Source organism: Solibacillus sp. GQ1, from assembly GCF_059758555.1.
The window spans coordinates 1-91,929 of the sequence record NZ_JCAXEX010000007.1 but is presented as its reverse complement, the minus strand read 5'-3'; the positions used below and the strand labels follow the sequence as shown (position 1 = coordinate 91,929).

Sequence of the window (91,929 nt, the reverse complement as noted above, 5' to 3'; positions counted from 1 at the left end):
TTTCTCGTTTGTTATCAGCTCGTTGCTGACGACTATTAGAATATTACACTCCTTTTGATAAACCGTCAACAGTTTTTAAAAACTTTTTTTCACTATTTTTTTTGTTATTAGTTTCTACTTATTTATATATCCTTTGAAAATTATTTTATATTTTATACTAAAAAAACAGATTCCAAGTACTATATAATAAATGTGAAAGGAGTGAGTAACCTATTATGCAACAAACTTTTATTAATTATGTGAAGAAAATGCAAAACTATTCAGAGGCGCTTTCCGTTATTTATTGGGATATGCGTACAGGGGCTCCCCGAAAAGGGTTGGAGCAACGTGCGGAAGTGATCGGAACATTGTCTGCAGAATTATTTGCTCTCCAAACGAGTGACGAACTGGGGAAAATACTGTCTGAGCTTCAAAATGAAAATTTGGACTTTGTGACACAGCGTCTTTATGAAGAAGTTAAGAAAGAATATGACGAGTCTAAAAAGATACCAGCTGAGGAATTTAAAGCTTACACGATTTTAAAAGCGAAATCGGAAGCAGCATGGGAAAAGGCAAAGGAAAAATCGGATTTCCAGATTTTCTTACCGTACTTAAAAGAAGTAATCGATTATCAGAAACGGTTTGTTCAGTACTGGGGTATTAAAAACGGTTCTGCCTATAATACACTATTGGATAAATATGAACCAAATATGACAACGGATAAGCTTGACGAGTTATTTGGTGAGCTGAAGGCTACAATCGTTCCTTTAGTAAAGGCAATCAGTGAATCTAAAAACAAACCGGACACTTCCCTATTATTTAAACGCTTCCCGAAAAGCGGACAACATGCAGCTTCACTGGAATTGCTGAAGCAGCTTGGCTACGACTTTGAAGCAGGTCGGTTAGATGAGACGGTTCATCCATTCATGATCGGTTTAAACAGCGGAGATATCCGGATTACAACAAAGTATGATGAAAATGATTTCCGTTCCGCTGTTTTTGGTACGATTCATGAATGTGGACATGCTTTATACGAGCAAAATATTGATGCCTCATTAAACGGCCTGCCATTATCTACAGGTGCTTCGATGGGAATTCATGAATCTCAATCTTTATTTTATGAAAACATTATCGGACGAAATGAAAGCTTCTGGAAACATCATTACGCTATTTTACAAAAGCATTCTCCTGAACAATTTGGGGACGTACCGGCAGAAGCATTTTTAAAGGCAATCAATTTCTCAGAGCCTTCGTTAATACGTATTGAGGCAGACGAGCTTACTTACCCGCTTCATATAATGATCCGCTATGAAATTGAGCGAGAGATTTTCAATGGAGACTTACAGGCCGAAGATTTGCCGCGCGTTTGGAATGAAAAATACGAAGAATATTTAGGGATACGTCCGCAAAATGATGCAGAAGGTGTACTGCAGGATATGCACTGGAGTGACGGCAGCTTTGGCTACTTCCCAAGCTATGCGCTAGGTTTCATGTATGCTGCGCAATGGAAATTTGCAATGGATCAGGACATTCCGAACTTCGATGAGCTTTGCGAACGGGGAGAATTAGCACCTATTAAAGATTGGCTAACGAATAAAGTCCATCAATTCGGTGCATTGAAGAAACCGAATGAGTTAATATTGGAAGGTACCGGAGAACCGCTTTCCGCAAAGTATTTGGCCGACTACTTACTGAATAAATATACGCAGCTTTATAATTTGTAGATTTTCAAGCAAGCCTTTCTTAAAAGGTTTGCTTTTTTTATTAAAACCCGCCGCTTTTAATATGCGACGGGTGACTACGGACTTATGAAATTATTTTTTGCAGCAGTTGATAACCTAATCCTTTAAACGCAATATCTAAAGCTGTAGCAATTACAATCGCCACTACAACTCCTATATATAACATCTTTTTCCCTTTCATAAATGCCTCCTGATTCTATGTTTGTTATGATTCCCTGTTCTTCGTACCGCTTTATTTAAGCTATATACGATTCTTCATTTTCTACGTGTCAATATTAGAACAATACACTGATTTTAACATAGGATTTATATATTTTCCCGCCTCATCAAAACTATTAATGATCTAAGGCAATCAAAGGAAAAGGCGTCTCCCCGGTAATAGGAAGACACCTAAATTTTTATTTTAATTTTTCAATAAAGTGCTTTAACAATCGTGCGGTTAAACCCCAAATTGTGTACTTTCCATATTCATAAAACCATTCTTCCATCCGGCTTGAACGCCATTCGTAATTTTCGCCGTTCGCAATTTTATCATACGGAAAATCAATCGGAGGCTTCGGTTCAACCGGAACATAATGCACATACGGCTCATGCGTCAGCAACCAGTTTAACGGGACTGTAAACAGTTCTTCGACTTCATCCTTATTAAATGTATTCAGTTCCGACTGCTCGATGATCCCGATGAACGGATAGACAACAAAAGCCGGTGATATAACAAATGGACTGAGATTGCCTATTAGTTCAATCGACTGTTGATCGATACCGAGCTCTTCATGTGTTTCACGAAGCGCTGCAGCGAGCGGCGATTCATCTGTCTCATCAATTTTTCCGCCCGGAAAGCTAATATCGCCAGGTTGTTTGCGCATTGTTAACGCACGCACCTCAAACAAAATATGCCACTCGCCCTGTTTTTTTACAAGCGGGATGAGCACGGCCGACCGAAAAGCAGTGTCTTCCCCTAAAAACAGAGGCTGCGGTTTTGCAAGCTGTCCTTTCAGATGATTTAAATCCATAACATTCTCCACCTTACTAAATAGTTATCTTTATCGTACCATGACCGCCTTGCATGGTGAAATGGAAATATGGAAGTAACACCTCTCACCCCTTTACTGCATACGATACAACAACACTATTAGAGAAAAGGATGACCAAATGAAATGGCTTAGAACCGCCCTTTTCGTTGGGCTTTTATTGTTGTTGGTCGGCTGTGGACAGAAGGATTTACAGGAAGTAAAAGTAGGCGAAGTAACCCGTTCTATTTTCTACGCTCCTCTTTATGCAGCGATTGAAGAAGGCTTTTTTGAAGATGAAGGTTTATCGATTCAACTGTCAACTATCCCTGGTGGAGACAAAACGATGACCGCGCTTTTATCGGATGGCATTGATATTGCCTTAATTGGAGCTGAAACGTCGGTTTATGTATCAGGGCAAAATCCGAACGATAAAGTAATTAACTTTGCACAGCTTACGCAAACAGACGGAACATTTTTAGTCGCGCGTGATCAGAATGTTGACTTTAGCTGGGATGGTTTAAAAGGCAGCACATTTTTAGGTCAGCGTGTTGGTGGAATGCCGCAAATGGCCGGCGAATTTGTGCTGAAAAAACAAGGGATTGATCCACAAAACGATTTAACTTTGATTCAAAATATCGACTTTGCTAATATTGCGAACGCCTTTGCTTCAGGTACAGGTGATTATGTACAACTTTTCGAACCGACTGCAAGTATTTTTGAACAGCAAGGTATCGGAAAAATCGTCGCTTCATTCGGCGAAGAGCTTGGCGCCATTCCATATACGGTATTTATGGCGAAAGAAAGTACATTCTCTGAAAAAGAAATGATGGATAGCTTTACGAAGGCCCTTTATAAAGCACAAAAGTGGGTTTACGAAGCATCGAGTGCTGACGTGGCAAAAGCGATTGCTCCTTACTTTGAAGATACAGACCAAAAAATTATTGAGCAGGTTGTGACGCGTTACCGTGATCAGGAGTCTTTTGCAAAAGATCCGATTATCGATGAAGAGGAATTCCAAAATCTACTTGATGTAATGACCGAAGCAGGCGTACTGGAGTTTGAGCCAGCATACAAAGATTTAGTAAACCGGTCATTTGCAGATGCGGTTGTGAAGTAAATGACTTATTTGGAAGTGAAAAATGTTACCCATCATTTCTTTAAAGAACAGCAAGTCTCAACAGCTCTTGAAGATGTAAATTTTACAGTTAATTCAGGAGAATTTGTCTCCTTTTTAGGTCCGAGCGGCTGTGGGAAATCCACACTGCTCTCTTTACTGGCAGGCTTATTGAAACCAACAACCGGTTCGATTGATTTTGCTGAATCGGATGTTGAAATCGGCTATATGCTTCAGCAGGATTTTTTGTTCCCATGGAAAACAATCGAAGACAATGTCGCACTTGGTTTGAAACTGTTAAAAAAAGAAGAAGATCACTCGATTGTTGATGAATTGCTCGAACAATTCGAATTGGCCCATACGAAAAAGCTTTATCCGCCGCAGCTTTCAGGGGGAATGCGCCAACGTATTGCGCTTGCCCGTACACTCGCCGTGAAGCCAACATTACTTTTGCTTGATGAACCGTTTTCTGCACTCGATTTCCGATCCAAACTATCACTTGAAAACTTTGTATCGGATACATTGAAACAATTTTCAACGACTACTATTTTAGTAACGCATGATATTAGCGAAGCCATCGCGATGAGTGATAAAGTATTTATCTTTAGCCCTCGTCCGGGGACTATCGTGAAAAGCTTCATCATTCCACAGGAAGTTCGTGAACTGACACCATTCGAAGCAAGAAATGCCCCTGCTTTCCAAGTACTATTCCAGGAAATATGGAAGGAGCTTGATTCGGATGAATATTGAACAGCTGCAGCAGCAATATAATGAGAAACGGCGACGTGAAAAACGCAAAATTTTCTCTTTCCAATTACTGCTCCTTGTCGGTCTTCTTCTATTTTGGGAAATTACGACACATTTCCGCATACTGGATCCGCTCATTTTCAGTAGTCCACGTGCGGTTGGGAGCCTTTTTATCACAAAAATAACGGACGGCACCTTATTCCCGCATATTGCGATTACATTGTTCGAAACCGTTGTTGGCTTTATATTAGGGACTCTTCTTGGGACATTGCTTGCGATTTCCTTATGGTCTTCCAAAACATTTGCCAATGTAATGGACCCCTATCTTGTCGTATTAAATGCAATGCCTAAAGTAGCGATCGGACCGATGATTCTCGTTGTTTTCGGACCGAATATGCTTGCAGTTCTAGTAATGGGTGTGCTCATTTCAGTTATTATTTCGACCATCGTTATTTTTTCAGCTTTTCAGCAAGTAAACGAAAACTATATTAAGGTAATGCAGCTTTTCCGGGCATCCAAATATGAAACATTCCGGCATGTTATTCTTCCTGCCTCTACCCCGACGATTATCTCTACTTTAAAGGTGAATGTCGGCTTGTCATGGGTTGGGGTTATTGTCGGAGAGTTTTTAGTATCATCAAGCGGCCTTGGTTATCTTATTATTTCCGGGTTCCAAGTGTTTAACTTTACGTTAGTATTCTTGGCGCTTCTCATCATTATTGTATTGGCAACGATTATGTATAAAGGCGTTGAACTGATTGAACGAAAGGTATTGGAAAAGCAGTGATTAGTGAGTTGAAGAAGTCTCCGGGGCAAATTGAAAAACATCCATTTTCCTCTGGGGGGAGAAAAGTGGATGTTTTTTTGCTTTTATATGGAGGGAGTGACGAAAACCTCTACTTGGAATTTATATTTTTTCCCTTGGCGGTTAACATACCCATACGAGGCACTAATTGATGTAGATTGAATTGGAAAATCCATTCGCACCACTGAATCAATTAGCTAAGAAGGTTGAGCTGATAGCCTTTCACAATGATTCCGTCATTCAATGGTTCCAAGTCGCGTTCTGGAACACGTTGGAAGCCCATACTTTCATAAAGAGCAGATGCTTTTGTCATGAATGAAGCTGTATGGAGTCCAATCTGTTCGGAACCTGTTGCTTTCGCTAATTCTAGGCAATGAACAACTAACGCCCGACCGATGCCTTTCCCCCTAATATCAGGATCTACAGAAAGCATGCGAATCTCTGGAAATTCCTGCACATCATCCGTCCAGTCATAGGCTTGAGTGGATGCAGGAAATAATACGATGCTGCCGACAATAGCTCCATCGGTTTCGGCCACGAAAATCTGGGCATTATTTTTAATGTCGTTATCCGAAAGCAGACTGGTTTTTAATACACCCCAGTGTTCTGGTGAAACGTGCTGTTCGTATTCCCCATATCCTTTTACACGCAATACACGCACTGCCTGAATTTCCTCTTGCTTCATTTCTCTAATTTTCATTTGTTCAAGCCCCTTTATATTGTTTCTCTCATTACTATACCAAAAGGAGAAATTCCTTTTGGAGCCTCCCGGTTGTAATTATATTTGGAAGCAGCGTATCAAAATACCATTTAACATATTCCAACTCTACGTTCCGTTTGTTGCGAATCGACTTCAATCCTTTTATGCTAAATACAGTAGGAGGGAAACGAATGGATAATGAAAAAATTGGCCAATTAATTTATACATTGCGTAAGGGAAAAGGGATGACACAAAAACAAGTAGCAGATGCACTGTTTTTATCAGACCGCACCATTTCAAAATGGGAAAGAGGGATCGGATGTCCTGACATTACACTTCTCCCTCAGCTCGCTGCCCTCTTCGATATTCCAATAGAAAATTTACTGACAGGTGAAATAAATCAAAACGATTTCGTAGGAGGTAATATGAAAAATTCAAGCTATTATGTATGTCCAAGCTGTTCGAATATCGGTTTAGCAACAGGAAATTTTACAGTTTCGTGCTGCGGACGGAAATTAGAGCCATTAACTGCTGTAAAAGCAACGGACGAACAAAAACTAAGTGTAGAAGAAATCGATATGCAATGGTCCATTTCTGCAGACCACCCAATGACGAAAGACCATTACGTATCATTTATCGCACTGGCAACAGGTGATCAGGTTCAATTGTATAAGCAGTTCCCTGAATGGGCTTTGCAGGCAACGATTCCTCGTAAAAAACACGGGAAACTAATTTGGTTTGACACTCGTGACGGATTATTTTATCAGTATATTTAATGCCTTAATAAACAGTCTCCAACTATTAGACAACAGCTAATAATTGAGACTGTTTTGTTTTTTATACTACCTCAATAATCGCCTTCAACCCTTCATCCAAAAACGGAATCCCCTCTTCCCTTCCTTCAAGCATAATCGAGAAAATGTAGTCTCTCCCGCTTTTTCCTGTTACATAGCCTGATAATGTATTCACTTCATGAATATAGCCTGTTTTAGCGAATATTCGCTGTTGCAGTTCCGGCTCTAAAAAGCGGTCTTTTAATGTTCCGCCTACTAGTCTGTTTATATTCCCTCCAACTGGAAGTGATTCGTAAAAGTTCTGGAAATACGGTTCTTTTTGCAGCACATACAACAGCTCGGATATACCATTTGAGTGCAGACGGTTATGATGTGATAAGCCCGAACCATCAGCAAATTGCCATGTCGCAAAATCAATTTGCTGCTTTTCCAAATAAGCGCGCACTACTTTTATGCCATGCACGTAATCGCCTATTCCATGCTTTTGTTTCCCCATCGTTTTCAGGAAAATATCGGCGATGCTGTTATTGCTTAGTTTCATAAAAATTGAAAACATCTCCGCGATTGAGCGAGACTTATGCGTGTGTATTAGTTTTGCATGGTTTGGCGTTATGCCGCTATCAATGCTTTCTTCCTGTTCAAAACGGATGCCTGCATCTTTGCATAGTTCTTTGAAAAACAGCAGCGTGTTTTTCGTAGGGTCCTGGTGGGACACCCAAACTTTCGCCGTTTCTCCTTCCGGTATTTCACCTGTAATCATAATTTGACTTGTATTATTAATGCGGTGGATTTCCAATGTGTTTTCAGCACTTTTGTCTACTGATTTTGCTTCATTAGAAAGTTGCATACCACTTAAATGCGGGATGACGTTAAAACTCGGCTTTTCTCCGACATTCCCTGCAGTTGCTTCCACAATAATTGTGCTCGCATCAAAATCGTCATTCGGTGACATCGTAATGGGCGAGATACGGGCCCCGTAATAATGGGTTTCCCCTTCATCATCAACACCCGGTGGCAATGTATCACCCGAGAAATATGTATCATCCCCGATTAGCTTACCCTTCACCTGATGGATGCCTTTTTCCCTTAAAACTTCCGCAAAATGCTTAAGTGTTGCTTCATTTATTGTCGGGTCACCGTAGCCTTTCACGTAAATATTCCCGTTTAACGTGTGGTCTTCAACATTTCCGTCGATATAAATTTCTGTCTTAAACCGGTAGTCCACTCCAAGCTCCGCGATTGCAGCAGCCCCCGTCAGGATTTTCATATTGGACGCAGGACGCATTAAACGATTCCCTCGGTATGTATAAAGAATCTCCCCAGATGTCCGGTCACGCAGCGTAAAAGTGGCCTTATCTCCCCCTAAAATTGTTTCCACTATTTCGTCCAATTTCGTAATTGCATCGCCATTTAAGTTCTTCTCTTGAATCTCCTCCATACTAGGCCCCCTAAATTGTTAGAATTTACTGTAAATTTATTCTAACAGAAATATTTAGTTACGGTTAGCAGGAATTGAAGCGGACGAGACTTTCTAATATAAATGAAATTGTTCTAATAAAAACAGCACACACATAAAAAACGCACTTCCAAAATGAAAGTGCGCTTTGAATCAGAAATTATTGAGCTGTATATCCACCATCAACAGTTAAGCTGTTGCCGGTCATGAATGAAGAATCGTCACTTGCCATAAATAATACTGCTTTTGCCATCTCTTCAGCTTGTCCAAGTCGTTTCATCGGTGTCATTGAAGCTAATGCCTGTTTGCTTTCTTCTGGAATAATTGGTGTGTCAATGAAGCCTGGGCATAATGAATTCACACGAATATTCTGCTCTGCATATTCAAGTGCAAGTGAGCGCGTTAAGTTAATTACGCCACCTTTTGCCGCATTGTAAGCTGCCGAACCAGGTGAACCAACCCATCCGTACATAGAAGCGGTGTTGATAATTGAACCTCCGCCAGATTTCAACATTTCACGAATTGCTTCACGGGCTACCAGGAAAACACCATCTAAGTCAACATTGACTGTGTTGCGCCACTCCGAATATTCCAGTTCATGTGAAGGGAAAACGCGGCCAATGCCTGCATTGTTAAATACTATGTCTACTTTGCCAAATGCTTCAATTGTCTGTTTGAATATATTTGCTACTTCTTCTTCACTTGTAATATTTGCTTTAACAAATAATGCGTCCGCGTTAAGCGCTTTCAATTCCGCTTCGAAAGCTTTACCCTTTTCTTCATTTAAATCAACTAGTACTACTTTAGCACCTTCAGAGACAAATAATTTTGCTGTAGCTGCACCAATACCTGATGCCCCACCTGTGATGACTGCTACTTTACCTTGTAATTTATCCATCTTTTATTCCTCCTAGTATATCGCTTCATTAAAAATGCACATATTTAAGTTAAATTAAACAAAATAACAGAAATAAGTGTCATTGTTCTACAATTTAATTTTAACAACTTCTATAAGTTCAACAATCATTAAAATATTGTAAAATGTATAATTAGTAGACACTTACTAATATTTTGTCTTTTTCAGATGGAGGAGTAACGATGGAAAATAACCAAATTGATACATCCAAGCGAAAAAATCGAACAAAAGAACATTTTAAATTAGCTTTAATTGAGCTTATTAAAAAGAAGGGTTACCATGCCATTACCGTAAAAGATATTGTCGATCAAGCATCATACAATCGCAGTACGTTTTATGTGCATTACCAGGATAAAATCCAACTGGCAGAAGAATTGCTTGAAACAATGCTTGCTGGATTAGAAGAATCGGCCGGAAAACCGTACACTCCTGGTCAAAAAATATATACGACAAAATTAAGTGCCCCATCTTTTAATATTATTTCTTACATATATGATAACCGGAATTTTTTTGAACTCATTAAATACGACGATACATTAGCAGGCTTCCATATAAGATTTCCTCAAACAATATTAAAAATTTACGGGGAACAGTTCATATTTCAAACACTCAATAATATCCCAGTAAACATGGATTACTTTAAAAGATATACGGCTTATGGATTTTACGGGCTTATACAAAATTGGATTAACAGCAATTTCAAAGAATCCAAAGAAGATTTTATCGAAGAAGTCATTGCTTTATCTCAAACACATATTTATTCACTGAAGTTTGTGGGGAAACAAAACAAATAAAACTATTATAACCATGTGTCTGGGGCAAAAAGAAAAACTAACCCCGTCACAAGGTTAGTTTAAAAATATATTATATGTAAGCCATAAAGCTTATCTGTTTCAGATCAACATCTTTTTCATCTTTTTATTTTTATACATTTTCTGATCGGCTTTATTAAGCAGTTGTCTCATTACGCCATATGAAGAAGGTGAATATTCATATCCAATTGAAATATGGATAGGCGAGAATGGTAAGGTGTTAGAAAATTCCCTCATTTTAGAGCATACATTTTCTATATATTGTTCAACTTCAAAGTTATCTTTATGCGGCATCAAAACTATGAATTCATCTCCGCCAACTCTTGCAACAATCATTTCTTCGTCTGCAAATTTTTTTAAGCAATCGGCTGCTGCAATAATTAACCGGTCTCCCATTTGATGGCCATATTCGTCATTAATTTCTTTCAAGTCATCTAAGTCTGCGACAATTACAGATATAGGGATTGCAATTTCATTAAATTCTTTCTTTTTCAATTGAAAATACTCTCTATTGTACAAACCTGTTAATCCATCATGAGTCGATTTGTATTCCAGCTGCTCCTGCAAAATATATTGACTATGTACGTTTCTGTACACGCCTTGCACTGCCATCACTTTCCCATCTTTGTAGACAGGTGTAGCATATTCTTCAAACCAAATGTATTCTCCTAAATGGTTTTTAAACCTTACTGTTATCGGTTTATCGAAATTAAGTGTTCCCAATTGTTTCTTCCTTAAAATATCGTGGTCATCAGGGTGAACAATATCAAAAATTATATCCGGATTATTTAAATGTTTTTCCAGCGAATTTGGCCCTAAATTACTGTCTATACTTGGGCTTAAATAAAGATATTTTAGTTTCGGGTAAACTTCACAGTAATATAACATATCCCGGATGCCTTCAGTCGTTTCAATCATTGGTTTAAATAAATTTATTTTTTGTTGCAACTTCGCCTTTTCATTGTGCAGACGTATACATAATACGATGAGGCAAATTAATATACCTCCTACAACAATACTCATAAAAATGACCCGCTTTCAATTTAACTCTCCAATAGCCCCAATAGTATTATTTTACTATAATTATAATTTGATTGTATATATTAAATTCCCTAATAACAAGTACTTTTTGGTATTTTTCTGAAGAGTAAAATCACTATATTTCACCGTTAAACACTACTCCCTAACACCTTAAATAATAAAAACCGTACTCCCATTAAAACGGTAAGTACGGCTCAAATTTTTTAACCAATCCAATCCTCTTTCGGAATATCATTCGCTTCTTTCTTGCTATAGTATCGCCCTTTTGTCGCCAACCCTAAAATGACAGTCAGAATTGCTGCCATAAGGGCTGCGAAAAAGGCGGCAGTATTTTGCAGGAAAGTGCCCATATATCCGAGCGCTGCAATTGTACCGATTATAGTTGGGACAATTAAAGCAATGACACCAACCGGATTCCATTTAAACAGGTTTTCCTGTCTGGATTCGTAATAGCGTGTGCCGATTTTCAGCCATTTTTTGAGCACGAGTGCTTCTGTTACGAGAACTGCTGCCCAGCTCATCAGTGCTACACCTTGGAATGTCATCGCAATTTGAAGATGATCGACAATACCACCAAGCATCAAGATCATCGCAATGACACCGCCTACTACTACCCAAAAACGGCGTCCTGGTGTAAAACCAAACATGTTTTCAAAAAAGTTCGAGAGGGAAAGTGAGCTGCTGTAAATATTCGTTATATTAATTCGAACCTGTGTCAGTACCGTGAATACGACACCACCGAGCCCTAATAATGTCACGATATAAACGCCGGGATTAGCTTCGGCGAATTTTACACCGAACCAAATGCCAAGGCCACCCATTACACCAAAACAGAAGATTTGCGGAATAAATCCGATTGCAATTGAACCGACTTTCAAATCTTTCGGTTTCAGGAATCGTGCATAATCCGAGGCAATTAAAGCCGTAAGTCCCATGATACCATGTTGCATTCCGATACATAACAGCAATGCCGTACCACCTATTTGAACACCCTCAGGCATATAGTTCCAGAAATTTCCGGAGTTAAGTGATGGGGTATTGAAAGCAATAACAATGGCCGTAATGAGGAAGAACCCAAAAATAGGCAATGACCACTTTTGAAGTTTGTCCAATTGTTTAATGCCAAACCAGTTTAACGGAATTACTAAGGAACCAAAGAATACAATTAAAAGCCAGATCGGAATCGCCGGGAAGAATGCATGAACTGCAGCGACTAGAATCATACCTTCAAATGCACAATACATAATAAAGTTTGATGCGTAAATTAATGAGGTTAATGAGGCTCCGATATAACCGAATCCTCCGCGGGATAATAAGTTGACGTTCATGCCGGACTTTGCCGATAAATAAACTATGATGCTTCCAAGAATACCAGCGACAATGATGGCATAACCAGCTGAGATGAGCGCATTGACCGCTCCGAATTGTAGTGCCATGACGCTCCCCATCTGGAAATAGAAGATGGCAGTTGCGATGCCAAACGTTATATTTGTGATACTTAACCAGCCCATTTTGCGCTCTTCACGCGGAACTCGGTCAAAAGTATAGTCACTAGTTGCTTCTTCTTGATATAAGTTTCGTTCTCTTAAATTTTGATCTGCAGTAATCTCAGATCTCATTCAATCAAATCCTTTCTGTACTTATACTTCTTTTGTTTCAAAGGAACTTTTATTAGAGGTGGATGGATCTTTTTAAGGGAAAGGGCGGTTACGGTAAATCATCTGCAATTGATCCCTTCAATTCAGAAACAAAAAAAGAAATGATTTTTTTACCGCGCAGACAGTCGTGAGCGTAAGTTAAATAGCTCCATTAAATATTTTAACATAATTTAACGCAATTATTTGCTTTCTCAGTCTAAGTCGTTCTTTAGTCCCGCAATAACTCCACCCTTTTCCAGATAATAAAAAAGCTCGAAAAACATAAAATTCCCTTGTTTTACGAGTACTTATTATAGCCAATATGACCATCTGTTTATTCTACCTATTCTTTTACACTTACCACAAAATGACTGTTTGGAGTTATTGGTTTCTAAGTTTATAGATGCATTTATAGCATCCCGGTAAGAGTATAATTTTCCTAACACAATATTATTCGTTATTGTTAGACTGCTAATGGTTCCGTCGTCTTTCCTATTCACCCAGCAATGCATAAAACTGATAGCCCATATACAGCGCCATTATCCAAATAATTATCGCCGATATTTTATTAAGATAATTTAAGAATTTTCCGTTACTGTCAATTTGTCCAATCTTTCTCCCGACAATGGCAAGTGACAGAAACCAAACCCATGATACTACTATGCAGGCTACTGTAAACATCCATTTGTCATAACCTGTATAAGCTAATGAACTTGTTCCGATTACCCCGGTTGTATCCAAAATAGCATGAGGATTAAGTAGCGACACGGATGCAGCAAATGTTATTTGGCGTCGAGCTGAAAATCCCTTTTGTTCCCGCTTTGCATTTATCGTAGGGTTGTCTTTCCATATCACCCATCCCATATACGCCAAGAAAAAGAATCCCGCTAAAAACAGTGTTATTTTCAACCATTCAAAACTAAAAACAATCACCGATACTCCCGCTACCGCCAAATAAATTAAAATCGTATCACAGATTCCTGCTGTTACTATTGCAGGCAATGCTTTCGTAAATTTCCGGTGTGTGGCACCTTGATTAAAAATAAATACGTTTTGAACACCTAATGGCAAAATTAAGCCAAATGCCAATAGGATTCCATGAATTAATGGTTGCACGCTTATTCCTCCTATTTCCATTATTTAAGAATAACGATGAAGGAACGATTTGTCTCCCCTTATTAAAGAGATTGAGGCATACTCCGTGATATCCATTTACGGAAGTGCCTAGCGTTTTTTACGAGTATCTTGACTTACCATTAATTGATAAATTAATGTAGTAAATAGAACATGATAGGCGATAAAGTTCGCCCTAAACCGCCTATAGACGAATGACTCCTGACAGTTTAGTGAACTGGCGGGAGTCTGTTTTATTTAAGGGAGGTTACTGAATTTGCAAATGATTTTAATAGGAATCGGCGGTGCAATTGGGGCGGTACTACGATATAGTGTCTCCCTGTTTTTTTTAACAAACGAGACAGCTGCCTTCCCTTTTGGGACTGTAGCAGTGAATTTGGCAGGCTGCTTTCTTTTAGGGATGCTCTCTTCCGGTCTTGAACTAAAAATTTCAGCAAACCCTGATTATTTATCAGCATTCAAAACCGGGTTAATCGGCTCATTTACGACTTTTTCCACGTTCAGTGTCGAAGTTATCCAGCTGCTGCTGCATCACTTTTATCTTTCCGCCATCCTTTATATTTTCATTAGTGCCATCTTCGGATTAATTTTTGTTGCGTTTGGCATGAAGATTGGAAAAAGCCTTTCGGAAAGGGAAGAACCAGTATGACGAATTTCTTGTTAGTGGCCGTTGGCGGATTTTTCGGAGCCATTTTACGCGCTTTTATTTCTAAGCGGCTCAATCATACAAACCGATTTGTTCACCTTGGCACTTTTACGGTAAATATGCTCGGCTCGTTTGCATTGGGATTTTTGGTTAATATGTATCTTAATACAAATGCAAACCTTATTTTGAGTATCGGATTTTTAGGAGCTTTGACTACATTCTCTACTTTCAAATTGGAAAGTCTGACACTTGTCCATGCAAAACAATGGAAGCAATTTGTACTCTATTCTTTACTCACATATATGGTCGGCCTATCCTTTGCTTTTGCCGGCTTTTGGGTGGCAAAATTATATTTATCCTAATGTTTTCGTCTCCTCTCTAATCAGCAACGGTCTTAACGTGCTATGTTTACAATCAAATGACACGGGTAAATTTACATTGTGCAACATTCAGATAAGGAGGATGATAGAAATGGTAAAACATATTGTGGGTTATTATGATACAGAAGCAGAGGCAATTGATGCAATTGAGGATTTAAAACGACAAGGTTACCGTACTGAAGATATTTCAGTTATCAGTAAAAGCCAATCGGATGTTGATACAATTTCCGATGAAACAGGTGCAAACGTTGCAGAAGGTGCAGCTACAGGCGCAGCTGCGGGCGGTGCATTAGGCGGAATTGGCGGCGTACTTGCAGGTCTTGGCGCATTGGTGATTCCAGGGATCGGTCCTATTGTCGGAGCAGGTCCAATTGTTGCCGGTATTACAGGCGCGGCAGCTGGTGCTGGTGTCGGTGGCTTGACGGGTGCTCTTATCGGAATGGGGATTCCAGAAGATGAAGCAAATCGTTACAACGAACAATTTGAATCTGGTAAAATTTTAATTATGGTAGACGAAAACTCACGTACAACACTTTTATAATAAAACTGTAGAAAGTCATTCTGAATTCATCAGGATGGCTTTCTTTTTTTGTTCCTACAGGAGGCAGGTTTCTCCCTTCCCTGTTTCCTCATGTTTACAAATATTCCTCCAGGGTAAATTTTAATATGTGAAAAGAGATTTGAGAGGATGAGAGAAATGGCAAAACATGTCGTAGGATATTATGATACAGAAGCAGAAGCAATTAAAGCCGTTGAAGAATTAAAGCAACAAGGATACAGTGCACAGGATATTTCAATCATCAGTAAAAACGTATCGGATGTAGATGCAATCTCCAATGAAACCGGCGCAAATGCCATGGAAGGCGCAATTACAGGTGTTGCTGCCGGCGGAACATTAGGCGGACTCGGCGGTGTTATCGTCGGACTTGGTGCACTTGCGATTCCAGGTATCGGACCTGTTGTTGCTGCCGGACCAATCGCTGCTGGGTTAACCGGATTAGCTACCGGTGTAATGGTCGGCGGAATCGTCGGTGCTTTAGTGGGGATGGGTATTCCGGAAGACGAGGCAGAGCGCTACAACGAACAATTTGAAGCCGGCAAGATTTTAATCATGGTGGCAGAAGATAAACGCGGCTCAGGCACCATTTTATAAATAAAAGAAATTTGGCCATCCTATGTATCGGGATGGCTTTCCTGCTTTTTTTAACAGCCCTTTATGATTCATTTTCCCTCTTGCCCAATCAGTAGGTTAGAGCTGAATTTCATGGTATATTATTGAAGTTGCACTATTAAGTGTTATTTTACAGATGGAGGTTTTACGATGCTCAAAAATTTGCAAGATACTACAACATTAAATAACGGTGTTAAAATGCCTTGGCTAGGAATCGGTACATATTTAGTTGAGGAAGGACCTGACCTGTTAAACGCTATCAAATTTGCGATTAAACACGGTTACCGCAGTATCGATACAGCTGCCGTTTATCAAAATGAAGAGGGCGTCGGCGAAGCAATCCGTGAAGCACTAAAAGAAACCGGCATTTCAAGAGAAGAATTATTCATCACTTCTAAAGTGTGGAATACAGATTTAGGCTATGAGGAAACACTTGCTGCCTACGAAACAAGCTTAAAGAAATTAGGTCTTGAATACTTGGACTTATACCTTATTCACTGGGCAGTTGTAGATAAATATAAAGATGCATGGCGTGCGATGGAAACACTTTATAAAGAAGGAAAAGTGAAAGCGATCGGCGTATGTAACTTCCAGGTTCATCATTTAGAAGATTTGATGAACGATGCGGAAATCAAACCGATGATCAACCAGGTGGAATACCACCCTCGCTTAGCTCAATCGGAAGTAAAAGCTTTCTGTGAAAACAACGACATTCAGTTCGAGGCATGGTCTCCGTTAATGCAGGCAAAATTATTGGACAACCCTCTATTAAACGAATTGGCTGCCAAATATAATAAAACTGTTTCTCAAGTCATTTTAAGATGGGATCTGCAAAACGGTGTTGTAACGATTCCAAAATCAACGAAAGAACATCGCATTGTAGAAAATGCCGATATTTTTGATTTTGAACTGACTTCTGAAGATATGGAACAGATTAATGGCCTTAACCAAGATTTACGTATCGGACCGGATCCTGATCACTTCAGCTTTTAATTAAACGCTTCATTCAGCAAGCTGTCCTCGTCTCTTATTACGAAGACAGCTTTTTTCACTTAAAAACACATACTTGAAATTTTTTTCGAAAACGAGTAAACTATCAAAGTGCTCATTTATCCAAGTTAATAGTAACTGTATAACCTCAAGAATATGGCTTGAGGGTCTCTACCAGGAACCATAAAATCCTGATTACAGAAAATGATCTTTTTCATTTTTTGTAATCAGGATTTTTTTATTTTCCAAAGAAAGGAAGTTAGACAAAATATGAATTTCAAAGTATTAATACTCGCATTATCAACGGTTGCTGTCGGGTTGGTCGAACTGATTGTTGGAGGGATTCTCCCAATCATTGCAACTGATATGAATATTTCAATAAGCACTGCCGGACAGCTGATTACCGTATTTGCCCTTATTTATGCAATCGCCGGTCCTGTGTTATTAGTTTTAACGAGCAAAGTTGAACGAAAAAAGTTATATCTTATTTCGTTGTTTATTTTCTTCATCAGTAATATCATGATGTATTTCAGTGTGACATTCACATTTATGATGGTTGCCCGTATTTTAAGTGCAATGAGTACTTCACTGATCACCGTGCTTTCGTTAATCCTCGCTGCAAAAGTTGTTTCACCGGCGCATCGTGCGAAGGCACTTGGTTTCATTTATATGGGAATTAGTTCTTCGCTCGTATTAGGTGTACCGCTTGGCATTTTAATTTCCGATTATTTCGGATGGCGTGTAATTTTCCTAGGCATTGCGATTTTATCAGTAGGCTCATTTATTCTCATTTCACTCTTTTTAGAGAAGGTTCCTGGGGAAATGACCATTCCACTTTCGCAACAATTAAAGGCAGTTGCCAGTTCCAAAATCGGCAGTGCCCATCTTGCAACAATGTTTATGCTGGCTGGACACTATACGATGTACGCGTACTTCACACCATTTTTGGAAACAGAACTAAGTCTGAATTCCAGCTGGATCAGTCTTTGCTATTTATTATTCGGGATTGCTGCAGTAAGCGGCGGCGCATTTGGCGGAACGCTTTCGGATAAAATCGGTGCACCTAAGAGTATTATTTTCGTTATTGTTTCATTTGCAGTCGTGTTATTCATACTGCCATTCACGACCTTCTCTCTTATCATCTTCATACCGATTATGATGATTTGGGGAGCGCTAAGCTGGAGTTTATCACCACCACAGCAAAGCTACTTGATTCAGACAGATCCTGCCACATCAGATATTCAGCAAAGCTTTAATAATTCGGCTTTACAGATCGGAATTTCGATGGGATCAGCGTTTGGCGGAATCGTAATCACTCAAACAGACACGATTTCACATGCAGCTTGGTATGGTGGCGCACTTGTACTAGTTGCGTTAGCATGTGCAGTCTTTTCTTTAACGAGAAAAACAAATGGTAGAGAAGAAAAAATTTCTACTTCGGCTGCCCATCATTCAAATATATAAGTTAAAAGCCCCATTCGTTTTATAATCGAATGGGGCTGCTTCTATTCTCGGTTATATTTATTATAGGTTTGTAAATCTGTAGATTGTTTCGTGATGATAAGGAATTCCTTTTTTTATAATAGAATTTGGTAAATGTTTATATTTCATGCTATTTGGAGCATTTTGTACCTCTAAACAAATACCTAAATAATTTTGTGCGGGCGCTTCCTTAAATGAGTAGCCACTGCCGATTTTACTGCCAGTATATACAACTAAAGCTTGTTCATCCGTTATGATTGTAAGTTTGCGGCCACTTTCTTCCTCCGATAATACAATTTGACTTTTTTCTAATAAAAACGGATGGTCTATACCTCCGCTCGCCAACTTAACTTGCGGAAAGTTACTCTCCATGACTTCCTTCAAATATTTCTTTTCATTAAAGTCAAATATTGTTCCAATTACATTTTCTATATTGCCCAGCGGTAACCCCTGCTCATCAATATAAAGCATTCCTCTACTGGAAAATTTCAATGTATGCCCTTCAATCGTACGCTTTAAGTTTCCGCTTAGATTAAAGTAACTATGATTTGTACAATTTAAAATCGTATCAGTATCGCTTATACCTTCATACGAAATAATTAGCTCGTTACTGGCTGTTAATGTATAGGTAATAGACATATTTAACTTTCCAGGAAAATCAACGGATTCAAAATTGAGAAAGTATCTTACATATTGTCCACGCGAGGAAACACCTGTTTCAAATTGCCATAGCTGATTGTGAAAGCCGTCATTTCCACCGTGCAGTAAATGGTGCCCTTCATTTGCCCTCGCTTGAAAAGAAACTCCATTGATTTCTAAAATAGCATCTTCAAGACGGCCTGCAATAGGTCCAATCGCCGCACCAAAAAACTGCGGATATTGTTTATATTTTTCTGCCGTATCAAATGAACAAACAACATTTTCAATTATTCCATTAGCATCAGGGGTAGCGATTGCCGTAATCGTACACCCTAATGTACAACTGCTTACATACATCCCATTCGTATTCGTTAAAATAACTTCATAAACGGGATGCTTGTTTATTTGACCAAAAGATCTAACTTCAATCATTGCAAACGTAATCAGCTAATACGATTTGTTGATTTGTGTCTACCGATTGCTGAATCGCGTGCAAAATCCCCACGTTTTTGCGTGAATAATTATGCTGTACTGTCAGTGCTCCATTAGTACGTACAGCATCGGAGAAGTATTCAACCTCTTGCTTGTATATATCTCCTCCGGTTTGTTCGATACGTTCTGTTGTTAAAGTATTGATAGTAATTTGTCCATTCCCGCTTAGACGGTCTGGTCTAAATGCATTTTTAACTTTTACCGTTCCCTTCGTCCCCACTATTTCATATTCATTTCGTTCTGTCATATCAAAACTACAATCGATCATTCCGTGGATTCCATTTTCCAGCTCGACTATTCCAAACGCAGAAATATCGACAGTAGTTTTTGAATCTGCAATCCTTTTAAATGAAAGTGACTTAACGTCATTTCCCAAAATGAGTTGCATTGCATGAACCGAATAACAACCAACATCCCAGATAGCACCCCCACCTTTTTCTGCGTTCATGCGAATGTCACCTTTACGATCTGTTAAATAAAATGAGTGACTTGATTTAAAAAGTTTTACTTCACCAATTTCTCCAGAATTAATAATTTCTTTTACTCGCATATGCTGTGGATGAAATTGGTACATGAACGCTTCCATAAACTGTACATTCTCTTCATTACAAACTGTAATCATTTCTTCTAAATCAGCTTTATTTAATGCAGCAGGTTTTTCACACAAAATGTGCTTTCCTGCCTTTGCTGCTTTAATGACCCACTCTTTATGTAAATCATTTGGGAGTGGAATATAAATTACTTCTACCTCATGATCATTTAATAATTCATCATAACTCTCGTAAGCTCTTTCGATTCCTAGTTTTTCAGCGATCGCATGTACCTTTGGACCACGGCTGGCAATTGCAATGACTTCCGCATTTTCAGCACGTTTTATAGCCGGAATCAGTTGCGTTTGCGCAATATTGGCTGTACTTAAAATACCCCATTTTACTTTGTTCATTATAAATTCCTCCCTAGCGAAATAGTTTTAATTGTTCATTTAACGCTTTTGTCTGAGTGTAAATCTGTTGATATACCGCATATAGCTGATTGTATATTTCAACATTCTCACGATTCGGTTCAAATTTCCCTTCTACTTGAACACAAGCCTGAACAGCTTCTTCAAAATCTGTGTATATATTCGCTCCTACCGCTGCAATCATACACGCACCGATACTTGGCCCTTGCTCATTTTTTAGTTTATACACCGTTACATTAAAAATATCGGCCTGCATTTGTAGCCAGACTGGACTTTTTGCGCCACCGCCGATAGAAACCATTTCGGTAATATCTTTGCCCGAGTTACGGAAAATCTCTAACGAATCACGCAGTGAAAAAACGATTCCCTCCATCACAGCCCGCGCAAAATGTTGCTTTGTATGTGATGCATCTATGCCAATATAGCTTCCACGAATCGTAGAATCTGCATAAGGTGTGCGTTCACCTACAATATACGGTGTAAATAATAACCCGTTACTTCCCGGAGTAATTGTATTAATCCCCGCAAACAATTCATCATAAGACTGCCCTTCCGCAAATCTCTCTTTAAACCAGCTAAGGGAGTGCCCCGCCGACAACGTAACCCCCATTGTGTAGTAAGCATCCTCTACAACATGGTTAAAATAGTGTACCTTTCCTTCAAAATCCTTTGTATTGGATTCCTCATATGATAATAGAACTCCCGATGTACCAATACTGACCATTGTTTTACCATCACCTGCAACACCAGAACCAATTGCCCCACAAGCATTATCCGCACCACCAGCATAAATCTTAGTTGCGGTCGTTAATCCTGTGCTTTTAGCAAATTCCACTGTCAATTGCCCCACTTCTGTTGCCGATGACACAAGCGGTGGACATATTGCTAAATTAATTCCCAGCACTGCAGCTATTTCCTGACTCCATTCGCTCTTTTCTATATCCAGTAATAATGTGCCTGCCGCATCGGAATAATCCATATGCAAATTTCCAGTCATCACAAAACGCACATAATCCTTAGGTAATAGAAAAGTTTTTATCGCTTTGAAAATTTCCGGTTCATATTCCTTTACCCATAGAATCTTTGGTAACGTAAAGCCTTCAAGAGCATTATTTTTAGTAATTCTCAGCAGGTCCTCCTGCCCAACTTGTTCAACAATTTGCTTACACTGCTCTGTTGTCCGCGTATCATTCCATAAGATTGCAGGTCGAAGAATATCATTATTTTCATCAAGTAGCACCAATCCATGCATTTGACCAGAATAACTAATCCCTACAATAGTAGAAACATCTCCTGTAAATCGTTTAACAATTTCCTGAATTGCCGCTTTAGTTCCAGTCACCCAATCATTTGGATTTTGCTCTGAGTAACTTGACTTTTCATGAACAAGCGGATAGCTCCTTGATGCTTCATCGACAATAGTTCCTTGCTCATTCATTAACAGTGCTTTTACTGCGCTTGTTCCTAGGTCAATCCCGATTACATACTTCATATTTCTGCCTCCACCCGTATACTGCATAAAAGGCTAGACCAAAAGTATAAATCTTTTGCTCTAGCCTCAAAAAGCTTCTTGACCACAATTATTCAGCTATAACATTTAAAATGTACTGATTTATAATCATTTTCAATTTTTCTGTGCGACCAGAGCTGTTTTTAACGTCCCCAAGCCCTAAAGCATATTCTTCCAACTGCTTGAAGCCGACAGTCCCATCAACAATTTGTTTGCCGATGCCTTCGTTATAACTGCTATAACGATTATCTACGAAGTTTTCCAACACACCATCTTCCAATAGCTTGTGGGCAACCTTCAGTCCGACAGCAAATGAGTCCATTCCCGCTATATGTGCATAAAACAAATCATCCTGCTCAAATGATCCACGGCGTACTTTTGCATCAAAGTTCAAACCGCCCTTTCCGAGGCCGCCATTTTTCAAAATTTCATACATTGCTAACGTGTTTGTGTAAAGGTCTGTAGGGAATTCATCCGTATCCCATCCAAGTAATGTATCGCCCTGGTTGGCATCCACTGAGCCCAGCATCCCGTTAATACGTGCTGTATGTAACTCATGCTCAAATGTATGCCCGGCTAATGTTGCATGGTTTGCTTCTATATTGAATTTGAACTTGTTTTCTAATCCGTACGTACGCAAGAAACCAATCCCTGTTGCTACATCGAAGTCATATTGGTGTTTTGTCGGCTCTTTTGGCTTTGGTTCAATCAAGAATTGACCTTCATAACCAATTTCTTTTGCATAATCTACCGCCATGTTCAAGAACTTACCAAGATTATCTTGTTCTAACTTCATATTTGTATTAAGCAGTGTTTCATAGCCTTCACGACCACCCCAGAAGACATAGTTTTCAGCGCCTAAACGCTTCGCTACTTCCAATCCCTTTTTCACTTTCGCAGCCGAATAGGCAAAAACATCTGCATTAGGTGAAGTCGCAGCACCGTGAACAAAGCGTGGGTTTGAAAACATATTGGCTGTATTCCATAGGAGCTTAGTTTTTGATGTAGCCATGTATTTTTCCATCATGTCTATAATTTCATCCAGGTTTTTATTCGTTTCCGCCAATGACTGGCCTTCCGGTGCAACGTCTACATCATGGAAGCAGAAAAATGGCACATTTAACTTTTCATAAAATTCAAATGAAGCTTCTAAACGTGCCTTTGCTAGGTCCATGCCGGAAAATTTGTCCCATGACCGCTCCATATTTCCTGCACCAAACGGATCTCCGCCATCATACGTAAATGTATGCCAATAGGCTACTCCAAAACGTAAAGTTTCCTCCATCGTTTTCCCGCCAACAACTTCCTCTGGATTGTAGTATTTAAATGCTAAATCACTTGTTGATTTTGGTCCTTCATACTTGATTGCTGAGATATTGCTGAAATATGACATATAATATTCCCCCGATTCATTTGTTTTTAGAAATGATGTCAACCCATACCGCCAAAATTAAAATCAAACCTTTTACGATATACTGCCAGTAAGCGCCGATATTCATCATCGACATTCCGTTATCAATACTTGCCATAATGAGTGCACCAATAATCGCACCAAAGATCTTCCCTTTACCGCCCATTAAAGATGTACCGCCAATTACGCAGGCTGCGATGGCATCCAATTCATAACTGTTCCCGGCAGATACTGTTGCTGCATTTAAACGTGCTGTTAATAACACACCTGCTACTCCAGCTAAAGCACCCATGCTGACGAATACATATAGCGTATTTCGTTTAATATTTATTCCCGATAATGCTGCTGCTTCCGGGTTGCCGCCTATTGCATAAATCCGGCGTCCAAATGCTGTTTTTGTTGTAATGAACATGAAAACAAGCGCAATTACCGCTACAATTAAAAACGGGATTGGAATACCTAAATAACGATTCAACATATACGTAATGACTACTAGAACAACAGAATAAACTGTCACTTTTCCATAATCGATTACAGAAGGCAATAATAATAAGCCCATTTCCTTACGCTTTCTACGACTATTTACCGTGAAAGCTATCATTAAAATAACGGCTATAGCAGCTATAATATAACCTGGTATAAATGGTAAGTAACTGTTTCCGATTTGTTTGAAACTTGGGTTTAATGATGAAATCGTTTGACCATCCGATAAACCGATTAGAACCCCTCGGAATATCAACATCCCGCCAAGCGTAACAATAAATGCGGGTACTGCTCGGTATGCGACCCACCATCCTTGCCATAACCCAATTAAACCTCCAATTATAATTGCTGCGAGTACAACAACCGGTGTACTCCATCCTTGCCAAACTTGCAGCATTGCGGCAATTCCACCTGTAACTCCTACAATCGAACCTACCGATAAATCAATGTGTCCTGCCACAATTACCAATGTCATTCCTACCGCAAGTACAGCTATGATCGACATTTGGGTAAATAAATTGGATATATTACGAGAAGATAAGAATTCCCCTCCAGTAAAAAATGTGAAAATAATAGCAATAAAAATTAAAGCAATAATTAAGGTATAGGATTGTAAATCGAATTTGAAGGATAATTTACTTTCTTTTTTGATTGTCTGTTCATTAATCACGTTTTTTCCCTCCAGTTGCACACATCATTACTTTTTCCTGTGTTGCTTCTTCTCTTGCAAATTCTCCCGTAATTTCTCCTTCACACATAACAAGAATTCGATCTGACATTCCTAAAACTTCAGGCAGCTCAGATGAAATTAGTACAATCCCTACACCTTGGTGGACAAGCTCATTCATAATTTTGTAAATTTCATATTTAGCACCAACATCAATCCCTCTAGTAGGCTCATCTAAGATTAATAGTTTTGGATTATTCATAATCCACTTACTCAAAACAACCTTTTGCTGGTTTCCTCCACTTAGCTTTCCTACCTCTATGTCTAGATTAGGTGCTTTTAATTTCATCTTGGTTGTAATCTCTTCTGCTGCTCTTACTTCAAGTGCTTGGCTAATCACATTTAGTTTCATCACCTTGTTTAATGCAATCAGTGTCGTATTTTTTGCGATATCCATTCCTAGTACTAGACCGTATCGCTTACGATCTTCCGATACATAAGCAAATCCCTCTTTAATAGCATCCGCTGGTGATTTAATTGTTACGGTTTTATCATTTAATTTGACCGTACCTTCTTTTTTACCAGGCATTCCGCCAAACAAGCTAATAAACAGCTCTGAGCGACCTGCTCCCATCAAGCCGGAAAATCCTACAATTTCACCCTTTTTAACATTGAAATTTATATTAGATACAACTTTTTTTCCCGATTTATTGTATGAAGTGTAGTTTTCTACATGTAATACATTTTCATCACTAATTTCATGCACCTCATAAGGGAATAACTCCGTCAGTTCACGCCCAACCATCTTTGTAATGATCATTTCCTCAGTGAGATACTCGATGGAGTTCGTTGAGATTGTCTGACCATCACGTAAAATTGTTACAGAATCAGCCAGCTCCATTACTTCTCCTAATTTGTGCGAAATGTATATGCATGTTACACCTTGTTTTCGAAGTTCATTTAACAATTTAATTAAAACAGCTACATCACTTTCTGTAAGAGCAGCTGTCGGCTCATCTAAGATTAGAATATCCGTTTCCTTCGTCAGAGCTTTTGCAATTTCCAGAAGTTGCTGCTTTCCTACCGTTAATTCGGATACCTTCATTTGTGGATCCAGATCTAAACCAACCTTTTCAAGTGCTACCTTCGACTTTTTATAAATTTCATTCCAATTAATAACGGCCGAGCGCATTAAATCATGTCCTAAAAATAAATTTTCAGCAATCGTCATTTCACCAACCAATGCCAGTTCCTGATAAATAATTGCCACTCCTGCATCTTGTGATTCTTTAATATTTTTGAAACTTGCTTCTTTGCCTTTGATTAAAATTTTCCCACTGTATGTGCCCGCCGGATAAACGCCGCTTAATACTTTCATCAAGGTCGATTTCCCTGCACCATTTTCACCACATAAGGCATGGATTTCACCTTTTCGGACTGAAAAAGTAACATTGTCCAGAGCCTTAACACTTGGAAACTCTTTTGTTATTCCTTTCATTTCTAAAACATATTCAGTCATGTTTCCACCACCATTCTCCATATCCTCATTTAAAAGAAAGGAGGGAAATTCTCCCCTCCTTTTGCTGTTATTTACGGACGGTCACTTTCCGGAACATTTTTATATACATCATCATAGCTATGGAATTCATCTTCAATAACTGTTGTCATAAGTTCATCTTTACCTACTGAAATTGGGTCCAGCTTAATGAATGGAACATCCATCTGGCCATTGTTTACAGAATCCGTAGCAGTAACTTCCTCACCTTTTGCTAATTGAACCGCTACTTCTGCACTCTTTTCAGCAATTGCTTTTATTGGCTTGTAAACGGTCATTGTCTGTAATCCCTCTGCAATACGCTGAACACCTGCCAGGTCAGCATCTTGCCCAGAAATTAATACTTTACCAGCTAATCCCTGAGCTTCTAACGCCTGAATTGCGCCACCAGCCGTATTATCGTTTGAAGCAACGACAACATCAATATTGTTTTTGTTTGCAGTTAATGCGTTTTCCATGATTTTTAATGCTTCATTTGCATCCCAGTCTTTCGCCCACTGATCGCCTACAATTGTAATATCACCTTTATCAACTAATGGCTGAATAATATTCATTTGCCCTTCACGGAACATTTTTGCGTTGTTATCCGTTGGAGATCCCCCCATTAAGAAGAAGTTTCCGTCAGGTTTTAAATTCACTAAATACTCCGCTTGCATCTCGCCCACACGTACGTTATCAAATGAAACATATGCACTGATATCTGCCCCGTTAATCAATCGGTCATATGCTAATACTGGAACGTCTTCTGCATTTGCCTGCTCCACAACAGTGGATAAAGAATCTGAATTAATCGCAATAATTACTAATGCATCTAAATCCTGAGACAGCATATTTTGTATTTGCGATAATTGCTTTGCTTCATCACCATTTGCAGACTGCACTACGACTTCTGCACCCATTTCTTCGGCCTTAGCTACGAAGAAATCACGGTCATGCTGCCAACGTTCTAATGTTAAGTCCGATACCGATAAACCAATCTTCAATTTATCGCCTGCTGAATCACTTGAATTTGCCTTGCCTGTATCTTTGCTTGAGTCGCCTGCATCCTGTCCACAAGCTACCAATAACATTGATATTACTAACAGAATTCCAAAAAGAAAGCCCTTACATTTACGCATGAACTACACCCCTTTAATATTTGTAATATTCTCAATTTAAAAATAGAATAACATGTTAATATTTGTTTGTCTATTGGATGAACAAAGTTTTTTTGTTATACTTTAATTAAAATTATCGATCGTTTTGTATTGGAGGGATTGTTACTTTGTCTTGGAATCAACAAATAGGGAAAAAATTTAATAAGCAGCAAATTTTAAATTATATTTTCTCTAAAAGGATTGTTTCTAGAGGAGAAATCATTGAAGAAATTGGGTTAAAAAAAGCAACTGTTGCAAATTTAGTAACAGAACTAATAGAGGACCGATTAATCGTAGAAGATGGCAAAGATTGTTCAACTGGAGGGAGAAGATCCCGGTTATTAAGGTTTAATGAAACAGCTGGTTTTGCACTTGGCATTGATATTGGCGTTAACTATTTATATGGTGCAGTCTTTAATCTAAAAGGGGAAATTGTTTTCGACCATTTCCAACTCGTACCATCAATTCAACTTGACGCGTATTTAAAAAGTATTTTGAGTTTAGTTGAATTACTCGTAAAAAATGTGCCCCCTAGCCCATTCTCAATCGTCGGATTAGGAGTTGCCGTTCCTGGTTCTGTTAATAAAGACGGCGTAATTATTATTGCACCTAATTTACGTTGGGGAGATTTTGATATCAGTGGATATTTGCGTGATCGCTTTGACTTCCCCATCTATATTTCAAATGAGGCAAATGCTGGTGCCTATGCAGAGTATATTTTCGAAAATAATAAAGAAACTTCAAATCTATTATATTTAAGTATAGGTATCGGATTAGGTGTTGGGATTATTATTGATCATAATATTTATATAGGTGTTAACGGCTATTCGGGCGAAAGTGGTCATACAATCATACATATGAATGGTCGTAAATGCACTTGCGGGCGCAACGGATGTTGGGAAGCATACGCCTCAGAATACGCTCTCATTCATGATGCGACTTATATGTTAAAAGAAAGAGAACTATCATTAGAGCAGCTAATTACCTTGGCTGAAGAGGGTCATGAAGATGTTATTCAATTATTTAAGGAAACCGGGTACTATATCGGTCTCGGGATTACTAATTTAATTCAAACATTTAACCCCGAAAAAATTATTATTGGTAATCGTATAGTAAAAGCGCAAAAATTTATTGAGCAATCTATATTAGATACAATTCACGCTAATACTATGCATTTTCAGCGGGATAACTACTCTGTGCAATTTTCGAAATTAAAGGATCGTGCAATTGCCCTCGGTGCTGCCTCTTTTATCATTGATCAATTTATTCAGCTACCATTTGATTAATCTCTACTTTCATAGGGAAAATATATTTAACTTATCTCGTATAGTTAAAAAATGTATATTATGTTATGATAAGCAAGCCTATAACACTCTCGAATAATAATATAATATTGGAGAAAACTAATGGAAAATCTTAATTTAATGCTTGAAAAAAATAGTCATTTGGAAAGCGATCGTCTTTTTTTACGCCCAATTTCAATTGAAGATACTGAAGATATGTATGAATATACAGCGGATGAAGAAACAACGAAATTCCTTTATCATGCACACAAAGATCTAGAACAAACGAAGAAAATGATTGAGAATTATTTTATGAAAGAACCTGCCGGGAAGTATGCGATCGTATTAAAAGAAAGCAATAAAATGATCGGTGCAATTGAATTCCGTGTTCATGAATGGAATAAAAGCGGCGAACTTGGCTTTACATTGAACCGCAGTTTCTGGGGAAAAGGCTATATATCAGAAGCCAGCAAAGTTGTACTGGATTTAGCCTTCAATACACTCGGCTTAGAACGAGTATTTGCGGAATCACACGTTCATAATGCGGCTTCCGCTAAAGTAATGCAGCGTTTAGGGATGACCCATGAAGGAACAATGCGAAAAAATCATATGATCAAAGGTACTCTCGTAGATAGTGTATATTACTCTATTTTAAAAGAGGAATTCCAACAGGCTTAACAAAAAAACTCGATCATTACAAATAAAGCCCTTCATTCTGTTTTCAGAATGAAGGGCTTTTTAAATTCAATCGGTTCTTAAAGTTGCATTATTATTAGAACGGATTTGTATTCATTAATGTTGCGTTTTTAATATACATGCGGTTGTTCAGCTTCAATTGCGCGATAATATAGTCTGCAATATCTTCAGGGTGCATATATTGATCTCTTTTTTCATCAGGCACTAGGTTCAGTGCATCAGCCAAATCTGTTGCGATTGTACTTGGCGCTAATGCTGTTACACGAATATTGTTGCGGCGCACTTCTGCTGCTAGCGACTCTGTTAAGCCGATGACACCGAATTTAGAAGCACTGTATGCACTTGATGTTGCCGCACCGTTTAAACCGTTTGTAGATGAAATATTAATAACATCACCTGCATTTTTTTCGATTAATTGCGGTACAATTGTGTGCGATACATAAAAAGTACCCATTACATTGATGTCGACAATTTCTTTAAACTCTGCAGGATCCATATCAACAAGCTTATCAAATTTCCCTACGCCCGCATTGTTAACTAAAATATCCGTTAAACCCAACTCTTCTTTTAGATGGGCAGCAGCCTTCTGTACTTGTTCTAAATTTGAAACATCCGCCACTGCATAGGCAGCTTTAACACCATGGCTTTCGATTTCTTTCGCCACGTTCTGTAGTGCTTCTTCTGAACGTGCAATAATTCCTACGTTCACACCCTCTTTTGCTAATGCTACCGCTACCGCTTTGCCAATTCCGCGTGCAGCACCTGTTACAACTGCGACTTTACCTTGTAATGACTGACTCAATATTATCGTCTCCTTTAAACATTATTTCAATAAAATTTTAACATAGCCTACTTCCATCCGTCATATTTCGTGTTCGGATGAGATAGAAAGTATTTTTAATCGTTGCGATCTGGTAAATCTAAAATATTTTCAATTCGCCCTCTGTTATAACGTTGCGTTAATATAAATGGTAGATTGGCGAAGAGTGCGTAGATAATATTAATCCAGCCTGCCCAAACAGGGTTCCAGAGGAAAAATAGTGGCGCAGGTAAAATAAGCAGCCAATGCGTCATTTCAGCCCTTTTTGTTTCAGCGGCAAAGACGATCAGATTTTCCCGCTTCGTACCATGTAAATGGCTTTTATTGTAACTTTTCTTTGCAATCGAAGAGCCATCAATTAAGTGCTTTTTCCATTTCTTCACTAAAAATAACCGATTCCAGATTTCCCCGTGCTCCTCCCACTTTGCAATACGGAAAAATACAACATTCTTCAGAAAAAAGCGTAAAGGAATGTTGAAACAGAGCGCTGAAATTGATAAGTGAAGAACGAACCATGCCACTATGTTAACAACGAGAAGCCAAATTGCATTAATAACTGTCATACCTCTCTCCTATTACACTTTGATTTTTCTGCCTCTCCACATGACCGAATGCAAAACATGCGTACGGTATAATGAGTACAAAAATACGGATGTAAAAAATAAAACAAAAAAAGGATAAATCAAGAAAACAACGAGATGAAAATCCCCTACTCTTTTCGCAAGCAAATACAAATGCGCACCGTATAATAAATAGACGACAATGCTGCTGAAGAACGCTACAGAAGATTCCGTTAAAAAGGCGATGAAGGGAGCCATTGCGACCATAATAACACCAAAAGTCCAAAGCTGTATGAGCAGCATGACAAATTTATGAGTGGATTGGGAAGCTGTCGCCAAATTTTTTGTCCAGCCTTCCATTAGTTGCTTCGGTCCCTCTTCATACATTCGCATATTTATAATCCCTTTTCCGGCATAATTGGTCACCGGTAAGTCTTTCGCTATAAAAACATCACTCAGCGCAAAGTCATCCATAATCGATTCTTCCGCAGCTTCATGGCCTCCCGTTGCAATGTAACTCTCATTATCACAAAGAATACATGGTCCAAATGATCCTGCCGTTGCAAACTTTTCTTTCCAAACAGTAAATACATTCATTCCTGTCAGCACAATAATATTAAATATTACCGATAAATTTTCATATCGTTTTACAATTTGGTGATATGGCTGAATTGATAATATCCCTTTTCCTTCTTGCTTGCTAAAGCTGTTTACAATGCGCTCAAGGCTGTCTTCAGCAGCAAGCTGAACATCCGCATCCAAAAAAAGGAGCCATTCTCCTCTTGCAGATTGTGCCCCATACGCACAAGCATTGGATTTACCCGGGCTCATCTCGCCTACTTGTTTACATATTAAAACCTTCGCTCCGTATGACGATGCAACTTCAGCAGTGTGATCCGAGGAACCATCATCGACTACAATTATTTCAAAACGCTTCCAACTTTGTTGCTGGAGTGATTTTAACAATGGCGGCAACCGAAGCGCTTCATTTCTGGCTGGTATGATGATCGACAATAAAGGTAATGGCGGATTCCCCTCTTTTGCTGGTGGTTTTCTTGTAGACCAAAACATCAGGACACCACATAATAAACCGAGTAAGGATAGTATTTGCACAACCAAATACAAAGTTTCCATTGATCATGTTCCTTCCATTTGCATTTGTCTTATAGCTAGTACTATTTACTTCTTCCTATCTTTTTCGATCAGTTTCTTCGCCACCTGTTGCCCGCTAAGCGTAACCATTGGCATACCGCCACCCGGATTAACAGTTCCCCCGACGAAATATAAATTATCATAGCGTTCACTTTGCTTCGGATGTTTAAATCCTTTATTTATTTTCTTATCGGATACAGTTCCGTAAATTGCCCCGCGGTCCGAAGAATACGTCCGTTCAATATCATGAGGTGTCCACATATCCTTTGTAACAATACTTTCTCTAAGATTGTCCAAACCCATATTTTCCAGCTTTATTAATACCTTTTCCGCAAACTCGGTATATTGCTGCCGAGCTAGAGGCTTATCTTGAAGGTGAGGAATATGTGGAAGGATTTTAAGGTTCTCATGACCCGGCAGTGCTTGTTTTGGATCTGTTTTATTCACGTTCACTAAATAAATGACAGGATCATCCGGAAGTTCATGCTTCTCAAAAATCAAATTCATTTGCTTTTTCATATTTTTAGCGAAAAAGAAATTATGATGGGCCAGTTGAGGGTAGCTATTTTTAACCCCTAAATGTAAGACAAGGCCCGAGCTTGCTGGCTCAAATTTTTCATCTAATTTATCGGTATAACTTTCTTTTTCCTCAGTTAATTGTTTATATGTTGGGATAACTTCCATATTGGAAACAAAATAATCAGCAGACAGTTTCGTCCCATCATCTGTATAGGCTGCCGTAATAGTTCGTTTGTTTTTATCCAATTTCACTATCTTTTTTCCAAGATGGAAGATTACACCAATATCTTCAGCTAACTTCACTAAAGCGTTTGCCAAATTGTGCATCCCACCAGGCACATACCAGATTCCCTGGGCGTGCTGCATGTAAATCATCATATTCAGAACTGCCGGCGCATGATAAGCGGAAGATCCAACATATTTTACAATATAACTCAGCATATCCCGGAATTGCGGGTTCTTAATTCTTTTATCAATCGCATCAAACATAGTCGATGATAAATCAAATTTCCTCAATGATTGAAACGCACCATGAAATTGGATCACTTCCTTTAGATTATCTAACCCTTGATTAAAATAACCTTGCTCCGTTATCTCGTATAATCCCTTGGAATAGTCCAGTAATTTATTGTATTGTTTAATATCTTTTTTCGTTAGAGATGGATTCAAGTTTTCCATATCGTGCAGATTTTCATATAAATCGATTGTATTACCTTCCGGGAAAAATGAGCGCCACTGATGGCTCAATCGCTGAATCTTCACATAATCACTCATTTGTTTTCCGCTTTGTTGAAATAAAGTTTCGAATATATGAGGCATCGTTAGGATCGATGGCCCTAAATCAAAACCGAAACCATCCTGCTCTAAACGGTTCAACTTTCCGCCGAGATGATTGTTCTGTTCATATATGTCAACATCATACCCTTTTTGCTGGAGTGAAATTGCTGCAGATAAACCGCCAAGCCCTCCGCCAATTACAACTACTTTTTTCTTACCTGACATAGTGTCTCCCCCTCTATTTGCCATTTATTTAAACTCTAATCTGCTCTAACCGTTCCCGGACAACAAAATTTCTTTTCGTTAAGCAGTCATATTGGTTTTCCCGAATCACATTTAAAATCAAGCGGTAAACATTTGCCGCCGTCATAAGCGGTACTTTACTATCGTTATCAAATTTCACAAGATGATTTGAAAATTCATCATATAAAGTTTCGGCTCGTACCGCCAAATGTTCCCAAAGAGTAATAAACGAGTCATCAATTATCTGTTGTTCCAGCTTTTCTTTACCATATCCGAAGCGTAACTGCTCCATTACCGGAAGATAAATGCGGTTCTTTTCATAAAAATCTTCGCCTATATCTCGTAAAATATTCGTAAGCTGCATCGCAATACCGAGTTTAACCGCAGTCTTTTTAAGATATTGATGATTTTCCGTTGCAATAATCGGAAGTAGCATCAAGCCGACAGAGCCAGCTACATAATAGCTATACTCTTCTAATTGTCGGAGTGTTTTTGGTGAGGAAAAATAAATATCCATCTCTTGTCCTGTCAATTGATCGTAGAAAGGCCGAATATCCATATCAAATGTATTAAATACATGCCGCAGCGCTCTCCATAATGGATGATTCCGTTCTTCATGGTGGCTGAAAAGATCGAGTTCATGGCGTAATTGATTTATAGCCGCGCTCTTAACCGCAATAATTGGATTTTCGTCCACACTATCGTCGGCTATTCTGCAAAAAGCGTAAATTGCATAGATAGCATATCTCTTTTTTGCCGGAAGTCCGGAAAATGCAAAATAAAAGCTTTTGGAATGCTTTTTAATAATATTTTCGCAGTATTTTAAATCCGAGTTCAATTGGTGCTGTATCATATCAATCTCCCCTTTTGTAAAATAGTTTAGTAGTCAAACTGAATCCCTTGATCATCTGATATGAGTTCCTGAGCAGCTATTTTCGCAGAAAGGAGAACGATTGGCACACCTGCACCTGGATGCGTACTACTGCCTGTAAAGTACAGGTTTTCACAATGGGTCGCTTTACTTTGCGGGCGCATATGATTACTCTGCCTCAACGTTGGCTGCAATCCGAATGTTGCGCCATTGTATGCATTAAACCGCTGTTTGAAATTCAATGGTGTTGTGTATGATTCCGAGACAATTTCTTCTTCCAGATTTTCAAACCCTTTTATTTTTTTCATTTCACGAATCAAATAATCACGGTAATATTGAATCGTTTCTTCATTCCATTCATACTTCGCTGTTGAAAGTTCGGATACCGGCAGCAGAACATAAATTGCTTCCTTCCCTTCCGGTGCCATCGACGGGTCAGCTTTTGACGGGATATGAATATAAAATGCGCCATCCTGAAGCTTTTCTCCAGAAAAAATATCATTTATATTTTTCTTCATCTCATTTTTGAAAACAAAATTATGCACTCCCTCTACTTGATCGTATTTGCGGTTAGTTCCTAAATAAAGGAGGAAGCAGGAGCAGGAATATTTCATCGCATCGATTTTCTCATCGGTATATTTCCCTTTCGCCTTTTTATCTTGAATGAGCTCTTTCATTGCATAAGGAAAGTCTGCGTTACACATAACGTAATCAGCCTCTTCCCTTCTGCCATTCACGTAAATTCCATTGGCATGGCCGTCCTCGATGGAAATTTTCTCGACGTCAGCATTGTAGTGGACCTTACCACCAAGTTCATAAAACAGTTTTTCCATCGATGTCGCCATTGTGTGCATGCCGCCTTTGATAAACCAAACTCCGTACAAAAATTCAATCATAGGAATAATCGAATACAGTGAAGGCCCGTTATATGGGGAGATGCCTATGTACAATGTTTGAAAACTAAGCATATTTTTAATTCGTTCATCTTTAATATATTTACCAATAAAATGATCGGCGCTGTCGAAGGTTTTTAATTTCAAAGTTTGTTTGATCATAAATGGATTGTAAAAGTCTTTAAATTTGCGGAAAGGCCGTTGGATAAAATAATTCTTTGCGACGATAAAACGTTTATATATTTCCTGTAAGTAATCCAAAAAACCTTGTGCATCATCAGGGTTTATACTTTCTAGTGTTTTCATCATTTCGGTTAAGTCGGACGAGCCTTTATACGGGCGATCCATCTCGTCTTTAAAATAGACTTGAAACATCGGATCGAGCTTCTCCATTGGTATGTAATCGTCAGGGTCCCGGCCGCATAATTCGAAAATCTCCCTGTATAATTCAGGCATCATCACAATAGTTGGCCCCAAATCAAATTTAAAACCATCCTTTTCAATACGATTCATTTTTCCTCCCGGCATTGCTTCCTTTTCAAACAGTTCCACTTCGTAACCCGCTTGCTGTAGACGAATTGCACTTGCCATCCCTGCTACACCAGCTCCAATAACAATGACTTTTTTTTTCATATTTGTGCTCCCCTAATTAATTATTAAAATGACATTTGCTTTTCCTCATATATGTAGATTGATAGCTTTTCGTCAAACGTTATACATTAATATTAATGTTGTATAACCTTTGGTGACAATGGGTTTTCAAGTTTTTTACTTTTTCTCTAAAACGTTTACCCTTTTTCCCTACTTTCAATCCTAATTAATAGGTAACTTTTTCGGATTTATTGTTCGAATTTTAAATTCCAATCCTTTTACAATCCCCATCAAATTTCATTAGCTTTGTATAATGTTTATAGAGGGCAATCCAGCATCACCCAAACAAAAAAGACACTAATTCAAATTGAATTGTGTCTCCGTTACTTATAGCTCTGTTATTTTAATCGTTCCACACCAAATTACTATTTAAGCTTCTGTACATGTAAAAACTATAGGCATTACATAACGCCGCTTATTACAGCGTTGCCTATATGCAATGTATTGTTTGAATATGTTCAATATTTACATACGTTCGTTTCTCTTTCGCTGTTTTCAGCTCCAGCATCTTGCCATTAATACTTTTTACTTTCCCTATATGATGAGTCTTCTCCCCCATATTTAACACAATCAGCTTATTTAATAGTATCGCCAGCTGCTTTTCGAAATTCGCTTCAAATCCCTCTTCTGCTTGTTTCCCGCTATATTCCGCCTCTGATAAACCATACGGCCGCTCATTAGGCGTATAAGGAATAATCCATTTTATATGGTTTATTGGAATATAGATCTTTTTATAAACAGGTGAAAAGAACACAAGATAATCATCCATTACTTCTAGAACCGTGCCATATAAGTACTTTTTATTGATAATGCATATTTCCTGATTAATTCCCTTTGCCTCTTTTAGGATACTCTCAAATGTTAAATTCTTTTTATTATCATCCAAAGGAATAATTGGGGAATCGGAAGGCCCTGCAAATTCAGTATCTGGTGTATCGGCTACAATATATTCAATATGGCTGACGGGGATATAAACAAAATTTTCGCCGTTAAATAATACAATAATGTCGCTGCCGCTATCGAAAATAATACCTTTGAAAAGCTGATCTCCTATTAAACTGACTGTGACATATTCTTTCTGTTCTCCTTGCCATATGTGATACAAATTGCTTCCTCCTATCTACTGAACAAACAACATAATCCATAAATATAAACTAAATAAACTGACAAACAATCCAATTGGAATGACAAGGAATGTTACTTTCAAATATTTCCGCCAAGTCATTTTCACACCATACTTTTTAAGTTCGAACATCCAAATTAATGTGGCAAGTGTACCGATTGGTGTTAATAGTGCCCCTATATCGCTTCCGATTACACTGGCAAGATATGCAATCTGTACAATTAGAGGATCCAGTCCCATATCGACAATTGCCATTGTACTGAACATGACAGCCGGTAAATTATTTACTAAATTTGAAAGCACAGTTGTAAGCATTCCCATAATAATTGTTGCCTGTAAAGCATCCTGAGCTATGAACTCTCTCAATGAAGATACAATGAAGTCATTTAAACCGACATTTTTGAGCCCATAAACAAGGACATACATATTAAAGGCAAATAGAAATATTTACCATGGTGTATTTCTTATCACATCTTTAATTCCAATGCGGATACGAATCCATCGATAAATAATGAGGATGGCAGCACCGAATAATCCGATAAATTCAAGCGAGATACCAAAAGGAGTGAGGGCAAAAAACGCAATTCGTGTTGTTATTATAATGAGTAAGCATACTTTGAACATCTTCCAGTCGATATCTTCCGGATTACCTGCCGGATCAAGAGGATGTGTATATAATTGAGTAGAATGGAGGTGTGCACGTTTAAAGGGAATCATGGTAGAAACTTTCGGTATATCCTTTTTGAAATATAAAAAAAGCAGCCAGGCGATAACAAAAATACCAATCATCGACGGGATAAACATCATGAGTACATAGTCATTTAAAGTGAGGCCAACAATTTTCAGTGCAATTAAGTTCGAAATATTACTAACTGCAATGGGGGCACTGGCAGCTGTAGCAATTAGAGCACCTGAAATTAAGTATGGATACATTTGATGCGGTTTAAATTTGAGTAGTTGGACTATACGAATGATGATTGGTGTAGTAATCAAAATACTGCCATCATTATTAAACAGCATTGTCATTAAAAAGCAGAGCAAATTTGTATAAATATAAAGCCTAATACCAGATCCTTTAGACCTGTTGACAATGTTGAATGCAATCCACTTGAAAAAGCCGATACTTTCCAAAACAATCGTCATCATAATGGTCGAAAGGATTGTAAGTGAAGGTCCACTGACGATGCCCATGATATCAAGAATGTCAGTCCACGATACAATACCCAGGATTAACACAATTGCTGCCCCGATAGTTGTTGGGACCGTTTCATTAACATTCATAGGTCTCCAAAGCATAAAGACAATCGTGAATGTAAAGATAATAAGCATCATGATGAACGAGCTATCCCACATTAATATCCGCCGCCTCATTACTAATAAATTTCGATCTTACTGGTTCATGTGCGAATTCTTTCTCTAGTTCCAGTACTGGTTCGACTCCCGGCCCGTTGACTATTCTTTGTTCAATTGGAGCTGAAATATATAATTTATAAAATAAACCTCCCACTATTGTGAAGTAGAGGATTATAAATAAAATGAGCACCATTTCACCTCCTTCTTTTGGAATTTTGGTGCGAATATTAGTCTAATGAGTTTTAAGTGGCTAAGTACTGTATTACTTTCTTCTGTTCCCTGAGGACTTTGTATTCGTACTGCTTTTTGCTTCTTGACTTTGAGCTTCTTGGCCTTCTTCTTGGCTCTCTTCTTTTACACCGAAGCTGATATTTCGAATATGGAACATTGAAAGCTGGATAACTTCTTCTTTAGAGAAAATCGTTACGTAATCGTCTTCTACCTCATTTAAAATTCCTTCAAGTGATTCCGGGCCTCCGCGGTTTACCTTTACCCAACTATGTCTAAAATTCGAAATGACGGACTTGAAATCTTCGCCTTGGTAGTAACCCATATTTTCATTTCCTTCGAACCCTTTGTCTAGACTGCCTTTAGCATGAAGTGTAATACTCTTTACATGTTGCATTTTATAGTAAACAACACCGTCATCTTTCGTGAATAGCACAAAATAATCCCCTTCTACTGCCAGCAACATTCCAACGCGTGACTCTGGACCACCTCTGTCGATTTTTACAACTTTCCCGACAAGCGAAAGCATTAAGTCTCTGTTCATGATGTTATACTCTTCCTATTTTTAGCTTACTGAAATAATATGAATTGAATTTTTTAATAAAGAGGTAAAGCGCCCACTGTTTTAAAACTTTACATTAACGGCATTTAACCCGAGCGTACTAAATTTTCTTTTAGTAATGAAGTAACTATGAGGTTTAACGGGCTGAGCCTTTGTACTACAGGGCTGTTTAATAAGCAGGCCCTTTCCGGAAATAGGGGGTGGCAATCTTAAATAAAGGTAGTTTTTGCTGTTATTTTAAAACCAAAAATAACAACAAACACCTAACTGTGATTACTTAAATAAATTTCACTCCAATATCCTTTTCATAATTTAATCGCTATATATATTATGAAAACGTTGTGAAGAAGGTTAAAAAGAGGCATTTTATAACGAAGAGCAAACAACTTTAAAAATCGGTGGGCTGTACTTAAAAATTAATACAAAATAAAAAACCAATCCCATGCAGCTTTCGCTTTGTGGGATTGGTTTGGAATTAGTATAATTAACAAGGAAAATATTGGTTAATCCTCAATAGGTTTTGGTGCGGGTGTAGTCACATTTGTTGGAATAACAACATGATCTGCAGTACCGTCTGAATTTTTCGCCTGAATTATATTACCAAAGTTATCAACAGTAAAGAAGTAGATTTTTTGTCCGCCACCAAATACATTTGTTGTATTGGAAGGTAATGTTAAATCCCAAATTCTGCTTCCGTCACGAGCTTCGTCCATAATATTTGTTCCGGCTATAGTCATACCTGTTATTTTTGTACCACGTTGTGCAGCTCTTCTTGCATCTTCAAAGGTTGGTGGAGTAGATGCATTACTATTCATTACTGCATAATAGAAGCGTTGTCCATTTTTAACTGGGATACTTGATTCTACTCTAATTTGAACAAAGTATTTTCCATAGTTCGTGACTTCTTTAATATTAACTGCAAGTGCTTCAGTCGGGTAAATATACTTACCAATCTTGGAAATATCGAATCGATTATGTCCTTTATAATCATATACATCAACCGAGTCATCCATTGTAACTGTTATTGTTTTATTAGCAGTTGTAACATCTTTTGCTTTAATTACTAAAGCAGATTGATTTGTTGTAGCTGGAGTTCCTTCAGTATAAGAAACAAAATCAAAATCAGCTTCTGATATACCGTCTCCTGTAATATTTAAAATTCCTTTCCAGTTGGAAGAATTTAAACTACTCTTATTAAAATTATTTACCGTATTTTGGCGCATTATTGTTTCATTGAATGTAATAGTAAATTTCAATTGATCAGCATCACTCGAATCTAACTTTTCTCTATAAATTAACGCCTCGTTCTCCGCTAAAACATACTCTTGATCGATCGGTTTAACCACATCATTTCGAGTAGAATCAATAATATGCGGTTTCACACCATCTGTATAAAAATTCTCAACAATTAGTTCGCCATTTGGTTGATCTGAAGAGGTTAACGGTTTGTCCTCATCTACTTTTCGAACAGTAAAGCTTCCGTATGCATCTTCCACACCGATTAAAAAATTGTATTCCATATGTGGGTCAAGGTTTTCAATTGTTACTGTAGGGTTTCCAACCTCATATTCTTTCGAAATATATTTTCCTGCTTTACTTCCAAAATCTTTAAAGTACTGCAAACGTGCAGCATTATTATAAGTATTAATATCATCAATAATATTTATATCTCTACGTACCGTATCTAGTTTGCCACTACCCGTATTGAAATAACTTTCTCCAGAAGAGTCTTTATTCCAAATATAATTGTTGTTATTTGGCGGCAAATCCTTCTTATATTTTGGAACTGCAGCAACATGAATTGTACCGCTTTCATCAGCATTAAATGTTATTAAAGCTGTTTTATTTTTATAACTATCATCACCTGTCACAGGTGGTTGAACTTTATAATTCGATGTTAAAGGTGGTTTCGTATCAGTAATTAATGTCTTTTGATCCCATACTGAGATTTTTCCTGAACGATCCTTCAGCAAAATATAAATGGCGTAATCTTTAAATTCACTAACTCCACTTGGTCTTGAAATAGGCGGTAACTTAATTTTACCTACTTCTGCCGGTCCTGAACCTTTAGCTAAATAATCATTTAAGCCGTTTGATTGAAATGCCCCTGTTACTGTTCCAGAATCAAACTCATCGACAAAATCGCGTGGTGTAATATTAGAATTTTTATCAAAATATCCCTTCTCTAATATCATGTAATAGTAAGTACCAGCTTTATTAGTCGTTACATCAATTAAAAATTTGTTGTCTGTTGGTGAAGCTTCAACTTTATCGATCTTTAATTTTGGCGCTAATGCGTCAGTATGGTTATAAACCGCATAGTTACGTGGCGGGTTTCCTCCTGGAGCTGTTAGTGCACTTTCAAATTCATTTTCCGCTAAGTCTTTTACTCCTGGCAATATCGTCGCACGAATTGTATCCCCATTTACTAACGCTGTAACAGATGGAATTTTAATACGAATACGTTTATTCAAGTAAACTACTTCACTTGGTTTGATTTCCTTTTGACCTGTAATGTTGACAATACCGGTTCCTGATAATACGTAGTTATTAACATTTTCAGCACTTGCTTTATCTAACTCTTCACTGACTGAAATGTAAAAATAACCTTCATTTGAATTAGATGAACTTGCAGGCATTAATTCTGAATTAATAACATACGGATAAGTCGTATCCGGTGCTTCTGTCTTCAACGTAATCTTCGGTGCAGGGTTGCGCATTTTATTGCCCGATTTATCAACCATCACCGCATAAATTTCATACTCTGTATTTGGCTTAATATCACCAATCGCCGGAGTTGCACCATATTTAGTTTCGGTAATGACGATATCATCAGGTTTTGTAATAGTCCCTTTTCCTGTATAGCGCTTCATAATTTCATCGACAGTCGGATCCGGCATCGTAACTGGAGACTTTTCACGAATATAATAGTAGTATTCGCCCGGCTCGGTAATTCCCTTAATGACAAATTGCACGCGCTTTCCGCCGTACATCGTTTTGCCTTTATCGAGGCGGAATGTCGGTGGTCGGTTATCGATTGTCGAGAATTCCTGCTCTTCCTTCTCCGAAACATTGTCCGCATCATCAATGACAATCGCATAAATCACATAGTCCGTCATCGTTTCCAGGCCGGATACCGTAAATTTCACAGGCTCGTCCATTACGAGGGGCCCATTTCCGTTGTATTTTGTACCACCTGTTTTAATCTCGCTGATTGTTGGCGCTTTTTCATTGGCCTTTTTAATGACATAGTAGTACGTTCCATCTTCATCGGCTGTTAATGTCACATCGGCTGTTGATCCGCCGGCTGCCACATCCAGTTGTGTAATGGTTGGAGACGTAACGTCAGTAACAATGGTATTTTCCACCGGATCACGATCAACCGCTTTTCCGTTTTCATCCTCTACATAGCCAATGTTCGGGTCATCCGTTTTATAATCGTCAAACACATCATTTACGGTTTTATTGTTCGGAATGATCGCTTTAGAAATATAGGCATGTGTGCCAAGATTCGTAAAGCCGTTGCTTGATGTAATGTAATAATAATCATATGTGCTGTCTGTATTCAGGTGCACATTTTTCAATGTGTTTTTATACACGTATTGAATATCATGAACGCCATAAATAGAAACATTGTAGTCCGTATCGATATACATCGCGTTCGGGCTTGCATACAGTTCCACATTTGCTACATTTCCTTGTACTGTCAGGCGGTCGATATCATAGTTAGCCTTTAAAAATGTACGGTCAGCAGTTACATACAATTGACGAATATCCGCGTTTTCAAAGTCCACGTACTTCTTAACGTTTGCCATACGTTCCGTGTATTTTTGCAGGTGCTCCGGTTTTGTCGGGTCCGGCTTGTTCTGTAAATTCTCATTTTCACTAGGGTTGAGGAAATCTTCATTTTTCGGATCTGTAGGTGTTCCCCAGTCGATAAACGATGCGAAGCTTCCTAAACTTGCAATACGTACATTTTCCAATGCGCCAAGCGAGCGTCGTGGTGCTTCCGCTACTTCCACACGTCCTGTAAAATTGGCATTTTTGAAGCGTAAATAACTGCCATGAATGACAAGTTCCCCTGCAAAAGAAGAATAGCCCCCATCAAGCGCCAGTAAACGTGAGGAAGTTCCGCTCGCATTGATCGTCAGCTTCGAAATGTTTTGAAGGGTCTTTCCTGAATAGCTTCCTTCAATGTAAGCACCTTTTAATACATTTTGATTTCCCGCATTAATAATACTGCGTAAATGGGATGCCACCGTGTACGCGACACCGTTTATGTATATTTGATTCCCTACAATATCCCCGACTGTATAAACAGGATTGCCGCGGTCCGCTTTTTCTGCACGCCAAATAAATGTCGCCATCTGCCCGCGTGTTACGGTATTAAAAGGATCAAATGAAACAGGTGTTTTTCCTTTTGTAACATTCAGATCGTAAAGTGTCTGTATGAAATACGCATTGGCATTTTTATTTGAAACGTCCTTGAAACCGTGATTAAGTTTTGTAGAAATGCCAAACTTGAAGCCAAGCGTTATAATTTTTGCCATTTGTCCGCGTGTAATCGGCTCTTTTGGTTTAAAGGTTTTATCTGAATAGCCATTAATGACACCCGCCTCTGCCAATGCGGCGATGTAACGGTAGTTCGGGTTATTCACCGTCACGTCTTTAAAGCCGGGGTTTTTTGGATTTGTTATATTTACATCAATCGTCAGTGCCAGCATTTTTGCGGCATCTTCACGAGTAATTGCTGCATTTGGTTTAAATGTACCGTTTGAATAGCCTGTTGCAATTTTACGGTTGGCTAAATCAATAATCGGTTCATAATAATCCGCATTTGGATTTAAATCACTGAAAGAATAGGCATTTGCCTGGTGGGGCATTGCGACTAGCACACCACTTGTCGCCAAAACCGTTGCAACCGCTGCCTTTGAAAGTTTTTGTGCTTTTTTCGAGTCCATGTTAGAAAATCCCTCCCTTTTGAAATGTCGTAACATGTTCAATCTAGTAAAAACTTCTGTTGTTTATATCGGCTAACGGTGCGCAAAACTGTATGAAATTTATGGAGTTTTTCATTTTAATTCTGGATTTTTAAATTTAAACAAAAAAAGGAACGACATTGCTCCGACCTTGAAAGTCATAAAGCAAAATCGTTCTATAAATAAATAGCCAACCATCCATACTTTACCCTAGCTAAAAACTTTCTAATCTTTAATAGGGTTTCTATACTTAGTTAATATTCACTAAAATTACATTTTATTCCTTTCTATGATTATTTTTTTCAAAAAATAGATAGCAAACTACGTCTGGTTGTTTTTCCTATATTTCTGCACAATTTGCTTATTTTCGCACTATAATTTTCAGAGTATTTAAAATATAATAGATATTAGAGAATTAGAAAATAAGGGGACTCTTTTTCTTATATTTATATTTTATTGAAAGTGTTGGCATATTCAGCTATTTTAAAGTTCTCATTTTGGGTTGGTTCTACTTTTCACTCAGAACTTTCCACTTTGTCATCAATACTTTCTACTTTCCGGCAAAGGGTTTCTACTTTCCACACTTAACATTCAATATTTCTTACAAAAACAACTGTTCAACACATAAGGGGGATGGGTATGACTATTTTAAATGGGTTAAAAGTTTTGGATTTTTCTTCTCTATTGCCTGGACCGCTTGCGTCCATGATGTTTGCGGATCTCGGGGCAGATGTGATTCATGTGGAGTCAGAGCGCCGTGTTGATTTAATGCGGATTATGCCGCCGTATGATGAGGACAAGGAATCTTACTTCCATCAGCATTTAAACCGTTCAAAAAAATCTTTGCAGCTAAATTTAAAGTCTGCGGAGAGCATTGAAATTATTAAAAAGCTTATACAAGATTACGACATTGTCATTGAAGGGTTCCGTCCTGGTGTGATGAAACGCCTAGGAATCGACTATGAAACATTGCGCGAATACAATCCGCGCCTCATTTACTGTGCAATTACAGGCTATGGGCAAACCGGACCGTATGCAACGCGGCCAGGCCATGATAATAACTACTTATCAATTGGCGGAGTGCTCAATCATTCCCGTTTAAAGGATAAAAAACCTGTGGCTATGGGCATTCAAATAGCGGATATTGCAGGCGGGACAATGCATGCTGCTATCGGAATTTTAGCGGCTGCTCTTCACCGTGAAAAAACCGGTGAAGGGAAATTTATCGATGTTTCGATGACCGATGCGATGTTTTCGATGAATGCTTTATATGGGACGCAATATCTCGGAAGCGGCCGTCCACCTCAGCCGGAAGAGGAAATTTTAAATGGTGGAACATTTTATGATTACTACCGGACGAAAGACGGTCGTTACTTTTCAGTCGGTAGCCTGGAGCCACAATTCCGCAAACTCCTATGTGAAGCGCTTGGCATTCCGGAACTGATCGACAGCACATTTAATGACTCCTACTATACACAGCAACGTTTTAAAGAAGCAGTTACTGATGCGTTTTGCTCGAAAACATTTGATCAATGGCTTGAAATTTTCAATGAAGATTTCCATGGATGTGTGGAGCCGGTTCTTACATTTGACGAAGCTTGCGAACACCCGCAAATCAAAGCACGGAATATGCTTGTAGATGTTCAGAAACCGGACGGATCCTCGCAGCGCCAAATTGGAACAGCCTTGAAAATAAGCGGTGTTGAACCGACTTACAAACATGTCGGGGCAAAAATAGGTGAACATACCGAGGAAATTTTAACTGCTTACGGCTATACAAAAGAGCAAATTGAACAGCTAACAAACGATGGCGTATTACAATAAAACAAAGGTGAAGCATGCATCGGCATTGCTTCACCTTTTCATTATTAGCATAGTACAACACGGCGCTCAATAAACTGGCGCAAATATTGGAAATGATGCGGTATGAGCAAATATTTCTTATAGACTGCCAATAGTTTCTCCACTAACAGGTCTTCTTCTGCCCAAAATAGTATTTTCAACAAATTGCAAATATGCTGTGATGTCATTTCTGCTATACAAAAATAATCGCTGTTTTTGTTTAAATATTGCTGTTGCCAAATAATGATCGATTCCCGGATATTTTGTGGCGAACCATCAACGAATAGTGCAATATCGCGTTGAACAGTTGCCTCGATCATATGCAGAATCATTTCCGTTTCATCGGCATGAAGGAGCTGAAATATGGCTGCACATGACGCAAGCTCATAATTTTTCAACAGCTCTATCCCAAGCTCAAACTGCTCTTCTTTAACAACACTATTAATCAGTTCATAAAAGACATGCTCCAAGTAGTTTTTCCGGTAATCTTTCACAAGTGTATCGGGCTGCGGGTTCATGCTGCTCAATACATCCGCATATTCAACAACAAGTTCAATCGCATGATTATTTATCCGCTCTTCCTCAATTAAATACATTCCTTGAAGTAAAATACTCCGATAATCTCTTTTATAAACCGCTTCCTGGAACAACATATAGCCAAGCAGTGTTTGCTCTTTCGTATTCAATGCAAACTTTCCGGTAGACCAATTTTCCAGTAATGCCTGAATGCATTTTCGAAGCTTTAGCATATGGCGTCGCCCGCTTGTAAAATGTGTGCGGACATTTAATAGGTGCAGCTGCTTTACTTCATCTGATTTAGGATTTTCATAATCAATCTTTTGTACGAGCTTATGGATGATTGTCGCAATCCGATTTGCCGTCAATTGTCCGGCTAGCAAAGCTTTAAAATCTTTCATTATATCAACAGGTCTCGTAATCTTCATTAAAGGGACCTGTAAAAACAGTGAATAAATCTTTTTTGCCCCAATTATGTTCCAGTACTTCTCATTTGTACTGTAAATTGGCTGCACCAAAAAAAGATTGTTCACTTTGTACACATAAATCTTCTTAAGCTCTGTTTGTATATGTGTTACTGGGACCGGCTTTGAGAAAACATATTCAATCAGCTGGTCAAATGCCACTTCCCCCTGTGTATGTAAAAATGAAAATAACACTTTTCTGTTTTGCTGCTTGGCAAAAAACTGCTCCATTTTTTCATTCACTGTATTCGTCTCATTAACTGAATTATTAATAAATAATTCTAATCTTCCCCAATAGTTTTTGATTAACTGAAAGCAAAACTTCTCTGCACGCTCCTGCTCCAACAAAAATTCATTGCTTTGTATAGGTGCGCCCCAAATCGCAGTTTGTTTTACAAATAGAAACTTTTCTTCCAAAGCTTGCTCTAGCTTTTCCCCTGTTTGTCCGTTCGTCTGTTGAAAGAGCTGCTCATCAAATGAAAGCAACAACGAAGATCCCTCCATTTTTCCCACCTTATTTCTATACAAAAATATACCAAAAAATAAATGTGTATGTAACATTTTTAATTTTTTAACTTTCATTCAAGCTGATTCAACAAAAAAAAGCATATCGTTTCATTTGCAGCAATTTGTATGAAATATTGCTTAAAACATACGTACTGACAATAGAAATCGATATGCATCATAACTATTCGTTATGCAAAATAGAGGTCACGATAATTTTTGATGGATTGGCCTGCACTGGTTTGCTTTTTGTTGCACGGTCATAAAAAACGAACAGCATCTTTCCTTCCAAATCTTTCTGATCCACGCGCTTTCCAGTCAAATCGACTATTTCTGTTTTTTCACTGACATGGAGTTTAAGCTTCAGCTGATCACAGTAAAGTTGCCGGTCAAATGCACCGACACATACTTCGCCATCTTTATCAAACTGATCAAAAATGATCAATAGTGGTGTTGTATGCGGCGGGGAAACCATCGGCAAAGGATTTCTGGAATCAATAAAGGCAATAATTTTCGCCTTAACAGGAATGGCAGATGCCCCAATTTGGTACCCGTCCTTTGTCATTAAAGGCGTTTTTGATGTAATTTGGAATATGACTTTCTTATTGCCGTCTTTTTCACTTATTGCTTCAATAATACCAATACCTGACTGAACGCTAATCGAGATGACAAGAGCTTCTATCTTCTTGATCAATGGCTGCATCGCTTCATCCCCTCTACTTTTCTAGTAATTTCCTATTTCCCGAAAAATAAAGAACAAAAACTTATCTAATTAACTATGATATTACTGCTTTTAACAATTGATCAACTGTATTCAGTCATATTGACGCTTAACTGTTTTAAACAGTCGTGCTTTTTTCAAAAGTGTTTTTGGCATTTGAACTGTAGCAGTCACAACACCCGGATGTCTTCCTATTTCAATTCCACCGGTAATGGTTGCACGGTTTCTCACTTCTTCCACTGTCAGTTCAAATAACTTTGCCGTGCGCTCGAGTGCATTTTCTGTAGCCACATTTAAGTTAATCCCTGTTCCTACAATCGATAACGGGAAACTTTCCTCAACCTGCTTCACACCAAATTCCTCTGCCAAATTACGAGCAATGCGCTTTTCTTCTTTCGTAAAAGGTTTTGCGGTATAAGGCAAATCTTCAACATTCGGCAGCAAGATAGGACCGTCCAAATTTACTTTTTTCAGTACACTTACCTGTAGCTGTACAATACCCGATACATCAGTCGTATGTCCGGCAATTTCACCATCGCCCTGCATTGCATGCATATCCCCTACATATACACCCCCACCAGGAACCTTTACAGGACAAATGACAACTGCCCCTTCGCGCACACGGTTGATATCCATATGTCCATCTGTACGGTGGATATTCAGCTCGTCTTCGGTCATTGTAAATTCATGTGGCGCTCCAATTAGAAATGTTCCGAAATCACCAGCATTATGAGAATCCGGCATCGCTTTTGACGGCGTTGTCCCAAGCTGTCCAACAAACGGACGCATTCTTGCTAGTACCCCGATCAGGTCACTCGGCGCGAATGAAGTAATCGGATTTTGAATCGAATTTTCCGGAGTTCTCATATAATTTTTGCTGTCTTGGGCAATCCGGCGAGCAGCTTCTTTTCCGACCGTCAATCCGACATTCCCTTTTGAATTAAATGCCATCGTATAGCCGTTGGAAATTTTAAATGGTGTTGTATCCGTCCCGCATGTCATACATTTTACCGACTCCTGACCGATTCCTTGTACAATTGTCGGCGGATGTAGCTTCCCGCACCCCGGACATTTCACCTTTACGAAAGGATCCCCGATAAAGCGTTCATTTTGTGCTTCGTCTGTTCCCGAAGAAGTCGCCATCGATGTAACTTGAATCGATTTAATTTGAATAACGATTGCATCCCCGACTTCCGCCCCTTCCACATATACGGGCTTTGTTACTTCGTGCCCCCCGCGAATCGTCGGTGTAATCATTGGGCCCCAACAACCAGGTGCTGTATTGGCAATGATTGTACCCCCATCTTTTAAAGGTCCTAACATTGGTGCATTCGGATTTAACACACCATCTGTAAATTCATTGACGAAAATTGTTTCGGCAGCCTGAATAACTGGTTTATCCCGGTATACCGACTCTCCTGTTAATTGTCCATTCACTGTTGTTAGTTCATTTACCATTAGAACCCCTCTTTTCCTTCAATTTTAAGTAAATTCAGTAAATTCAAAAGCTATCTTCATTATACAAACTTTTTACACTATAAGTTGGATTTGACTCCTTATAAAAGCAAAACTTTTATCTATCTTATATAATGTGAACAACTAGTAGATTATGCAAAAGTGGAATGGGAGGATGACTCTTTTATGAATCAAAATAAGACGGAAATCCTTTGGCGTGAGGAAAAATACAATGTGATGTTTTATAGCCAAAATCATTACAATGTAATTCGTCAGGCGATGAAAAATAAAGCCTCTTATGAAGAAATTTCAGCGCTGATCGAACAGGCATTAAGCTTAACACCAACAAAAGGTAGCATGCGCAATGCTTGCCAACATATGTGGGGTTATTTTAAAAAGGTTGCAACCGAAGAAGAGAAAAAACAGTATGAACAATTGATACAAACAACAAACTTCAGTGAACTATTAACCTTTTTAAAAGGACTGGCTGAGAAATACGAAGTAACGTATTTATTGGAAAGCTGGGTATTGAAGCGTTAAAAAAGAAAGAGAATCAATGAGGACAAAAAATCCCCTTAAATGTTTTAAGGGGATTACCATTTAATATTTATAGGACTGCCCGCCGTCGATTGGAATAACCGCTGCGTTAATGAAGTCCGCTTCGTTAGATAGCAGGAATGCTACTAAATAACCGACTTCTTCCGGCTTACCGAAACGTCTCATCGGATTTGGCTTTACAAACTCCTTGCCGACTTCCTCCCAGTTATCGCCACCCATTTGGCGCAGTGATCCTTCTACCATTGGCGTCATAATCGCACCCGGGGCAATTGCTTTAATCGAAATTCCGTATTGGCCGTATTCAATCGCCGAGTTACGCGTTAACCCGACAACACCATGTTTACTAGCCGCATAGCCTGACTGGTTTCCGACACCGCGGATTCCGCCAACCGAAGCTGTATTGACAATCGAGCCGTATCCTTGCTCCTTCATCACTTTCAGCACATATTTCATACCATAGAAGACACCGTTCAAATTGACGGATATAACTTTATGAAATTCCTCAATACCGTAATCTCCAGTTAAGTTTTGCTTCCCTTCAATTCCCGCATTGTTAAAGAAACCATCAATTTTGCTGAATTTCTCAACCGTTTGATTCACAAAATTTTCAACTTCACTTTCTGTAGCTACGTTTGCTGTCACTAACAATGTTTCAGCATTTGGTGCTACTTCAAGCACTTTTTTCTTCGTTTCATCCAGTCCTGCCTGATTTAAATCAACGAGTACAAGCTTTGCGCCTTCCTTTGCAAGCTGCAATGTGGCAGCTTGTCCTAATCCAGAACCTGCACCGGTAACAATTATAACTTTTCCTTCAAAACGATTCATGAGTTGTCCTCCTTTGTAATGAAAAGCTCACCATCAGCATACAGTATTTTCTGTTTGAGTAAAATTTATAGCCCCTAAAAAATTTATTATTTCGAAAACTCATAAATTATTTTAAAATAATATTAATCATAGAGGTTCTGCATCACAAAATAAGGCATGGACCCGATATCAATTCGGATCCATGCCTATTAAAATTCTTTTCCTAATTAAAAAGCTCAAATAGTAAGGCTGTTCGTTTATTGAATTCATCCAAATTGATAGCGGCATCTACTGCTTCACGAACTTTCCTTTCTTGTTCTGCGTATTTCGCTGCAAATTGTTTTGCATCTGCCATCGTCGCTTTGTACTTTTCTACGATTGCTTCTATATTCTTTTCCTCTACTTCTGTCGGATGACAATGCTGGGCAATATCGAAAATTTCATCACCAGGGCGATTTCCATCAGGGAAATACACGTGCGGCTCCGTACTGTCAAAAATACAGAATTTCAATTCAGGTATAATGACCATATCGATCGAATTGGAATCCAGTCCGCACCAAACGAGTTGTACATCAAAGCCTCTGCTTATCGCTTCATTGGCTAATTTCTTCATCATCGAAGATTTTCCTGTTCCGGGATACCCTTTAATAAATAATCTCTTTTCAAGGTTTTGCGTAATGCTTTGTACTGTGTCCTGCGCTCCTGTTGGGGTTAATGTTCCGAGTAAGCGATGTGTAAGCTGGCCGGATTTCTGCCGATTCGTTTCGCCAAACAGTTCGTTCGTCAACTCCGCAAACTGCTGATCCAACCCGCTCCATTCCATTTGCCTTCTCGTTTCCACTTCCCAGTCATCATGAATGTGAATAGCATTGGAAAGCTTGGCAAAGCACTGCTCATAGTAGGCTTGTTTCGATTCGTTTACCGAAGTCAAATTTTCACTCAATGCAATGTGTTGTTCATTCAAACAGTCATAAAGGGAAATGACATGATCCCGTACCCCTGGCAGTACCGGTTCTATTGACGGGTTTGTCGCTTGAACAATTAATATACGATGAGGGGCTTGAATATAAACTGCTTCGACCGTATTTTCAAATAAAGGATCATAGAAAAACTCAATGTGTGCACCTTTTTCATAGTAGTGCGACCCGATTTTCTGCAGCAACTCCGAAACTCTGAAACCGTGCGCTCCTTTTAGTAAATACACAGCTTGCGCTTCATCCATCAGCTCTTTATAAATATTTTTAATGCCCTGCCCTGTCATTGCCTGGCCGAAGAAATGTTTAATTGTCGTGCTAATAATGTCATCCTTCCATAACCTTGTTAACTTTATTTTTATGTTAACCAGCTAAAAAAGTTGCCATATACTGTTTTGTTCATTACATTTTCTATTTACGCCTTGGCAGATCCGAAAAACAGTTTACGAACCTGGATAATAACTAACGGCACTAACGATAATCCATAAATCATTAAATATTGGCTACTCGTCAAATCGGCTACCTCGAATAACCCGTTGATCAGGACAAAATTCAATATTGTAAACCCGAGTAAAAAGGCAATCCAAACTGCCAAATTCGAGAAAATTCCGATTTTAAAAATGGAATCTTCCGAACGGCAATTGAACCCATGCAGTAGTCTTGATAAACATAATGTTGCAAACGCCATTGTTGTCGCAACTGCTGTATCACCTGTCGATAAGCCTACTTGAAAGGCGATGATTGTGACTGCCGCAATAATTACTCCTTCAAATCCTACTTGGGATACGAATTTTTTATTTAGCAGTGACTCATTTATATTCCGCGGTTTTTCCTTCATCAGTTTCTTATTATGCGGTTCTAATCCAATCGCAATCGCTGGCAGGCTATCCGTCAATAAGTTGATAAACAATAGATGGATCGGCAGAAACGGAGCCGGTAATGCGAAAAGCGTTGCATATAAAACAACGAAGATCGCCCCTGCATTTCCGGATAACAGGAATTTAATCGCATTTTTTATATTGGCATAAATACTTCGTCCGTTGGAAATCGATTTGACGATTGTTAAAAAATTATCGTCGGTTAAAATCATTGCTGACGCATCTTTAGCCACTTCAGTTCCTGTTTTCCCCATTGCCACACCAATTTCAGCCTGTTTTAGTGCCGGGGCGTCATTTACCCCGTCCCCCGTCATTGCGACAACATGTCCTTTTTCTTGCCAAGCCTTTACAATACGGATTTTGTGCTCTGGAGATACACGAGCATAGACAGAGAAGCTTTCCACCTTATTTTTCAATTCCCGATCCGAAAGCTTTTCAATGTCCTTTCCTTCAATTGCTTCATCAGGACTTTTTAATATACCGAGCTGTTTCGCGATCGCGATTGCCGTAATTTTGTGGTCCCCTGTAATCATGACAGGTTTAATGCCCGCATCCATACAGTCTGCAACTGCCTGTGCCGATTCATCGCGCGGAGGGTCCATCATCGCGATTAGCCCGACAAATGTTAAGCCTTGCTCGTCCTTTTTACTTATATTAGAAGTAAAGACTTCTTTATACGTAATGGCAATTACCCGTAATCCGGCATTCGAAAATGCGGTATTCGCCTGATTAATCTTTTCTAGCTGCTCGTTCGTAATAATCGAACTGCTGCTTGAATCGACGCGACTAATACGGGGAAGAAGCTCGTCCACTGCCCCTTTAGTAATCATGACATTACGGTTCCCCATACGGTGAACAGTACTCATCAATTTTCGAGTGGAATCGAAAGGAATCTCTCCTACACGCGGATGAAGCCCGCGTATCAGTTGCTCACTCATTTCAAATTCATGTCCTAACTTTACAAGTGCAAGTTCTGTTGGATCTCCTATTGTTTTATCCCTTAGCATCATAGAATCATTGCAAAGAATCGCAAAATCAAGCAGTTTTTTATGACTCGGGTTGGTCGGCTCCAGCTCGTTGGAGGAGAAGAACTGCTCGCCCGTATAAACTTCCTGAACCGTCATTTTGTTTTGTGTCAGCGTCCCGGTTTTGTCTGTACAAATAATCGAAACACTTCCCAAACTTTCTACTGCCGGCAATTTACGGATAATCGCATTTTCCTTTGCCATATTTTGAGTCCCTACTGCCAGTACAATCGTTACAATCGAACTTAACGCTTCAGGAATTGCCGCGACCGCCAAGGAAACTGCAAACATAAAGGAATCAATCAGCTCACGCCCCCGAATAATATCCAAAGCAAAAATTACGATACAAATCAGGATAATTCCAATGGCAAGACGTTTTCCGAATTTATCAAGATTGATTTGCAAAGGTGTTTTTTTCTCTTTCGCATTGTCGATCAGCTTAGCAATTTTTCCGATTTCCGTATTCATACCGATTGAAGTAACTGCTACTGCCCCACGACCATTTGTCACAAAGCTGCCGGAGTACACCATGTTTTTTCTGTCTCCTAGTGCAAGCTCTGTTTCAACAATTGTATTGGCTACTTTATCGACCGCCAAAGATTCGCCTGTTAATGAACTTTCATTTATTTGCAAACTATGACTTTCGACTACTCGTCCATCCGCACTAATAGAATCGCCCGCTTCCAAAATGAGCAGATCCCCTACTATTACATTTCTAGATGGTATTTCAATAATTTCCCCGTTACGTTTAACTTTTGAAACGGGTGCCGCCATTTCCTTTAAACTGTTCAATGATTTTTCAGCTCGGGCATGCTGAACCGTTCCGAGAATGGCATTTAATATAATGACGATTAAAATGACAATGGAACTGTCCATATCTCCAAGGAAGATTGAAACAATTGCCGCAACAATTAAAATGAGCACTAAAAAATCCTGAAACTGCTCGAAGAAAACTTCGAAAATATTTTTCTGCTTTCCTTCTTTTAATTCGTTATAGCCATACTTTTTCTGGCGGCCGCGGACTTCGTAATCAGTTAATCCATACTGCGTCACATCTAACTTTTTCATTACTTCTTGTACAGATGCTTGGTAATATTCTGTTACTTTCATTTAAAGCCTCCTTCAAGTCATTTGATTGGTGCAAATAACTATTTTGAGCAATCCTATTTAAAATAGAAGAACTCTCCCAAAACACTGTATGATAGTTTTAGTATGAAAATGAAAACTTCCCAACAAAAATCTCATAAAACTTAGCTCTGTTTTATACAAAAAAAACGTTAATCTAAAAATTAAGATTAACGTTTAAAATGGGTTATTTATTTATAAACTAAAAAAACGCTATTTAAATGAGTCCCTTCTAGCTTTGGCTGCTTTTCTTTCTCTGATTTGTTCTTCCAATTGGGCAATGGCTGTTCTGCGACGTGCATTTTTTTCTTCAATATTTTCCAGTTCATCAGGAAGAGCAAACTCTTTACTAATTTCAGCCTCGTGTATATTTTCTTTTGTATTGTTAATCATTTTCCCTAAACTTATCGCATTTTCCGATCCTTTGTTGAAAACATCATGTCTGTCGTTTTTCATCATGATTCCTCCTTTTCGATGATAAATTTAGTTTGTTTTGCTTCACTTTATTTATTCCAACATAATATTTCTTTATTTCGTCACAGATGTCATATTATTGTTATACAAATACAATAAAAAATTTTTAAAAAGCACTAAAAACACCTTTAAACCCTTGATACGAAAGGTTTTGCTATATAATCAGCTATTTTACATGTTATTTACATATTCATTAAAATGGCGTTTTGCTAATAATTATGCGCTATAGTATGGATAAGTTCAAAACAAGTAGTGAGCCTTCATCATGATTCCACCTTTGCAGAAAGTCATAGCTGCTAGCATGAATGAACGCATAACTATACATAATTAATTTGAACAAATTTGACTAACCACCTCTTTGCCGATTACGTCACAGCGTAATTGTATCCAACGTTGGATATCCACCTGAGGTTTTAACTTCATTTAGCGAGTGTTTATAACACACACTTTAAACAAATATAAACACTTCCTCCAGCCATCTTGCAACCTTTTATATAGGTGGGAAGATGCTACTAAAAGAAGTTAAGCACCAAAAAGCTCCAGCTATTTCCCAATAGTAGCTGGAGCTTTTGATGTTTTATCTTTTTTTACCATAGCGTTTTGGTGCCTGCATAATCGCATCCCACACGCCGCTAAATGGCGGTGCATAAGCTAAATCCAAGTCCAACAGTTCCTCGAAGGTCATTTTATTGTAAAGCGCTGTCGCAAATACATCAATCCGTTTATCGACCCCGTGCTTTCCTACTATTTGGAGACCAACGAGCTTGCGGCTTTGCTGTTCGACAAGCATTCGAAGCTTCATCGGCTGGACATTCGGATAGTAGCTTGCAATATCATTCACTTCCATTACATACGCTTCTACAAGTGCATTTAAACGATCTGCAGCCTGATTATTTAATCCTGTCATGCCTATATGCAGATCAAAAAACTTTAAGATGGATGTTCCGACAATTCCAGCGAACTTCTGATTAAAGCCAGCAATATTCAACCCGGCAATTCGCCCCTGTTTGTTTGCTGTCGTCCCAAGCGGTAAATAATCGTCCTTCTGGTTTACACGGTTAAAATGAGATGCACAGTCCCCTGCCGAATACACATTAGCAATCGAAGTCTCCATTTTTTCATTGACGATAAGTGCTCCATTTTCCAGCTTGGCAAAACCTTGTGCAAAATGTGTATTTGGACGGACTCCTGTCGCGACGATGACAAGGTCTGTTTTATGCACACCACTGTTTGTCCGAACTGCCTCCACAAATTCTGTTCCTTCGTAGCCTATCGTATCTTCATTTAATAAAACTTCCACACCATTTTTGACTGCTTCCTCATAAATAATATCGGTCAGCTGCTCATCAAGAATCGACATTAATGTGCTTCCCCGTTGAATGAGACGCACATCCAGACCGCGCTCCCGTATTGTTTCAACAACTTCAAGACCAATATAACCTCCACCGATGACCGTAACGTGCTTCACATTCGGCAACTGTTCCATCAGTTCATTCATTTGTGGAATTGTTTTTACTGTATAAATCCCTTTTAAATGAGCATTTTCGATTTTCGGCATTGTTGGTGATGCTCCTGTTGCGATGAGCAGTTTATCGTATATAAATTCGAATGGCTCCTTGCTGTTTACATCAATACCACTCACTTTTTGGAGTTTTGTATCAACTGCTGTCACTTCATGGAAAATGCGTGCATCAATTCCGTATTTCGAGCGGAACTCCTCCACATCCCTTGCAATCAAATCTTCTGCATGAGGAACTTTTCCATTAATTACGTAGGGCAATCCGCATTGTCCATAAGAATAAACTTCGCCTTTTTCTAATACGACAACGTGGGCGGCCTTATTATTACGCACAATTTCCATTGCTGCACTCATACCTGCCGCGTCTCCGCCTATAATTACAACTTTCATATTTGATCCACTCCTCAATACACTTTTCTCTTTCTTAATAAAATGCTACCGAAAATTATTTCTATTAATAGCATACCATTACTATTGTTTCGTAATCCTATGTATTCCCAAAATATGTTACACTAACTATCAGAAAAATCCCATATTTCTTTCGTCCGGCATACACCGGACGAAAGAAATAAAGCCTCCGGCGGATGTCATGGATTCGATAAGGACATCTTTGCGCCGGGGCGCAAAGCCGAATCCAGACGCAATTACGCCAAGGCATAATTGATAAAAAAAGGAGAATCTTTAATGACTAAAACAACCATTGGCATTATCGGTACTGGTGTTGTCGGTGAACGCATTATTAACCAGGCACTGCAAAACGAACATTATGAAATTTCCGCAATATTTGATACGAATGAAGCACGTACAGCACAATTGGCGGCTAAATATAATGTACCCACAACGAATGATTTACAAGCGCTATTAAATTTAAAACCGGACTGGGTTTATATCGGCACACCACCTGTCAGCCATGCAACACTTGCTGCAGAAATTGCAAAGCACAAATTACATATTCTCTCGGAAAAACCGCTTGCCCATGATGCAGCAGACGGAGAAATAATGGTTCGTATCGCAAATGAATCCAATGTTCAAACAGCGATGCATTTTCCGTTAATGTACGGTTCGGCAGTCCATCAGCTGAAACAAGAGCTTGCAAAAGATATGGGTGACATTACCCGTATTGAACTGCATACGTATTTCCCTGAATGGCCGCGTAAATGGCAGCAAAATCCTTGGATTGCTTCACGTAAGCAAGGTGGCTTTATTCGGGAGATTTTCCCGCATTATTTGCAATTAACACACCATTTATTCGGTGATGTTGAAATTTTGGCGCATGAAACAGCTTACCCTGAAGATCAAGCACTTTGTGAAGTCGGGGTATCTGCTTTAGCGAAAACAGCAAACGGCATCCCGATGGTCATTAACGGGCTTGCAGGTATCGGACAGGAAGAGCGCATCGACTTTAAAATTTTCGGAACAGAAAAAGTTGTAACATTACGAAACTGGTCTAATGTCTACACAAGCAAAGCCCATGAGCCGGAAGTGGAGATTACCCTTGCCGAAGCCCCTGAAACAATGCTCGATGCATGTCGAAAAGTCCTTTTAGGCGAAGAAGCATTTGTCGTACCATTCGAGGAAGGCTTAAAAGTGCAGCGTTGGATTGATAAACTGTTAAAGTAATATGATTTCGAAGCTGTTTGGAAAGCCTAATCCCCCTTTCCAAACAGCTTTTTATTTCGGAATCTGAAATATTTAAATTGTAATGAACCTCCTTCTGTACTAAAATAGTCGTAATATTCGTTTTATTGGGCCATTAGATTCAAAGGGGGATTTTTTTTGGACTTTTTACATTATCCATTTCCAAGTAAGCGTAATACAGTCATCGCCAATCGTGGAATGGTCGCAACATCCCAGCCGCTCGCAGCACAGGCGGGACTGGATATTTTAAAAAAAGGCGGCAATGCAGTCGATGCAGCAATCGCGACAGCAGCAGCACTTACTGTTGTTGAGCCTACATCAAACGGAATCGGCGGGGATGCATTTGCCCTCGTCTGGATGAAAGATGAACTTTACGGGTTAAACGCTTCTGGTCCTTCTGCCAAGTCGATTTCCAAAGAAGCATTAACAGAGCGAGGATTAGATTATATACCGATGCATGGAGTTATCCCCGTTACTGTTCCAGGGGCACCATCAGCATGGGTAGCCTTATCAAAGCGATTTGGGAAATTGCCGTTAAGCGAAGTATTAGCCCCTGCCATCTCCTATGCAGAAGAAGGATATCCGATTTCCGTAACACTCGGACAATACTGGCAATCGGCTTATAAAAAGTATAAAAAGAATTTCACATCCGAAGAATTCCAACATTGGTTTGAAACATTTTCAATCGATGGACGGATGCCGGAAGTTGGCGAAGTATGGAACTCTCCAGCACACGGAGATACGTTGCGTAAAATCGCCAAAACAAATGGCGAGGCTTTCTACAAGGGCGAAATCGCAGATAAAATTGATGCCTTCATGAAAAAACATAACGGCTTTATTTCAAAGGAAGATTTGGCAAGCTATGAACCTGAATGGGTAAACCCGATTAAAGTGCATTACAAGGGCTATGACGTATGGGAAATTCCGCCGAATGGACAGGGTATTGTTGCACAGATGGCGCTGAACATTTATCAGCATGCCAAGTCAAAATGGCAGGATGCACAAACATTACATAATCAGATTGAAGCGATGAAGCTAGCATATACGGACGGTAAGGCGTTTGTCACAGAATCAAATGACATGCCGGTCGATGTCGATACACTTTTATCAAACACTTACGGAGAGTCACGCTTTGCTGAAATCAGTGAGACAGCAATTGATCCAAAACCTTTCGAGATTCCAAAAGGCGGTACGGTGTATTTGGCAACAGCTGATGCGGACGGCAATATGGTGTCGTATATCCAAAGTAACTATATGGGCTTCGGTTCAGGCATTGTCATTCCGGAAACAGGTATAGCGCTTCAAAACCGGGGCTATGATTTCTCACTGGATGAAACACATCCAAACTTCTTAAAGCCTGGAAAACGAACATTCAATACAATTATCCCAGGATTTTTGACAAAGGATGATGAAGCGGTCGGTCCATTTGGCGTAATGGGTGGCTATATGCAGCCTCAAGGGCATTTCCAGGTCGTTACATCCACAATCGACTTCGCACTCAACCCGCAAGCAGCACTTGATATGCCCAGATGGCAATGGATCGGTGAAAAGCGCGTCGAAGTCGAGCCGCACTTCCCTAGTTATTTAGTGCATGCATTGCAACGTAAAGGCCACGACATTCGAGTTGCAGTCGACGGCGGCAGTTTCGGACGCGGTCAAATTATATGGCGGGACCAGAAGACAGGCGTGCTGTATGGTGGAACAGAGCCACGTACAGATGGCGCAATTGCCGCTTGGTAAGTAGTTTTTACAACAAAACAGGAGTATCCCGTTGAAGTAATTTTGCGGGATACTCCTATTTATATTTTTTCATTTTTTACTATCTTAATGTATGATTAAACTGCAAAAACTGCAGTGGCAACAAGAGGTTGCTGCCTTACGCACCTATAACTATCTTTACTTTACCCGTACATTTCATCAATACTGAAAACAAGGAAGGGGATGACTCACATGATTTTTAGTGAACGATTAAAAAAAGAGCGAGAAAAAAGAGGTTGGTCACAAGCGGATCTTGCCGAAAAAATCCATGTTAGTCGCCAATCCGTTTCTAAATGGGAAACCGGGAAGAACTATCCGAGTATTGAAGTAATCATTGATTTGAGTGATTTGTTTGGCATCACAATTGATGAAATGTTGAGGAGTGATGGTGAATTGAAAGAAAAAGTAATTCGAGATAGTAAGAAATTGGCGTATCCAAAATGGAAAGCGTTCTTTGATAGCGTATTTTTATTAGGTGCATTTTTATTGGTTGCAAAACTGATTATTATGGGTTTAAATCATTTTGCTGGTATGGATGTTATTATTCCTGAAGGCTTACCAAAAATCCTATCAAACTTCTTGCCGCTAGCTTTAATGGTAATCGGCGGGATTGGTGCAGACCAGTTAAAAACAAAATATATTGAATAAAAAAAGGTAGCGCATTCGCTACCTTTTTTATACCGATTATTCAGCTTCTGTTTCACTTGAATCAGCATATAATTCCTCTTTGCAAAACTCCAATATCATCGCTTCTTCGTCTTCTTCCAATGCAAAATCCAAAAACTCATTATTAGATTTATCAATAATAAAATAGTTCACGATGCGTACATTGTCGTCAATTACCCCTACAATCACACGAATCTCTAATCCTGCAGCGGAATACAGTTCATCTTCCTCATCCACTTCTACATCTAATAAAAACTCATAACGCTTACCTTCAATAATCTTTGTCGGATCTAAAATTTCTTCTATTGAAAATTGCGTAATATTCATATTCATGCTCCTTCCGGGAAATGCTTCTATTTTATCATAAACGAAAATTGCCCCGCGTCAAATAACAATCATTATTTACACCGTGACAGCAACGTTTTCATATGACAAACTAGAAACTAAGGAGTGATGGACTTTGAAAAATCTATTTTATTACGAAGATGCAATGATAAAGGAATTTACGGCACAAGTTGTGAGAACAGGTAAAGACGACACAGGAAATTTCATTGTACTAAACAATACGGCGTTTTATCCTACTGGTGGCGGGCAACCCCACGATACGGGCTGGATTAATGAATTGGAAATTATCGATGTTGAGAAAATTGATGAGGAAATTCGTCATTATACGGCAGCCGATGTGTCGAATATTTCCGGGGAAATATCCGGGAAACTTCATTGGTCGCGCCGATTCGACCATATGCAACAACATGCGGGACAACATATTTTAACAGCAGCCTTTGTGGAATTATTCGATATGGCGACAGTGAGCTTCCACTTAGGGACAGAGCTTGTCACAATCGATTTAAATGTTGGCGAAGTATCGGAAGATCAGCTGGCAGTAGTGGAAAAACGGGCTAATGAAATTATTTGGGAAAACCGTCCTATTGAAACTAAGTGGGTGACAAAAGAAGAATTAGCACAATATAACTTACGGAAAGATGTAAAAGTCGACGAAGATATTCGTTTAGTTATTATCCCTGACTATGACTACAATGGCTGTGGTGGTACACATCCCACTTCTACCGGACAAGTAGGCTTATTGAAAATTTTAGCTACAGAGAAAATGAAGAAGCAGATTCGTGTACACTTCGTCTGCGGCAATCGCGTGTTACAGCAGCTGGCTATGCGTAAACAGGTTTTAAGCGATGTGGCACGCCAATTGAGCGCACCGGAAGATGAAGCTGCTGATGCGTTGCGTAAATTCGCGAAAACAGCAAAGCAAACAGAGAAGAATTTAACGGAAGCACAAGATGCCCTTCTTGAATTCGAAGCAAAAGAATTAGCAAACGAAACAGTTGCTGCAGCGACATTTGAAAACCGCTCGATTCAAAGCCTGCAGAAGCTGGCGCGTTTTATTACACAGCAAAATGGTGAGGCAATCGCACTGCTCGTTGCCAATAATGAAGACAAGCTACAATTTGTTGCGGCACGCGGCAGTGAGCAAACAAAATCGATGAAAGATATTTCTGCAACTGCTTTACCGCTCATTAATGGTAAAGGCGGCGGAAATGATGCACTTGTCCAAGGCGGCGGTGAAAAAACCATTTCAGCTGAAGCGCTGATTGAGGCAATGAAAGAAGCAGTTCGATAAAGTGAAACTTCAATCCGTGGGGGTTTTCCACCACGGATTGTTAGTTGAACCAATCGGGCTTTTACGGGTAGTTGATCTCCCGCCTATTTTTTTGCCCTGCCTAAACCTGGAGGTTGGAGTCTTACTACCCGTTAATGCGGGATAAATGAAAAAGAAGCTAATGATGGGTTGAGCCATTCATTAGCTTCTCTTATTTTATCCTGCACGCAGTCCATTCATCCCACGGCGAACATTTGTTATATCGGTATAACCTAGCTTTACGAGTTCCTTGCACGCTTTATTACTGCGCGCACCACTTTGGCAAATGACAACAACAGGACGATCTTTCGGCAAATCCCCTAAATACGTTCCAAGCGGACGATTAATAAACTGAGGAATATGGGCCTCTTTATATTCTTTTTCCGTCCGGACATCCACAAATACATATTTCTCGTCTTCCAGTAAAGGCTGCAGTTCTTTTGTAGTAATATATTTCACGCCTTTTTTCGGCATAAAACGCACAATCATTGCAATAATTCCCACCATTGCAAGTAGTGTAATAATCCCTTCCATTTGCATACTCCTAAAATCTATTTTCACTTATTTTACGATAATCTGCATAAGCTTACGAATATTTTGCGCTGTGATAACGGGAATTCCGCCCTTTATTGAAGGTCTGGAAATATATTAGAACTTTTTGCAGTTTATTAGAAAACCTGCAGCATATATTAGAAAACTACTAACTAGCTTTCCTTTTTCAACTCAACGACATAAATTTCAGGCAGATTAAAGACCCGGTAAGGAAACAGGCTGTTCCCCAAGCCCCGATTTACAATCATTTCCGTATCCTGCTGTTCATAAATACCTGCTGTGTATGTTGGCATGAAACCTTGAGTTGGCGCAAAAAGTCCGCCGATAAATGGCAGACGAATTTGACCACCATGTGCATGTCCTGTTAACACTAGGTCAATGTCCTTTTCAACATATGTTTCAAACACCTCAGGACGGTGCGACAGTAGCACTTTAAATGCATCTGGATTCATATTGTACAGTGCTTCATCGATCGACTGTCCCACTTCTTTCCCCATTAACGGGTCCTCAATACCCGCAATGACAATGTGCTCTCCGTTGCGCTCCAACTGTACCGCATCATTCGGTAACACATGGACACCCAGCTCATTTAAAGCCGCATAAATTTCATCTGTTAAATTCAATGCAACCTCGTGATTGCCAAGAACATAGTAAACATCCGCAATATCGACTAATTGGCGCACAGCCTGCAAGCTGTTTTCCAAGTCATAGCGGCGACTATCCACTAAGTCACCCGTTATGAAAATAGCATCCGGTTTGGTAGCCCGCACTTTTTCCACTAACCTTGACTGATTTTCCCCGAATGTCGCATCATGCAAATCGGTAACTTGGGTAATCCGGTAACCATCAAAGCTTTCCGGAACTTTCTCTGATTCATGTACATAATCGGTTGTTACAAGCCAATTATTATTTATATATAAAAATAGATAGACAACACCTATAAAAATGATTAATTTCAATAACTTTTTCAATTTATTCGCTCAATTCATTGTGAGTTTTAAGCAGCGACTAATACCACCCATCTTTATCAATAATATTGAACTGTTTCGGAACATTCAAGTGTAAAATCCGTTTACCAATTCTTGAGTGGATTATTATAGCTTTCGTACTTGAAAGTGTTCAGTAAATCTATTAATAAACTAAGCGGTATACAATCATTCACTCACACCTCCTTTTGAATATGCTTGATCAGCTCAATCAAATCTTCATCCATCACGCCTAAACGTTTTGCTTCTTCTACGATTTCCTTTGCCATCTTCGTCAATGTGTCACTTCGTCTTGTTGTTAAAATCCGATGTTTTGCATCCCCGATCACGAACATTCCAAGTCCTCTCTTTTTATATAAAATTTCTTTTTCTACTAAAATTGTCAGGCCTTTTCCTGCGGTTGCCGGATTAATATTAAAAATTTCAGCAAGCTGATACTGCGAATACACTTTTCCTTCCGGAAGCACCCGATCCGCCAATATCTCATTTTCAATCCATTCCGCTACTTGCATATAAATAGGCATTGTACTTTGTGTGTTAAAAATCAATGAGATTCTCCTTTCCAAGTTATCCAGTACATTAGTGTTGTAATGTACTATACAAAAAACGAGCTTATTTGTCAATAAATAAAGAAATATTATCCACATATACTATTTATCCACAAAGTTATACACATTAACGTTAATTATCCACAATTTAATCACGATTTTTCAACAGATTGTATTATACTTATCCACAAAGAATATTGTGGAATTCTATTTTAGAACAAGATTCCAAAAAAATATTCGAATATATTTTCATTTGTTCTAAAAATCGTCACATTTTTCTAAGTTAAACCTGCCCATTCTTATAAAAAAATGAATAATTTTAATTTCTCGTAATAATGCTTAGTTAAAAAATAAATAACTGTCCCTTTACCTATGATAAGTACCGAACTTTATCTACAAGTTATCCACATTGCTCTATTTTTTATCCACTAAAAAAAGCATTCTAAAAGCGACATGCCATCACTTTTAAAATGCTTTTCCATTCATTATTTAATTTCTTTCAATGTAGCTTCCACTTCTTCTTTTACTTGCAAATTTTCTTCGCCGAACAGGATTTCATTTAATGCATCGTCTCCAGAACCTTCAGCTAGCGGTACGCGTGAACGATATGCCGCGCGACATACTAAATGCCCGGAAACAGGGGCTGTAATAAATACGAAGATAATCCCTAAAATGAGGCGAATACTCACATAGCCATCATGGATCCAAAAGTAAATGAACCCGCCGAACAAACAAAGCAATACAGAGAGTGTCGCACTTTTCGTTGCTGCGTGTGAGCGTGTATACACATCTGGTAAACGTATCATGCCGAATGCGCTAATGACACTCACAATTGCACCAAACAAGATAAGAAGTGCCGCCATTAATTCAATCAGCTGATTTACGTTCAACAATGACACCTCTTTCTATATATTTCGAGAATGCGATCGTTCCGATAAATGCTAAAATACCCAATATTAAAATGGCTTCCAAAAATGCCTTTGTTTTTAAAACAATCGACACGATGGCGATCGCAGAAATTAAATTTACACCAATCGTATCAAGTGCGATTGCGCGGTCAGGTAATGACGGCCCTTTTATCACACGAAATAGGGATAGTCCGATTGCCACCATAAATAGAACAAGTGCCGCCTTTAGAATCAAATCGATCATTGTGTCACCTCCAAAATGGCACGTTCAAACTTGCCGATTGAACGGAGTACCGTTTCTTTCGATTCTTCTATATCCATCGCATGAATATAAAACGTGCTGTTATCTTCTGAGACTTCCATTACAACAGAACCCGGTGTCAATGTTAATAACAGGGCCAATGTCGTTACTTGGTAGTCCCCTCTTAATTCTGTTTCATAAGTAAAAATGCCCGGTGTAAAATTCATCTGTGGATCCAGCACTTGTTTTAATACAGAAATACTTGATGAAAGCAGCTCTCGAATAAATATGAGGATGAGCTTAATAATCTTTAGTACACGACGCAAGTAAAACTGTGTTCCGAAAAATCGGTGCATAGCATATAAAATCAATGTTCCGACTAAAAAGCCTGACATAAACGTCGTAAAGTCTGCAGTTGGATCATCCTTCAACAAAAACCATAGCGCCGCAATAAATAAATTAATAATAAATTGACCTAACATGTGCTCACCCTCCTTTACTTATTCGTATTTAAAATCGCATCAATGTATACGGAAGGGTTGGATAATGTGTAGGCTGCATCATTCACATAAACTGCCAGCCCTTCTGCGCCAACTCCTAAAGCAACGATACAAATCGTCAATAGCACAAACGATACCATCGCACCGCGTGGCATCCGAATCTTGTCCTCTTCATTAATCGATGTTTCTCCAAAAAATGAAGCAAGGAAAATACGCATTAATGAATAGAGTACGATGATACTCGAACCGAATGCTAGTGCCAATAAAATATACGCCTCTGCTTCAACAGCACCTTGGCCGATCAATACTTTTCCGATAAACCCGCTTAACGGCGGAATTCCGACAAGCGCACACATCATAATAAAGAACAGCCACCCAAATACCGGATAAATTCGAATTAACCCATTCATATTTTTCACGACAATTTCCCCTGTTAAAAGCACCATTGTTCCAATAAGTAAAAACAGCAGCGCCTTACCAAGCATATCGTGGATTAAATAATAAACCGCGCCTGCCATTGCTGACTCAGTTCCGATCGCAAGTGCCACCATTATAAAGCCAACACTAATGATGACGTTATACGTAGCAATTGTCCGAACATCGCGTCCGGCAAATGCACCCATACATCCCGCAATAATCGTCAGCCCTGCCATCACACCGATGGCCGTATGCGTAATTTCCGGCTGTAACGGGAACATAAGCGTGAACGTACGGAATAATGCATACATGCCGACTTTTGTTAATAGCGCAGCAAATAATGCCTGTACTGCTGTTGGAGGCACACTGTAAGAACCAGGCAGCCAAAAGAATAGCAGCAATCCTCCTTTTAAAGCAAAAACAATGAGGAAAACAAGTGCGACAACCGTTAATAACGGATCTTGACCGGCTTCTGCAACGCGCTGTGCAATATGTGCCATATTAAGCGTCTTTAACGTTCCATACATAAACGCCAGTGCAACGAGGAAAATCCAGGATGCGACAACATTAATGAGTACATACTTGATCGACTCGCGCAGCTGTATCTTTCCCCCGCCTAATGCAACTAATACATATGACGCCAGAAGCATTACTTCAAAACAAACGAATAAGTTGAAAATATCGCCTGTTAAAAACGAACCGTTTACACCTGCCAGTAAAAACAACACAAATGGATAAAAATACATTCTTTCATGACGCTCGCCAATTGTGGAAAAAGCATAAATTAAACAGATCGTTGTAACGATGCTTGCCGTTAAAACAAGCAGTACCGCGAATGAATCGGCGACAAATAAAATACCGAACGGCGGTGCCCAACCACTAAAGTCTATACGCATGATACCTTCTGTTTGAATAAGCTGTAGCAGGACAACAGAAGTCCCTATTACAAAAATCATTGTAATTAAACTTACAACCCGCTGAAGTTTAATATTATTATTTAAAAATACTAATAATGCGGCCGTTATTATCGGCACAATCATTGGTAAAACTATTATATTATTCATCTGATGACCCTCCAAGTTCCCCTAGATCATCGGTTCCGTTCATTAAATACATCCGATAAGCCAGCACAAGTAAAAATGCCGTAACAGCAAAGCTAATAACGATTGCTGTTAAGATCAATGCTTGTGGCAAAGCGTCGGTATATGGTGCGGCCGCTTGACCTAATAACGGCACACTCCCCTTCTTCAACCCGCCGACCGTCAATAACAATAGGTGAACGGCATGAGATAAAATGGCGGTGCCGACAATCACGCGTATGACACTACGAGAGAGGATTAAATAAGTAGCGACTGCGACTAGAATGCCGACAAGTACAATCATTAATGATTCCATACTATTCATCCTCACTTATATTTAAAATAATCGTTACGAGTGTACCGATAACCGTCAATGCGACACCTGCTTCAAAAATCGTAACAGTGGACAAATGCTTTTCTCCTATTAACGGGAGATTATAATAGCCATCCGTCTGCGTTAAAAATGGTACGTCAAAGAAAATCGAGGCAATGGCCGAGCCGGTCGCCAGCAATACACCGATTGCAGCAACTTTTTTAAAGTCGAACGGCATCCCCTTATGCACAGTTTCAATATCGTATGTCAAATATAACAGGACAATCCCCGAGCCAAGAACTAACCCGCCGATGAATCCTCCGCCTGGAGCATTATGTCCTGCAAAAAATAAATACATACCAAGCGTAAAGACGATGAAAACAACGCCTCGTACAACTGATTTTAAAATAACATCATTTACTTTCAACGTCTCCATCCCCCTTTTTCGCCTTAAGCTTAATAAGTGTGTAGACGCCTAGACCTGCAATGAAAAGTACAACTACTTCAAGCATCGTATCAAATGCACGGAAATCGCCTAATATCGTGTTGACGATATTTTTCCCGCCAGCCAGATCATACGAGTTCTCAAAGTATTTCGAGATTGGTTCAAAACGATCGTAATTCATTACAGCTAATCCGATCAGTGTCACAGTTGCACCGACCGCAACCGAAATTGTCACCTTCGCGAAACGCCAGCTTTTCGAAATATACTCATTTTTAAGCTTCGGTAGATATTTAAATGATAGTAAGAACAGTGCTGTTGTAACCGATTCAACGACAAGCTGCGTCAGCGCCAAATCAGGAGCTCTAAATACTACGAAGAAAAAGGCAACAGAATACCCGAGTACTCCATTCAACAGCACGACTGTAATACGCTGCTTTGCAAAAATAATCGCAATTGCAGCCGCAATCATAACGAATACAAGAACTAATTCATATGGCTCAATCACCGAGTCTTTCGAAGGATTCCAGCTGAATACGTCCGCATAAATCATATACCCTGCCAGTAGCGTTACAAAAAATACATAGATATAAACGAAATAATACGTTAAATTACCGTTCATATAACGGTTTGTTACACGTCCTGATACACTCTCACTTGAATTAATCACACGTTCATAAATCGCATTTAGCGTAAAGCTTTGCGGTATCCACAGATAGACAGGACGCCATTTTTTTAATGTACGGTATAAGAAAACCCCTACAACAATGACACCAAACGTCATAATAAGTTCCGTATTTATATAACCATGCCATGCTGCGATATGAGGCGTCATTTCCTCTACAGATGGGAACATTGGGTAAATGCTTGCCATCGCCGGACTTAAAATATAATGTCCCAAAACATTCGGGAATATAAAAATTCCAATCACGAAGGCAACTAAAATAAATGGTGAAATTAACATACCAAACGGCGCTTCATGTGGCGGCTTTTCCAGACGATCCGGCTGTATTTTCCCGAAGAATGTACGCATGACGATAATGACACAGTAAATAAACGTAAATACACTGGCCACCCAGGCGATAATCGGGAATAAAAGGCCGATGCTATCAAGTGAGAAAATATCAAGCTGTGTAATTTTTAATGTTGCTGCAAAGAACATTTCCTTACTTAAAAAGCCATTAAATGGTGGTAAACCTGCCATTGAGGCACTTCCGATTACTGCAATCGTAAATGTAAATGGCATTAACGCCATCAATCCGCCTAATCGGCGAATATCGCGTGTTCCTACTTCATGATCGACAATTCCGACCATCATAAAGAGCGCACCTTTAAATGTCGAGTGGTTGATTAAATGGAATAGTGCAGCAAATGTAGCCTGCGTATAAATAACCGATTGTGTTGAATAACCAAAATGCAGTGCTGCAGAACCAAGACCAAATAAAGACATTATCAGTCCAAGCTGACTAATTGTGGAATATGCCAGCAGTGCCTTTAAATCATACTGGCGAACCGCATTGAAGGAACCCCAGAATAATGTTAGAAGACCTACCCCGCTCACTGCCCAGAACCATACTTCATGCCCGCCGAAAATCGGTGTTGTACGAGCTACTAAGTAAATACCCGCTTTTACCATCGTTGCAGAGTGTAAATAGGCGGAAACAGGTGTCGGTGCTTCCATCGCATCCGGCAGCCAAATATGGAACGGGAACTGTGCTGACTTTGTAAACGCACCTAAAAGTACAAGACACATTGCCGGAACAAAATACACGCTCGATTGCACGACATCCAAATTCGCAATAATTTCGCGAATACTAAACGTTCCGGATGCAACATATAACATTAAAAAACCAGCGAGCATCGCAACACCACCAGAAACGGTAATGGTCATTGCTTTACGCGCACCTGCACGAGATGCTTTACGATGATGCCAAAATGCAATTAACAGGAATGACGATACGCTCGTTAATTCCCAAAATACATAAAGCACCATTAAGTTATCTGAAAAGACGACGCCTAACATCGCGCCCATAAATAATAGTAAATAGCAATAGAAATGGTGTAATGATTCTTTCGTTGATAAATAGAAAATTGAGTAAAGTATTACTAAACTGCCTACCCCAGTAATGAGTAAGCTGAAAATCATACTCAAGCCGTCTAAATAAGTAGTAATATTAATACCGAAAGAGGGGATCCACTCAAATGTCTTTATGAACATTTCACCATTGGCAATTCGAGGGATATATGTAGCTAAAAGCGAAAATAAAGCAACAGGGACAATTAATACGAACCAACCTAAATGTATATTCTTAAATCTCCTGTATATTAATGGGATTAATGCTGCAGCAAGAAACGGAAGCATAATCGAAAAAGCAATAAGCAAAAGCAATAACCTCCTAACCGAGTGAGCCAATAAAATATGTAAAGTTCGGCAATCGAACAATCACACTTGACTATCTATATAACTATCTTCATAATAATGTGGCATATGGGGAATATATTTTCAAACAAGGGTAATTTAATAAAAATTGGAAAAGCAAAAATATAACAAAAAATTTACTGAATATAAATATGCATCATAGAAATAAGTATACAATAATAATGGGTGCATTGCACTGTAATAGCCTTCGTTTTATCTCAATTATGCTTAATTTCTCAATATATATTCGGATTCAATTCATTATTATAGGATAAGAAAAAGAGGTGCGAACTAAAATGAAACATGTTAAAGGCCGATTAGACGAAAGTATTTTGGTTTGTGTATATTACGGACAAAATGGTGAGCGTTTAATTCGCCGAGGACACAAGCTTGCTACATTACTTGACTGCCCATTATATGTGTTGACTGTTGATTCAAAGCCACTTGATGCATTTGATGCAGAAAAATCCGGCTATATCGAACAGTGGAAAGAACTGACTGATGAATTGGAAGTAGAACAATTCATTATTAAGGATAATGAAAAACGCCCATTCCATAAAGTGATTACAGAAATCGCAATGGATTTTAATATCACGCAAATCATCGTAGGTCAGAGTGCTCAAAGCCGCTGGGAGGAAATCACAAAAGGTTCTTTCTTGAATGTTCTCTTAAAAGAAGTACCATTCGTTGATTTTCATATAGTATCGGTAAAGCGTCCTTCTGAGGATGAACTGATCGATGTTTACGAAAAAGGTGTACGTGCTTATATAATCCAGGAAAATGATTATTATAAAGTCGTGTTTACATGCCCTAAAATTATTGCTCTGGAAGGGATTTTCTTTAAGGAAATCGGGACAGACTTTGATAATGGTATATTCAAGTTTAATTATAACGGGAAACTTTTAGAGGCCGATATAACAGAAGGTACTGTTAACAACCCTGAAATTCTTCCTAAAGATCGCTTTACTTCATTAAAACCTTAATACAAAGCTGTTTCCAAGTTATTGGAACAGCTTTTTTTAGAATTTATAAAGCAGGAAGGATTTTTAAAATGAAATTTGAAGTACCAAAAACAAAAAAACTATATGAACAAATAGCCGCTATTATTGAACAGAAAATTATGATCGGGGAAATATCACCTGGTGATAAATTGGATTCCGTTGAACAGCTTGCAAAAAACTTTGAAGTTGGTCGCTCTGCAATTCGTGAAGCTTTAACTGCTCTTCAGGCACGTGGTATTATCGAAATCCGCCAAGGAGAAGGAACTTATATCCGCAAAGTAACGGCCCAGGATATTTCGTTAAATATTCCTACATACGTATCCTTTTCACAGCAGGATTTACAGCAAATATTTGAAGTACGAAAAATTTTGGAATTAGGATTAATCGAAAATGCTGCAAAACACAGAACAAATCGTCAGCTTGAACAATTAAAAGAAGCACTCAGTAAAATGAACCATGCTCTAATCGATCCTGAGACAAGCAGTAATGCCGATATGCAATTTCATGCAATCATTGCTGAAGCAGCGGACAACCCTTTACTAGTTTCAATGCTGCAAAGTGTTTCAAAGCCGATTGCACGCCAAATCCAGCATACTCGTTCCATTTTATCCACTACAGATCATGCTGCTTTATACAACTTACACGAAGAACATACCGCGATTTACAATGCTTTAGTGAATGCAGATGATATACAGGCTAAAAAGGCGATGGCAAAACATCTTGAAACCGTCGAATCATTACTTTTCAACCAATAATGTTTTAATACAATATTATTCTCTTTAAATACTAATTTCCCAAGTCATCAGATGACCTGTTGACTTAATTATCAGAAAGTTGTAAATTTAATGGAACAGGGGGGATTGGATGAATGTATCATTATTCGCTACATGTTTAGTCGATATGATTCAAAGTAATATCGGGAAAAACACGGTTGAGTTATTGGAGCGCTTAGGTTGTACAGTAAGTTTTCCAAAAGGCCAAACTTGTTGCGGTCAGCCGGCCTATAATAGCGGCTATGTAAAAGCTTCTAAAGAAACGATGAAAAACACAATTCGAGTTTTTGAAGATGCAGAAGTCATCGTCTGTCCATCAGGTTCTTGTGCATACATGCTGAAAGAATATGTTCATATTTTTAAAGATGAACCGCTTTGGCAGGAAAAGGCACAACGAATCGCAGACAAGACTTATGAACTGACACAATTTATTGTCGATGTACTTAAAATTGAGGATGTTGGAGCAAAACTGAACGGAACGGCTACTTATCACCCTTCCTGTCATATGACGCGCTTATTGAAAGTGCAGCAGGCTCCTCTCACATTGCTCCAGAATGTAGACGGTCTTGAACTGCTTGAAATGCCTCTAAAGGATAATTGCTGCGGTTTTGGCGGAACATTCTCTATTAAAATGGGACAGATCTCAGAACAGATGGTAGATGAAAAAATTGCTTCTGCCGAGCAAATTGCTGTCCATTATTTAATAGGAGCTGATGCCGGATGTCTCATGAACATCGGCGGACGGATTGACCGGAAAAACATTGAAATTAAAACAATGCATATCGCAGAAATATTGAATTGCCGCTAATAGAGAGGACGTGTTTCAAATGGCGATGAAAATCAGTCAGCAAAAATTTAAAGAACGTCTTTCGACCAACTTGGAAAATGATTTTATGCGCGGTGCGGTAGCAGGCGCTCAACATCGTTTTCAAACAAGACGGAGCGCTGCTGTTGATCCTTTAGATTGGGAAGAATGGCGCAATCATGGAGAAGAAATCCGGCAGCATGTATTGGAAAATCTTGATTACTATTTACATGAATTGAGTACAAACGTTGAAACGCGAGGCGGCCATGTGTTTTTTGCACAAACTGCAGAAGAAGCTACCGAATACATTTCAACAATTGCCCAACAGAAAAATGCAAAAAAGATAGTGAAAGCTAAATCGATGGTAACCGAAGAAATCAATTTAAACTCACACTTGGAACAACTGGGATGTGAAGTAATTGAAACCGATTTAGGCGAATATATTTTGCAGCTTGATGACCATGACCCCCCTTCACATATCGTGACGCCGGCACTTCATAAAAATAAAGATCAGATTCGGGAAGTATTTGAACAAAAAATTGGCTATACGGCTTCCTCCCAACCTGAAGAACTAGCACTGCATGCCCGCAAAGTTTTACGTGATCATTACTTAACGGCGGATATCGGTATTACAGGATGCAATTTTGCCGTTGCCGAAACGGGTTCTGTTTGTTTAGTAACTAATGAAGGAAATGCGGATTTAGTAACTGCATTACCTAAAACGCAAATTTCCGTCATGGGGATGGAACGTTTAGTACCAACATTTGAGGAAATGGAAGTACTTGTCGGCATGCTGACACGCAGCGCGGTTGGCCAGAAGTTGACAAGCTATATTACAGTGCTGACAGGCATCAAAGAAGCTCTCGAAGTCGATGGCCCCGAAGAATTCCATTTAGTCATTGTAGACAATGGACGTTCCTCGATTTTAGGTGGCGAATTCCAATCGATTTTACAATGTATTCGCTGTGCGGCATGTATTAATACATGCCCTGTTTACCGCCATGTCGGCGGACATACGTACGGATCTATTTACTCAGGTCCCATTGGTGCCGTGTTATCCCCCTTATTGGGTGGTTATGATGATTATAAAGAGCTTCCTTACGCTTCTACTTTATGTGGTGCATGCACGGATGTATGCCCAGTGAAAATTCCATTGCACCAATTGCTTCATAAGCATAGGGAAGTGATTGTGGAACGGGAAGGCCGTGCCCCGATCAGTGAAAGTTTGTTAATGCAGGCATTTGGAATGGGCACTTCTTCGCAATCAATCTACCAGTTGGGCACTAAAGTAGCTTCAACCGTTATGAAGCCGTTCACGAAAAACGAGAAAATTACAAATGGTCCCGGTCCTCTGAAAAACTGGACAGCGTATCGTGATTTTCCTTCCGTACAAAAAGAACGTTTCCGTGACTGGTTCGAACAGCATAATAAAGGAGGCAAATCTAAGTGATTCAAAATCGAGAATCCTTTTTACAAACTGTCGCTGCTCGTCTTGGCAGGTCCGCCCCTTCTTTAACAAAACCGGAACGAAACTGGAAGCACCTCCCTCAACACGAAGTATTGAAGGATGCTTCGATGGAAGAACTTATCGAAGTGTTGAGAGAACAATGCTTGAACATCCACACTACATTAAAAAAATGCACACAGCAGCAGTTGCCTGAAATATTAAATGAAACAATTGCAGAATACGGTGGTGGGCGTGTAATTTACAGCAATGATCCGCGTTTTAGAGTATTGAATGTGTTATCGGTTTTTGAACAATATGAACATTTAAAGTGGCAATCTGCAAACGGTAAGGAAAATATCGATTTTGCTGAACAGGCAAATGTCGGTGTCGTAATCAGCAACGTGACATTAGCGGAATCCGGCACAATTATGCTTCAAGCATCACCGGAAGTCGGCCGGACGCTTTCATTTTTACCTGAAAATTCTATTGCCATTATACCGAAAAGCAGCATCGTTCCCCGCATGACACAAGCTGCCCAGTTTTTACGAGAGCAGTCACATGTCTCGTCCTGTGTTAATTTCATTACAGGGCCAAGCAACTCCGCAGATATCGAAATGAACTTAGTCGTCGGCGTACACGGGCCGGTGAGAATGACGTATATTTTGGTGGAGGATTATTAAAAAAGAACTTCGGACATAAAAATCCGAAGTTCTTTTATTTTCCTATTCCCCTACTCGATCACGCGGCAGGAAAAATGCTACGAGCAACAATAATGTCAGTACCGATATAGCATTCATTGTGAAGTGTATTCCCATTTTGTCGATAAGGATTCCGATAACAACCGAGCCAATTGCTCCCATTCCAAATGCAACACCGACTGTTAAACCGGCCATTGTCCCGATTTTGGATGGGACAAGTTCCTGTGCATACACAACAGTCACTGTAAAGCTAACCATAATCAAGAGTCCGATAATAATAAGTAAAACCATTACAGCAGGCAAAGGAACAAACGGAAGTGCCAAGCAAAACGGAATCGGGGCGATCACCGAAAGCAATATAACATTTTTCCGACCGAAGCGATCTGATAATGGACCACCAAAAAATGTGCCTACAACCCCAACTGCCATGAATATAAAGATAAACAGCTGACCGCGCTCAATACTCATCCCATATTGTTCTGATAAATAAAAGACATAGAAACTTGTTATATTCGTAACGTAAAACGAACGAGCAAATATAATGAACAGCAGTACGATTAAAGCCATTCCAACCTGCTTTTTCGTTAAAGGAGGCAAGGATGAAATCAGCATTTTTTTAATTTTTGATCTCTTTTCCGCTTCGAGCTGACGTTTATACCACATCGATATTTTCGTTAATAAAAAGATTCCGATTGCTGTAAAAATAAGAATAACGGAAACGCCGTACATTCCGAAAGGCAAAATGATAAATGCGCTTAGTAATGGGGCTAATGCCTGTCCGCTATTGCCCCCTACCTGATATATGGACTGAGCCAAGCCTCGCTTATTACCTGCCGCCATAAACGACACGCGTGAGCCTTCTGGGTGGAAAATAGCTGAACCAAGTCCCAAGAATAGAACCGACACTAAAATCATCCAGTATTCGCCCGATAATATGAGCATTGTCAGCCCGATAAACGAGCTCACCATCCCAAGCGGCAATGCATACGGAAATGGCTTCTTATCTGTCATAAATCCGACGGCCGGCTGTAGAAGGCTGGCAACCATATTCAGGACAAACGAAATCATACCAAGCTGCGTAAACGTTAATCCTAAGTCCCTCTCCAATAATGGGAACATTGCCGGTATAACTGCCTGCATCGTATCATTAATTAAGTGACATACCCCTATCGAGACCATAATTGGGTAGACAGGGTTTGATTGTTTTACTGTTGTAGTCGACATTTTTTCACATTCTTTCTGCTATCAATACATTACTCATAATTTTTAATTCAGCAACTCGCTAATTTTATAAAAATACCCCTCAATTTTGCCTCTCGTATTGAATGCACTAAGGGTGCATAGATAATCGCATTTTATTCATACTACCCTTTATAAGGAGGGATTATCATAGAACTGAACCTTGGCGAAATGATTTTACGTGCAAGCTTTTCCTTTTTCGCGATATTAATACTCGCCCGCATCATCGGTAAAAAGCAAGTGAGTCAGCTCACTTTCTTCCATTATGTCACGGGGATCACTTTTGGTTCGATTGCTGCCGAAGTCTCGACTCAAGTGGAAACCCCTTTTTTAGACGGCATGGTTTCTTTAATCGTGTGGGCTGCATTAACAATTACCGTTAGTTATATTTCATTCAGATCTTCAAAAGCACGTATCCTTTTTGACGATAAACCGTCGATTGTCATTAATAACGGTGTCATATTAAATAATGAATTGAGAAAAGCACGGCTTCATCCGGACGAGCTCGCTATGCTGTTGCGTGAACAGAGCATTTTCTCATTTGATGAAGTACTATATGCCGTTTTTGAAACAAATGGAGAATTAAGTGTCCTGAAAAAGCCGCTTGCCCGGACTGCAACAAAAGAAGACGTATCAGTGTCTGCCCCTGCCCCGCAATACTTTCCTCTGGAATTGATTTCGGACGGGAAAATTATTCAGAAAAACTTAACGGAGCTTCAGCTTACTGAAGACTGGCTCAGAAAAAAATTAGCGAAGAAAAATATCCACGAGATCGATAATGTTTATTATGCGCAAATTTTAGAAAATGGATCACTTTATATTAGTATTAAAAATGCTAGTCCACCTTCATAACCATTTGAAAAGACATTTAATCTTCATTATATTACCAATTTTCTTGAAAGTTAATACAAAAAAGCAGAAATCAATTGTAAAACAACGATTTCTGCTTACTATTTATACTTTTAAATAACGAATATTGTTCTTGCTCATTTTAATGCCAAGCAGTACGATGACAAAAATTAAGATGAGGACAACTAATAAAGTATACCAATAATTTTCCATTAATACGCTATCTGTCAGAAGGCCTGTTCCGTATTGTGCAAGCTTCCAAGGTGTCACACTCCAAAAGCTGCCGATTAATGTATCAATAAGCAGACCGACTGGGATGAGAATAATTGTAATCGCAGCAGCGACCGATGTTTGGAAGGCTGCACTCATCGCAACAGTAAGCGCCATAACTAGCATCAGCCAAACACAATACGTACCGAGCATTGCTAAAAATTTTGATAAATCAACATTCCCGTAAAGCAGTACGGTATAATACATACTCCCCGCATATCCCGCCAATGCGCTGAGAATAGCAATCATGCTTGCAACAATCCATTTACTGAAAAACAAAGCAGTAAAAGACATTGGACGTACATAAAGAAGTGTCGCAGTACCATTCTGACGTTCACGGCTCACGGAACCGATAAAGGCAGTAATTAATACAAGCAGTCCAATCGATTGAAATTGCCCGGTTGATGCCATAAGCAGATCAGCAGGCTGAAGTTCAGGCATTGTCATCATAAATCCATCGGGCATATTGCCGACCGCCTGCAAAATATCTTCCATAAAGTAATTCATGAGCGGATCACTAATACCGAGCAATACAAAAACGAGCGGAATCCATAAAATTTTAAAGCTGCGAACACTTTCACGCCATTCTTTTAAAAGTAATGCTTTAAATTGCTGCATGCTTCCCCGCCACCTTCATAAAGATTTCTTCCAGGCTTGCCGTTTCCCTCTCAACTTTTACAACTTCATATGGTGATGCCGCCAACTGCTGAAGCAGCTGTTGCATCGATGGGCGTTCATCTACAATTTCCACATATGCTGCTATTCCGTTGGCTACAGCTCCTAATGTAGACTGACTCGCAAATTGCCGTGCTTCTTCCGCATTTGTGAACATTATTTTATAACGCGGTTCCTCAAACTTTTGCTTCACCTCTGTCAGTGATCCTTGCTCGACAAGTTGGCCGTCCCGTAAAAACAGCAGCTGATCGGTCATTTCCTCAGCATCGTTTAAAATATGCGTTGAGTACAAAATCGTCGTTTGCTGCTGTACTTCTTTCAATAAGTTCATCACTTCCCGACGTCCAACCGGATCTAGTGCCGATACCGGTTCATCCAGCAACAGGAGCTTTGGCTTATGAACTATTGCCTGGGCAATACCTAAGCGCTGTTTCATTCCTCCTGAAAACGTCTCGGTCTTTTTATTCATCGCATCCTGCAAACCTACAAATTCCAGCATCTTTTTGCATTCACTTTTTAATGAACGCTTCTCAAGACCGCTTAAGTTGGCTACCATCTCCATATATTCAAGTGCAGTCAGCCAAGAATAGTACTGGGGATATTGAGGTAAAAAGCCGATTGCACTGCGTATATCCTTTACATCCGGCATAATGATCTTGCCGCTTGTCGGCTCCAGTATATTAGAAAGCATCGAAAGTGCCGTCGTTTTCCCTGCGCCATTCGGACCGATCAGCGCTGTAGATGTATGCATCGGCAAAGTGAACGATAAATCATCCACTACTTTTTTCGCACCAAATTGCTTTGTGAGACCTTTCACTTCAATACAGATCATTGGCTTTTCCGTCCGAACAGAAAGTAGGCGATCGGTCCGAGTGTATTAACAAACAATGATACGAGGACCCATACCCATTTCGGGCCGCGCGTCTCATAACTACGTACAATATCCACTATGGCAACCGCCGCAAGCACAAACTGCAATACTAATAACGGCGCAATGAGTCCCCAAGGAATATTCGATAATAGATCCATTTTAAATCCCCCTTAAATTTTTAAATGATGTTTTAAATTGACGAGTAAACTTTTATAGCGCGTATCGTTTTGCACACTGGCCAACATCGGATTATCGGCAATACTTTCATAAATAGATTTTTTGATTGTTTCTTCATCACGCGGTGTTTGCGTGCTCAGCATAACTTCCTTTGCGATCCAGCCATCCAGCAAGTAGAAATAATCATCCCCTGTAATTTGAAATGGAAATTTGATTTGTGTACAAATTTTTACATAGCGCTCAATACAGCGAATTGCTTCTTCTATATTATTTTGTGTTGCATATCCGCTCGCTGCCTTTATATAAAACAGCAGTGTGTTGTGTATATTCAGTTTATCTAAATGAAAAGTGTCTATTATCGTTTCAATCCGGCTGACCGACTGTTCGAAATAAGATACATTTCCTATTTCCAATCCAAGTGCTTCATTCGCATTCGTAATCATATACAGCAAATGCTGGTACATGTTGACCTGGTGAATTTCTTTCGCCTTTTCTATATTGCCCAGCATCGTTTGTGCAGTAGCGATCAGCTGCTCAGTCCCAAGCTGAACTACAGCATCCTCCCCTAATAATTTAAGCACATGCTGAGGTTCCCCTTTTAAAATATACGTATATGCCTCCAGTAAATTCGCCTCGTTTTTCAGCCGGTAATTTCCGCTGAACTCCTTTACACGTTTACAGAGTTCCTGTATTTTGTCCGCAGCGGCTTCTTTATTCTGTGCAAGATTAAAGTAATTGACGTAAAGCTGTGCCATCTTCAGTAAAAACGGGAAGCAACTATAATATTCTTCAATAAGTTGATCAATTGCTGTATCCACTTCAGCAAATGGTTCCTTTGAAAAGCGCTGTGCTAATTCCGCATACATTTTTAAAATTCGTTCATTCGTCAATTGCGGCTCATAACCGAGCAGTGCATCAATTGAAATGTTGAAAAATGTGGCAAGTTTCGGCAACAATGCGATATCCGGATAGCTTTGCCCCTTTTCCCACTTTGAAACAGCTGCCCTTGATACTCCGACATGCCTTGCAATTTCCTCTTGTGTCACTTGCAATTGCTTGCGGTGCTCTGAAAAAATGGCCGCAAATTGAAAGTTGGTCATCCCCCTCACCTCTTATTCTTATTATAAAAGAACTTTGGCTGATTAATAGCGACTAATTCTTTCGAAATATAGATTTTGTCAACTAATGGTTTCGTTTGGCAGTGGTGGCTAGTATTGTGGAGGCAGGATGTTCTAATAAAATGGGGGGAAGTTCTAATATATTTTTATTTTTTCTAATAAAATCGCGTTTTTCTAATTTCTAATATAACCGATCATTGTTCTAATAAAAATTAAAACGCCCTTCATTCTCCTCTATTCATGTTTAAATGAAGACCTTGTCACTCGCAATTCCACCTCGTTTTCTAATAATACCGCCCGTTGTTCCAATAACCTCAACCCAAACCTGCGTACAATAAAAAAACTGCCTCCAAAATGTAAAAACACTTTGGAGACAGCTTGCTCTATATAAAGTTTATTTAATTAAATGCTTAATTTCCTCGAAGCTTGGCAGTGCCGTTAACGCACCTGCTTTAGTTGCGGCCATTGCGCCCAGCTTGTTGCCGAATGCGACACAGCTAATTAAATCTTCTGTTACTGTAGGTAAACCATTGAAATGAACATAACGGAGTACGCCTGCCATAAACGCATCGCCTGCACCTGTTGTATCTACCGGAACAACTCGTTCAACTGGAACATGTGTTACTTCACCGTTTAATACAGCATATGCTCCATCAGCTCCAACTGTAATCAGCACGATCGGTACTAACAGCTCATCCAACTTTTGAAGACCTTCTTCAATTGTTGTTGTTTCTGTAAGGAAGTATAATTCCTCATCAGTAAGCTTTAAAATATCTGCATCTTCAAAGAATGAAGTAATCGTCTCACGGCAGATTTCTTCGGATTCCCAACGAAGCGGACGGATATTCGCATCGATTGCGATAATTGCTCCTTTATCCTTGGCCATATCCACTGCGGCACGTGTTGTTTTTAATGCTGTTTCTTCAAACATCGTTCCTGAACAAACATTTAAAATCGAAGCACGTTTGAATGCTTCTTCCTGTAACTGCTCTGGTGTTACTTGTAAATTCGGCGTCTCATCGACATAATCTTTAAATACTCGTTCACATTTTTCAGTTAAATGAACATATACACCACTTACACGCTTCTTCGCATCAAATACAGCGAAATCAAGATTTACACCTTCTTTTGTAATCTCTTGACGGCAAAATTCCGACGTTTCGTCATCGCCTGTAATTGTAATAAGTGCTGACGGTGCCCCAATACGACTAATCCCTGCTGCAACATTGATTGTTGCGCCACCTAAATACTTCGTGAATGAAGTATTGGTCTGATCATTTGCAATATAATCAACGAATGCATCTCCATAAACTAAGATGAATTCTTTGTCTATTTGGCTCATTAATTGTCTAACCTCCGACGTTGTATGTTCTTACTAATTTACCATAGAAAAGATATATTTATAAAACTTTATACTATTCTGAAACTAATGCTTTCTTCGCGAATGAATTTATTTTCTGTTATACTTTGTTCGGTAAGGAGTTGATTGTAATGACCATTACCATTAGACAAGCAAATCGAAATGACGCGAAAGCTGTCGCACCTTTAATTTATGACGCAATTGGAGACATTGCAAACAATTTGACTGGTGAAGAGGAAGTTTCGCAGATTTTAGCTACTTTAGAACAGTATGTCACAGAAACGACAAATCGACACAGCTATTTGAATACATTTGTAGCGGAACAACAAGATGAAATAGTTGGGATTGTCGTACTTTATGATGGACGTCTAGGGTACAAGCTCGATCGCCAGCTTGAACAGCAACTGGCTAAAAAAGGAATACAGACTACATTGGACGTCGAAGCACATATGGATGAATATTACATCGATACCATTTGTGTCTCGAAGAAAGCGCGCGGACTTGGTATCGGCACGCTCCTTTTGCAATTTGCCGAACAAAAAGGCAAGGAGCTTGGCTTCGAAAAAATTTCTCTAAATGTGGAACTAGAGAAACATGATGCACGGCGCTTGTACGAAAAAATAGGCTATCGTACAATTGAACGCTGGACAATAATTAATGAGCCATTTCATCATATGGTGAAGTCGCTATAGAATAGGAAGAAACACTAAATGAAACAAAACTGGATTTACCCGCTATTAATCGTAATAGCGGCTAGTAGTTACGGAGTATTATCAACAATTGTAAAAGTTGCGATGCAGCACGGCTATACATCGTCAGAAGCCGTGACGAGCCAATATTTCGTTGGATTTTTACTCGCACTCGTGCTCTTTGTTGTAACACAACGCACATTACCGAAGCTTTCAAAGAAAGGTGCCATCACTTTACTTTTAGCCGGAATATGTACAGCGATTACGGGTATTGTTTACGGACACTCCCTAAATTATTTACCTGCATCATTGGCAGTTGTTATGCTGTTCCAATTCACATGGATTGGATTGTTCATGGACTGTTTCCTGAAAAGACGCCTGCCAACACGTATTGAATTAATTTCGTTAGTGTTTTTATTTATAGGTACGGTTTTTGCAGCCGGTGTAATTGATGTAGATTTATCGCAAATTGCTTGGCAAGGATGGGCACTAGGGTTACTCGCCGCCTTTACTTTTGCTGCCTTTATGCAATTTAACGCTCAGCCTGTTGAAGGAGTAACGACGATCGGACGTACATTTATTTTATCTGTTGTATCATTGATCATCGTTTGTATCTTTTTATCGCCTGAAATTGTATGGAACGGCCAATTGACAGGCGGTCTTTGGAAGTTTGGTCTGGCACTTGGGCTCTTCGGTATTATTTTGCCGATTTTACTATTTTCGATTGCCGCGCCAAAAGTCGGTGGTGCACTTGTACCAATTCTGAGTGCAATGGAGCTGCCTGTAGCAATTACAGTATCTGTTATTGTATTAAATGAAAATTTAACGCTTCTCCAAGTTTTCGGTATCGTACTTGTACTGTTTGGTATGGTATTGCCATCCTATTTTGCTTCAAAAAAAGTACGTGTTATCGATAAAAAACAGCAGCTGTCCTGATTTTAGGGCGGCTGTTTTTTTATATTTACCGTTCGTTTACTTTATTTATTTGAATTGATAAAATTTTCTAATAATTGTAGAATGAGATTATCAGGTAGTAGTTTCTATCATTTGATTGGAGGCCCATTCAACATGTTCTTTCAGAATTACCGCAATCTAATAAATGAAAAAGAAGGAATTTTATTTCCTTCCAATAGTTATCGTCAAATGGTTTTACAGCCCGCTTATGATGAGGCACGCAAGCATTTTTTGGATGCGATGCTTCAGATTCATATTGCCCATTTAAAGATGCTTGAAGAACAGGAATTGGTTACCCCAGAAAATGCACGTCGCATCGGTCAAGCTATTCAAAAAATTGATCTGGAATATTATAAAACCCGGGATTATAACCCGCAATTTGAAGATTTGTTTTTCCGCATTGAAAACAAGCTAATCGAACTCGGAGGCGACATTTCCGGAAATTTACATATTGGACGCAGTAGAAACGATATGGGAATCGCCATTTACCGCATGACATTACGTAAAAAGATGCTCACGCTCATGCAGGAACTTTTGAATTTACGTCAATCGCTAATCGCCTTTGCCGAAGAGCATGTAGAGACGATCATGATTGGCTATACACATACACAGCAGGCACAGCCGACAACGTTTGCCCATTATTTAAAGGCTGTCATTGACCAGCTCACTAGGGACTATAAACGAATGCAGGCAGCATACAATACCATTAACCGCAGTAGTATGGGCGCGGCGGCTTTGACAACTACAGGCTTCCCGATTAGCCGTGAACGAATGCAGGAATTACTTGCATTTGATGACTTAATCGAAAATGCTTGGGATGCCGTTGCTGGTGCCGACTATATCGCGGAAGCAGCTAGTATCGTTCAGCTAGCCGCACTAAATTTAGGGCGCACATCGCAGGACTTTTTACTATGGGCAACGCAGGAATTCAATGCTTTTAAGCTTGCCAGTCCTTATGTGCAGATCAGCTCCATCATGCCTCAAAAACGCAACCCTGTTTCAATCGAGCATACACGTTCGCTGCTTTCATCGGTTGTCGGTGATGCGGCAACAGTACTACAGATGGTCCACAATACACCATTTGGAGATATTGTCGATACGGAAGATGATATGCAACCTTATTTATGGCGGGCAATCGACCGGTTAGTCGGGATTTATAAGCTCTTTGCAGGTATGGTCCTCACGATGGATGTAAATAAGGAAAACTTACTGAAACGTGCGCAAAACAGCTTTGCCAACGTAACAGAGCTTGCCGATTCTCTCGTACGCTCCGAGGATATTTCATTCCGCCAGTCACACAAAATTGTCAGCCTTTGTGTACGAGAACTGATGGAAAATAATAAAGAATCGCTCGCAAGCCTGACATGGAACTTGGCCAACGAGAAATGCATAGAAGTTACAGGAAAGTCTCTTCAAATTAATGAGATTGCCTTTTACCAGGCGATCCAGCCGGAGTACTTCGTTAATATACGTACATTAAAGGGAGGGCCTGCGCCTGCAACAATGCGAAAATCGTTAAAACAGGCACAAGATGATACAGTCCATCTTGAAAGTTGGCTGAGAGAAAAAACAGAGACAATTTTAAAAGCCGAAAATCGATTGGAACAAATTTTAAAGGGGTGGACGGAACATGAGTAATCGTTATGTATTAGCCGTTGATGGTGGTGCATCAAAAACAGTAATGAGCATTCGTTCTACAGATGGGCGTGAACTATTTACCGCAACTTCTACAGGATCGAATTACCAGGCAGTAGGAATTGAACATGTCCAACATGTGTTTACCGGCCTGCTCAGGAGTGCAGCAGCCCATTTACCGAGTCTGTTTATTGATGTAGCGATCTTTGCGCTTTCCGGCATTGATACCGATCAGGACAGAAAGATTATCGAGGAAATTATTGTAGGAAGTATCGCCCGCTCCCCTTTCACATTCGGTCAAATTCTAATAGAAAATGATGTTGAAGCAACGTTAAAAGGACTCGGGAAGAACGATATTAGCCTGCTTATTTCAGGTACAGGGGCTATTTGCTATAGTCTGATGAATGACAAGATTAGCCGTGGTGGCGGCTGGGGACACCGGATTGGTGATGAAGGAAGCGGTTACTGGATCGGAAAACATATTGCGAAGGCGATATTCCGCGCTGCTGATGGACGCAACAAGCCGACCGTATTAACAGAGCTTGTTTTAGCAGGTCATCATGTTAACAGCACAGATGAATTATTTAATCTCATTTATTCAGCTGATTATACTAATGCCCGATTAGCCAGCTTCGGGTCCTATTTGCAACAGGCGGTTAAAATGGGCGATGCCGTTGCACAGAAAATCATGCAAAAGGCAGCGGATGAACTCGTTTTATTGGCAGCAACGACATTAAAAAATGCGGGTTATGCAAATAATGACCATACACTGTTTTTAAATGGAGGGATTTTAAAAAACAATCCCGGTCTGGTTGAAATAATAACTACACAGCTTCAAACAACACACCCGAATATAACGTTAAAGTTATGTGAAGAAAAGCCGATTGAAGCTATTTTTAATCGTGGCTTACGTGAATTAAACGGGGCCCATTCTGTAAAGTGAACATATAAAAATCCCCTTTAGCATCAATTGCCTAAAGGGGGGTCTATTTTTTATTGTACTACGTCTTCCTGACTTCCCAGCTTAGACTCGATTAAACCTTTTGCCTCATCCTTCATCTCATCTGTAATCGATAAATAAACTTTCCCCAGCGCCGTTAAAATGATAAACGCATCATCTGTTAACCCGACTAATGGAAGAAAATCGACAACTAAATCTAATGGTAAAATGAAGTACCCTAGCGCTCCTAAAACAATGAGTTTACTCGATTTAGGCATGTCCGGACTACGGAGGGCGACGTAAAGTGTGGCAGCTGCCTGCATCGCTTTATAGCCTAACCCACCACCGAATTTTTTTATTTTATGCAGAAACTTTTTATCTGAGTAATGTTGGTCTTGGCCTTCAATCATTTTTTCAAAGTTATATTGTTCGCTCATACGTATGCTCCTTTCCTTGCTATTACTTTATTGTTCCTCAAATATGCGACTTGTAATCCTATACGTTTTCGCAATAAGAAAAGATTCATTTCGTATTTTGCCTCTTATGTAGGAAATTTAACCAAAGTTGCTGAAATATTTTTGTCGGGTTCAACACTTCGTCATAGTAAATAATTGAATTTTTCCGGAGCTTTGCATGACCGATCGGCACTTCGTAGACAGGAACCTTTCGTCTTATCGCCTCAATCAGCATGTTCGTGTCATAGTGGTAAGACTCCCCTTTCACTTTACAAAGCCATGGCAGATGTCCTCTTGGAATGTAACGTAATCCTGTTTGGATGTCGAGCAAACGTTTCCGGATAAGCAGTTCAAACATCATCGAGTAGGCAAGATTTTGCAGTTTACTAATGAACGGGTAGTCTGAGTCTTTGAAATCACGAATGCCTAGTATAATCCCGTCCGAAAAGATTTTCGTACTCGATAACACTTGTTCCACATCCAATACCGAGTGCTGACCATGTGCTCCTACTGTAATAATTCCCTTTGCCTGCAATCGAGACTTTAAAATATACTCCATCCCTGTTTTAAGTGCGCGACCTTTCCCCAGGTTTTTGTCATGTGTTAATATTTCGCAACCTTCTTGCTGTAATTGTTCAAACAGACCGTTATATTTTTCCTCACTGCCATCGTTAATGACAATAATATTGGCAATCTGCAATGCACGCAGTTTCCTGACAAATTGCAGAAGGGCCGGTAAAGGGTTTAGCGCTGGAATCATAACAATGACTTGCTCCATTTTGCATGCTCCTTCATAGAGTATTTACGATAAATTATTTATTTGAACATTATTCATCCGCATTTAATACAGCGGGAATATATTTTCTATATATAAAAGGGGACGCTCAAATATTGCACCGTCCCCTTTTCGTAAATATTTCCCCGGTCATTGCCAGATAATTTTTAGCTTTGTACCGTTGCTGCTTCTATTTCTTGGTTAAATACGCTTTTTGCCTTTTCAATATCAACTTGCAGCTGTTGCTCTTGCAATGCTTCACCAATCACAACAATAGCCTGCTCCAGCATTTCCGCTGTTGTATTCCCCATATGTCCAATACGGAATGCTTTTCCTGCTAAGTGGGCTAAAGAACCCGCTACGATAATGCCGCGGTTCGCTAGACTTGCTCGGAACTTGCTATCTTCAATACCTTCAGGATATATAATACAGCTTAATGTCGGCGCAGCTACTTCTTCATTAGCCAGTGGTGTCATCCCGTAAGAACGCAGTGCCGCACGAATCGCTTTACCAAATGCGATATGACGCGCTTCACGTTTCTCCATACCTTCTTCTAATACAATATTCAGTGCAACATCATATGCGTAAATTAAGTTAACCGGAGGCGTCGCAAAGTACATTGCCGGGTTATCCATAATATTGCGCCAATTATGTATATCCGCATAATAGGCCGGCACTGTCCCGATTTGTTCTCGGGCAGCCAATGCCTGCTGACTGAAAGCTACAATCGCCAGCCCTGGTGGAATACCAATTGCCTTTTGTGATCCTGTTAACACAATATCAATTTTATAGTCTTCTTCACCGTAAGCTTTACTCATGTCCTCTTGCAATGCCGCTGTTGCGACAACACCATCGACAATGACAAGTGCACCAGATGCTTTAATAATCGGTACAAGTGTCTCTAAATCCGATACGACTCCAGTAGATGTATCGGCATGTGTAATTGTTACTGCCTTATAATTGTTAGCCTTCACTGCTTCCTCAACAAGCGTTGGGTCTACACGCTCACCCCATGTTGACTGCAGTACATCGACTTCAATTCCAAACGCCTTTGCAAGTGGTGTAAAACGGTCACCGAAGTAACCGTGACTAATAACAAGCAGACGTTCACCTTTTGCAATAGTATTTACTATTGCCATTTCCATTGCCAATGTTCCTGAACCTGCTACAACATATACTTCTCCATCTGTATTAAACAGCTTTTTCGTATTAGCCAGCGCATTTTTAAATGTCTCCACAAACCTAGGATCGGTATGGCCTCTCGTTTCACTTGCCAAGGCGTCATAAATCTCATCCATTACCGGTGTCGGTCCTGGTACTAATAACAATTCTTTATTTTTCATTTATATTACTCCCTTTTCTTAATAGTAAAAATATTCTATCTATATAATATTCTCTACACTTTATTAGAACTCCTTTATTTCTACAAAATAGAAAATGCCTTTTTAGCCCCATCCAAGCTAAAAAGACATTCATCTTTATAAAAACCCCTTAGTTTTCTTTATATGTTGGGAGGCATCCCATACTAAACCGCGTTCCAATTCGATTTAGCATTGTTCATAGTAGTCAAGCTGTTCAAGTTCAAGAAATTATTCCTCTTCCGCATCCTATGTTTCATTCAATAGTCGCTTCGGCATAACGTCTATTTACTAAGTGCACATTCCCCAATGTCACTTGAATCGGTAAGATAGAAGAAAAGGAATACGTTAATCCGAAGTAAGCAGTTCCCCGTTTATGAATCTATTCATAACACTGCCTAGTAAACTTCAACCTTATACAAATTGCTCTGTTTCAGTAGAGCCGGACATAGCAGTTGTCGAAGATGTACCACCTGAAATTGTTTGTGATACTTCATCAAAGTAACCAGTACCTACTTCACGCTGGTGACGAGTAGCAGTGTAACCTTTACTTTCAGCAGCAAACTCTGCCTGTTGTAGTTTAGAGTAAGCAGCCATACCATTGTCTTTGTAGTCATGTGCAAGCTCGAACATTGAGTAGTTTAAGCTGTGGAAACCTGCAAGTGTAATGAATTGGAACTTGTATCCAAGTTTACCTAACTCACGTTGGTACTCTGCAATCTCTTCATCTGATAACTTAGCTTTCCAGTTGAATGAAGGCGAGCAGTTATACGCTAACATTTTTCCTGGGAACTCAGCATGGATTGCAGCAGCAAACTCACGAGCTTCTTCCAATGACGGGTGAGAAGTCTCACACCAGATTAAGTCTGCATATGGTGCATAAGCTAAACCGCGTGCAATCGCTTGCTTAATACCTGGTTTAGTACGGTAGAATCCTTCTGGAGTACGTTCACCCGTTAAGAACTCTGCATCACGTGGGTCAATATCTGACGTTACCATATCAGCAGCATCTGCATCTGTACGTGCGATTAAAATTGTATCAACGCCAGCAACATCAGCAGCTAAACGTGCAGCAATTAAGTTACGTACAGCGTTTTGCGTTGGTAATAATACTTTCCCGCCTAAGTGACCGCATTTTTTCTCAGAAGCCAACTGGTCTTCTAAATGCACACCAGCAGCACCTGCTTCAATCATCCCTTTAACTAATTCGAATACGTTTAATGGACCACCGAAGCCTGCCTCCGCATCAGCTACAATCGGCGCAAACCAGTCGAAGCCATCATCACGGCCTTCTGCATGGTCGATTTGGTCAGCACGCTGAAGCGCCTGGTTAATACGTTTTACTACTGCTGGTACAGAGTTTGCCGGATATAAAGACTGGTCAGGATACATTTGACCAGAAAGGTTTGCATCAGCCGCTACTTGCCACCCCGATAAGTAGATTGCCTGTAAACCTGCCTTTACTTGCTGTACTGCCTGATTCCCCGTTAAAGCACCTAAAGCATTAATGAAAGGTGCATCATGTAATGACTTCCATAAACGAGCAGATCCTCGTTTTGCTAATGTTTGCTCCTGGATGAATGAACCTTGTAACTTTACAACCTCTTCTGCTGTATAGCCACGCTCAATTCCTTTCCAACGCGGGTTTTCCGCCCATTCCTTTTGTAAAGCTTCGATTCTTTCTTGACGAGTTGACATAATAAATTTCCACCTTCCCCATTGTGTATGGATATTCTGTTAGAAAAATTTGTAATTGACTGTTCCATAACAGAACATCTTGCTGTAATATAATGTATAACAGAATGTTTAACTTTTCATTATTTTCTGATAAATTAACTTTAATTTAGGATGAATGGGTATATTTGGAGGATGAATTGTCAATTAGGCAATAATACAGAAGGAGTGGATTTGCATTGTCATTACAAAATATTGAAGTCGAAAAGAGCATATTAAATCAGTATAAAACTATTTTAGAAGATTGGATTCCTCAAGATGCATCGATTGCAATAGCAGTAAACAATAGCTTTATTTATTTCAGTACAGGTCATCATCATTTTTCATTGAAAGTAGGTTCTGCTGTACCGAAAGACAGCATCGCTTACAAAGTACTTCAAACAAATCAAAAAGTTGATGCTGTTATGGAGAATACACTTTTTGAAATACCTTATTATGCGATTGGTTATCCAATTTTGGTGAACGGTGAACAAGGTGCCTTAGTTGTCGTCCTGCCCCCATTATTTAAAGTTAAGAGTTCAGATATGTATCAGTTTTTAACAGGGAAACAAATGGAAGATTGGGTACCGATTTCGATTGATGAAATTTCTCATATTGAAAGTCTGCAAAAACGGACATGGTTTTACTCCAAAGGAGAACAATACAAAACAGCCATTACACTTAAAGAGCTGCAGACTCGATTACCAAATAACTTTCTTCGCATTCATCGTTCTTATATTATAAATATTTGCTTTATAAAGAAAATCTCGAGGGATCTGACTTCTAATTTTATTGTTCAACTGAAGGATGGCGTAGAGTTACCAGTAAGTCAGTCCTATATCAATAACTTACGGGCCGTTCTGGAGTTTTAATAATAGAATGGGGAATCTTACAAAAGCTTTACTAATAAAAATTCTATAAAAGGAAAACAAAAAACCCACTGATTTCTCAGTGGGTTTTGCATGTGCGAAGCGACGTCCTACTCTCACAGGGGGAAGCCCCCAACTACCATCGGCGCTAAAGA

General features: G+C 39.3%; 83 protein-coding genes, 1 pseudogene and 1 riboswitch. Of the genes and pseudogenes, 31 read left to right on the top strand and 53 right to left on the bottom strand.

Translation table 11 applies throughout. From position 1 onward, the window contains the following. The first annotated feature begins 215 nt into the window (after positions 1–215). Positions 216–1,703, top strand: coding sequence for a carboxypeptidase M32 (locus AC6CH1_RS18425; protein WP_498318758.1), 1,488 nt, complete (start codon positions 216–218; stop codon positions 1,701–1,703). 416 nt (positions 1,704–2,119) lie between these two features. On the opposite strand, the gene AC6CH1_RS18420 is transcribed toward AC6CH1_RS18425, so the two are convergent. Then, entirely contained in the window at positions 2,120–2,734 is a 615-nt protein-coding gene (locus tag AC6CH1_RS18420; RefSeq protein ID WP_079523288.1) for an NUDIX hydrolase, read from the bottom strand. Between the two features lie 139 nt (positions 2,735–2,873). Here AC6CH1_RS18420 and AC6CH1_RS18415 point away from each other — a divergent pair, with 139 nt between their 5' ends. The 3 genes from AC6CH1_RS18415 to AC6CH1_RS18405 are packed head-to-tail and all read left to right on the top strand — an operon-like array spanning position 2,874 to position 5,382. Next, positions 2,874–3,851, top strand: a complete 978-nt coding sequence (locus AC6CH1_RS18415; RefSeq protein ID WP_498318757.1) for an ABC transporter substrate-binding protein — start codon at positions 2,874–2,876, stop codon at positions 3,849–3,851. Beyond that, positions 3,852–4,598 (top strand): ABC transporter ATP-binding protein, encoded by a 747-nt coding sequence (locus AC6CH1_RS18410; protein ID WP_427714022.1) that lies wholly within the window; start codon positions 3,852–3,854, stop codon positions 4,596–4,598. After that, complete coding sequence (locus AC6CH1_RS18405; RefSeq protein WP_251691486.1) at positions 4,588–5,382, top strand: ABC transporter permease; 795 nt, start codon at positions 4,588–4,590, stop codon at positions 5,380–5,382. Before AC6CH1_RS18410 ends, AC6CH1_RS18405 begins: the two co-directional genes overlap by 11 nt. Positions 5,383–5,593: 211 nt before the next feature. Here AC6CH1_RS18405 and AC6CH1_RS18400 read toward each other — a convergent pair whose 3' ends face one another. Beyond that, the gene (locus AC6CH1_RS18400; protein ID WP_079523284.1) at positions 5,594–6,100 is read right to left on the bottom strand and encodes a GNAT family N-acetyltransferase; all 507 of its coding nucleotides are present in this window, start codon (positions 6,098–6,100) and stop codon (positions 5,594–5,596) included. A gap of 191 nt (positions 6,101–6,291) precedes the next feature. Between AC6CH1_RS18400 and AC6CH1_RS18395 the strand changes: the two genes are divergently transcribed. Further along, positions 6,292–6,876 carry a helix-turn-helix domain-containing protein gene (locus AC6CH1_RS18395; RefSeq protein ID WP_079523283.1) on the top strand — a complete coding sequence of 195 codons (585 nt, stop codon included), beginning with the start codon at positions 6,292–6,294 and terminating at the stop codon, positions 6,874–6,876. Between the two features lie 61 nt (positions 6,877–6,937). Here the strand turns inward: AC6CH1_RS18395 and dacB are convergent, their stop codons facing one another. Beyond that, positions 6,938–8,332, bottom strand: coding sequence for a D-alanyl-D-alanine carboxypeptidase/D-alanyl-D-alanine endopeptidase (gene dacB / locus AC6CH1_RS18390; protein WP_498318756.1), 1,395 nt, complete (start codon positions 8,330–8,332; stop codon positions 6,938–6,940). A 178-nt stretch (positions 8,333–8,510) separates the two neighbouring features. Beyond that, positions 8,511–9,248, bottom strand: a complete 738-nt coding sequence (locus AC6CH1_RS18385; protein ID WP_498318755.1) for an SDR family NAD(P)-dependent oxidoreductase — start codon at positions 9,246–9,248, stop codon at positions 8,511–8,513. A gap of 200 nt (positions 9,249–9,448) precedes the next feature. Here AC6CH1_RS18385 and AC6CH1_RS18380 point away from each other — a divergent pair, with 200 nt between their 5' ends. Beyond that, on the top strand, positions 9,449–10,060 hold the full coding sequence (locus tag AC6CH1_RS18380; protein ID WP_251691476.1) for a TetR/AcrR family transcriptional regulator: 612 nt from the start codon (positions 9,449–9,451) through the stop codon (positions 10,058–10,060). A gap of 99 nt (positions 10,061–10,159) precedes the next feature. On the opposite strand, the gene AC6CH1_RS18375 is transcribed toward AC6CH1_RS18380, so the two are convergent. The 3 genes from AC6CH1_RS18375 to AC6CH1_RS18365 form a co-directional block, all read right to left on the bottom strand. Continuing rightward, positions 10,160–11,101 carry a sensor domain-containing diguanylate cyclase gene (locus tag AC6CH1_RS18375; protein WP_498318754.1) on the bottom strand — a complete coding sequence of 314 codons (942 nt, stop codon included), beginning with the start codon at positions 11,099–11,101 and terminating at the stop codon, positions 10,160–10,162. A 221-nt stretch (positions 11,102–11,322) separates the two neighbouring features. After that, positions 11,323–12,738 carry a purine-cytosine permease family protein gene (locus AC6CH1_RS18370; RefSeq protein WP_498318753.1) on the bottom strand — a complete coding sequence of 472 codons (1,416 nt, stop codon included), beginning with the start codon at positions 12,736–12,738 and terminating at the stop codon, positions 11,323–11,325. Positions 12,739–13,248: 510 nt separating this feature from the next. Continuing rightward, positions 13,249–13,872 carry a LysE/ArgO family amino acid transporter gene (locus tag AC6CH1_RS18365; protein ID WP_498318752.1) on the bottom strand — a complete coding sequence of 208 codons (624 nt, stop codon included), beginning with the start codon at positions 13,870–13,872 and terminating at the stop codon, positions 13,249–13,251. A gap of 280 nt (positions 13,873–14,152) precedes the next feature. On the opposite strand from AC6CH1_RS18365, the gene crcB (AC6CH1_RS18360) reads away from it, so the two are divergent. From crcB (AC6CH1_RS18360) to AC6CH1_RS18335, 6 genes are all read left to right on the top strand, one after another. Continuing rightward, on the top strand, positions 14,153–14,539 hold the full coding sequence (gene crcB, locus AC6CH1_RS18360) for a fluoride efflux transporter CrcB (protein WP_498318760.1): 387 nt from the start codon (positions 14,153–14,155) through the stop codon (positions 14,537–14,539). Beyond that, positions 14,536–14,898 (top strand): fluoride efflux transporter CrcB, encoded by a 363-nt coding sequence (gene crcB / locus AC6CH1_RS18355; RefSeq protein ID WP_498318751.1) that lies wholly within the window; start codon positions 14,536–14,538, stop codon positions 14,896–14,898. The genes crcB (AC6CH1_RS18360) and crcB (AC6CH1_RS18355) overlap by 4 nt, the downstream gene beginning before the upstream one ends. 109 nt (positions 14,899–15,007) lie before the next feature. Further along, on the top strand, positions 15,008–15,457 hold the full coding sequence (locus AC6CH1_RS18350) for a general stress protein (protein ID WP_251691468.1): 450 nt from the start codon (positions 15,008–15,010) through the stop codon (positions 15,455–15,457). A 156-nt stretch (positions 15,458–15,613) separates the two neighbouring features. Then, positions 15,614–16,069, top strand: a complete 456-nt coding sequence (locus tag AC6CH1_RS18345; protein WP_251691466.1) for a YflT domain-containing protein — start codon at positions 15,614–15,616, stop codon at positions 16,067–16,069. A 168-nt stretch (positions 16,070–16,237) separates the two neighbouring features. Beyond that, positions 16,238–17,080 carry an aldo/keto reductase gene (locus AC6CH1_RS18340; protein ID WP_498318750.1) on the top strand — a complete coding sequence of 281 codons (843 nt, stop codon included), beginning with the start codon at positions 16,238–16,240 and terminating at the stop codon, positions 17,078–17,080. A gap of 115 nt (positions 17,081–17,195) precedes the next feature. Continuing rightward, positions 17,196–17,295: riboswitch (purine riboswitch) on the top strand. A gap of 52 nt (positions 17,296–17,347) precedes the next feature. Further along, a complete protein-coding gene (locus AC6CH1_RS18335) occupies positions 17,348–18,541 on the top strand; it encodes an MFS transporter (protein WP_340716974.1) in 1,194 nt (397 codons plus the stop codon). Positions 18,542–18,601: 60 nt separating this feature from the next. Here AC6CH1_RS18335 and AC6CH1_RS18330 read toward each other — a convergent pair whose 3' ends face one another. The 7 genes from AC6CH1_RS18330 to xylF form a co-directional block, all read right to left on the bottom strand. Then, positions 18,602–19,630: an aldose epimerase family protein gene (locus tag AC6CH1_RS18330; RefSeq protein WP_498318749.1), complete on the bottom strand. Its 1,029-nt coding sequence runs from the start codon at positions 19,628–19,630 to the stop codon at positions 18,602–18,604. Then, complete coding sequence (locus AC6CH1_RS18325) at positions 19,623–20,633, bottom strand: Gfo/Idh/MocA family protein (protein ID WP_498318748.1); 1,011 nt, start codon at positions 20,631–20,633, stop codon at positions 19,623–19,625. The genes AC6CH1_RS18330 and AC6CH1_RS18325 overlap by 8 nt, the downstream gene beginning before the upstream one ends. 13 nt (positions 20,634–20,646) lie before the next feature. Then, on the bottom strand, positions 20,647–22,143 hold the full coding sequence (xylB, locus tag AC6CH1_RS18320; RefSeq protein ID WP_498318747.1) for a xylulokinase: 1,497 nt from the start codon (positions 22,141–22,143) through the stop codon (positions 20,647–20,649). An 88-nt stretch (positions 22,144–22,231) separates the two neighbouring features. Continuing rightward, positions 22,232–23,554 carry a xylose isomerase gene (gene xylA, locus AC6CH1_RS18315; RefSeq protein ID WP_340716970.1) on the bottom strand — a complete coding sequence of 441 codons (1,323 nt, stop codon included), beginning with the start codon at positions 23,552–23,554 and terminating at the stop codon, positions 22,232–22,234. Between the two features lie 16 nt (positions 23,555–23,570). Then, positions 23,571–24,725: a sugar ABC transporter permease gene (locus AC6CH1_RS18310; RefSeq protein ID WP_340716969.1), complete on the bottom strand. Its 1,155-nt coding sequence runs from the start codon at positions 24,723–24,725 to the stop codon at positions 23,571–23,573. Continuing rightward, complete coding sequence (locus AC6CH1_RS18305) at positions 24,718–26,241, bottom strand: xylose ABC transporter ATP-binding protein (RefSeq protein ID WP_427714052.1); 1,524 nt, start codon at positions 26,239–26,241, stop codon at positions 24,718–24,720. Before AC6CH1_RS18305 ends, AC6CH1_RS18310 begins: the two co-directional genes overlap by 8 nt. Positions 26,242–26,312: 71 nt before the next feature. Next, positions 26,313–27,395, bottom strand: a complete 1,083-nt coding sequence (xylF, locus tag AC6CH1_RS18300) for a D-xylose ABC transporter substrate-binding protein (protein WP_251691448.1) — start codon at positions 27,393–27,395, stop codon at positions 26,313–26,315. Between the two features lie 146 nt (positions 27,396–27,541). Here xylF and AC6CH1_RS18295 point away from each other — a divergent pair, with 146 nt between their 5' ends. Both AC6CH1_RS18295 and AC6CH1_RS18290 read left to right on the top strand, forming a co-directional pair. Beyond that, on the top strand, positions 27,542–28,699 hold the full coding sequence (locus AC6CH1_RS18295) for an ROK family protein (RefSeq protein ID WP_498318746.1): 1,158 nt from the start codon (positions 27,542–27,544) through the stop codon (positions 28,697–28,699). A 120-nt stretch (positions 28,700–28,819) separates the two neighbouring features. Continuing rightward, positions 28,820–29,374 (top strand): GNAT family N-acetyltransferase, encoded by a 555-nt coding sequence (locus AC6CH1_RS18290; protein ID WP_498318745.1) that lies wholly within the window; start codon positions 28,820–28,822, stop codon positions 29,372–29,374. 94 nt (positions 29,375–29,468) lie between these two features. On the opposite strand, the gene AC6CH1_RS18285 is transcribed toward AC6CH1_RS18290, so the two are convergent. From AC6CH1_RS18285 to AC6CH1_RS18240, 10 genes and pseudogenes are all read right to left on the bottom strand, one after another. Beyond that, complete coding sequence (locus AC6CH1_RS18285; RefSeq protein WP_340716965.1) at positions 29,469–30,194, bottom strand: 3-ketoacyl-ACP reductase; 726 nt, start codon at positions 30,192–30,194, stop codon at positions 29,469–29,471. A 95-nt stretch (positions 30,195–30,289) separates the two neighbouring features. Beyond that, positions 30,290–30,775 carry a glycosyl-4,4'-diaponeurosporenoate acyltransferase CrtO family protein gene (locus tag AC6CH1_RS18280; RefSeq protein WP_498318744.1) on the bottom strand — a complete coding sequence of 162 codons (486 nt, stop codon included), beginning with the start codon at positions 30,773–30,775 and terminating at the stop codon, positions 30,290–30,292. A 12-nt stretch (positions 30,776–30,787) separates the two neighbouring features. Further along, positions 30,788–31,906, bottom strand: a complete 1,119-nt coding sequence (locus tag AC6CH1_RS18275; RefSeq protein ID WP_498318743.1) for a glycosyltransferase family 2 protein — start codon at positions 31,904–31,906, stop codon at positions 30,788–30,790. 45 nt (positions 31,907–31,951) lie between these two features. Then, positions 31,952–33,445, bottom strand: a complete 1,494-nt coding sequence (locus tag AC6CH1_RS18270; RefSeq protein WP_498318742.1) for a phytoene desaturase family protein — start codon at positions 33,443–33,445, stop codon at positions 31,952–31,954. 28 nt (positions 33,446–33,473) lie between these two features. Continuing rightward, on the bottom strand, positions 33,474–34,316 hold the full coding sequence (locus AC6CH1_RS18265) for a phytoene/squalene synthase family protein (protein WP_498318741.1): 843 nt from the start codon (positions 34,314–34,316) through the stop codon (positions 33,474–33,476). A 26-nt stretch (positions 34,317–34,342) separates the two neighbouring features. Then, positions 34,343–35,860, bottom strand: a complete 1,518-nt coding sequence (locus tag AC6CH1_RS18260) for a phytoene desaturase family protein (RefSeq protein WP_498318740.1) — start codon at positions 35,858–35,860, stop codon at positions 34,343–34,345. A 448-nt stretch (positions 35,861–36,308) separates the two neighbouring features. Beyond that, positions 36,309–36,983: a YwrJ family protein gene (locus AC6CH1_RS18255; protein ID WP_498318739.1), complete on the bottom strand. Its 675-nt coding sequence runs from the start codon at positions 36,981–36,983 to the stop codon at positions 36,309–36,311. 15 nt (positions 36,984–36,998) lie between these two features. Next, positions 36,999–38,330, bottom strand: a pseudogene (locus AC6CH1_RS18250) (arsenic transporter). A 286-nt stretch (positions 38,331–38,616) separates the two neighbouring features. After that, positions 38,617–39,126, bottom strand: coding sequence for a hypothetical protein (locus AC6CH1_RS18245; protein ID WP_427714079.1), 510 nt, complete (start codon positions 39,124–39,126; stop codon positions 38,617–38,619). Positions 39,127–39,647: 521 nt separating this feature from the next. Continuing rightward, positions 39,648–44,105 carry an S-layer homology domain-containing protein gene (locus tag AC6CH1_RS18240; RefSeq protein ID WP_498318738.1) on the bottom strand — a complete coding sequence of 1,486 codons (4,458 nt, stop codon included), beginning with the start codon at positions 44,103–44,105 and terminating at the stop codon, positions 39,648–39,650. Positions 44,106–44,762: 657 nt separating this feature from the next. On the opposite strand from AC6CH1_RS18240, the gene AC6CH1_RS18235 reads away from it, so the two are divergent. Then, complete coding sequence (locus AC6CH1_RS18235; RefSeq protein WP_498318737.1) at positions 44,763–45,947, top strand: CaiB/BaiF CoA transferase family protein; 1,185 nt, start codon at positions 44,763–44,765, stop codon at positions 45,945–45,947. A gap of 44 nt (positions 45,948–45,991) precedes the next feature. Here the strand turns inward: AC6CH1_RS18235 and AC6CH1_RS18230 are convergent, their stop codons facing one another. The 3 genes from AC6CH1_RS18230 to AC6CH1_RS18220 all read right to left on the bottom strand — a co-directional run bounded on the left by AC6CH1_RS18230 (position 45,992) and on the right by AC6CH1_RS18220 (position 49,559). Next, entirely contained in the window at positions 45,992–47,434 is a 1,443-nt protein-coding gene (locus AC6CH1_RS18230) for a Fe-S-cluster redox enzyme (RefSeq protein ID WP_498318736.1), read from the bottom strand. Positions 47,435–47,633: 199 nt separating this feature from the next. Further along, positions 47,634–48,152, bottom strand: coding sequence for a hypothetical protein (locus AC6CH1_RS18225; RefSeq protein WP_079523257.1), 519 nt, complete (start codon positions 48,150–48,152; stop codon positions 47,634–47,636). 111 nt (positions 48,153–48,263) lie between these two features. Continuing rightward, the gene (locus AC6CH1_RS18220; protein WP_498318759.1) at positions 48,264–49,559 is read right to left on the bottom strand and encodes an acetamidase/formamidase family protein; all 1,296 of its coding nucleotides are present in this window, start codon (positions 49,557–49,559) and stop codon (positions 48,264–48,266) included. A gap of 252 nt (positions 49,560–49,811) precedes the next feature. On the opposite strand from AC6CH1_RS18220, the gene AC6CH1_RS18215 reads away from it, so the two are divergent. Further along, on the top strand, positions 49,812–50,165 hold the full coding sequence (locus tag AC6CH1_RS18215; RefSeq protein ID WP_498318735.1) for a YbgA family protein: 354 nt from the start codon (positions 49,812–49,814) through the stop codon (positions 50,163–50,165). Positions 50,166–50,225: 60 nt separating this feature from the next. On the opposite strand, the gene AC6CH1_RS18210 is transcribed toward AC6CH1_RS18215, so the two are convergent. The 5 genes from AC6CH1_RS18210 to AC6CH1_RS18190 form a co-directional block, all read right to left on the bottom strand. Beyond that, positions 50,226–51,008 (bottom strand): SDR family oxidoreductase, encoded by a 783-nt coding sequence (locus AC6CH1_RS18210; protein WP_079523254.1) that lies wholly within the window; start codon positions 51,006–51,008, stop codon positions 50,226–50,228. A gap of 202 nt (positions 51,009–51,210) precedes the next feature. After that, positions 51,211–52,248, bottom strand: a complete 1,038-nt coding sequence (locus AC6CH1_RS18205) for a nucleotide kinase (protein WP_498318734.1) — start codon at positions 52,246–52,248, stop codon at positions 51,211–51,213. Positions 52,249–52,376: 128 nt separating this feature from the next. Continuing rightward, positions 52,377–54,974: a cation-translocating P-type ATPase gene (locus AC6CH1_RS18200; protein ID WP_498318733.1), complete on the bottom strand. Its 2,598-nt coding sequence runs from the start codon at positions 54,972–54,974 to the stop codon at positions 52,377–52,379. Between the two features lie 228 nt (positions 54,975–55,202). Beyond that, the gene (locus tag AC6CH1_RS18195; RefSeq protein WP_251691408.1) at positions 55,203–55,445 is read right to left on the bottom strand and encodes a spore protein Tlp; all 243 of its coding nucleotides are present in this window, start codon (positions 55,443–55,445) and stop codon (positions 55,203–55,205) included. Positions 55,446–56,040: 595 nt separating this feature from the next. Beyond that, positions 56,041–57,372: an FAD-dependent oxidoreductase gene (locus AC6CH1_RS18190; RefSeq protein WP_498318732.1), complete on the bottom strand. Its 1,332-nt coding sequence runs from the start codon at positions 57,370–57,372 to the stop codon at positions 56,041–56,043. A 294-nt stretch (positions 57,373–57,666) separates the two neighbouring features. Here AC6CH1_RS18190 and AC6CH1_RS18185 point away from each other — a divergent pair, with 294 nt between their 5' ends. The 3 genes from AC6CH1_RS18185 to AC6CH1_RS18175 all read left to right on the top strand — a co-directional run bounded on the left by AC6CH1_RS18185 (position 57,667) and on the right by AC6CH1_RS18175 (position 61,026). Then, positions 57,667–58,602, top strand: a complete 936-nt coding sequence (locus tag AC6CH1_RS18185) for a Gfo/Idh/MocA family protein (protein ID WP_498318731.1) — start codon at positions 57,667–57,669, stop codon at positions 58,600–58,602. A gap of 156 nt (positions 58,603–58,758) precedes the next feature. Then, a complete protein-coding gene (locus AC6CH1_RS18180; RefSeq protein ID WP_498318730.1) occupies positions 58,759–60,360 on the top strand; it encodes a gamma-glutamyltransferase family protein in 1,602 nt (533 codons plus the stop codon). A gap of 210 nt (positions 60,361–60,570) precedes the next feature. Then, positions 60,571–61,026, top strand: a complete 456-nt coding sequence (locus AC6CH1_RS18175) for a helix-turn-helix domain-containing protein (protein WP_251691400.1) — start codon at positions 60,571–60,573, stop codon at positions 61,024–61,026. Between the two features lie 36 nt (positions 61,027–61,062). Here the strand turns inward: AC6CH1_RS18175 and AC6CH1_RS18170 are convergent, their stop codons facing one another. Then, positions 61,063–61,371: a DUF6509 family protein gene (locus tag AC6CH1_RS18170; RefSeq protein ID WP_251691398.1), complete on the bottom strand. Its 309-nt coding sequence runs from the start codon at positions 61,369–61,371 to the stop codon at positions 61,063–61,065. Positions 61,372–61,504: 133 nt separating this feature from the next. Between AC6CH1_RS18170 and AC6CH1_RS18165 the strand changes: the two genes are divergently transcribed. Continuing rightward, entirely contained in the window at positions 61,505–62,680 is a 1,176-nt protein-coding gene (locus tag AC6CH1_RS18165) for an alanyl-tRNA editing protein (RefSeq protein WP_498318729.1), read from the top strand. Positions 62,681–62,875: 195 nt separating this feature from the next. Here the strand turns inward: AC6CH1_RS18165 and AC6CH1_RS18160 are convergent, their stop codons facing one another. From AC6CH1_RS18160 to AC6CH1_RS18115, 10 genes are all read right to left on the bottom strand, one after another. Next, positions 62,876–63,232 carry a rhodanese-like domain-containing protein gene (locus tag AC6CH1_RS18160; protein WP_251691388.1) on the bottom strand — a complete coding sequence of 119 codons (357 nt, stop codon included), beginning with the start codon at positions 63,230–63,232 and terminating at the stop codon, positions 62,876–62,878. A 170-nt stretch (positions 63,233–63,402) separates the two neighbouring features. After that, a complete protein-coding gene (locus AC6CH1_RS18155) occupies positions 63,403–64,221 on the bottom strand; it encodes a metallophosphoesterase (RefSeq protein ID WP_251691386.1) in 819 nt (272 codons plus the stop codon). Between the two features lie 191 nt (positions 64,222–64,412). Continuing rightward, entirely contained in the window at positions 64,413–64,784 is a 372-nt protein-coding gene (locus AC6CH1_RS18150; RefSeq protein WP_251691384.1) for a GntR family transcriptional regulator, read from the bottom strand. Positions 64,785–65,269: 485 nt separating this feature from the next. Further along, complete coding sequence (locus AC6CH1_RS18145) at positions 65,270–65,674, bottom strand: Na+/H+ antiporter subunit G (protein WP_251691382.1); 405 nt, start codon at positions 65,672–65,674, stop codon at positions 65,270–65,272. Continuing rightward, on the bottom strand, positions 65,652–65,936 hold the full coding sequence (locus AC6CH1_RS18140) for a Na(+)/H(+) antiporter subunit F1 (RefSeq protein WP_008407457.1): 285 nt from the start codon (positions 65,934–65,936) through the stop codon (positions 65,652–65,654). The genes AC6CH1_RS18145 and AC6CH1_RS18140 overlap by 23 nt, the downstream gene beginning before the upstream one ends. After that, complete coding sequence (locus tag AC6CH1_RS18135; protein ID WP_079523224.1) at positions 65,933–66,415, bottom strand: Na+/H+ antiporter subunit E; 483 nt, start codon at positions 66,413–66,415, stop codon at positions 65,933–65,935. Before AC6CH1_RS18135 ends, AC6CH1_RS18140 begins: the two co-directional genes overlap by 4 nt. 14 nt (positions 66,416–66,429) lie before the next feature. Continuing rightward, positions 66,430–67,914: a Na+/H+ antiporter subunit D gene (locus tag AC6CH1_RS18130; protein WP_251691380.1), complete on the bottom strand. Its 1,485-nt coding sequence runs from the start codon at positions 67,912–67,914 to the stop codon at positions 66,430–66,432. Further along, positions 67,907–68,245, bottom strand: a complete 339-nt coding sequence (locus tag AC6CH1_RS18125; protein WP_008407452.1) for a Na(+)/H(+) antiporter subunit C — start codon at positions 68,243–68,245, stop codon at positions 67,907–67,909. Before AC6CH1_RS18125 ends, AC6CH1_RS18130 begins: the two co-directional genes overlap by 8 nt. 1 nt (position 68,246) lies before the next feature. Further along, complete coding sequence (locus tag AC6CH1_RS18120) at positions 68,247–68,669, bottom strand: Na(+)/H(+) antiporter subunit B (RefSeq protein ID WP_251691378.1); 423 nt, start codon at positions 68,667–68,669, stop codon at positions 68,247–68,249. Further along, positions 68,656–71,067, bottom strand: a complete 2,412-nt coding sequence (locus tag AC6CH1_RS18115) for a Na+/H+ antiporter subunit A (protein WP_498318728.1) — start codon at positions 71,065–71,067, stop codon at positions 68,656–68,658. The genes AC6CH1_RS18120 and AC6CH1_RS18115 overlap by 14 nt, the downstream gene beginning before the upstream one ends. A 332-nt stretch (positions 71,068–71,399) precedes the next feature. Between AC6CH1_RS18115 and AC6CH1_RS18110 the strand changes: the two genes are divergently transcribed. The 5 genes from AC6CH1_RS18110 (at position 71,400) to AC6CH1_RS18090 (ending at position 75,809) form a co-directional block, all read left to right on the top strand. After that, positions 71,400–72,086, top strand: a complete 687-nt coding sequence (locus tag AC6CH1_RS18110) for an adenine nucleotide alpha hydrolase family protein (RefSeq protein ID WP_251691374.1) — start codon at positions 71,400–71,402, stop codon at positions 72,084–72,086. Between the two features lie 68 nt (positions 72,087–72,154). Continuing rightward, positions 72,155–72,859 (top strand): FadR/GntR family transcriptional regulator, encoded by a 705-nt coding sequence (locus AC6CH1_RS18105; protein ID WP_498318726.1) that lies wholly within the window; start codon positions 72,155–72,157, stop codon positions 72,857–72,859. A gap of 109 nt (positions 72,860–72,968) precedes the next feature. Then, positions 72,969–73,685 carry a (Fe-S)-binding protein gene (locus tag AC6CH1_RS18100; RefSeq protein WP_251691370.1) on the top strand — a complete coding sequence of 239 codons (717 nt, stop codon included), beginning with the start codon at positions 72,969–72,971 and terminating at the stop codon, positions 73,683–73,685. Between the two features lie 19 nt (positions 73,686–73,704). Further along, on the top strand, positions 73,705–75,132 hold the full coding sequence (locus AC6CH1_RS18095) for a LutB/LldF family L-lactate oxidation iron-sulfur protein (protein WP_427714128.1): 1,428 nt from the start codon (positions 73,705–73,707) through the stop codon (positions 75,130–75,132). Continuing rightward, positions 75,129–75,809, top strand: coding sequence for a LutC/YkgG family protein (locus AC6CH1_RS18090; RefSeq protein ID WP_498318725.1), 681 nt, complete (start codon positions 75,129–75,131; stop codon positions 75,807–75,809). Before AC6CH1_RS18095 ends, AC6CH1_RS18090 begins: the two co-directional genes overlap by 4 nt. A gap of 42 nt (positions 75,810–75,851) precedes the next feature. Here the strand turns inward: AC6CH1_RS18090 and AC6CH1_RS18085 are convergent, their stop codons facing one another. Beyond that, positions 75,852–77,051, bottom strand: coding sequence for an MFS transporter (locus AC6CH1_RS18085; RefSeq protein ID WP_251691364.1), 1,200 nt, complete (start codon positions 77,049–77,051; stop codon positions 75,852–75,854). Between the two features lie 186 nt (positions 77,052–77,237). Here AC6CH1_RS18085 and AC6CH1_RS18080 point away from each other — a divergent pair, with 186 nt between their 5' ends. Further along, positions 77,238–77,918, top strand: coding sequence for a YetF domain-containing protein (locus AC6CH1_RS18080; protein WP_251691362.1), 681 nt, complete (start codon positions 77,238–77,240; stop codon positions 77,916–77,918). 102 nt (positions 77,919–78,020) lie between these two features. On the opposite strand, the gene AC6CH1_RS18075 is transcribed toward AC6CH1_RS18080, so the two are convergent. From AC6CH1_RS18075 to AC6CH1_RS18055, 5 genes are all read right to left on the bottom strand, one after another. Further along, the gene (locus AC6CH1_RS18075; RefSeq protein WP_251691360.1) at positions 78,021–78,803 is read right to left on the bottom strand and encodes an ABC transporter permease; all 783 of its coding nucleotides are present in this window, start codon (positions 78,801–78,803) and stop codon (positions 78,021–78,023) included. After that, a complete protein-coding gene (locus AC6CH1_RS18070) occupies positions 78,790–79,692 on the bottom strand; it encodes an ABC transporter ATP-binding protein (RefSeq protein WP_498318723.1) in 903 nt (300 codons plus the stop codon). Before AC6CH1_RS18070 ends, AC6CH1_RS18075 begins: the two co-directional genes overlap by 14 nt. Continuing rightward, a complete protein-coding gene (locus AC6CH1_RS18065; protein WP_251691356.1) occupies positions 79,689–79,889 on the bottom strand; it encodes a PLD nuclease N-terminal domain-containing protein in 201 nt (66 codons plus the stop codon). Before AC6CH1_RS18065 ends, AC6CH1_RS18070 begins: the two co-directional genes overlap by 4 nt. A gap of 12 nt (positions 79,890–79,901) precedes the next feature. Beyond that, entirely contained in the window at positions 79,902–81,008 is a 1,107-nt protein-coding gene (locus AC6CH1_RS18060; RefSeq protein WP_498318722.1) for a helix-turn-helix domain-containing protein, read from the bottom strand. Positions 81,009–81,420: 412 nt separating this feature from the next. Continuing rightward, entirely contained in the window at positions 81,421–82,368 is a 948-nt protein-coding gene (locus tag AC6CH1_RS18055; RefSeq protein WP_251691353.1) for a carbohydrate kinase family protein, read from the bottom strand. A gap of 149 nt (positions 82,369–82,517) precedes the next feature. On the opposite strand from AC6CH1_RS18055, the gene AC6CH1_RS18050 reads away from it, so the two are divergent. From AC6CH1_RS18050 to AC6CH1_RS18035, 4 genes are all read left to right on the top strand, one after another. Next, a complete protein-coding gene (locus AC6CH1_RS18050; RefSeq protein ID WP_427714143.1) occupies positions 82,518–83,078 on the top strand; it encodes a GNAT family N-acetyltransferase in 561 nt (186 codons plus the stop codon). A gap of 18 nt (positions 83,079–83,096) precedes the next feature. After that, complete coding sequence (locus AC6CH1_RS18045) at positions 83,097–84,011, top strand: EamA family transporter (protein WP_251691348.1); 915 nt, start codon at positions 83,097–83,099, stop codon at positions 84,009–84,011. A gap of 132 nt (positions 84,012–84,143) precedes the next feature. Then, on the top strand, positions 84,144–85,667 hold the full coding sequence (gene argH / locus AC6CH1_RS18040) for an argininosuccinate lyase (RefSeq protein ID WP_251691346.1): 1,524 nt from the start codon (positions 84,144–84,146) through the stop codon (positions 85,665–85,667). Then, entirely contained in the window at positions 85,660–86,607 is a 948-nt protein-coding gene (locus AC6CH1_RS18035; RefSeq protein WP_251691344.1) for an N-acetylglucosamine kinase, read from the top strand. Before argH ends, AC6CH1_RS18035 begins: the two co-directional genes overlap by 8 nt. A gap of 50 nt (positions 86,608–86,657) precedes the next feature. Here AC6CH1_RS18035 and AC6CH1_RS18030 read toward each other — a convergent pair whose 3' ends face one another. The 4 genes from AC6CH1_RS18030 to aceA all read right to left on the bottom strand — a co-directional run bounded on the left by AC6CH1_RS18030 (position 86,658) and on the right by aceA (position 90,890). Continuing rightward, a complete protein-coding gene (locus tag AC6CH1_RS18030) occupies positions 86,658–87,041 on the bottom strand; it encodes a YkvA family protein (RefSeq protein WP_251691342.1) in 384 nt (127 codons plus the stop codon). An 85-nt stretch (positions 87,042–87,126) separates the two neighbouring features. Further along, positions 87,127–87,837 carry a glycosyltransferase gene (locus AC6CH1_RS18025; RefSeq protein WP_251691340.1) on the bottom strand — a complete coding sequence of 237 codons (711 nt, stop codon included), beginning with the start codon at positions 87,835–87,837 and terminating at the stop codon, positions 87,127–87,129. A gap of 164 nt (positions 87,838–88,001) precedes the next feature. Beyond that, positions 88,002–89,177, bottom strand: coding sequence for a pyridoxal-phosphate-dependent aminotransferase family protein (locus AC6CH1_RS18020; protein WP_498318720.1), 1,176 nt, complete (start codon positions 89,175–89,177; stop codon positions 88,002–88,004). 429 nt (positions 89,178–89,606) lie between these two features. Continuing rightward, complete coding sequence (gene aceA / locus AC6CH1_RS18015) at positions 89,607–90,890, bottom strand: isocitrate lyase (protein WP_251691336.1); 1,284 nt, start codon at positions 90,888–90,890, stop codon at positions 89,607–89,609. A 215-nt stretch (positions 90,891–91,105) separates the two neighbouring features. Here aceA and AC6CH1_RS18010 point away from each other — a divergent pair, with 215 nt between their 5' ends. Beyond that, the gene (locus AC6CH1_RS18010) at positions 91,106–91,777 is read left to right on the top strand and encodes a LytTR family DNA-binding domain-containing protein (RefSeq protein ID WP_251691334.1); all 672 of its coding nucleotides are present in this window, start codon (positions 91,106–91,108) and stop codon (positions 91,775–91,777) included. Positions 91,778–91,929: the final 152 nt, after the last annotated feature.

What these genes read in the sequence shown, in the direction of transcription:
- AC6CH1_RS18425 (WP_498318758.1), top strand. Translation starts at nt 216, where the DNA reads ATGCAACAAACTTTTATTAATTATGTGAAGAAAATGCAAAACTATTCA.
- AC6CH1_RS18420 (WP_079523288.1), bottom strand. Translation starts at nt 2,734, where the DNA reads ATGGATTTAAATCATCTGAAAGGACAGCTTGCAAAACCGCAGCCTCTG.
- AC6CH1_RS18415 (WP_498318757.1), top strand. Translation starts at nt 2,874, where the DNA reads ATGAAATGGCTTAGAACCGCCCTTTTCGTTGGGCTTTTATTGTTGTTG.
- AC6CH1_RS18410 (WP_427714022.1), top strand. Translation starts at nt 3,852, where the DNA reads ATGACTTATTTGGAAGTGAAAAATGTTACCCATCATTTCTTTAAAGAA.
- AC6CH1_RS18405 (WP_251691486.1), top strand. Translation starts at nt 4,588, where the DNA reads ATGAATATTGAACAGCTGCAGCAGCAATATAATGAGAAACGGCGACGT.
- AC6CH1_RS18400 (WP_079523284.1), bottom strand. Translation starts at nt 6,100, where the DNA reads ATGAAAATTAGAGAAATGAAGCAAGAGGAAATTCAGGCAGTGCGTGTA.
- AC6CH1_RS18395 (WP_079523283.1), top strand. Translation starts at nt 6,292, where the DNA reads ATGGATAATGAAAAAATTGGCCAATTAATTTATACATTGCGTAAGGGA.
- dacB (WP_498318756.1), bottom strand. Translation starts at nt 8,332, where the DNA reads ATGGAGGAGATTCAAGAGAAGAACTTAAATGGCGATGCAATTACGAAA.
- AC6CH1_RS18385 (WP_498318755.1), bottom strand. Translation starts at nt 9,248, where the DNA reads ATGGATAAATTACAAGGTAAAGTAGCAGTCATCACAGGTGGGGCATCA.
- AC6CH1_RS18380 (WP_251691476.1), top strand. Translation starts at nt 9,449, where the DNA reads ATGGAAAATAACCAAATTGATACATCCAAGCGAAAAAATCGAACAAAA.
- AC6CH1_RS18375 (WP_498318754.1), bottom strand. Translation starts at nt 11,101, where the DNA reads ATGAGTATTGTTGTAGGAGGTATATTAATTTGCCTCATCGTATTATGT.
- AC6CH1_RS18370 (WP_498318753.1), bottom strand. Translation starts at nt 12,738, where the DNA reads ATGAGATCTGAGATTACTGCAGATCAAAATTTAAGAGAACGAAACTTA.
- crcB (WP_498318760.1), top strand. Translation starts at nt 14,153, where the DNA reads ATGATTTTAATAGGAATCGGCGGTGCAATTGGGGCGGTACTACGATAT.
- crcB (WP_498318751.1), top strand. Translation starts at nt 14,536, where the DNA reads ATGACGAATTTCTTGTTAGTGGCCGTTGGCGGATTTTTCGGAGCCATT.
- AC6CH1_RS18350 (WP_251691468.1), top strand. Translation starts at nt 15,008, where the DNA reads ATGGTAAAACATATTGTGGGTTATTATGATACAGAAGCAGAGGCAATT.
- AC6CH1_RS18345 (WP_251691466.1), top strand. Translation starts at nt 15,614, where the DNA reads ATGGCAAAACATGTCGTAGGATATTATGATACAGAAGCAGAAGCAATT.
- AC6CH1_RS18340 (WP_498318750.1), top strand. Translation starts at nt 16,238, where the DNA reads ATGCTCAAAAATTTGCAAGATACTACAACATTAAATAACGGTGTTAAA.
- AC6CH1_RS18335 (WP_340716974.1), top strand. Translation starts at nt 17,348, where the DNA reads ATGAATTTCAAAGTATTAATACTCGCATTATCAACGGTTGCTGTCGGG.
- AC6CH1_RS18330 (WP_498318749.1), bottom strand. Translation starts at nt 19,630, where the DNA reads ATGATTGAAGTTAGATCTTTTGGTCAAATAAACAAGCATCCCGTTTAT.
- AC6CH1_RS18325 (WP_498318748.1), bottom strand. Translation starts at nt 20,633, where the DNA reads ATGAACAAAGTAAAATGGGGTATTTTAAGTACAGCCAATATTGCGCAA.
- xylB (WP_498318747.1), bottom strand. Translation starts at nt 22,143, where the DNA reads ATGAAGTATGTAATCGGGATTGACCTAGGAACAAGCGCAGTAAAAGCA.
- xylA (WP_340716970.1), bottom strand. Translation starts at nt 23,554, where the DNA reads ATGTCATATTTCAGCAATATCTCAGCAATCAAGTATGAAGGACCAAAA.
- AC6CH1_RS18305 (WP_427714052.1), bottom strand. Translation starts at nt 26,241, where the DNA reads ATGACTGAATATGTTTTAGAAATGAAAGGAATAACAAAAGAGTTTCCA.
- xylF (WP_251691448.1), bottom strand. Translation starts at nt 27,395, where the DNA reads ATGCGTAAATGTAAGGGCTTTCTTTTTGGAATTCTGTTAGTAATATCA.
- AC6CH1_RS18290 (WP_498318745.1), top strand. Translation starts at nt 28,820, where the DNA reads ATGGAAAATCTTAATTTAATGCTTGAAAAAAATAGTCATTTGGAAAGC.
- AC6CH1_RS18280 (WP_498318744.1), bottom strand. Translation starts at nt 30,775, where the DNA reads ATGACAGTTATTAATGCAATTTGGCTTCTCGTTGTTAACATAGTGGCA.
- AC6CH1_RS18275 (WP_498318743.1), bottom strand. Translation starts at nt 31,906, where the DNA reads ATGGAAACTTTGTATTTGGTTGTGCAAATACTATCCTTACTCGGTTTA.
- AC6CH1_RS18270 (WP_498318742.1), bottom strand. Translation starts at nt 33,445, where the DNA reads ATGTCAGGTAAGAAAAAAGTAGTTGTAATTGGCGGAGGGCTTGGCGGT.
- AC6CH1_RS18265 (WP_498318741.1), bottom strand. Translation starts at nt 34,316, where the DNA reads ATGATACAGCACCAATTGAACTCGGATTTAAAATACTGCGAAAATATT.
- AC6CH1_RS18260 (WP_498318740.1), bottom strand. Translation starts at nt 35,860, where the DNA reads ATGAAAAAAAAAGTCATTGTTATTGGAGCTGGTGTAGCAGGGATGGCA.
- AC6CH1_RS18245 (WP_427714079.1), bottom strand. Translation starts at nt 39,126, where the DNA reads ATGAACAGAGACTTAATGCTTTCGCTTGTCGGGAAAGTTGTAAAAATC.
- AC6CH1_RS18240 (WP_498318738.1), bottom strand. Translation starts at nt 44,105, where the DNA reads ATGGACTCGAAAAAAGCACAAAAACTTTCAAAGGCAGCGGTTGCAACG.
- AC6CH1_RS18235 (WP_498318737.1), top strand. Translation starts at nt 44,763, where the DNA reads ATGACTATTTTAAATGGGTTAAAAGTTTTGGATTTTTCTTCTCTATTG.
- AC6CH1_RS18225 (WP_079523257.1), bottom strand. Translation starts at nt 48,152, where the DNA reads ATGCAGCCATTGATCAAGAAGATAGAAGCTCTTGTCATCTCGATTAGC.
- AC6CH1_RS18215 (WP_498318735.1), top strand. Translation starts at nt 49,812, where the DNA reads ATGAATCAAAATAAGACGGAAATCCTTTGGCGTGAGGAAAAATACAAT.
- AC6CH1_RS18210 (WP_079523254.1), bottom strand. Translation starts at nt 51,008, where the DNA reads ATGAATCGTTTTGAAGGAAAAGTTATAATTGTTACCGGTGCAGGTTCT.
- AC6CH1_RS18205 (WP_498318734.1), bottom strand. Translation starts at nt 52,248, where the DNA reads ATGACAGGGCAGGGCATTAAAAATATTTATAAAGAGCTGATGGATGAA.
- AC6CH1_RS18200 (WP_498318733.1), bottom strand. Translation starts at nt 54,974, where the DNA reads ATGAAAGTAACAGAATATTACCAAGCATCTGTACAAGAAGTAATGAAA.
- AC6CH1_RS18195 (WP_251691408.1), bottom strand. Translation starts at nt 55,445, where the DNA reads ATGAAAAACGACAGACATGATGTTTTCAACAAAGGATCGGAAAATGCG.
- AC6CH1_RS18190 (WP_498318732.1), bottom strand. Translation starts at nt 57,372, where the DNA reads ATGAAAGTTGTAATTATAGGCGGAGACGCGGCAGGTATGAGTGCAGCA.
- AC6CH1_RS18185 (WP_498318731.1), top strand. Translation starts at nt 57,667, where the DNA reads ATGACTAAAACAACCATTGGCATTATCGGTACTGGTGTTGTCGGTGAA.
- AC6CH1_RS18175 (WP_251691400.1), top strand. Translation starts at nt 60,571, where the DNA reads ATGATTTTTAGTGAACGATTAAAAAAAGAGCGAGAAAAAAGAGGTTGG.
- AC6CH1_RS18170 (WP_251691398.1), bottom strand. Translation starts at nt 61,371, where the DNA reads ATGAATATTACGCAATTTTCAATAGAAGAAATTTTAGATCCGACAAAG.
- AC6CH1_RS18160 (WP_251691388.1), bottom strand. Translation starts at nt 63,232, where the DNA reads ATGGAAGGGATTATTACACTACTTGCAATGGTGGGAATTATTGCAATG.
- AC6CH1_RS18140 (WP_008407457.1), bottom strand. Translation starts at nt 65,936, where the DNA reads ATGATCGATTTGATTCTAAAGGCGGCACTTGTTCTATTTATGGTGGCA.
- AC6CH1_RS18135 (WP_079523224.1), bottom strand. Translation starts at nt 66,415, where the DNA reads ATGTTAGGTCAATTTATTATTAATTTATTTATTGCGGCGCTATGGTTT.
- AC6CH1_RS18130 (WP_251691380.1), bottom strand. Translation starts at nt 67,914, where the DNA reads ATGAATAATATAATAGTTTTACCAATGATTGTGCCGATAATAACGGCC.
- AC6CH1_RS18125 (WP_008407452.1), bottom strand. Translation starts at nt 68,245, where the DNA reads ATGGAATCATTAATGATTGTACTTGTCGGCATTCTAGTCGCAGTCGCT.
- AC6CH1_RS18110 (WP_251691374.1), top strand. Translation starts at nt 71,400, where the DNA reads ATGAAACATGTTAAAGGCCGATTAGACGAAAGTATTTTGGTTTGTGTA.
- AC6CH1_RS18105 (WP_498318726.1), top strand. Translation starts at nt 72,155, where the DNA reads ATGAAATTTGAAGTACCAAAAACAAAAAAACTATATGAACAAATAGCC.
- AC6CH1_RS18100 (WP_251691370.1), top strand. Translation starts at nt 72,969, where the DNA reads ATGAATGTATCATTATTCGCTACATGTTTAGTCGATATGATTCAAAGT.
- AC6CH1_RS18095 (WP_427714128.1), top strand. Translation starts at nt 73,705, where the DNA reads ATGGCGATGAAAATCAGTCAGCAAAAATTTAAAGAACGTCTTTCGACC.
- AC6CH1_RS18085 (WP_251691364.1), bottom strand. Translation starts at nt 77,051, where the DNA reads ATGTCGACTACAACAGTAAAACAATCAAACCCTGTCTACCCAATTATG.
- AC6CH1_RS18080 (WP_251691362.1), top strand. Translation starts at nt 77,238, where the DNA reads ATGATTTTACGTGCAAGCTTTTCCTTTTTCGCGATATTAATACTCGCC.
- AC6CH1_RS18075 (WP_251691360.1), bottom strand. Translation starts at nt 78,803, where the DNA reads ATGCAGCAATTTAAAGCATTACTTTTAAAAGAATGGCGTGAAAGTGTT.
- AC6CH1_RS18070 (WP_498318723.1), bottom strand. Translation starts at nt 79,692, where the DNA reads ATGATCTGTATTGAAGTGAAAGGTCTCACAAAGCAATTTGGTGCGAAA.
- AC6CH1_RS18065 (WP_251691356.1), bottom strand. Translation starts at nt 79,889, where the DNA reads ATGGATCTATTATCGAATATTCCTTGGGGACTCATTGCGCCGTTATTA.
- AC6CH1_RS18060 (WP_498318722.1), bottom strand. Translation starts at nt 81,008, where the DNA reads ATGACCAACTTTCAATTTGCGGCCATTTTTTCAGAGCACCGCAAGCAA.
- AC6CH1_RS18055 (WP_251691353.1), bottom strand. Translation starts at nt 82,368, where the DNA reads ATGAGCCAAATAGACAAAGAATTCATCTTAGTTTATGGAGATGCATTC.
- AC6CH1_RS18050 (WP_427714143.1), top strand. Translation starts at nt 82,518, where the DNA reads ATGACCATTACCATTAGACAAGCAAATCGAAATGACGCGAAAGCTGTC.
- AC6CH1_RS18045 (WP_251691348.1), top strand. Translation starts at nt 83,097, where the DNA reads ATGAAACAAAACTGGATTTACCCGCTATTAATCGTAATAGCGGCTAGT.
- argH (WP_251691346.1), top strand. Translation starts at nt 84,144, where the DNA reads ATGTTCTTTCAGAATTACCGCAATCTAATAAATGAAAAAGAAGGAATT.
- AC6CH1_RS18035 (WP_251691344.1), top strand. Translation starts at nt 85,660, where the DNA reads ATGAGTAATCGTTATGTATTAGCCGTTGATGGTGGTGCATCAAAAACA.
- AC6CH1_RS18030 (WP_251691342.1), bottom strand. Translation starts at nt 87,041, where the DNA reads ATGAGCGAACAATATAACTTTGAAAAAATGATTGAAGGCCAAGACCAA.
- AC6CH1_RS18025 (WP_251691340.1), bottom strand. Translation starts at nt 87,837, where the DNA reads ATGGAGCAAGTCATTGTTATGATTCCAGCGCTAAACCCTTTACCGGCC.
- AC6CH1_RS18020 (WP_498318720.1), bottom strand. Translation starts at nt 89,177, where the DNA reads ATGAAAAATAAAGAATTGTTATTAGTACCAGGACCGACACCGGTAATG.
- aceA (WP_251691336.1), bottom strand. Translation starts at nt 90,890, where the DNA reads ATGTCAACTCGTCAAGAAAGAATCGAAGCTTTACAAAAGGAATGGGCG.